This window comes from Vibrio harveyi NBRC 15634 = ATCC 14126 = KCTC 12724 (assembly GCF_001591145.1).
Classification (GTDB): domain Bacteria; phylum Pseudomonadota; class Gammaproteobacteria; order Enterobacterales; family Vibrionaceae; genus Vibrio; species Vibrio harveyi.
Genome location: NZ_BCUF01000014.1, coordinates 1 through 107,980, shown reverse-complemented (window position 1 = coordinate 107,980; position 107,980 = coordinate 1). Strand labels below are relative to the sequence as shown.

Annotated in this window: 94 protein-coding genes, 4 tRNA genes and 1 other annotated feature; of the genes, 40 read left to right on the top strand and 58 right to left on the bottom strand. The window is 45.0% G+C overall.

Going from position 1 to position 107,980, the window contains the following annotated elements; translation table 11 throughout:
- Positions 1–5 precede the first annotated feature (5 nt).
- Positions 6–497 (bottom strand): hypothetical protein, encoded by a 492-nt coding sequence (locus VHA02S_RS09795; RefSeq protein WP_038899426.1) that lies wholly within the window; start codon positions 495–497, stop codon positions 6–8.
- A 288-nt stretch (positions 498–785) separates the two neighbouring features.
- Between VHA02S_RS09795 and VHA02S_RS09790 the strand changes: the two genes are divergently transcribed.
- Positions 786–1,748, top strand: coding sequence for an integron integrase (locus VHA02S_RS09790; protein WP_038899425.1), 963 nt, complete (start codon positions 786–788; stop codon positions 1,746–1,748).
- Positions 1,749–1,808: 60 nt separating this feature from the next.
- On the opposite strand, the gene VHA02S_RS09785 is transcribed toward VHA02S_RS09790, so the two are convergent.
- The 8 genes from VHA02S_RS09785 to VHA02S_RS09750 all read right to left on the bottom strand — a co-directional run bounded on the left by VHA02S_RS09785 (position 1,809) and on the right by VHA02S_RS09750 (position 9,675).
- Positions 1,809–2,282, bottom strand: coding sequence for a DUF2947 domain-containing protein (locus tag VHA02S_RS09785; RefSeq protein ID WP_038899424.1), 474 nt, complete (start codon positions 2,280–2,282; stop codon positions 1,809–1,811).
- Between the two features lie 13 nt (positions 2,283–2,295).
- Positions 2,296–2,883 carry an HD domain-containing protein gene (locus VHA02S_RS09780; protein ID WP_038899423.1) on the bottom strand — a complete coding sequence of 196 codons (588 nt, stop codon included), beginning with the start codon at positions 2,881–2,883 and terminating at the stop codon, positions 2,296–2,298.
- Positions 2,884–3,468, bottom strand: coding sequence for a ribosomal protein S5-alanine N-acetyltransferase (gene rimJ, locus VHA02S_RS09775; protein ID WP_005445212.1), 585 nt, complete (start codon positions 3,466–3,468; stop codon positions 2,884–2,886).
- A gap of 64 nt (positions 3,469–3,532) precedes the next feature.
- Positions 3,533–5,077, bottom strand: a complete 1,545-nt coding sequence (tyrR, locus tag VHA02S_RS09770; RefSeq protein ID WP_009698366.1) for a transcriptional regulator TyrR — start codon at positions 5,075–5,077, stop codon at positions 3,533–3,535.
- A 100-nt stretch (positions 5,078–5,177) separates the two neighbouring features.
- Positions 5,178–6,218 (bottom strand): YcjF family protein, encoded by a 1,041-nt coding sequence (locus tag VHA02S_RS09765; RefSeq protein WP_038899422.1) that lies wholly within the window; start codon positions 6,216–6,218, stop codon positions 5,178–5,180.
- Positions 6,215–7,591 carry a YcjX family GTP-binding protein gene (locus VHA02S_RS09760; protein WP_038899421.1) on the bottom strand — a complete coding sequence of 459 codons (1,377 nt, stop codon included), beginning with the start codon at positions 7,589–7,591 and terminating at the stop codon, positions 6,215–6,217. The genes VHA02S_RS09765 and VHA02S_RS09760 overlap by 4 nt, the downstream gene beginning before the upstream one ends.
- Positions 7,592–7,748: 157 nt before the next feature.
- The gene (locus tag VHA02S_RS09755) at positions 7,749–7,934 is read right to left on the bottom strand and encodes a hypothetical protein (RefSeq protein WP_005433708.1); all 186 of its coding nucleotides are present in this window, start codon (positions 7,932–7,934) and stop codon (positions 7,749–7,751) included.
- A 223-nt stretch (positions 7,935–8,157) separates the two neighbouring features.
- Positions 8,158–9,675, bottom strand: a complete 1,518-nt coding sequence (locus VHA02S_RS09750) for a fumarate hydratase (RefSeq protein ID WP_038899420.1) — start codon at positions 9,673–9,675, stop codon at positions 8,158–8,160.
- Between the two features lie 308 nt (positions 9,676–9,983).
- Between VHA02S_RS09750 and pabB the strand changes: the two genes are divergently transcribed.
- Positions 9,984–11,348: an aminodeoxychorismate synthase component I gene (pabB, locus tag VHA02S_RS09745; RefSeq protein ID WP_102949612.1), complete on the top strand. Its 1,365-nt coding sequence runs from the start codon at positions 9,984–9,986 to the stop codon at positions 11,346–11,348.
- Positions 11,349–11,427: 79 nt separating this feature from the next.
- Here pabB and VHA02S_RS09740 read toward each other — a convergent pair whose 3' ends face one another.
- Together VHA02S_RS09740 and VHA02S_RS09735 are read right to left on the bottom strand one after the other, a co-directional pair.
- The gene (locus VHA02S_RS09740) at positions 11,428–13,128 is read right to left on the bottom strand and encodes an ATP-binding protein (protein ID WP_038899419.1); all 1,701 of its coding nucleotides are present in this window, start codon (positions 13,126–13,128) and stop codon (positions 11,428–11,430) included.
- Positions 13,129–13,134: 6 nt separating this feature from the next.
- A complete protein-coding gene (locus VHA02S_RS09735) occupies positions 13,135–13,674 on the bottom strand; it encodes a heme NO-binding domain-containing protein (protein ID WP_009698373.1) in 540 nt (179 codons plus the stop codon).
- Between the two features lie 113 nt (positions 13,675–13,787).
- On the opposite strand from VHA02S_RS09735, the gene VHA02S_RS09730 reads away from it, so the two are divergent.
- The 5 genes from VHA02S_RS09730 (at position 13,788) to VHA02S_RS09710 (ending at position 19,955) form a co-directional block, all read left to right on the top strand.
- Complete coding sequence (locus tag VHA02S_RS09730; RefSeq protein WP_005445194.1) at positions 13,788–14,387, top strand: CoA pyrophosphatase; 600 nt, start codon at positions 13,788–13,790, stop codon at positions 14,385–14,387.
- 346 nt (positions 14,388–14,733) lie between these two features.
- A complete protein-coding gene (locus tag VHA02S_RS09725; RefSeq protein ID WP_038899418.1) occupies positions 14,734–15,987 on the top strand; it encodes an aromatic amino acid transport family protein in 1,254 nt (417 codons plus the stop codon).
- 97 nt (positions 15,988–16,084) lie between these two features.
- Positions 16,085–17,446, top strand: coding sequence for an L-serine ammonia-lyase (locus tag VHA02S_RS09720; protein ID WP_005445190.1), 1,362 nt, complete (start codon positions 16,085–16,087; stop codon positions 17,444–17,446).
- Positions 17,447–17,664: 218 nt separating this feature from the next.
- Positions 17,665–19,380: a cyclic di-GMP phosphodiesterase TpdA gene (tpdA, locus tag VHA02S_RS09715; protein ID WP_038899417.1), complete on the top strand. Its 1,716-nt coding sequence runs from the start codon at positions 17,665–17,667 to the stop codon at positions 19,378–19,380.
- A 107-nt stretch (positions 19,381–19,487) separates the two neighbouring features.
- Complete coding sequence (locus tag VHA02S_RS09710; RefSeq protein ID WP_005445185.1) at positions 19,488–19,955, top strand: GNAT family N-acetyltransferase; 468 nt, start codon at positions 19,488–19,490, stop codon at positions 19,953–19,955.
- A 60-nt stretch (positions 19,956–20,015) separates the two neighbouring features.
- On the opposite strand, the gene VHA02S_RS26155 is transcribed toward VHA02S_RS09710, so the two are convergent.
- A complete protein-coding gene (locus VHA02S_RS26155; protein WP_005445182.1) occupies positions 20,016–20,153 on the bottom strand; it encodes a hypothetical protein in 138 nt (45 codons plus the stop codon).
- Positions 20,154–20,410: 257 nt separating this feature from the next.
- Between VHA02S_RS26155 and VHA02S_RS09705 the strand changes: the two genes are divergently transcribed.
- A complete protein-coding gene (locus tag VHA02S_RS09705) occupies positions 20,411–21,199 on the top strand; it encodes a response regulator transcription factor (protein WP_038898605.1) in 789 nt (262 codons plus the stop codon).
- 77 nt (positions 21,200–21,276) lie between these two features.
- On the opposite strand, the gene queD is transcribed toward VHA02S_RS09705, so the two are convergent.
- Positions 21,277–21,639, bottom strand: coding sequence for a 6-carboxytetrahydropterin synthase QueD (gene queD, locus VHA02S_RS09700; protein ID WP_005376896.1), 363 nt, complete (start codon positions 21,637–21,639; stop codon positions 21,277–21,279).
- Between the two features lie 362 nt (positions 21,640–22,001).
- Here queD and VHA02S_RS09695 point away from each other — a divergent pair, with 362 nt between their 5' ends.
- Positions 22,002–23,627 (top strand): methyl-accepting chemotaxis protein, encoded by a 1,626-nt coding sequence (locus VHA02S_RS09695; protein WP_038898606.1) that lies wholly within the window; start codon positions 22,002–22,004, stop codon positions 23,625–23,627.
- Between the two features lie 187 nt (positions 23,628–23,814).
- Positions 23,815–25,215: an asparagine--tRNA ligase gene (gene asnS / locus VHA02S_RS09690; RefSeq protein WP_005445169.1), complete on the top strand. Its 1,401-nt coding sequence runs from the start codon at positions 23,815–23,817 to the stop codon at positions 25,213–25,215.
- 85 nt (positions 25,216–25,300) lie between these two features.
- On the opposite strand, the gene VHA02S_RS09685 is transcribed toward asnS, so the two are convergent.
- From VHA02S_RS09685 to VHA02S_RS09675, 3 genes are all read right to left on the bottom strand, one after another.
- Positions 25,301–25,660 (bottom strand): hypothetical protein, encoded by a 360-nt coding sequence (locus VHA02S_RS09685; RefSeq protein ID WP_038898607.1) that lies wholly within the window; start codon positions 25,658–25,660, stop codon positions 25,301–25,303.
- A 31-nt stretch (positions 25,661–25,691) separates the two neighbouring features.
- Positions 25,692–25,913: a hypothetical protein gene (locus VHA02S_RS09680; protein ID WP_009698378.1), complete on the bottom strand. Its 222-nt coding sequence runs from the start codon at positions 25,911–25,913 to the stop codon at positions 25,692–25,694.
- Positions 25,914–26,012: 99 nt separating this feature from the next.
- The gene (locus tag VHA02S_RS09675; RefSeq protein ID WP_038898608.1) at positions 26,013–27,404 is read right to left on the bottom strand and encodes an aminotransferase-like domain-containing protein; all 1,392 of its coding nucleotides are present in this window, start codon (positions 27,402–27,404) and stop codon (positions 26,013–26,015) included.
- 177 nt (positions 27,405–27,581) lie between these two features.
- On the opposite strand from VHA02S_RS09675, the gene VHA02S_RS09670 reads away from it, so the two are divergent.
- The 4 genes from VHA02S_RS09670 (at position 27,582) to VHA02S_RS09655 (ending at position 31,839) form a co-directional block, all read left to right on the top strand.
- Positions 27,582–27,812 carry a hypothetical protein gene (locus VHA02S_RS09670; protein ID WP_026000256.1) on the top strand — a complete coding sequence of 77 codons (231 nt, stop codon included), beginning with the start codon at positions 27,582–27,584 and terminating at the stop codon, positions 27,810–27,812.
- A 355-nt stretch (positions 27,813–28,167) separates the two neighbouring features.
- Positions 28,168–28,467, top strand: coding sequence for a hypothetical protein (locus tag VHA02S_RS09665; protein ID WP_005445160.1), 300 nt, complete (start codon positions 28,168–28,170; stop codon positions 28,465–28,467).
- Between the two features lie 533 nt (positions 28,468–29,000).
- Positions 29,001–30,467: an HD domain-containing phosphohydrolase gene (locus VHA02S_RS09660; protein WP_017189469.1), complete on the top strand. Its 1,467-nt coding sequence runs from the start codon at positions 29,001–29,003 to the stop codon at positions 30,465–30,467.
- A 181-nt stretch (positions 30,468–30,648) separates the two neighbouring features.
- On the top strand, positions 30,649–31,839 hold the full coding sequence (locus tag VHA02S_RS09655) for an amino acid aminotransferase (RefSeq protein WP_038898609.1): 1,191 nt from the start codon (positions 30,649–30,651) through the stop codon (positions 31,837–31,839).
- 105 nt (positions 31,840–31,944) lie between these two features.
- Here VHA02S_RS09655 and VHA02S_RS09650 read toward each other — a convergent pair whose 3' ends face one another.
- Positions 31,945–32,586: an outer membrane beta-barrel protein gene (locus tag VHA02S_RS09650; RefSeq protein WP_005445156.1), complete on the bottom strand. Its 642-nt coding sequence runs from the start codon at positions 32,584–32,586 to the stop codon at positions 31,945–31,947.
- A gap of 220 nt (positions 32,587–32,806) precedes the next feature.
- Between VHA02S_RS09650 and VHA02S_RS09645 the strand changes: the two genes are divergently transcribed.
- Both VHA02S_RS09645 and VHA02S_RS09640 read left to right on the top strand, forming a co-directional pair.
- Positions 32,807–34,696 (top strand): DUF294 nucleotidyltransferase-like domain-containing protein, encoded by a 1,890-nt coding sequence (locus VHA02S_RS09645; protein ID WP_005445155.1) that lies wholly within the window; start codon positions 32,807–32,809, stop codon positions 34,694–34,696.
- Positions 34,697–34,707: 11 nt separating this feature from the next.
- Positions 34,708–35,424 carry a 3'-5' exonuclease gene (locus VHA02S_RS09640; protein ID WP_033001524.1) on the top strand — a complete coding sequence of 239 codons (717 nt, stop codon included), beginning with the start codon at positions 34,708–34,710 and terminating at the stop codon, positions 35,422–35,424.
- A 71-nt stretch (positions 35,425–35,495) separates the two neighbouring features.
- On the opposite strand, the gene VHA02S_RS09635 is transcribed toward VHA02S_RS09640, so the two are convergent.
- Together VHA02S_RS09635 and VHA02S_RS09630 are read right to left on the bottom strand one after the other, a co-directional pair.
- On the bottom strand, positions 35,496–37,379 hold the full coding sequence (locus VHA02S_RS09635; RefSeq protein ID WP_005445153.1) for a methyl-accepting chemotaxis protein: 1,884 nt from the start codon (positions 37,377–37,379) through the stop codon (positions 35,496–35,498).
- A 228-nt stretch (positions 37,380–37,607) separates the two neighbouring features.
- Positions 37,608–39,179, bottom strand: a complete 1,572-nt coding sequence (locus tag VHA02S_RS09630; protein WP_005445152.1) for a BCCT family transporter — start codon at positions 39,177–39,179, stop codon at positions 37,608–37,610.
- Between the two features lie 396 nt (positions 39,180–39,575).
- Between VHA02S_RS09630 and cosR the strand changes: the two genes are divergently transcribed.
- On the top strand, positions 39,576–40,052 hold the full coding sequence (gene cosR, locus VHA02S_RS09625) for a MarR family transcriptional regulator CosR (protein ID WP_005445149.1): 477 nt from the start codon (positions 39,576–39,578) through the stop codon (positions 40,050–40,052).
- Positions 40,053–40,100: 48 nt separating this feature from the next.
- Here cosR and VHA02S_RS09620 read toward each other — a convergent pair whose 3' ends face one another.
- The 6 genes from VHA02S_RS09620 to VHA02S_RS09595 all read right to left on the bottom strand — a co-directional run bounded on the left by VHA02S_RS09620 (position 40,101) and on the right by VHA02S_RS09595 (position 46,130).
- On the bottom strand, positions 40,101–40,739 hold the full coding sequence (locus VHA02S_RS09620) for a response regulator (RefSeq protein ID WP_038898610.1): 639 nt from the start codon (positions 40,737–40,739) through the stop codon (positions 40,101–40,103).
- Positions 40,732–42,087 carry a cache domain-containing protein gene (locus VHA02S_RS09615; RefSeq protein ID WP_005445145.1) on the bottom strand — a complete coding sequence of 452 codons (1,356 nt, stop codon included), beginning with the start codon at positions 42,085–42,087 and terminating at the stop codon, positions 40,732–40,734. The genes VHA02S_RS09620 and VHA02S_RS09615 overlap by 8 nt, the downstream gene beginning before the upstream one ends.
- A 158-nt stretch (positions 42,088–42,245) precedes the next feature.
- A complete protein-coding gene (locus tag VHA02S_RS09610) occupies positions 42,246–43,532 on the bottom strand; it encodes a TRAP transporter large permease (protein ID WP_009698383.1) in 1,287 nt (428 codons plus the stop codon).
- Positions 43,533–43,544: 12 nt separating this feature from the next.
- Positions 43,545–44,084 (bottom strand): TRAP transporter small permease subunit, encoded by a 540-nt coding sequence (locus tag VHA02S_RS09605; protein ID WP_005445141.1) that lies wholly within the window; start codon positions 44,082–44,084, stop codon positions 43,545–43,547.
- Between the two features lie 131 nt (positions 44,085–44,215).
- A complete protein-coding gene (locus VHA02S_RS09600) occupies positions 44,216–45,310 on the bottom strand; it encodes a TRAP transporter substrate-binding protein (protein WP_005445140.1) in 1,095 nt (364 codons plus the stop codon).
- 415 nt (positions 45,311–45,725) lie between these two features.
- On the bottom strand, positions 45,726–46,130 hold the full coding sequence (locus VHA02S_RS09595; RefSeq protein WP_005445139.1) for a hypothetical protein: 405 nt from the start codon (positions 46,128–46,130) through the stop codon (positions 45,726–45,728).
- Positions 46,131–46,400: 270 nt separating this feature from the next.
- On the opposite strand from VHA02S_RS09595, the gene VHA02S_RS09590 reads away from it, so the two are divergent.
- The gene (locus VHA02S_RS09590) at positions 46,401–47,069 is read left to right on the top strand and encodes a DUF2982 domain-containing protein (RefSeq protein ID WP_038898611.1); all 669 of its coding nucleotides are present in this window, start codon (positions 46,401–46,403) and stop codon (positions 47,067–47,069) included.
- A gap of 11 nt (positions 47,070–47,080) precedes the next feature.
- Here the strand turns inward: VHA02S_RS09590 and VHA02S_RS09585 are convergent, their stop codons facing one another.
- The 15 genes from VHA02S_RS09585 to nrfB form a co-directional block, all read right to left on the bottom strand.
- A complete protein-coding gene (locus VHA02S_RS09585) occupies positions 47,081–47,737 on the bottom strand; it encodes an MBL fold metallo-hydrolase (protein ID WP_005445137.1) in 657 nt (218 codons plus the stop codon).
- A gap of 130 nt (positions 47,738–47,867) precedes the next feature.
- Complete coding sequence (gene mepK / locus VHA02S_RS09580; protein ID WP_005445130.1) at positions 47,868–48,416, bottom strand: peptidoglycan L,D-endopeptidase MepK; 549 nt, start codon at positions 48,414–48,416, stop codon at positions 47,868–47,870.
- Positions 48,417–48,589: 173 nt separating this feature from the next.
- The gene (locus VHA02S_RS09575) at positions 48,590–50,155 is read right to left on the bottom strand and encodes a L,D-transpeptidase family protein (protein ID WP_456154858.1); all 1,566 of its coding nucleotides are present in this window, start codon (positions 50,153–50,155) and stop codon (positions 48,590–48,592) included.
- A 131-nt stretch (positions 50,156–50,286) separates the two neighbouring features.
- Positions 50,287–51,369, bottom strand: a complete 1,083-nt coding sequence (locus tag VHA02S_RS09570; RefSeq protein ID WP_038898613.1) for a DUF1513 domain-containing protein — start codon at positions 51,367–51,369, stop codon at positions 50,287–50,289.
- Positions 51,350–52,387, bottom strand: coding sequence for an imelysin family protein (locus VHA02S_RS09565; protein WP_038898614.1), 1,038 nt, complete (start codon positions 52,385–52,387; stop codon positions 51,350–51,352). Before VHA02S_RS09565 ends, VHA02S_RS09570 begins: the two co-directional genes overlap by 20 nt.
- Before the next feature lie 10 nt (positions 52,388–52,397).
- On the bottom strand, positions 52,398–53,780 hold the full coding sequence (locus tag VHA02S_RS09560; protein ID WP_038898615.1) for a di-heme oxidoreductase family protein: 1,383 nt from the start codon (positions 53,778–53,780) through the stop codon (positions 52,398–52,400).
- A gap of 92 nt (positions 53,781–53,872) precedes the next feature.
- Positions 53,873–55,135, bottom strand: coding sequence for an imelysin family protein (locus tag VHA02S_RS09555; protein WP_038898616.1), 1,263 nt, complete (start codon positions 55,133–55,135; stop codon positions 53,873–53,875).
- A gap of 175 nt (positions 55,136–55,310) precedes the next feature.
- Positions 55,311–55,907, bottom strand: coding sequence for a GTP cyclohydrolase II (locus VHA02S_RS09550; protein WP_005445121.1), 597 nt, complete (start codon positions 55,905–55,907; stop codon positions 55,311–55,313).
- Between the two features lie 279 nt (positions 55,908–56,186).
- Positions 56,187–56,363, bottom strand: a complete 177-nt coding sequence (locus VHA02S_RS26150) for a hypothetical protein (RefSeq protein WP_005445119.1) — start codon at positions 56,361–56,363, stop codon at positions 56,187–56,189.
- 145 nt (positions 56,364–56,508) lie between these two features.
- Positions 56,509–56,919, bottom strand: coding sequence for a heme lyase NrfEFG subunit NrfF (gene nrfF, locus VHA02S_RS09540; RefSeq protein ID WP_005445117.1), 411 nt, complete (start codon positions 56,917–56,919; stop codon positions 56,509–56,511).
- The gene (locus tag VHA02S_RS09535) at positions 56,906–57,439 is read right to left on the bottom strand and encodes a DsbE family thiol:disulfide interchange protein (RefSeq protein ID WP_038898617.1); all 534 of its coding nucleotides are present in this window, start codon (positions 57,437–57,439) and stop codon (positions 56,906–56,908) included. Before VHA02S_RS09535 ends, nrfF begins: the two co-directional genes overlap by 14 nt.
- Positions 57,417–59,324, bottom strand: a complete 1,908-nt coding sequence (locus VHA02S_RS09530) for a heme lyase CcmF/NrfE family subunit (protein ID WP_038898618.1) — start codon at positions 59,322–59,324, stop codon at positions 57,417–57,419. The genes VHA02S_RS09535 and VHA02S_RS09530 overlap by 23 nt, the downstream gene beginning before the upstream one ends.
- Before the next feature lie 10 nt (positions 59,325–59,334).
- Positions 59,335–60,306, bottom strand: a complete 972-nt coding sequence (gene nrfD / locus VHA02S_RS09525; RefSeq protein ID WP_005445111.1) for a cytochrome c nitrite reductase subunit NrfD — start codon at positions 60,304–60,306, stop codon at positions 59,335–59,337.
- Positions 60,303–60,989 (bottom strand): cytochrome c nitrite reductase Fe-S protein, encoded by a 687-nt coding sequence (gene nrfC, locus VHA02S_RS09520; RefSeq protein ID WP_005445109.1) that lies wholly within the window; start codon positions 60,987–60,989, stop codon positions 60,303–60,305. Before nrfC ends, nrfD begins: the two co-directional genes overlap by 4 nt.
- Before the next feature lies 1 nt (position 60,990).
- Positions 60,991–61,593 (bottom strand): cytochrome c nitrite reductase pentaheme subunit, encoded by a 603-nt coding sequence (gene nrfB / locus VHA02S_RS09515; RefSeq protein ID WP_017817906.1) that lies wholly within the window; start codon positions 61,591–61,593, stop codon positions 60,991–60,993.
- Positions 61,594–62,043: 450 nt separating this feature from the next.
- Between nrfB and nrfA the strand changes: the two genes are divergently transcribed.
- Positions 62,044–63,471 carry an ammonia-forming nitrite reductase cytochrome c552 subunit gene (nrfA, locus tag VHA02S_RS09510; RefSeq protein ID WP_005445107.1) on the top strand — a complete coding sequence of 476 codons (1,428 nt, stop codon included), beginning with the start codon at positions 62,044–62,046 and terminating at the stop codon, positions 63,469–63,471.
- A gap of 96 nt (positions 63,472–63,567) precedes the next feature.
- Here nrfA and VHA02S_RS09505 read toward each other — a convergent pair whose 3' ends face one another.
- The 3 genes from VHA02S_RS09505 to gyrA form a co-directional block, all read right to left on the bottom strand.
- Positions 63,568–64,122: a hypothetical protein gene (locus VHA02S_RS09505; RefSeq protein ID WP_038898619.1), complete on the bottom strand. Its 555-nt coding sequence runs from the start codon at positions 64,120–64,122 to the stop codon at positions 63,568–63,570.
- Between the two features lie 214 nt (positions 64,123–64,336).
- Entirely contained in the window at positions 64,337–64,960 is a 624-nt protein-coding gene (locus VHA02S_RS09500) for a TPR domain-containing protein (protein WP_038898620.1), read from the bottom strand.
- 121 nt (positions 64,961–65,081) lie between these two features.
- Complete coding sequence (gene gyrA, locus VHA02S_RS09495; protein ID WP_005445103.1) at positions 65,082–67,721, bottom strand: DNA gyrase subunit A; 2,640 nt, start codon at positions 67,719–67,721, stop codon at positions 65,082–65,084.
- Between the two features lie 309 nt (positions 67,722–68,030).
- On the opposite strand from gyrA, the gene ubiG reads away from it, so the two are divergent.
- The 4 genes from ubiG to yfaE all read left to right on the top strand — a co-directional run bounded on the left by ubiG (position 68,031) and on the right by yfaE (position 73,003).
- Positions 68,031–68,738 carry a bifunctional 2-polyprenyl-6-hydroxyphenol methylase/3-demethylubiquinol 3-O-methyltransferase UbiG gene (gene ubiG / locus VHA02S_RS09490; RefSeq protein WP_009698400.1) on the top strand — a complete coding sequence of 236 codons (708 nt, stop codon included), beginning with the start codon at positions 68,031–68,033 and terminating at the stop codon, positions 68,736–68,738.
- Positions 68,739–69,227: 489 nt separating this feature from the next.
- Complete coding sequence (nrdA, locus tag VHA02S_RS09480) at positions 69,228–71,510, top strand: class 1a ribonucleoside-diphosphate reductase subunit alpha (RefSeq protein ID WP_005445098.1); 2,283 nt, start codon at positions 69,228–69,230, stop codon at positions 71,508–71,510.
- A gap of 81 nt (positions 71,511–71,591) precedes the next feature.
- A complete protein-coding gene (nrdB, locus tag VHA02S_RS09475) occupies positions 71,592–72,725 on the top strand; it encodes a class Ia ribonucleoside-diphosphate reductase subunit beta (protein WP_005445097.1) in 1,134 nt (377 codons plus the stop codon).
- A complete protein-coding gene (gene yfaE / locus VHA02S_RS09470; RefSeq protein WP_005445095.1) occupies positions 72,725–73,003 on the top strand; it encodes a class I ribonucleotide reductase maintenance protein YfaE in 279 nt (92 codons plus the stop codon). Before nrdB ends, yfaE begins: the two co-directional genes overlap by 1 nt.
- Before the next feature lie 99 nt (positions 73,004–73,102).
- Here the strand turns inward: yfaE and VHA02S_RS09465 are convergent, their stop codons facing one another.
- Positions 73,103–74,335, bottom strand: a complete 1,233-nt coding sequence (locus VHA02S_RS09465) for a CinA family nicotinamide mononucleotide deamidase-related protein (RefSeq protein WP_038898621.1) — start codon at positions 74,333–74,335, stop codon at positions 73,103–73,105.
- A gap of 199 nt (positions 74,336–74,534) precedes the next feature.
- Here VHA02S_RS09465 and VHA02S_RS09460 point away from each other — a divergent pair, with 199 nt between their 5' ends.
- A complete protein-coding gene (locus tag VHA02S_RS09460; protein ID WP_005445090.1) occupies positions 74,535–75,437 on the top strand; it encodes a DUF3943 domain-containing protein in 903 nt (300 codons plus the stop codon).
- A gap of 241 nt (positions 75,438–75,678) precedes the next feature.
- A complete protein-coding gene (locus tag VHA02S_RS09455; protein WP_005445081.1) occupies positions 75,679–76,191 on the top strand; it encodes a glycine cleavage system transcriptional repressor in 513 nt (170 codons plus the stop codon).
- A gap of 96 nt (positions 76,192–76,287) precedes the next feature.
- Here the strand turns inward: VHA02S_RS09455 and nspC are convergent, their stop codons facing one another.
- The 10 genes from nspC to uvrY form a co-directional block, all read right to left on the bottom strand.
- A complete protein-coding gene (gene nspC, locus VHA02S_RS09450) occupies positions 76,288–77,421 on the bottom strand; it encodes a carboxynorspermidine decarboxylase (RefSeq protein WP_017189453.1) in 1,134 nt (377 codons plus the stop codon).
- 203 nt (positions 77,422–77,624) lie between these two features.
- On the bottom strand, positions 77,625–78,878 hold the full coding sequence (locus VHA02S_RS09445; protein ID WP_038898622.1) for a carboxynorspermidine synthase: 1,254 nt from the start codon (positions 78,876–78,878) through the stop codon (positions 77,625–77,627).
- Positions 78,879–78,896: 18 nt separating this feature from the next.
- Positions 78,897–81,788: a pyridoxal phosphate-dependent class III aminotransferase gene (locus VHA02S_RS09440; RefSeq protein WP_038898623.1), complete on the bottom strand. Its 2,892-nt coding sequence runs from the start codon at positions 81,786–81,788 to the stop codon at positions 78,897–78,899.
- A gap of 748 nt (positions 81,789–82,536) precedes the next feature.
- Positions 82,537–82,612 (bottom strand) — tRNA-Gly (locus tag VHA02S_RS09435).
- Between the two features lie 10 nt (positions 82,613–82,622).
- Positions 82,623–82,709, bottom strand: a tRNA-Leu gene (locus VHA02S_RS09430).
- A gap of 78 nt (positions 82,710–82,787) precedes the next feature.
- Positions 82,788–82,863: transfer RNA gene (locus tag VHA02S_RS09425), tRNA-Gly, on the bottom strand.
- A 37-nt stretch (positions 82,864–82,900) separates the two neighbouring features.
- Positions 82,901–82,974 (bottom strand) — tRNA-Cys (locus tag VHA02S_RS09420).
- Positions 82,975–83,374: 400 nt separating this feature from the next.
- Positions 83,375–83,932: a CDP-diacylglycerol--glycerol-3-phosphate 3-phosphatidyltransferase gene (pgsA, locus tag VHA02S_RS09410; protein WP_005445072.1), complete on the bottom strand. Its 558-nt coding sequence runs from the start codon at positions 83,930–83,932 to the stop codon at positions 83,375–83,377.
- Between the two features lie 46 nt (positions 83,933–83,978).
- Positions 83,979–85,811: an excinuclease ABC subunit UvrC gene (gene uvrC, locus VHA02S_RS09405; RefSeq protein ID WP_026138235.1), complete on the bottom strand. Its 1,833-nt coding sequence runs from the start codon at positions 85,809–85,811 to the stop codon at positions 83,979–83,981.
- A 1-nt stretch (position 85,812) separates the two neighbouring features.
- A complete protein-coding gene (uvrY, locus tag VHA02S_RS09400; RefSeq protein WP_005434947.1) occupies positions 85,813–86,457 on the bottom strand; it encodes a UvrY/SirA/GacA family response regulator transcription factor in 645 nt (214 codons plus the stop codon).
- Positions 86,458–86,888: 431 nt separating this feature from the next.
- On the opposite strand from uvrY, the gene VHA02S_RS09395 reads away from it, so the two are divergent.
- A complete protein-coding gene (locus tag VHA02S_RS09395) occupies positions 86,889–89,252 on the top strand; it encodes a DNA polymerase II (RefSeq protein ID WP_038898625.1) in 2,364 nt (787 codons plus the stop codon).
- Positions 89,253–89,291: 39 nt separating this feature from the next.
- Here VHA02S_RS09395 and VHA02S_RS09390 read toward each other — a convergent pair whose 3' ends face one another.
- Positions 89,292–90,059, bottom strand: coding sequence for a nucleotidyltransferase family protein (locus tag VHA02S_RS09390; RefSeq protein WP_038898626.1), 768 nt, complete (start codon positions 90,057–90,059; stop codon positions 89,292–89,294).
- Positions 90,060–90,245: 186 nt separating this feature from the next.
- Here VHA02S_RS09390 and efpL point away from each other — a divergent pair, with 186 nt between their 5' ends.
- The gene (gene efpL, locus VHA02S_RS09385; RefSeq protein WP_005445063.1) at positions 90,246–90,812 is read left to right on the top strand and encodes an elongation factor P-like protein EfpL; all 567 of its coding nucleotides are present in this window, start codon (positions 90,246–90,248) and stop codon (positions 90,810–90,812) included.
- A gap of 2 nt (positions 90,813–90,814) precedes the next feature.
- Entirely contained in the window at positions 90,815–91,135 is a 321-nt protein-coding gene (locus VHA02S_RS09380; RefSeq protein ID WP_005431208.1) for an HI1450 family dsDNA-mimic protein, read from the top strand.
- 163 nt (positions 91,136–91,298) lie between these two features.
- On the opposite strand, the gene rluB is transcribed toward VHA02S_RS09380, so the two are convergent.
- Positions 91,299–92,237: a 23S rRNA pseudouridine(2605) synthase RluB gene (rluB, locus tag VHA02S_RS09375; protein WP_005445061.1), complete on the bottom strand. Its 939-nt coding sequence runs from the start codon at positions 92,235–92,237 to the stop codon at positions 91,299–91,301.
- A 344-nt stretch (positions 92,238–92,581) separates the two neighbouring features.
- Here rluB and VHA02S_RS09370 point away from each other — a divergent pair, with 344 nt between their 5' ends.
- Positions 92,582–93,292 (top strand): calcium-binding protein, encoded by a 711-nt coding sequence (locus VHA02S_RS09370; RefSeq protein WP_038898627.1) that lies wholly within the window; start codon positions 92,582–92,584, stop codon positions 93,290–93,292.
- Positions 93,293–93,378: 86 nt separating this feature from the next.
- Here the strand turns inward: VHA02S_RS09370 and VHA02S_RS09365 are convergent, their stop codons facing one another.
- Positions 93,379–93,999 carry an L-threonylcarbamoyladenylate synthase gene (locus VHA02S_RS09365; RefSeq protein ID WP_005445057.1) on the bottom strand — a complete coding sequence of 207 codons (621 nt, stop codon included), beginning with the start codon at positions 93,997–93,999 and terminating at the stop codon, positions 93,379–93,381.
- 61 nt (positions 94,000–94,060) lie between these two features.
- Positions 94,061–94,918: an RNase RNM gene (rnm, locus tag VHA02S_RS09360; protein WP_017189446.1), complete on the bottom strand. Its 858-nt coding sequence runs from the start codon at positions 94,916–94,918 to the stop codon at positions 94,061–94,063.
- A gap of 95 nt (positions 94,919–95,013) precedes the next feature.
- On the opposite strand from rnm, the gene trpL2 reads away from it, so the two are divergent.
- The 11 genes from trpL2 (at position 95,014) to VHA02S_RS09305 (ending at position 107,907) form a co-directional block, all read left to right on the top strand.
- The gene (gene trpL2 / locus VHA02S_RS09355) at positions 95,014–95,139 is read left to right on the top strand and encodes a tryptophan operon leader peptide (RefSeq protein WP_005445052.1); all 126 of its coding nucleotides are present in this window, start codon (positions 95,014–95,016) and stop codon (positions 95,137–95,139) included.
- Positions 95,086–95,189 (top strand) — a sequence feature (Trp leader region). Its footprint overlaps the gene before it by 54 nt.
- Positions 95,190–95,315: 126 nt before the next feature.
- Positions 95,316–96,881, top strand: coding sequence for an anthranilate synthase component 1 (locus VHA02S_RS09350; RefSeq protein WP_038898628.1), 1,566 nt, complete (start codon positions 95,316–95,318; stop codon positions 96,879–96,881).
- A 16-nt stretch (positions 96,882–96,897) separates the two neighbouring features.
- Positions 96,898–97,506, top strand: coding sequence for an aminodeoxychorismate/anthranilate synthase component II (locus tag VHA02S_RS09345; RefSeq protein ID WP_038898629.1), 609 nt, complete (start codon positions 96,898–96,900; stop codon positions 97,504–97,506).
- 38 nt (positions 97,507–97,544) lie between these two features.
- On the top strand, positions 97,545–98,555 hold the full coding sequence (gene trpD / locus VHA02S_RS09340; RefSeq protein WP_005445045.1) for an anthranilate phosphoribosyltransferase: 1,011 nt from the start codon (positions 97,545–97,547) through the stop codon (positions 98,553–98,555).
- A 13-nt stretch (positions 98,556–98,568) separates the two neighbouring features.
- Positions 98,569–100,008 (top strand): bifunctional indole-3-glycerol-phosphate synthase TrpC/phosphoribosylanthranilate isomerase TrpF, encoded by a 1,440-nt coding sequence (trpCF, locus tag VHA02S_RS09335; protein ID WP_005445043.1) that lies wholly within the window; start codon positions 98,569–98,571, stop codon positions 100,006–100,008.
- A 64-nt stretch (positions 100,009–100,072) separates the two neighbouring features.
- Entirely contained in the window at positions 100,073–101,263 is a 1,191-nt protein-coding gene (gene trpB, locus VHA02S_RS09330) for a tryptophan synthase subunit beta (protein WP_005445041.1), read from the top strand.
- A complete protein-coding gene (trpA, locus tag VHA02S_RS09325) occupies positions 101,263–102,069 on the top strand; it encodes a tryptophan synthase subunit alpha (protein ID WP_009698413.1) in 807 nt (268 codons plus the stop codon). The genes trpB and trpA overlap by 1 nt, the downstream gene beginning before the upstream one ends.
- Positions 102,070–102,406: 337 nt before the next feature.
- Complete coding sequence (locus VHA02S_RS09320; RefSeq protein ID WP_005445037.1) at positions 102,407–103,666, top strand: dicarboxylate/amino acid:cation symporter; 1,260 nt, start codon at positions 102,407–102,409, stop codon at positions 103,664–103,666.
- A gap of 162 nt (positions 103,667–103,828) precedes the next feature.
- Positions 103,829–105,028 (top strand): acyl-homoserine-lactone synthase, encoded by a 1,200-nt coding sequence (locus VHA02S_RS09315; RefSeq protein ID WP_038898630.1) that lies wholly within the window; start codon positions 103,829–103,831, stop codon positions 105,026–105,028.
- Positions 105,021–107,570 carry a quorum-sensing autoinducer 1 sensor kinase/phosphatase LuxN gene (gene luxN / locus VHA02S_RS09310; RefSeq protein WP_009698416.1) on the top strand — a complete coding sequence of 850 codons (2,550 nt, stop codon included), beginning with the start codon at positions 105,021–105,023 and terminating at the stop codon, positions 107,568–107,570. The genes VHA02S_RS09315 and luxN overlap by 8 nt, the downstream gene beginning before the upstream one ends.
- A gap of 94 nt (positions 107,571–107,664) precedes the next feature.
- Positions 107,665–107,907 carry a hypothetical protein gene (locus VHA02S_RS09305; protein ID WP_009698417.1) on the top strand — a complete coding sequence of 81 codons (243 nt, stop codon included), beginning with the start codon at positions 107,665–107,667 and terminating at the stop codon, positions 107,905–107,907.
- Positions 107,908–107,980: the final 73 nt, after the last annotated feature.

Sequence of the window (107,980 nt, the reverse complement as noted above, 5' to 3'; positions counted from 1 at the left end):
GCTTGTTATGCCTGTACTTGCGTATTTTCTAGGACTTGAAGAACTTTTGCTTTATTGTGAAGTCTTGCATATTCCACGTGCGAAATAGGCAAATCACATGACTCAACGTTAAACCCAGCATTGAGCATTTCATTAATAAGTCCAAGGTCATCGTTATAGATTGCGTCTTGAAATACTCGATGCTCTGATGAACTACCATGTGATGCAATTACATCGGAAACTTCAATTTCCTGCTCTTTACCGCAGTGCTTGCACAATTTTGCTTCAGGTTTAATTAATTCCGCACAATACTTACACTTTTTTTGGGTACCCGATTGTATTGCTTTTTCTTCAATAACTTCTGTTTGCTTGCTGACGACAAGCGATAATACAACACCAATTGGTCCCAACAATAAACCAAGAATAAACCAGCTAAAACCACTACGTCCTTTATTACTAGCTGATGCTGCCGAAACAATCCCACACAACACCCAAAAGATACCAACACCAAATGACATTATCTAAAGCTCCAAGAAAACCGAAAACCAGAACATCATACCATAAGTTCAATTCTAGGGGAAAAGGCATAACGCTTTCTATACGGCTTTAAGCCATCTTTCAGGCACGCTACCGCCTTCTTTCATGCAAAAGAAAGTATGCATGCTAGCACTTATCTGCATGAAACAAATAGAAAATCAGTATGAATCTGTGTGCTCAACCACGCAATTAGACTGCGCAGGCGTGCCTAATTCGTTTAAGCACGCTAATTTAAGAGACCTGTATAAATAACCAGTTAAAATTAAACAATGAAAAGTCAGTTTTTACTCAGCGTGAAAGAGCATATGATCTCACGTCACTATGCCAAGAAGACCATAGAAGCCTACCTATTTTGGATAAAGCGATACATACATTTCCACCAGCTAGCCCACCCTTCGAAACTTTCTGAAGATGATGTTGAAGGCTTTCTTAGCCACCTCGCGATTGGAGAAAAAGTGGCAGTAAAAACGCAGGCTCTCGCATTAAATGCTATCTCTTTTTTATACCGTGAATACTTTCAAATGCCACTTTCATTAAACATGCGATTTCAAAAGTCAGTGGCTGAAATGAAATTGCCAGTGGTGTTAACAAGGAATGAAGTACGCCGCTTTGTTCGACATATTGATCCACGATATAAACTCCATATTCAATTGTTATATGGTTCAGGGCTTCGAGTCATGGAATGTCTCCGATTGCGGATTCAAGATATCGATTACGATTATGGAGCAATCAGAGTTTGGCAAGGAAAGGGGGGCAAGAACCGGACAGTGACACTGGCAAAAGAGTTACATGAACCATTAAAAGCACAAGTAAACTTAGCAAGAGATTATTACCAAAAAGATCGTCATGTGGCAGGTTATGCGGGTGTAAATATAGCCGATGGCTTAAGTCGAAAATATCCTGGAGCCGAGCTAGATTTTAATTGGCACTTCCTCTTCCCTTCCACCAAGTTAAATGTCGACAACGAAACAGGAGAGCTTAGGCGTCACCATATCAATGAAAGCGCGATACAAAGAGCAGTGAAGCGAGCCGCAAAAGATGCAAGCATAGAAAAGTCAGTCACTTGCCACACGCTCAGACACAGCTTTGCGACGCACTTACTCGAGTCCGGTGCAGATATACGCACGGTTCAGGAACAGCTTGGGCATTCCGATGTAAAAACCACACAAATATACACGCATGTAATCGAGCGAGGTGCTGGCGGCGTATTGAGCCCTTTATCGAGCCTATAAAAAACAAAAGCCACCGAGTAAAACATCGGTGGCTTTAGCCATTTATGCGCGAAAGTCGTGCTAGTGGCGCTCTCCTAGCTTGACGTTTCCTTTGGAGTCAAACCACAGAGCTTGAGCGCGGCGACGACCAATCAAAATCGGACCATCGTCGTAGAACAAGAAATTCTTCCAGTGTTTTTTAAACGTTGACCACTTCGTCTCAATCACGTTGTATTTCTCATAGCAAAAGTACACGGTTACATCATCTTGCCAGTCAATAAACGTCGCCACTTCTTCTGGAAGTTCAGGTTCATCAGCTTCCCAAGTAGCCATCCAATCGACTTCTTGTGACCAGTTAGACTCTTTCATTGGCCAGTCTGATGAGCTCAAACGATCTGCATCAGGGCTTTGCGCACTGATGTTCTCTTTCCAGAACTGCGCGGCGCGAGCTTGACTCATTGGCTTGATAAACTCTAGGTCTTCTTCCGGCACTGGCATTGACTGGTGAGTAAAAATCCATTTTCTTTGGTATTCATCCAAAGGCAAATAAGACATTCAGTCTCCTTTCTTACGACTTCAACCAACCGTTCTCGGTGGCATCTTCAATCAGTTCTTTAGCCTTGTCCCATAATGTGACAGAGCCAAATTCAATTCTTTTATTGATGGTTAACGCTTGCTCTCGCGTCACCCCATTTTCTTTCCAACTTTGACCATCATTGTGGTAGTTGAGCAACATTGGAATAAGGCGGTCTAACGCCTTAGCGTATTTAGCATCATTACTTTGCGCGGCTTCAAATTCATGCCACAGAGCGAGCAGTTCTTCACCTTGATCGCTTGGTAACATACCAAACAAACGCTGAGCCGCTCTGAACTCTTTCTCTTCTTGCTCTTTAGACGCTGCAACATCATAAACAAAGGTATCGCCCGCGTCGATCTCTACCACATCATGAATAAGCAGCATTTTCATCACACGCGTAATATCAACTGGAGCATTAGCGTGCTCTTGCATTAAAACGGCCATTAGCGCAACGTGCCAGCTGTGCTCGCCGCTATTTTCCAGACGTCCATCAGCGCTTTTTACTCGAGTGCGTCGAAGTACGCTTTTAAGTTGGTCTAGTTCTATCAAAAGTGCTAACTGCTTTTCCAGCCTTTCCATCTATCGAGCCTCTGCATTCCAATTCGGGTTAGTCAGCGATGTCAGCACATGATCTTGCCACTCACCGTTGATCAACAAATAATCCTTTGCGTAACCTTCTCTTTCAAATCCGACATGTTGCAAAACAGCTTCACTTCGCGTGTTATGTGGCATGTAGCCAGCTTGAATGCGATGTAACTTTTGTACATCAAACATATAGTCGCATGCCATTTTCAACGCGCGGCGCATATAGCCATTTCCTTGCGCATCTTCAGCAAGAGAGTAACCCACATTACAGGCATAAAATGGGAAACGGGTCAGGTTACTGAAAGAGAGCGTCCCGAGCATTTTACCTGATTCAGCGTGAACGAGTAGGCAGTAGTAGCCCAACCCCAATCTATGCAGCTCGTTCAGTTTTATCAACTTTTGTAGCCAGCCGTTGACAGAGTAAAATGCCTCTTCACGTTTTGGTTCAAAAGGCGCTAAATACTCTCGGTTTGTCTGAAAATACGCCGCAATCATATCGGCATCACCAATTTCTGCGGTACGTAGAAGCAAGTCGCCGTCCAACTTGTGAACGGCGATTGAGGAGCTTTTATCTTCCATTACGAATGACAACTTCCATTTAATTTCGGATTAATTTTCGGATAGCCCAGTTTGTACGAATACCCTAGCTTTTACGAATACCATAATCACGCAACTTGTTCGCGATAGAGGTATGAGAGACATTCAATCGCTTGGCAAGCTTACGGCTTGATGGGAAAGATTGATACAAACGCTCTAAAATCTGCGATTCGTAATCACGCATGATCTCATCCAATGATCCATCAAGGTTCAAGGTTGCGCTACCTCCGCCCATTGCTTGCGGTTGAGGCAGATTAAAGTTATCCGCTTTTAGCAAATGACCTTCCATCTCAGTCAGCGCGCGAAGCACCATGTTATCTAACTGACGCATGTTACCGGGCCACTGGTAATTTGCTAGCGCATCAACAAGTTCATCATCGAGTTCTGGTTTATCGATACCAAGCTGCTGAGCATGTTTTGTGACAAACAAATCCAGCAATGGTGCAACATCGTTCGAGCGTTTACGCAGCGGCGGGATGTTCAACGTTAGAACGTTGAGACGATAATACAAATCTTCACGGAACTTACCTGCTTCGGCAAGTTCGGCTAGGTTGTGCTTGGTTGAGGCAATAATACGCACATCAACATGCATCTCATCTTCTGCACCAACACGACGGAAGTTTCCATCTTGTAAAAAGCGAAGTAGTTTGATTTGCAAGTGCGCACTCATCTCGCCTATCTCATCGAGAAAAACGGTGCCGCCGTTGGCTTGCTCAAAAATACCTTTATGCCCTTGCTCATGATTAAACGAGCCAGGTGCATGACCAAATAACTCGGTCTCCGCAACATCGTCCGGCATCGACGCACAACTCAGCACCATAAATGGCTTGCTCGCGCGTCCAGATCGGCTATGACATGCTTTTGCCAGCATTTCTTTGCCAGTACCAGTTTCACCCTCAATCAATAGGGGTTGGTCAAGCACTGACAGTTTTTTCGCTTGGTTCATCAACGCCTTATGGCGATTCGATAAACCAACAAAATGCTCGAATCCTAACTGGTTATGCAATGGCAGAGTTTCTTCTATCTGCACACCTTGCTGGCTAGAGCGAATAGTCATCAACGTACTAGCAAGAGTTGAGTTTTGCGCTTCGTCTTTAATGTAGACAGGCATCAACTCAAGAATGTAGTCCAAACCATCAATCACTAAGCTTTCACGAGTGCGGGCATTAACGCCTTCCGACCAACGAGAAAAACGAACACTCGGTAACAAAACTCCGATTTGAGTGCCAATCACATCTTGTTTGTGCTGACCAAGTAGAGACAATGCTGACATGTTCGCCATATCTACCGCACCTTTGAGGTCGATGGCAAAGACAGGATCTGGAAGATTATCTACCAAAGAGAGCAACTCAGTATTGTGGCGCTCCATTGGCATAAATTGGATTTTACGTACGTCTTTGACCCCCGGTATACGGCGGATTTCTGCCATTAGTTCGCTAAAGGTATCAAAATCAATATCAGGGCAGTTTAGGTAAATGATGCCACTAATATCAATTTCGATACCACGTAAATCGATGCTTTTAGACGCTAAAATATCGAGCAGTTCTCGGGTAAGACCGAGTCTATCTTCACAAAAGACTTCAAGACGCACTGAAAATATCCCAAATCACAACTGTCAGGAAAAGTTGACAGTAGTTTCTACCAAGCTTGGAATGGCGTCAAGTAATCCTCACCGTCAAAGGTGACATTGATTACGGTTTCATCGTGATTGATGCAACTTTCGCCACCACTTCTTTGCGAATCGCACCTAGTTTCACCTGACGCTCCGGATACCAAGGTAATGGACGAAGCAGTGCCATCGATTTGAGCCCTAGGCGCGCAGTCAAAATACCCACACCCAAACCCTGCCCTGCTCGCGCAGAGACTTTTCCAGCTAAATCCATCGACATCAGATCCATACTGGCATCAATCGCGAGCTCACTGGCACCTGCTGCTGCCATGTTAACGAACACTGCACGTAGCAGTTTGATGCGTGAAGCATACCCCAGCTCAACGCCATACACCTTCGAAAGATTATCGATCATTTTGAAGTTACGCCATGCCACCAGCAACATATCAGCGGCTGCTAATGGGCTCACAGCCACCAACGCGGCAGATTCAGTTGCATGTTGCGAAACAATTTTGGTTGCGAGCTTATCTTGCTGACTCACGACCATGGAATCATACATGTCTAGAATTTCGGCATCACTATGAGCTGGGTTTACGCTGTTTTTCCAACGATCAAACCCCGGGTTTTCTGCCAACACGCCGCTTTGCTCCGCCACTTTTTCACAAAAGGCTTTGCCCTTACCGACGCTTTGGCTATCAATAAGCCCTTCGCTTTCTTCCTGCACACTAAAATGATTGCGAAGTTTACGCAGCTTCCATAGCTCTTTGCCTAGTGCACCCAAACCAAAAGAAGCGATAGTGGTGATAAAGCCAGCCCAGCCAAGAGCAAGCCAATCAGCAGTTTGTACTGCGGTAACGACAGAATCGACCGCCTGCCAACCAACTAAACCGGCAAAGGTTGCAAAGAGCCCCGTTGTCAGCCATTTGCGACCCACTCTCGGGCGAATGACATGTTCAAGCTGTAACTCTTGTTCTGTTTCATCCTGTTGCTCTTCAATCGCCACAGGTACGAAGGTTTCTTTTTCTGAAAACGTCTTTTGAGCCGTCAACTCAGGAGAAACACTCTCTTGATCACTTTGCATCACTTTTTCTGAGAAGACTTGTTTTTGTTTTAGTTCACTCATTTCAATTTGTCTCCCAATAGGTATTCCAATGCTTTGTCTAGGCGAATGTGTTTCATCGGCTCATCCGTTTCTGAAGGCATTGGACGGAAAGAAGTAAAATCAAAGCCACTGTTTTGCCAATAAGCGGTATTCGGCAGCTTCTTAGGGACTTCTCCCGGGAACATCGTCATTGGCTCCCCTTTTAACGTCGTGCCTTGCAGCGCGGGGACGGTTTTATCTCCGGAGGCAATAAACCCTGACATGGTCGCTTGAATCGACGCAATGCTCATGCAGCTCATTTCAATGTTCTCGTACGCTGCGGTTTGCCATGCTGGGTGGACCATTTGCTGTAACAATGACACTAAGTGAGGGTGCTGATCTGGGGTCACGTGATCCGCTTTCGTCGCAGCAAACAGAACTCTGTCGATCTTTGGTGAGAACAAACGACGCAAGAAGCTACTGCGCCCATACCGGAAGCTATGCATGATCTGTTCAAGCGCTTGGCGCATATCATAAAAAGCTTCATCACCCGCATTAAGTGGCTGCAAGCAGTCGACCAGTACGATCTGTCGATCGAAAGTAGCAAAATGATGTTTGTAAAACGCTTTCACGACCTTTTGCTGGTATTCATGGTAACGCGCTTCTAGCATCGCGAGGTTGCTGCCTTTAGAAGGCTTAACCCCTTCCTCAACTCGACACGGGAAAAACTGCAGCACTGGCGCACCAGCAAGTTCACCCGGTAAAACAAATCGACCAGGTTGCACCCAGTGTAGCCCTGAGTCTTTACAAGCATGCAAATAATCTGTGTATGCGTTAGCAACCTGCTCAAGCTGTTTTTCACTGGCTTCTGCATTCAAATCCACAGAATCAAGCGCCTCTAACCAAGGGTTGGCAAGCTCAAGACGCTGACCTTTTAGCGCATCAAACTGGGTACGAGACCAGCTTGCAAAATCCATATCAAGCAAAGGTAAATCAAGAAGCCACTCACCCGGGTAGTCAATGATATCGACGTTCAATACCGCGGTTTTGCTCAGCAGCTTTTTAGTGGTTTTGTTCGGTTTATATTTGAGTGCAAGACGAATTTCGCTCACGTCACGAGTCGGCACCGGCCATTGGGGAGGTGTAGCATGAATTTGACTCATTGCCTCATCATAGGCAAAACGTGGCACCATCATGTTCGTGTGTGGTTCACGTTTAGCCCCAATCAGGCGCTTATCACGGGCCGCATTAAGCAGTGGCAAATTATCGTGTGTCGCAGTGTGCAGCAGTTGATTGACTAAAGAAGTAATAAAGGCGGTTTTCCCCGCTCGAGATAACCCAGTCACGGCGATTCGGACATTGGCGTCCATACCACGGCTGATAAAGTCATTCACTTCTTGCGTTATTCTTTTCATACTTTTTATTTATCTCATCAATTTCTGCTACGCAGTGTAATTTTACCAACCTTAATCAAAGATGAACAAAGTATTCACGGCAAAATCTGACGTTTAAAAACGCAAAAGCCTCTGAGAATTTCAGAGGCTTCGGGGATCTTGATAACCAGTTTACACTCTAATCGTCTTCGATAAGCTTGTAGATAACAAACAGTGCAATCTCCAAAATCAACCACAAGACACAAGTGATGGTGACGTATTTTTCATCGAAGATACTGATGCCGTGAAGGATCAAGTCGTAGCCCACAAAGCTACCGATCACAACCGCAAGGACTATTTGTAGAATTTGAATAAAACGAGGCATGCCGTCTCCTAATCATGGTCAGCATAACAGCAAAATTTGTTATGCCTATAAGTTTATATCTGATTATATAGACAAAAAGTGCAGCTTTCGCTGCACTTTTGTCAAATGTTTGCTAGGTAAATCAGCACTTTGTCACATTCTCTCGATTGAGACGCCTGCGCCTCGCCGAGTCAGACTCCGCATGACACAAACCTTGTGACCTGACAAATTAGCAACTCGTGGCTTACGCTTCCATCTCTTGGATTTTCACTTTCCACGTATCTGGACCAATTTGGTGCGCATTTACACCATTTGAGTCCACTGCCACGGTAACTGGCATGTCTTCAACTTCGAACTCGTAAATTGCTTCCATACCCAAATCTTCAAACGCCACAACGCGTGCTTTTTTGATCGCCTTCGCAACCAAGTAAGCCGCTCCACCTACCGCCATGAGATAAACGGCTTTGTGTTTTTTGATTGACTCAACCGTAGCTGGACCACGCTCGGCTTTACCTATCATACCCATAATGCCCGTTTGCTCTAGCATCATGTCAGTAAACTTATCCATTCGCGTGGAGGTTGTTGGACCTGCAGGACCAACAACTTCATCACCCACTGCATCAACCGGACCAACGTAGTAGATGAACTTACCCTTAAGATCGACACCTTCTGGTAGACCTTCTCCCGCCTCTAGCATGCCTTGGATACGTTTATGTGCCGCATCACGACCAGTAAGGATTTTGCCAGACAGCAGAACGGTTTCACCCGTTTTCCACTCTTGGACTTCTTCTTTAGTGACCGTATCAAGGTTAACGCGACGTGTGTTCTCGCCTGCTTCCCAAGTAATGTCTGGCCAATCTTCCAGTTTTGGCGGCGTCAGCTCTGCCGGTCCCTTGCCATCAAGAGTGAAATGCACGTGGCGTGTCGCTGCACAGTTCGGGATCAAGCACACAGGTTTCGAAGCGGCGTGAGTCGGTGCAGTTTTGATTTTCACATCAACAACTGTCGTTAAACCGCCTAAGCCTTGAGCACCGATGCCAAGTTTGTTTACACGATTGAAGATATCAATACGAAGCTCTTCTTCCGCATTTTGAGGACCACGGTCAATCAACTCTTGAATGTCGATGTGTTCCATTAGAGATTCTTTTGCCAGTACCGCTGCTTTTTCTGCAGTGCCGCCGATACCAATGCCAAGCATACCTGGAGGACACCAGCCAGCGCCCATAGCTGGTAGCGTTTTCTCTACCCATTCTGCTATGTCATCTGACGGGTTCAGCATGACCATCTTAGTTTTGTTCTCAGAACCGCCACCTTTCGCAGCAATTTGAATTTCAACTTTGTCTCCAGGCACCATATTAATGTGCACGACTGCTGGCGTGTTGTCTTTGGTATTGATTCGCTTACCAGCAGGGTCCATAAGAACCGAGGCACGCAATGGGTTATCTGGGTTTGTGTAAGCCTGTCGGACACCGTCATCCACCATTTGTTGTACCGTCATATCGGTCGAGTCCCACTGGACGCCCATGCCGATGTTCACGAAACAAGTCACGATCCCCGTATCCTGACAGATCGGTCGATGACCTTCTGCCGACATACGAGAGTTAATTAGGATCTGAGCGATGGCGTCTTTTGCCGCCTGGCTCTCTTCACGGTGGTAGGCTTTTTCAAGGGCTTGAACAAAGTCTAGCGGGTGGTAGTAAGAAATATACTGTAGCGCATCAGCAACACTGCTGATGACATCCTGCGTGCGTATTACCGTCATTGCATGCCTCATTATTGTTATGCTTTGCTTCCATTATTGGCTTGGCTTCAATCGTGTTTGTTGAGCTTATTGCTCTTGATGAGCTTTGTTTTTATAAACGTTTATTTTTAAACCATGTTTTATAAACAATTGTCGAACGGCTGATATCGACACACGAGTAAATGAAGTCGCCTTCTTTTATAGTAAAACCACCTCCAAGCCTTTGTATAGAGGTAGTTTGGCTATACAAGGGTTTATGATACTCTTGCTGCCCATGACATGCCATGCAGTGAATGAACTCTTTGTCACAATTTAAACAAATGAACAACATGGATACGCAATTGCTTGATTTTAAGGCATTGGATTACGCCAACGACCTCGCTCTTTCGCTATTTTCCCGTATTGAAAGCCAACCTTGGGCGATGCTTTTACGCTCTGCCTCGCAGACGCACATCGATAGCCGGTTCGACGTATTAGTCGCAAACCCAATCGCTACCCTTGAGACAGTGAGCAGTGACACACAAATCACCACATCAAACGAAAACTACGTTTCCCAAGATGACCCATTTTCCTTGCTAGAAGACCTTCAGCAGCGGCTACTGCCACAGGTTGAAGCTGACACGAAATGGGATGTACCGTTTGTCGGTGGCGCACTGGGTTACTTCAGCTACGATTTAGGTCGTCGAGTCGAATCCATGCCTGATCTGGCAGACAAAGATTTGCGTACTCCAGACATGGCTGTAGGCTTGTATGAATGGGCGCTGATCGTTGACCACAAGCTAAACAAGGCGTGTATGGTCGGCAGAAACATCGAGCAAGCATGGCAATGGCTCAATGCGCATTCGAGCGCGGATGTTGAAGACTTCAAGCTGATTAGCGACTGGCAATCCAATATGACGCAAGCGTCCTACGCTTCTCGTTTTGAGCATGTGCAACAGTACCTACTGAGCGGCGACTGCTACCAAATTAACTTAGCACAACGTTTTAACGCCGCCTATCAAGGCAGTGAATGGCAAGCTTACAAAAAACTGGAAGAAGCAAATCAAGCGCCTTTTTCCGCGTTCATTCGTATGCCTAAATCAGCGATTATTAGCGTGTCACCAGAGCGTTTTCTAGAGCTTAGAGATAACGTTATTGAAACCAAACCGATCAAAGGCACTCGTCCTCGCAGTCAAAATCCACATCAAGATTCCGCCAACGCGTTTGATTTACAGACCGCAGAGAAAGACCAAGCAGAGAACTTGATGATAGTCGACTTACTTCGCAACGATATTGGTCGGGTCGCGGCACCAGGTAGCGTACATGTACCGAAGCTATTTGATATTGAGAGCTTTCCCGCAGTGCATCATTTAGTGAGCACCATTCGGGCCAACTTAGATATTCGCTACTGCGCTGCAGATCTGCTTCGTGCATGTTTTCCCGGCGGTTCGATCACTGGTGCGCCGAAAGTACGGGCGATGCAAATCATAGAAGAGTTAGAACCTCATCGACGCAGCGCTTATTGTGGCAGTATTGGCTATATTTCCCGTCATGGGCGTATGGACACCAGTATTACAATCCGCACTTTGGTCGCAGAAGACAAACGGCTCTACGCATGGGCTGGTGGCGGTGTGGTCGCAGACAGTGACTGCGCTGCAGAATATCAAGAGACCCTGGATAAGCTCTCAAAGATACTACCAGCGCTCAAATCATGAGCAAAAAACCTCAATCAAAATAAACAAAGCGGCACTGCAACATAACCGTGCCGCTTCTCTTTATATGTTCTCGTGCTCTCTATTCGTCTAACCACTTACACATCATCTGCTCAATATCCGCAGCAGTATATGGTTTAGTTAAGATGTCATCCATCCCAGACTCCACGCACTTTTGTCTTTCCTCAAGGGTGGTGCCTGCTGTTAGTGCAATAATCGGTCTGTGAAAGCCATTTTCTCGAAGGTGTACCGTTGCTTCATAGCCATCCATTTCCGGCATCCGACAATCCATAAAGATCAATTCGTAATCTTTCTCTTTCACCGCATCAAGCGCTTCTAACCCATTGTTTTTCAAATCTGGAGTAATATCGAGCTTTTTCAGCATTTGAGTCACAATCACTTGGTTCATGCGAATATCATCCACCACCAATACGGAACGCCCGGACAGATCTATCTGATGACCAATTAAAACATCGCCAGCCGCTCTGCCCTGTGCTTGTCCTTGTTTCAGTGGCAATTTGACTTTAAAGATAGTGCCCTTGCGCGGCTCACTGACAAAGCTGATTTCGCCGTCCATCAAATCAACCAAATTCTTACAAATCGCAAGTCCAAGCCCAGAGCCTTCAAAACTTCGCTTGGTAGAGCGGTCGGCTTGCACAAAGGGGTCAAATAAAGCTTGTTGCGCTTCTAGCGGGATACCAATCCCAGTATCTTCCACTTCAAACAGAGCGTAGCCATCGCTCCATTCGACACGAAGCACCACACCTCCAAGATTGGTAAACTTAATCGCATTACCAATCAAATTGACCAGAATTTGCGTAATACGTTCAAAGTCTCCAATCAAGTACTCAGGAATACCCAACTTCTTATCAATAGAAAAGTGAATGCGCTTTTCCGCAGCTTTGGCTGCAAATACGCCGGTCAAAGCATTTTCTAGGTCTTTCCAAGCAAATACTTTGTTTATGATTTCCATCATACCCGCATTCATCTTACTGAAATCGAGCAAGTCGTTAATAATAACGCGTAGCAAATCGCCTGATTGACTTAGATTACCAAGGTATTGAAGCTGCTCTTCCTCCAAGGGGGTTTTACTTAACAGCTCCGCGCTGCCGAGCACACCATTTAAAGGCGTTCGCAACTCATGGTTAATCATGGCAACGAATTCTTTGGTCGCCTTTTCCGATGCTTCGGCACGCTTACGTAATTCAACTTCGCGTTCTAGGCTCAAGTGACGGCTAATAACGCCATGAACTAAATCAGACACTAATACCATTTGCTTGGAAATGAATTCTTGGTCAACTTGTTCAAGATCCACGGAAAACACAAGCTCGCCTAAAATCATTGAATCGATAATAATCGGCAGGTAAAGCTTCTGCGCTTGCCAGCGAGGCTTGGCATCGATGGGCGCATCATGAGCAAGATTAAGATGACCAAATTGATGACGACGCAACGAAGATAAATGCGTATCGCTCAAATACAGGTACGCACCCGACACAACTGAATTAGATGTCAGTTGCTCCAAAAAGCTGGCAATCATGGTTTCATCAAAGGTACTAGAAAGGAAGGTACGACCAAACTTAATCAACGTGGCATCGATTTGCTCTTCAAACTCAAACTTGCGCAAGTCGTGCTCTGACTGCATTTCCAGCTTTTTTAAGGCTACGCTCAGTTGCTGATTCGCCTCGTACAACTCTAAGCTTTTTTGCTCCAGCAGTGTTTCTGCTGCTTTTCGCGATGCCACTTCTCGTTTGAGTTTCCTTTCTAATGAGGAACTTCCTGTCATATTGCCTTATTGAGCCTCCAGCCAAAAACGAACTTGGCTTCCATCTTGCGACTGATTTTGGTGCTTAATGATCACCGTTTCATCAAAGTGGGTGGCACAGCCTTTAATTAACCCCACACACACATGCGCCATGCAGCGCGCACTCCGATAATCGAACACCATCTCCGATTGAGTTTCGCTGATAAAGTCAAATTGCGGTGGATTGGCATCTGGATAAAGCTTTTTCACTTCCACGTGAATAAAGTCTTCCACATGACGCACAAATTGAAACGTAGTGGAGCATTGCTGCAAGCTGGCATGGTTTGGGATTGATTTGAGCAGGTTTTGAAACACACACTCACCAAACACTTCTTGTAACTGCTCCGGTGGAATGTTGGATATTTTGCTGAGGTTGACAATTAACTTGACCAAATCACGATGATCATAACTGCCGACCGAGGTGTAGATGCCTTCATCATTAGATAAGTCGAGCACTTGGTCCAAAACTTCCAGACCAAACTTCTCTTCCACTAACTCCATGAACTCTGTGAAAATAATCCCTTTCATCGTCTTCAACTAACCTTATAGTGACGCCTTAAAATAAAGAATGGTGTATAAAGGTATAACTTTCAAATTAATATGCTTCAGCACACAGGTGTTTTCAGTAAAAGGATTGAGCATTGGTTATTGATAAATCGACATTACTGCAGAACTTCCAACTGCAAATGCCCACAGGCTATCATCGTGAGTCTTTGGGACGCTTAGCGCACTTAGAATCATTGAAGTTGAGAGAAGCGGCCGTATTGATTGGCTTTGTCGAACGTGAACAAGGTCTGCAAGTGATTTTGACCAAGCGTGCCGAGCACTTAAAGCATCATCCAGGGCAAATCAGTTTTCCTGGGGGCAAATTTGAAGATGACGATCAAGTACTTGTAAATACCGCCCTTAGAGAAGCAGAAGAGGAAATTGGTATTCATCAAACAGATATAAGGGTGTTTGGTCAGTTGCCCAAGCTACCTACTATTAGCCAGTTTAATGTGACGCCATTTTTAGCCTTTGTCTCACCAGACTATTCGACTCAGATCGACCCAAACGAAGTCGCCGAGGTTTTTGAGGTGCCAGCAGATCATATTTTGAATCCCAAAAAGCTTTACAGTACAAAATTCAAACTAAAAAACACCAGTCACCGTGTGTTTGCAATCCCCTATCAACAGCATTTCATTTGGGGAATGACAGCACAAATTATCGAATCGATGCAAAAACACATCATTTCTAACTAACTGTCTTATCAATGATAATCTTGCTTCCATAGCAAACATCATGTGCATCAATATTAATAAAAGGTTATTTTTCAAACATTCGTTCACATTAGTTTAATTTGGATTTTATATCGCAAACGCTTGCGGTGAGATAAATTTATACAATCGCCCCTTCAGATAAGTTTTTCTAATTTTACTCATTAGCAATAATCACGTGTAGCACGCCGTTTTCGTGATAAAAAGCAGGTTTTTGACATATCATTCAATAAGCTCGAGCAATACATGATTTAGATCTAATTTTCCTAGTGCAAAATCTTGCAAAATTGCTCCCGACTTATTTCCTGTTCCCAAAATGAGTAACTCAAAAATGAATACAACTACTTCTGCGGCTTCGACCGCACAATCGTCTAGTAAGTTTTCTTACAAAGACTTCACTTGGTGTCTGTCCCTGTTTGGTACAGCAGTAGGTGCAGGTGTACTTTTCCTTCCTATTAAAGCAGGTGCTGGCGGTTTCTGGCCATTAGTTATCCTAGCGCTAATCGCGGCACCAATGACTTGGTTCGCACACAAATCTCTCGCTCGTTTCGTACTTTCTGCGAAAAACCCTGAAGCGGACATCACTGACACAGTAGAAGAGCACTTCGGTAAAACTGGCGCAAACCTTATTACTTTTGCCTACTTCTTCGCTATCTACCCAATCGTACTTATCTACGGTGTTGGTATCACAAACACAGTTGACTCTTTCCTAGTCAACCAAATGGGTATGGAATCTATTCCTCGCTGGCTACTGTCTGGTGCACTTATCGCAGCAATGACAGCAGGTGTAGTATTTGGTAAAGAACTAATGCTGAAAGCGACATCAGCAATGGTTTACCCACTAGTATTTATCCTACTAGCACTTTCTTTCTACCTAATTCCTGATTGGAATACATCAATGATGGAAGTATCACCAAACTGGGGCGAAATGCCGACCATCGTTTGGCTAGCAATTCCAATCATCGTATTCTCTTTCAACCACAGCCCAATCATTTCTCAGTTCTCTAAAGAACAACGTCGTGTATACGGTGATGACGCAGTGAAGAAAACTGACGCTATCACTGGTGGCGCAGCAATGATGCTTATGGGTTTTGTAATGTTCTTCGTATTCTCTGTAGTACTTTCTCTATCTCCAGAGCAACTAGCATCTGCGCAAGAACAAAACATCTCAGTACTGTCTTACCTAGCTAACGTTCATGAGTCTCCACTTATTTCTTACATGGGTCCTCTAGTAGCGTTTGCAGCGATCACTTCTAGCTACTTTGGTCACTTCCTTGGTGCGCACGAAGGTCTAGTAGGTCTAATCAAATCTCGCTCTCAAACTCCTGTCAGCAAGATTGAAAAAGCATCGCTACTGTTCATCGTAATCACAACTTGGATCGTTGCTATCGTTAACCCAAGCATCCTAGGCATGATTGAAACAATGGGTGCACCGATGATCGCGGCAATCCTATTCTTGATGCCTGTATTCGCAATGCAGAAAGTACCAGCAATGGCGAAGTACAAAACTTCAGCACCTGTACAGATTTTCACAGCAATCTGTGGTCTTGCAGCAATTAGTTCTGTAATCTACGGCGCTCTTTAATCACAGCTGCTTTATTTAGCGTGATTAATCCAAGAATATAACGATAATAAAAAGCCTCCCAACTCCCCTTGGGAGGCTTTGTTCTGAGGTAATCGATATGATTAGTGTTTTTGACATCTATAAAATCGGTGTTGGTCCTTCAAGCTCACACACTGTAGGTCCAATGAAAGCGGGTAAAGAATTTATTGATGATCTTCGTGCAATGGGAAAACTGCGCGACATCACTAAAATCACCGTTGACGTTTATGGTTCACTATCACTGACAGGGAAAGGTCACCACACGGATATCGCGATCATCATGGGTCTTGCAGGCAACTCCCCTGAGAAAGTAGATATCGACTCTATTCCGGGCTTTATCGCTCGCGTAGAAGAAACTGAGCGCCTACCTGTTGGCATGCACTGTCATACAGTATCGTTCCCGAAAGATGGTGGTATGAACTTCCATACCACTAACCTTGAGCTACACGAAAACGGCATGCAGATCCACGCTTGGATCGATGACGAAAAAGTATACTCAAAGACTTACTACTCTATCGGCGGTGGTTTCATCGTTGATGAAGAGAATTTCGGTAAAGAAGTAGAGAACCCTATCAAGGTTCCTTACGAATACACAACGGCAGAAGAGTTAGTTCACCAGTGTAAAGAAAGCGGTCTTTCTATCAGCGCACTTGTGATGAAAAACGAACACTCTCTGCACTCTGATGAAGAGACTCGTACATACTTCGCAAACATCTGGCGCACAATGCGCGAATGTATGGATCGCGGTATGAACGAAGAAGGTATTCTGCCTGGTCCACTACGCGTACCTCGTCGTGCAGCAGCACTTCGTCAGCAACTGCTTACTTCTGAAAAGACAACTAACGATCCAATGTCGGTTGTTGACTGGGTAAACATGTTCGCTTTCGCAGTAAACGAAGAAAACGCTGCCGGTGGTCGCGTTGTTACAGCACCAACGAACGGTGCGTGTGGCATCATCCCGGCGGTACTGGCTTACTACGATAAGTTCATCCAGACAGTAACTGAAAAAGATTACATCCGTTACTTTGCGGCTTCTGGTGCAATCGGTGGTCTATACAAGCGCAATGCATCTATCTCTGGTGCAGAAGTTGGTTGTCAGGGCGAAGTTGGCGTAGCGTGTTCGATGGCTGCAGCTGGTCTTGCTGAGCTGATGGGTGGTAGCCCTGAGCAAGTATGTATGGCAGCAGAAATTGCGATGGAACACAACCTAGGTCTAACTTGTGACCCTGTAGCGGGTCAGGTTCAGGTTCCATGTATCGAGCGTAACGGCATCGCGGCAGTAAAAGCGATCAACTCAACTCGTATGGCACTACGTCGCTCATCTGCACCTACGGTTTCTCTGGATAAGGTTATCGAAACCATGCTAGAGACCGGTAAGGACATGAACGCAAAATACCGTGAGACATCTCAAGGCGGTCTAGCAATCAAAGTGATTTGCTAATCCTCCCCTCTCAATTGAAAAGCCCGAGCACATTGCTCGGGCTTTTTTTTCGTTTCTGCTTTCTTAATCCACCGAAATACAACTAGATTGAGCTTTATAAAAAAATCTAAAATGGTCACTATATCCAGAAGTTTAGGATATGCCCGTAGAAGGTCACATACCTGATACATCAATATTGATAACGTATTCAAAAAATTAATCCTGGAGCGCAATAACACATGATTAGGTTTGAACTCGGAAACCAAATCTGCGTTTGCCTGACCGAAAAAGAACTTTCACTACAGCTCAATCATTCCATCCACTCTTCTATTCCTGTAAACCGAATCGAATATTTGATCCTTAGCACCATCGCCGCTTTTGGCAGCCTAAACGCGCCTATTAGCCAGAGGAAAATCGAAAAGAAGTTATCAGCGCAACATCATTTGATGTTGCCGGAAAATGGATTTAAGAACGCTGTTGCGTCGGTACGAAAGAAGTTCAGGCAACTGACAAAGAATCACGTAGAGGCACCTAAGTCTCTGATCGAAAACATCCACCGAAAGGGATATTTTGTGCCATACGATAGCCAACATGCACAAAAAGACGGACTTCTGCAGCAAGCGCGGATCCATCAACAAGCGACACACAGCATAAGAAGAGCAATAGGCATCTGCTTACGCAGCCGTGCGCTGTACTTGAATCTACTGTTTTTTCTCGTTTTTACTATCATCTTGTATGTTGCGATTTGCTTTTACACAATCAGTACGATTGTCAGGCAAAACTATTTTGATGATGCGATGGACTTTGCCCATGATCTGGCACAGCGTAGCTGCTTTGAGCATGAAGACCGCTTACGTGGTTTGTTCGATAATATCCAACTGGTCGAGTCCGCCTTAATGACGGACAAACACAATATTCGTTGTTTGGTGACACCAGAAGCCGTCGTGCCGGTCAACGAGAGAGACCGCAACCTTTGGCTCAATAACGAAAGTTACACCACGCATTCATTTTTCTTTGACGGCGCAGAAGTGTTGGTGCGAGTGAAAAACATCAATCTAGCGAATAGCATAGAGAGCCACATGTCGCGAATGTTTTTGTCGGGAATGAAAGTGTGTACGAACACCGGTACAGCGCTCGAAATTGGCGATACCCAGGGCAACTCGTTTTTATATAACGTCAATGATAACGGCTACAAAGAGATCTATTACGTATCCGGACCGATCACAAGCATCCTTGTTTTGAGCTTTATACTAATGTTTATTACCAGGCATAAAAAGCTGCGTTCGCTGGTCTCCTACCTATGGGCAATTCGTCAGTTCACCCTAAAGCTTGAACCTATCCATAACACATCAAATCGGCAAAATATTCACTATGAGGTACTGTCACGTTTTAAAGTTAAAAACACTCAGCGATTTATTGAACGTTTGATTGCCAATGGCTTACTGATCAATCACACCTTACTGTTGATAAAAACCGTCTATGGCGACGCAAAGACATTACTCGCCCCTCTCAGCATCAACGTATGTCCTTCTCTTCTCATTGGGCACAATTTTACGCGTCTTTATCGTCAGTTGTCCCAGTTAGACTGTACACTGCTGACCATCGAGATCACGGAAAATGCCTCGATGTATTACACGCGCGAGATATTTGACAACATCAGTAAGCTCAAACAGCTTGGTTGTAAAATCAGTATTGACGACTTTGGTACTGGTAATAACAATGTTGAGCTGATTAGCCACATTACGCCGAATTACCTGAAAATTGACCGTCTGTTTGTCATGAACTTAAAGCAAGACGACAAAAAGGTTGAAACTCTGCGCCAGCTAATCGCGATGGGACACACGTACCACTGCACAGTGATCGTAGAAGGTGTTGAAACTGCAGAATGCGCACATCTACTCACCACCCTTGGCGCGCACATCCATCAAGGGTTTTATTACCCATTGTGTCGCTAGCGGCTTCTATTTATTGACAAAATCTGCACATAACCAGATTGCGTACTTTTTATATCCACAACTATAATGGCGGTATCGACTTTACCGCCTCTAAATAGATTCAGCACATGATCGCTATTAAACCAGCCAAGCTGAAAGATTTTGCCAGCTTGATGCAAATGGATGTGCACGACGATCAAAAAGGATTTTTCAAGCCCTTTGAACAGGCTTACCAACAACGCGCCAAATCGGAAGTGTTTTACACCATATTCCACGACTATTTGACTGTGGGGTATTTGGTGATTGATAAAGCATTTGCTCAACACGCGCCTTTTGCTAAACGTCATGAACTTGGGTTGACCTACCTCATGATTGATAAACGCTTTCAGCGTCAAGGGATAGGCAAAGCGACGCTGCAAAAGTTGATGGTGTATGGTTACGCTATTGATGCCGAAAGCAACTCGATATGTGCGACGATCACCAGCACCAACCAAGCGGCGATCAAACTGTTTGAGACAACTGGGTTTGAAAATACGCAAAAGACCATTTACGACGCTCAAGGTAAGGCGCTGATCATGCGCCATGCATTGAGTTAAGTCGAAAACAAACCACCGAAATAAAAAATGGGCAGTCTATATTAGACTGCCCATTTCACTTTAAACTGCCATGACTTCAGCTTGCCAGCCATAGCCAATGTATTCTTTCGCCAATTCTTCGGCAACAAACGTCGATACTACGACTTCCACCCACATGCTATGTGATCCCGCGCGATAACGCAGTTTCATCATCTTCATTGTACACCTCTCCGCAAGGTGAAAGAGGCTTAACTTGCTCGCCATTCACCCAAATGATAATAAAAAATGACCGTATCCATGCAGTTGGAGCCCTTTGCCCATACGTGCGTGAACTCTCTCCTTGAGATAAAATGGATACCGTATATGTGATTCGAAAAACTTCGAATTATTGCGGGAGCAATTTTGCAAAATGATAGGGCAAGGGTGTAGAGTAAAAATACTGCATTTATAAAAAACGATAAGATGGGCCAACTTTTATGGGCAGTGATATAGGTAACACCACCAAATCCACCAGTTTTGATGCGTTGATGATACGTCAAGCGAAGCTTTTAACGTCCGCACATGCTGACGAATGTGAAAGCTACCTCAAGCAGTTTATGCTAGAAGCCATGGAATGGTTTGAAATCGATCGTATGACGATGTTTCCCAACTCCATGCTGTTTTTCAATCAAGGGAAAACGCTTTCTGTTGCTCGCGAGCCACACCAAGTTCTGACGACTAAGCAAGTCGGGGTCGAAGATGGCGAACGCTACCTGCGCTTAATTGGTAATTCTGAGAAAACCCAGTTTTTCGATAAAAACGCTTTAGTCAACAGTGATGTAGTGGTATTGCGCATGCTGTCAGCACAAGGCGCGTGTTGCCATTACACTATTCCACTCGTCCAATTTGGTCAGCGCTGGGGCGGTCTCTCTTTTACTCTCTTTGGTAGCAACAGTTGCGGCTTATCCGAAAGCCAGCTTGAACAGGTTAGCTTCATCTCTCATATGTGGCTGTCCTTTTGGCAACATTCAAAGCTACATCGTAGTTTGCACCGTCCAGACATGAAAACCGACCAAGAAAATCACCGCATGCTACGTTTGAGTCACCGTCAATGTGACGTGCTGGGTTTGCTGGCTAAAGGATTATCAGCAAAAGAAATTGCCACAGAACTCAATCTAAGCCCAAGAACGATCGAATCTCATAAATATCGGTTGCTAGACATGCTAGAGCTGGACAGTCATGCAGATTTAGTTCAGTTTGCACTGAGAAATGGCATAGGCTATTAAACGCCCACTAATAAATTCTTGATAAAGAAAAAGGCAAGCCGTTTGGCTTGCCTTTCTTGTATGCATGCAGAAGACGATTACTCACCTTTGTAAATACAACCTGCGGTACACGTCTCTTTGATCTCTACTTTACTAAGCAGAGGTAAGCTTGGCTTAAGTTGTTGCCAAATCCATTTTGCTAGAACTTCGCTGGTTGGGTTTTCCAGACCTTCAATGTCGTTCAAATAGTAATGGTCGAGACGGTTGTAGATAGGTTTGAATGCGGCTTTGATTTCAGCAAAATCTACAACCCAACCTGTATGAGGGTCTACTTCACCTTCTACATAAAGACGAACAAGGAAAGAGTGTCCATGTAAGCGTCCACACTTATGACCTTCAGGTACGTGTGGCAAGTGGTGTGCCGCTTCGAACATAAACTCTTTATACAATTCTGTTTTCATCTTGATTCTCAGGCTTTAAAAAGACACGCAATACTAAGGAATTCACCCTTTAATGACAACCTTTATCAATAGCGCCCGCTATGAATAGCAAGGCAAACGATAAAGCAGTAAATCATGACGTATTGAAATTGAAAACACGGGCGCCATTATCTAACCAAGTAGAAAATTTTTAGCATTAAAAGATCTTAAAAAACACCGTGCCGTTTTTTTGTCACCACGTCAAAGTTTTGATTACACACCACTTACATCACATTTACATAACCACAAAATGTTTGGGGTCACATTCAGTTAGCCAATTCATCGCTCAAGTGCAACTAACCTCTTAATATTGTGGGGTTCGTTCCAATAACACTTATAAAAATATGCGCTCAACTATTACCTTTAAACTCCTACTCGCCCTGATCGTCGTGTTCACATGTGTTCTTGCCGTGTCCACTGGGTATCAGTACTACCAACAAAAAACACTTATTAATGATGTACTAAGCGAACAGTTACACGACAAAGCCAGTAACTACTTCGACAGCTTAAACATGATGATGCTGACAGGCACGATGTCGCAGAAAGAGACACTACGACAAAAAGCGCTGGCACAGGAAGGCATTGAACAAGTACGCGTGTTGCGTGCCGATGCCGTGTCAAAGTTTTATGGTCAAGGGCAAACCAACCAACAACCTCTCGACGACATCGATCAACGGGCACTTAGCGGGGAATTGGTCATTGAACCCATCAGTGCTGAATGGGGTAAGGGCTTGGTCGTCGCTCTACCAATGAAATCAAGTGAGGACTATCGAGGCACAAATTGCGTGTCCTGCCATATTGCTCCTGAGGGCGAAGTGCTTGGTGCTATTCGTCTTGAATACAACATGAGTCACGTCAACACGCTGATTAACAAGCAAGCCGTGTTTGCGATGGGGATCATGTCAGTGATCGCATTTGTTGGCTTCCTCATCACTATGGGACTCATCCGAAAAATCATCGTCCGCCCTATTCAAAATACATCACGCTTTATGTCTAACGTTAGTGCCAGTAAAGATCTCTCCAAGCGTTTGTCAGGCACACAAAATGATGAAGTCGGTCAATTGTCGGATTCCATCAATTCGTTTATGGATACGGTGTCAGAGAGTTTAGAACGCGTTCGAGATACCTCCCACTCTCTTGCAGACTCAGCAGGAAGGCTGACTGATGTAGCTCAATCGACCGATGAAGCTGCTGATAATCAACAAGTCGAAACCAATGAAGTGCAAACCAATATTACCGATATGCTTGAGCAACAAAGCGTGGTGGAGCAAGCGACAGTCGATGCGACAACCTTAGTTAACCATACCGTTGACGTTGCAACCACCAGCGCAGGTCAAGCCCATCATGTCAGCGAAGACATCAAGCACCTTGTGACCGATATTGATAAAGTGCGTGAGAACATTGCGACGTTAAACCAACAAACTGATGAAGTGTCATCAATTCTTGGCGTGATAAAAGGCATCGCTGAGCAAACCAATTTATTGGCGCTTAACGCCGCTATTGAAGCCGCCCGAGCCGGAGATCAAGGTCGTGGTTTTGCGGTAGTTGCCGATGAAGTGCGCAATCTTGCCTCTCGCACCGCCGAAGCCACCAGTAATATTGAGACGATTATTTCTCAGTTCCAACAAGGCAGCGAAGAGTCGTTAACCTCGGTCGATACAGTGTGCGAGTTTGCTCATCAGCGCTCAGTAGATGTCGAAGCATTGTCACAGACCATGCACAATGTGGTCGATGAGATGCATCAAGTACTTAAACACGCTGAAAATATCCAACATCAGACACTAACAACATCTGGGGTAAGCAAGCACATCCAAAGCAAAGTTGACACCATTACCTTACACGCAAACGAGACCTCACAATCGGCATCACACACTCGCGAGATCAGTGTCGATCTGGAACATCTTTCAGAGCGTTTGGAGTCATTACTTAGCCAATTTACCCTTTCAGAGAGAGCGCAAGAGAATAAATAAGGAAATTCTCTCCTTCAAATTGAATATAAAGGTTGAAGCTGACGATTTGACAGGTAATATGTTTCGTTGAATCTAAAAAATTCTATCCAACTCAACACTTCGCTTGTTTTTTAAACAATTTTTGTTGTAAGACAGGCACTTTTAAGTGTTGAGTTGAATTTTTACCTCAATGGAGAATATTGAAAACATGACTTACGCGCCTGTATCAGACGTTTTGAAAGGTCAGCTAGCAGTAGACAGTGAAGTAACTGTTCGTGGCTGGATCCGTTCACGTCGTGATTCCAAAGCTGGAATCTCTTTCCTTGCCATTTATGACGGCTCTTGTTTCGACCCGATTCAGGCCGTGGTCCCTAATAATCTTAATAATTACGACAACGAAGTACTTAAGCTAACGACTGGCTGCTCTGTTGAAGTAACTGGTAAGATTGTTGCCTCTCCTGCGAAAGGTCAAGACTTCGAACTAGCAGCAACTGACGTTAAAGTTGTTGGCTGGGTTGAAGATGCTGACACTTACCCAATGGCAAAAACTCGTCACTCTATCGAGTACCTACGCGAAGTTGCTCACCTACGTCCACGTACAAACGTGATTGGTGCAGTAGCACGCGTACGTAACTGCCTATCTCAAGCAATCCACCGCTTCTACCACGAGCAAGGTTACTTCTGGGTATCAGCGCCATTGATCACAGCTTCTGACGCAGAAGGTGCTGGTGAAATGTTCCGCGTATCTACGCTAGACATGGAAAACCTGCCTCGCACTGACGATGGTAAAGTTGACTACAACGAAGACTTCTTCGGTAAAGAGACGTTCCTAACGGTATCTGGTCAGCTAAACGCAGAAGCTTACGCTTGTGCACTAAGCAAAGTTTACACGTTTGGTCCTACTTTCCGTGCTGAAAACTCAAACACAAGCCGCCACCTAGCGGAATTCTGGATGGTTGAGCCTGAAGTTGCGTTCGCAGAACTAGACGACGTTGCAAAATTGGCTGAAGACATGCTGAAGTTTGTATTCAAAGCCGTTCTTGAAGAATGTCGTGATGACCTTGAGTTCTTTGCTCAACGTATCGACAAAGAAGCAATTACTCGCCTAGAGCAGTTTGTCTCTTCTGACTTCGCACAAGTTGACTACACAGACGCGATCCAAATCCTGCTTGATTCTGGTCGTGAATTCGAATTCCCAGTTGAATGGGGTATCGATATGTCTTCTGAGCACGAGCGCTTCCTTGCTGAAGAACACTTCAAAGCACCTGTAATCGTTAAGAACTACCCGAAAGACATCAAAGCATTCTACATGCGTGCTAACGATGACGGTAAAACAGTTGCAGCGATGGATGTACTAGCACCAGGCATCGGCGAAATCATCGGTGGTTCTCAACGTGAAGAGCGTCTCGACATCCTAGATGCACGTATGCGTGAAGTGGGTATCGATCCTGAGCACATGAGCTGGTACCGCGACCTACGTCGTTACGGCACAGTGCCACACGCAGGCTTCGGTCTAGGCTTTGAGCGTCTAGTATCTTACGTAACAGGTATGGGCAACGTTCGTGACGTGATCCCATTCCCACGTACTCCTCGCTCTGCGAACTTCTAATCACCTAGAGTGATACAGAATTAAAAAGACCTCCCAAGTGGAGGTCTTTTAGTTTGTGGCAGTTTCATCGTTTCTGTTATTTCAACTATTTCAGCGTCACACTCATTGCATTGTCGTTAACCGCACCAATCATGAGTGGCTTACCTACGTCACCCTCTTTGATTAACACTTGTGTGTTCACACTAGAGCTAGAATGCTGGGTTTTACTTTCTTGCATAGCAACAACATCAACGAGGTAGCCCGACGACTGTTTTCTCACAAGGCCAGAAAAATCAACCTGCTCTTGATCATTGTTGATTTGGGCTTCGAACTGTTCGTTGGCTTGTATTTGAGCAACAAGCTCCGACTTGCCGTAGTGTAAGATCACCGATTCGGGCTCATCACCTTGATTAGCCGTGCAACCAAAAGTGATAGCAGACAGTGCCAGTAGCCATGCATGTTTCATAGTGTTTATTCCTAACTTCTATCTCATGAATCTAAGACTTATTCTCATCATCTTTATCTGCCTTGGCGGCATACTTAACACCCAGTACGCACAAACCAAACATAATAAAGGGGATCACAGCCGCGGTGTATTCCGTCCACGCCATGTGAGAGAACGATTTCGCCAAAATAAGGTGCGCAAATACCAACAGAAATGCGCTAAAAATGGCAACGGCGATCAATCTTAATTCATGTTTTACCAACTGCTTTTTCATTGTCACTCCAATCATCACAATATTTCCGTATTCGATTGAAGCACAACCCAAGTAAACCACTCTGATACAGTTAGGTCAAAAAAGGATTAAACAGTTTCTTTAGTGAAGTAACTCACCCAATTTCCCCAAAGCCTGACACAGATTGTCATCAATGGGCAGAGAAGTATTCAAACGCAGATAGTCCTGATATTGCTCATCGACCGAGAACAACGCACCATGCGCAACAGTTACCTGCTGTGACAGCAAGGTGTGATGAACCACTTTACTGCTTATCCCTTGAGGCAACTTAAGCCATAAGAAATAACCGCCATGAGGAAGATAGTACTCGATAGATTTAGGCAAACACTCTTTCATTGTTTGCACAAACATAGCTTGGCGCTGTTCAAGCCCTTTACGCAGCTTTCTTAAATGATTGTCATAGCTGTCATTTTGCAGGTAATGCGCAACTCCCTGTTGAATAGGTGCACTGCCAGATAGCGTCGACATCAGTTGAAGCTTTTGAACACGCTCGTTAAAGCGCTTGGTGATCACCCACCCCAACCGATAGCCAGGACAAAGACTTTTTGAAAGAGAGCCACAATGCAAAACGCGCTCTTGGTCATCATAGGTTTTCAGCGATGTCGGCTTCTTGTCGGAGAAATACAACTCTGCGTAAACATCATCTTCAATCAGATACACATCATGTAGATTGGCAAGCTCAACAACACGTTGCTTTTGTTCGTCACTCAACGAAGTGCCTGTTGGATTATGAAAGTTACTCATAAGCCAACAAGCCTTAACGTTGTGCTGTGCAAAAGCTTGTTCCATCTGAGCCAAGGAATGCCCTTTCTCGGCATCTACCGAGATCTCAATGGCATTCAACCCTAGTCGTTCAATTGCTTGTAACGCACCATAAAATGTTGGCGACTCAATGACAACCGTATCCCCTGGCTCAGTAACCACTTGCAAACTGAGGTTGAGCGCTTCTAACGCGCCAGAGGTAATAACGATATCATCATGCGTTAAAGTCATGCCTTGCTGTATATAGCGCTGGGCAATCGAGCGGCGTAAAGAAGCACTACCCGGTGGTAGGTTATCTAACAAGGTATCTGGTCCCATTTTTCGCCCGGAACTGGCAAGGTTACGGTTTAGTGCTTCGAGAGGAAAAAGTGCAGGGTCAGGAAACGCGGAGCCTAGCTTTGTCGCGTTTGGCACGGTTTGTTGTTTGAGGAAATCGTACAACTCATCGTTTAGTGAAGTGCGATACGTATTGTTATCAGCACCAGTAGCGTCGAGACGTTCGAGCTCAGCAGTAACAAAGTAACCCGACTGAGGTTTAGCAATCACCCAACCTTGCGCTTCGAGCAATTGATAGGCTTGTAACACAGTTCCTGTACTGACCGAATGGTTGCGGCTAGTGACACGCACGGAGGGCAACTTCTCTCCTGCTCTCCATGTATTTTGTTGAATTTGCGTTTTAAACAGCTCAGCCAGTTGGCGGTATCGGTTCATGCTTCCCTCATTTCTTACTACCGAGCGCACCTTAGCATACTTCACGCCCTGATTCCGATCTTCGACTTATCAAACTCGAAACGTAATTAATCAATCTTAGTGATATCAATTGACGTTACGAAATGAGAATTTATGTTCCATACTTTCAAAGGTATGAATATTCTACGGGAGGAAATGATGAAAATGTTTACGATGGATGACCTCTCTTATCGAGGCATACACGAAGGAGTTCATAGCTGGGACCACCCAGAAGGCAATAACCCATATTATTGGCACCCAGATTGGTTGCACATCGCTGAGGATGCACTAGGGGTGCACCCAAAAGCAGAGCTCGATGTCCCAGAGGGTGAAGCAGCCACACCTGAGCATGCAAAGGCAGCAATTATCAAACATCTCAATGGGCAATAATATTGATTATACCCAAGTGACTTCAAGATGCAGGATTCAGTGCGCTGTCATTGATTCGAGGTCAAGGAGAACAACCGCAGCGGAATAGTTAGCTCTTTCCAAGTTGTTTGACTCAGAGATCGAATCAACGACACGCTCCCAAAGGGCGAGGTTACTTGGGCATAAATACCTATTTTTCAGGTGGTTATTGCTAGGTGGGATCAACAAATATATCTGAATGAGAGCTGTGCAACGGAATGGATCATTTATCAACAAGATAAATAGATAGCAGTCACATTAATTCCGATGGCATCTGTTACATTTATAGAGTAATGGTGACGCACACCTCAACTCATGACTATGAGAGACGATAATAATGACGAAATACAACGAAAACGACATTCAATACAAAGGCGAATCTAATGGTGTTCACTCTTGGAGTACAACATCAGGTCAGCCTTACTACTGGCACCCAGATTGGTTGCACGTTGCTGAAGACGCAACGGGTTCTCATCCTAAACAAAAAATCGAAGTAGAATCCGCTGAAGCACCAACAGAAAAACATGCATTGAAAGCTATCCTTAAGCACATGAACGATTGGGCAACAGGCAAACTGTCTTCTAACCCAGACATCGAAACGAATGCACATGAATCACAAATGGATTTGAAAAAGTAATTCCTACCCTTTTTCATGTCGATGATTGAGACCAAGCCTCGCCATAGCGGGGCTTTTTTGTAAATCCTTCGCTATATCAATGTCACTTCAAGATGCTAGATTCAGAGTATTGTCACTATTCCCTCTTTACCAAAAGACAGCAAGGAAAACAGCGAAGCGGAATTGCAAGCTATATCCAAGTTGTTTCACGATGCTATTTAGTTAGCAAAGAACGTACTTCAGTGACAGGCTCCCGAAGAGCGAGTTGCTTTAGTTCACATGCTTCTTTAACAATTTTCGAATTAGAACCCCTAGATCTTCAAATTGTTGCCTCACCTTCAAACCAAGCCATCCTCGCTAAAGCAAGCATCTCAAGGTTACTTGAGCATATACAGAACAAATTTCTATCATTTATAAGAATCTATCGATAAAATTTCAGGTCTCGATTTTACTAGTGACAGATCAATCAACAGACATCAATTCCACAGTACCTCTCTCTTCTTGCTCAACTAATAGAGAAAACGATGCTGAGATTTGTCCCAAAAAGGATAACCATGGTGAATACTAACTACAATGCACCACTTACATTCCAACTTTACCTAGCTGCGGCGTTCTTTTTTGGCACATACGGTGGACGCGTCTGCCCGATGCTCAGCACGCTGAGCGTATACGAAGTGATCTTACATTGCGCGGTGGTTTTTACGTTCCTCTATCTTGTTCGCCACTTTATTCTTGTCTCACATCCTTTGATTGCACAAAACCGACAAGCCAAGCTTGATACTGTGTTGTTTACCGCTGTAAGTATTCCTTTTGCTGCGTACTATAACCTTCAATACGACTTTACCTTCGACAGCAATGTGAAAGTGTTGTTTGGTATGGCGCTCTTTGGCTTTTTAACTGGTTCTATCTTGCAACTGCAAAGCAAGCTGGTTCAATTTGACAACCTACGTCAACAAAACCAATTTGGCTTTGCGTTATCAGGTCAGCGCCAATCCATGGTGAAACAAATGATAGGCATGATGATCGCCTTGCTCATCACCTTGACCACCATTTTGACCATGGTCGCAGTCAAAGACATTTATTGGTTGGAGCAAAACCCAGAGCAAATCACCAATGGGCTAGGCAAAATCAGCTTCATTAAAGAGTTGGTTTACATCGCACTTGTCGTCGGAGGCTATGTAATCGCGATTATGGTGCTTTGGACTCGCTTGATGCAAAAAATCTTGTTTAGCCAAGAGCAAGCTTTGCTGGAAGTGACACAAGGGAAAATTGCGCAACGTTTACCAGTTTTCCAACATGATGAGCTTGGCTCGATGGCCTGTTTAACTAACCAAATGCTCGACAGTTTGCAAGTTTCGCAAGATGAGGTCAAAGCCACGCGAGATGTTGCCATTGTCAGTTTGTCGGCATTGGCTGAATCACGTGATAATGAAACCGGTGCGCACATTATGCGCACGCAACAATATGTAAAAGTATTGGCTGAACATTTAAGCCAATTTGAACAACATTGTTCATTACTGACTCCAAATTATATCGAACTACTTTACAAATCGGCGCCGCTGCATGACGTCGGAAAAGTCGGTGTACCAGATAGCGTGTTACTAAAACCGGGAAAACTGACCGATGGAGAGTTTGAGATCATGAAAGGACATGCACAAATTGGTGCCGAAGCGCTGTCAATTGCTGAAAAACAGCTAGGAAGTAGTTCGTTTTTGCGCGTTGCTAAAGAGATTGCCCTAACACACCATGAAAAGTGGGATGGTAGTGGCTATCCAAATCAATTAAGCGGCGAGAACATCCCTTTATCCGGTCGTTTAATGGCATTAGCAGATGTGTATGACGCTCTTATTTCTAAGCGTGTATATAAGCCTGCTTTCAGCCATGACAAGGCGAAAGCCATCATCCTAGAGGGTAAAGGCAAACATTTCGATCCTCAAATCGTCGATGCATTTCTTGCAGTTGAAACCGAATTTCAACATATCGCACATCAATATCAAGATGAGCAAAACATCGCCGCTTAGCCAATTATCCCCCTCTTAAAACGCTTGTTAAGAGGGGTTTTTATATCAAAAGCCTCCGTTATGTTAGATTTCTGTTTCAAATCAAAACTTTTTTAAGTTTTCTTATCACTAACTGTTGTAACGAATATTGCTGAAAGGTATAAATGTCAGCAGACCCCTTCGATTAACATGGATGAAGATTATGTTTGAAAAAGTAGTTGCCGCTCCGGCTGACCCTATTCTTGGACTTACTGAAGAGTTTAAAAAAGATGCTCGCGCCGAAAAAATTAACCTAGGCGTTGGTATTTACAAGAACGAACAAGGTGAAACCCCTGTTCTTGCGACTGTTAAAAAAGCCGAAGCCGCACTGATTGAAACTGAAAAAACCAAATCTTACCTAACAATCGAAGGTACAGCAGAATACGGTCTAGCAGTACAAAAACTGCTTTTCGGTGCAGACGCGGAAATTGTTGCTGGCAAGCGTGCTAAAACAGCACAAGCACCAGGTGGCACAGGTGCTCTACGTGTAGCAGGTGAGTTCATTAAGCGTCAGCTTGGTGATGTGAAGATCTGGATCAGCAACCCTACTTGGGCAAACCACAACGGCGTATTCACTGCAGCTGGTATCGAAACAGCACAATACAGCTACTACAACGCAGAAACCAAAGATAAAGACTTCGCTGCTATGGTTGACGACCTGCAAGGTGCATCTGAAGGTGACGTTGTTCTTCTGCATGGCTGCTGTCACAACCCTACAGGTATCGATCCAACAGCTGAAGAGTGGGAAACGCTGGCTAAGCTGGTTGCAGAGAAAAAACTGCTTCCTCTATTCGACTTCGCATACCAAGGCTTTGCTAAAGGTGTAGAAGAAGATGCAGCAGGTCTTCGTACTTTCGCTAAGTACAACAAAGAAATCCTAGTCGCGAGTTCTTTCTCTAAGAACTTCGGTCTATACAATGAGCGTGTTGGTGCATTCACTCTGGTTGCTGAATCAGAAGACGTTGCAACAACGGCGTTCTCACAAGTAAAAGCCATCATCCGTTCTATCTACTCTAACCCACCAGCGCACGGTAGCGCTGTTGTGACTCACATTCTTGGTGACGCAGACCTGCGCGCAGAATGGGAAGCGGAAGTAGCGGAAATGCGTGACCGAATCCAAGAGATGCGTGAACTATTCGTTGCTACTCTTAAGGCAGAAGGTGTGGATGCTGACTTCAGCTTCATCGAGCGCCAAAACGGTATGTTCTCGTTCTCTGGTCTATCCAAAGAGCAAGTAAACCGTCTAAAAGAAGAGTTCGGTATCTATATCGTAGGCTCAGGTCGTATCAGCGTTGCAGGTATGACAAAAGCAAACATGGGTCCTCTATGTAAAGGCATCGCTGCGGTTCTGTAATCGCGTCGAAAGTCACAAATTAAAAAGGTCAGCACTCGCTGACCTTTTTTGATTCTACCGCTTGTTGAAACGCCACTATACAAGGTGGCGCTACACTCCTATGAACTAATACACAAACTTAAAGCTAATTCCAACTTCATTGATGTGATCTGACGGTTGACCTTGATAATCGGTGTCACGGAACTGGTAATAAAGACCGGTACCAATCACGCGATGCCATTGGTAGTTAAAGGCAATCTTATAGTTGTTCTCGTCGACGATATCACTTCGATTCAAGTGCACTTCTGCCGTCCCCATTAACTTTTCACTAAATAGGTAATTTGCGCCAAACGTGACGCCTTGAATAAACTCGCTATCCGAGGACAGTGTACGGTCGGTTTTATCATCAGTCGCTTTGGCTTTAATTGCGCCAAGCCCATAAATCCCGTAGATATCAAACTTCTCGTTGACGCCATAACGATAACCACCACCGAACAACAAACGGTCAATACGCAAAGTGAAATTGTCTGGGTGGAAAAATTGCGCCGAGTAGTCAACGTTAAACAGCCAGTTATCGGTAAATAGGTAATTACCGCCAAGCCCTAGAGTGGTAGCGTTAGAATTATCGAGCCACTCTTCATTCGTTGTCCCGGCACCAATGTCTAAATTAATGTGCTCGTAACCAAACTTCTCGACCTGTTCTGACTCTGAGGCAACGCTCATTAGTGGTAATGCTACAAGAGGTGCAGCGAATAATAGTCTTACCATTCTACTTCCTTCCATGAGTGTCATCCAAAACTCTTCTTTAATACGCCCATTGTATTGATTTAATTCGGCATCTTGATGACAGCGTAGCCGAATTGATGACGATTTGCCGTGCGACTTGTCCGAATCTTATCATTGCGCACGAAAAACAGTGATCCGATAAGATTCTGTTTTAAAACTAAGTTAAGATTACCCTATCACTTGCAAACCAAAAGGCACCTTAATGGAAGCAGAACTTCTCGAGATATATAACTTTCTCGCCAAGTATCCCCCATTCAACGAGCTTCCGGAAGAAACGCTCACCAAAGTGACCGAGAACATCGAAATCTCATACTATCGTCAAGATACTCCCGTCATTCATTTCGGCGACCAGATCCACGATCTATACATGGTTCGTAGTGGCGTGGTTGAGGTCTATCGACGCAAAGGTGAACTTTACAACCGACTCGACGAGGGTGACCTTTTTGGTCAAATGGGGCTTCTGACCAACAACAAAGTTCGCTTCCCAGTAAAAGCGATAGAAGATTCCCTACTCTACTGCATTCCTCAAGACATTTTCCAAGAACTGTATGATAACTTCGACTCATTCGCTGATTTTGTTGAAGTAGAGAACAGTGCTCGTTTACGCCAAGCAGTGTCAGAAAACAACGATGCCAATGACCTAACCACTTCTAAGGTCAAAACCTTATTAACCCGTGACGCACCGACGATTGAACGTGGACAGACGATCCAAGAAGCCGCGCAATTGATGGCGCAAGACAATGTTTCTTCATTGTTGATTGTGGACCCAGACTTTGTGCTGGACGAAGAAGACCCACAATCTCCGGTGCTAGGTATCATTACCGACCGTGATTTGTGTACCCGAGTTTTAGCCGAAGGCTTATCACCGCAAGACGATGTCTCCACGGTGATGACCACTGAGGTTATCTCACTCGATCATAACGCATACGTATATGAAGCCATGCTGACCATGTTGCGCTACAACGTGCATCATTTGCCAGTGGTTAAAGATCAAATGCCGATTGGTATTATCGAAGCTACCGATATTGTACGTTATGAATCGCAAAACTCACTGTTGCTGGTCAGTAGTATCTTCCAGCAGCAAAGCATCGAAGATTTAGCGATTGTGGCAGAAGAAGTAAAGAGCAGTTTTGTTCGCTTGGTCAACGAAGACGCCAACTCACACATGGTGGGCAGCGCGATGTCGGTGATCGGTCGCAGCTTTAAGCAACGCCTTTTAGAAATGGCAGAAGAAGAACTCGGTCCACCTCCTATCCCTTATTGCTTCCTTGCTCTTGGTTCAATGGGGCGCGACGAACAGTTGCTGGTCACTGACCAAGACAATGCAATCATCCTAGACGACACCTACAAAGAAGAGAAACACGGTAAATACTTTGAGGCTCTCGCACAATATGTCAGTGATGGTTTGAACGTATGCGGTTACAAGTACTGTACTGGCGACATTATGGCGACCAACCCGATGTGGCGAATGACCCGCTCACAATGGGAAGAATGCTTTGCCGATTGGATTGATGACCCCAATCCAAAAGCGCTACTCAATGCATCCATCTTCTTTGATTTAGATGGGGTTTACGGCCGCTTAAAATGGGCAGAGCAGCTCACCAGCTTCATCGTACGTCGTGCCCGCAAGAACAATCGCTTCCTAGCCTGCTTGGCACGTAACGCATTAAATCGAACTCCACCACTTGGCTTCTTCAAAGACTTTGTGATGGAAAAAGACGGTCAGCATAAAAACTCAATCAACTTGAAACGCCGTGGTACTGCGCCATTGGTCGATCTGATCCGCGTTCATTCTCTGGCGGTAGGCTCACGTGCACAGAATTCATTTGAGCGTCTCGATGACATCATTGATGCTGGCATCTTACCAAAAGGTCGCGCGCAAGATCTTAAAGACGCCATGGAGTTCATCTCAATGGTGCGTATCCGCCACCAAGCAATTGATGTTGAGTTAGGTATTGAACCAGACAACAACATTGAGCCTGAAAACTTGTCGGATTTTGAACGTCGTAATTTGAAAGATGCGTTCCAGATCCTAAGTAATGGTCAGAACTTCCTTAAGTTCCGCTATCAGGCTAGTAACAAGTTTAAGTGAGGCGTGAAGTGATAAAGAAGTTATTTCAAAAGCCGAGTATTCAGTGGCCAGTGAAGTTTCAGCAGAAACTTGAGCGTGCCACTGATGAACGCTTAGTCGCCTTTTACGGTAAAGCGCTGCCAGCACCTGAGACGCCACTATCCCAAGTGGAGTTCGTTGCGCTTGATTTTGAGACTACTGGTTTGAACCCACAAAAAAACGGCATCATCACCATTGGTTTGGTGCCGTTCGATCTCAATCGAATTTTCCTACGCCAAGCAAAGCACTGGAAGGTGCGACCACAGGAAAAACTCGATGAAGAATCAGTCATCATTCATGGTATCACTCACAGTGAACTGATTGACGCTCCCGATCTGGGTGAAATCCTCGCTCCCTTGCTAGAAAGCTTAGCGGGTAAGATTGTAGTGGTACATTACCGCCGTATCGAGCGTGAGTTTCTCGACCAAGCACTGCGCTCTCGTATTGGCGAAGGTATTGAGTTTCCAGTTCTTGATACGTTGCAAATTGAAGAAAACATTCAACAAAAAGCAGCGGGCGGCCTTTGGAACAAGCTAAAGGGCAATAAGCCAAAATCATTACGCTTAGCCCAGTCTCGCCGTCGTTATGGCTTACCAGACTATACACCGCACCATGCTCTAACCGATGCTATTGCTACAGCAGAGCTGCTGCAAGCCCAAATTGCCCATCATTATAACCCAGAGCAACCTATCAGTAGCCTGTGGTTGTAATTCGGCTTACGTTATCTTTGAGCAACAAAAAAGGAGCCATATGGCTCCTTTTTATTCAAAACAACAAAAGCTTACAGCTTAAAGCGTCTGATCTCTTGTTCTAGCTCGTGAGAAAGCTCAGACAGGTGCGCTGCTTGTTCAGCTGCCTGGTGCGCTTCCACAGAAAGCTCATTCGATACGTCACGAATGCCCTCTGTATTGCGAGTAATCTCAGTGGTTACTGACGCTTGCTCTTCTGCTGCTGAAGCAATTTGAGTTGCCATATCACTGATTCGCTCTACCGCAGAGTGAATTTGCGTCAGGCTAACTGCCGCAGAGTTTGCATCATCCACGCTAGTATCTGCTAGACGACGACTGTCATCCATAATACCCACCGCTTTCGCCGTAGTACCTTGTAGCATTTCGATGGTTTCTTGAATCTCTTGCGTTGAAGCGTGAGTACGTTGGCTCAACACACGAACTTCATCCGCAACCACCGCAAAACCGCGACCTTGTTCACCAGCACGTGCTGCTTCAATCGCCGCATTCAGTGCCAGTAAGTTGGTTTGTTCGGCAATGCCTTGAATAGTCGAAAGAATCGTATTAATCGCGTTACCGTGCGCTTCTAGCTCTTGAATCACGTTGGTCGCGACTTGAACTTCTTGCGCTAAGTTTTGGATCGAACCTTGCGTTTGCGTTACTTGACCAGAGCCATGCACACATGCTTGTACCGCTTCTTCCGAGCTTGATGCTGTGTTGTCCGCGTTACCAGCAATCTCTTGTGTCGCTGCCGCCATTTCGTTAACCGCAGTCGCCACCATGTTGATTTCGTCTTGCTGGTAAGAAATACGCTGGCTACGTTCTTCGGCTTGCTGTGCCGTTGTACGAGCTTGCTCAGACAGTGCGGACGATACGTGACTTAGTTTCGTCACCATCGTGTGCATATTGCCGACAAAACGGTTGAAGTTATCAGCCAGCTTGCCGACTTCGTCATCACTGCGCGGTTCTAGGCGTTGCGTCAAGTCACCTTCACCAGAAGCAATTTCTTCCAATGCTTGTGAAACACGACCCAAATCGCGGAACAAGAAACCTACTAGCCATGAAACAGCAACAATCACGACGATAGTGATCAACACAGCGGTGATCAGCATTTCTCGTAGCAATTGAGCGTGGCTTGCCTCTTCTGTTGCACGATCCATTTCAATCGCAAACATCCAATGTGTGCCAGGCACCTTGCTGAAGTAGTAAAGCTTCTCTTTGCCTTTGATTGTTGCACTTTCAATCGCACCAGAGTTGGCTGCGCGCTCAATAGAATCTTTAGAAAATTCTTTAGAAAGGTCGGTGATTGGCTTAAGCGTTAGGCTCTTATTTGGATGAGCAAGGAAAGTGCCATCGTTCATATCGATCAGCATTGCATGAGCATTGTCACCTGCGTCTAGGCTGATGACGTCATTGATCAACTGGTCAATCAATACATCTGCACCGACAACACCAATGAACTTACCGTTTTTCATTACTGGCTCAGCAATTGTCACCAATAGCGCGTTAGTGATAGCGTCTTGGTAAGCTTCTGTGATGATTTGCTTGCCTGCTGCGTTTGCGTCTTTGTACCAAGGACGCGTGCGAGGATCGTAATCAGCACGGTTACGCTCGGGATGAGAACGATACATACCACCTTCTGGTGTACCTAAGAAGATATCGTCAAAGCCACCAGCTTTACGTGCTTGTTGTAGGAAAGGCACAACGTCTTGCTCAGTTGAGTAGTCGTTGAAAGCCGTCGCAATATCTTTACGAATTGCCACCCAGTCAGAAATACCTTCTGAAGCGGCGTTACTTAGGCTTTGTGCTCGTGAATAGACACCTGAACGCGTCTGATCAAGAAGTTGACCAGCCGACAACCAAGTCAGTGCTGTTGCCATCACAACAACAGCAGAGAGGCTTGCGCCAATTAGCTTTTGTTTTAATGATAATTTCATAATTATTATAGAGGTTGGGAGAACAGTTAAGGTGGGTGAATATTACACATTTTTTAATCACTAATCACGAGATTTTACTAATAAAAATAAAACATTAACTCATTGTAAATTAATGACTTATTTCGTCATTATTTTGTCTACCGTCAGAAAAATCACACAAAAAAAGCCAGCAAAACGCTGACTTTTTTAACTTACTAATATTTAAGTAATATTTATAAATCTTATCAATTATTGACGTTCTGTTCTCATACCCATAAGCAGGCTGACACACATCGCCAATAAAACGACGGTAAATGGCAGTGCAGTAGAAATTGCACCCGCTTGCAGCGCTTGAACAGCTTCAGAACCACCGATCCACAGTAATGCAACCGCAATCGCACCTTCCATGAATGCCCAGAATACACGCTGTAACACTGGTGCGTCGACTTTACCACCAGCGGTGATGCTGTCGATAACCAATGAGCCTGAGTCTGAAGACGTAATAAAGAATACCAATACGAGTACGACTGCAATGATGGATAGCATGTTACCGAATGGCAATACATCAAACATTTGGAACATCGCAAGGGAAACATCAGTCAAACCATTTGCACCTAGCTCGCCCACATTATTGATCACTTGGTCGATAGCAAGACCACCGAATGTCGACATCCAAATCAAGGTAACTGCTGTCGGTACAATTAGAACCGCAGTGATGAATTCACGAACGGTACGACCGCGTGAAACTCGAGCGATAAACATACCTACAAATGGTGACCATGAGATCCACCAAGCCCAGTAGAATACTGTCCAACCTTGGAACCAAGCTTCATCAGTACGATCAAACGGGTTACTCAGTGGAATAATATTCTCAACATAAGCCATCAATGTGGTTGGCACAGAGCCTAGTGTTACCGCCCAGCCGATCAAACCAACAAGGATAAGCAATAAGAAAGCAATCACCATGTTGATGTTACTGATGACTTTTACCCCGCCATCAATACCACGAACAACAGAAACAACCGCCAATAGCGTAACAACAGTGATAACGACAATTTGCAGTCCTAGTCCTGGTTCAACGCCAAAGACATGGTGAATACCACTTGCCGCTTGTTGTGCACCTAGACCTAGAGAAGTCGCCAGACCAAACAAGGTTGCCAATACCGCTAGAATATCCACGATGTGACCTGCCCAACCCCATGCGCGATCGCCCAATAACGGGTAGAAAATCGAGCGCATTGAAAGCGGCAGACCTTTGTTGTAAGTAAAGAAAGCAAGAGATAGTGCCACGACACCGTAAATCGCCCATGGGTGTAGACCCCAGTGGAACATGGTCGCACCTAGTGCTAGCTTCGCGGCTTCTGGTGTGTTTGCTTCTACACCCAACGGGGTTTCATACCAACCAGTGAAGTACGCTACTGGCTCTGCCACACTCCAGAACATCAAACCGATACCCATACCAGCAGCAAACAACATTGCCAGCCAGGACATGAATGAGTAATCAGCGACAGCATCTTTACCACCAAGGCGAATCTTACCCATTGGTGAAACGATGAGAGCTAAACAGAAGATAACGAAGATGTTACCAGAGATAATAAACAGCCAGTCAAAAGAACCGATGATTTTCCACTTAATGCCGTCGAGTGCGGTCTTAGCGGTGTGTGCGTCCAGCACAAGTGCAGCAATAAGAAACAGTGCAATGAAACCAGCACTGATACCAAAAACAGGATTATGTACGTCAAAACCCCATTTCTGGACGTTGTCTTGACCAACCGTATAGTCGGTACTGTCGATACTGTACTTATCTATACCTTTTGTCATTATTCCTCTCTTTTTATGTTCAATCTTCTTAACAAGGCATTAAAAATCATTTGAACACGATACATTTTATTTTCCATGAAAGTGGAAGATCCTACCATTTGAGGCGTTTTTGTCTATCTTTTGCTGATAAAAAATCCAATAACTTACATTTCAATCAGAAAAGTGTAGCTAAAAAAGCGGAAACAACCACAGTAATACTTAGACCACAAACATTTCTTACTATAATAATTCTAGTCGTTGCTTTTTTCCTCGCTCAATGACCTTAAAAACAATAAGGAGAGCCAAGGCAAATTATTGAAATTTGGTGTCGCGATCCCTAACGAAGCCCTTTAAATAACAGCGCATTTGAGTTAGTGTCGCCTCGTTACATGATCCCTTAATGACTGGATTACGAAATTGGAAAAGTACGAAGAAGTTTTGGTCTCGATTCGTCAGATCATCCGCGCTATTGATTTACATTCTAAGAAGTTAAGCAAAGAGTCTGGTTTGACGGCTCCTCAGCTGATCCTGATGCGTGCCATTAGTGAATTAAATAACGTCACTATCAAACAATTGTCTAGCCATACCAACATGAGTCAGGCAACGGCAACCACTATCCTTGACCGCTTAGAGCGCAACCAACTTGTTGAGCGCCGCCGCAGTGTCGAAGACAAGCGTAAAGTTCACGCGGTATTGACCGAGAAGGGACAAGAAGCCTTAAAACAGGCTCCGACGCCATTGCAAGAGCATTTTATTAGCCGCTTCCAAAAGCTGGAAGAGTGGGAACAGAGCTTGCTTTTGTCTTCTGTGCAACGCATCTCGACCATGATGAATGCAGAAGATATTGATGTTGCCCCTATGCTTGAACTTGGCAGTATTACCAAGCCTGAATAAGTATCCCTTCGAGCGCTCTGATGTATGAAAGCATGAGGGCACCCCTGCCTACTCTATCAATCCTGTTTCAAAAGCGTATTTCGCCAACTCAGCCGTCGAGTGCAAATCCAGTTTGTGTTTGATGTTATGGCGGTGCGTTTCTACCGTTCGATAGCTAATGTCCAACAGCGTCGCAATCTTTTTGCTGCTGTTTCCTTGCGCCACTAACTTAAGTACCGCTTCTTCCCTGCGGCTAAGTGGGTTCGGCTTTTGCGCTACCGGGACGACATCCTGCGTAAATAAGGTCTGAGTAACGGATTCGCAAAAGTAAGTCGATCCTTGGTTCACCGTTTTTATTGCTTGCACCATTTTCTCTGCTGAAATTTCTTTCAGCATGTAACCTACCGCGCCAGCTTGCATCACCTTCATGATGTATTCGCGGTTGTCGTGCATGGTGAGCATCAAAATTTTGCTCTCTGGACGCTCTTCCTTAATTACGCCAGTAGCTTCAATGCCATTCATGATTGGCATACTGATATCCATCAAGATGACATCTGGATTGAGAAGCTTTGATACTTCAATTGCCTCAAGCCCATTACTCGCCGTACCAATCACATCAATATCAGGTTCCAGTTCCAAACGCGCCATAAAACCATCAAGCACCACTTGATGGTCATCAACTATCACCACGCTAATTGGTTTATCCATAAACTAATCCATCCAAATCTAACAATACGGTGATTTCCGTCCCCAAACCGGGCTCGCTCATGAGTTCAAACTCGCCTCCGATAAACTCAACACGCTCACGCATGTTCCGCAATCCAATTCCTTGTCGGTGCACTGAAGGGTTGACCATAAAACCCGTACCGTCGTCTCGTATCAGTAATTGCAGCATATTGCCCATTTTTTGCAAAATTACTGTGACCTTTTTTGCTTTGGCGTGCTTCTCAATGTTGTTTAAAGATTCCTGAGCCACACGATACAAGGTTGTAGCCACTTCAGATTTCAACTTCACTTGCTCGGTATCAAAGTGGCTATCGATGTCCATACCAGAGTGCGAATGAAAATCTTGCAATAGTGTAGAAAGCGCGGCTTCTAAGCCAATATCATCCAAGGCACTTGGTCTCAGTTGGTGAGAAATATGGCGTACTTCATTAATCGCAGTGATCAACGAGCGTTGAGATTTATCTAGGTGAGCTTTGAGCTTTTCATCTTCAATACGATGCGCCATCAAATCGAGGTGACATTTGCTCGAAACCAGCAATTGATTGATGCCATCATGGAGCTCTCTCGCCAGATGTTTTTTCTCATCTTCTTGGAACATCACCGTTTTGTGGGCAAGCTCTTTTAGGTTCTTATCCGCTAAACGATGCTCGTGTAAATTGATAGCAAGTGTCAATACGATGATCACCGCCACCGTAACGACCAGAATAATCACCACGGTGAAAAAGGTAGTCTCGATATTTTGATTGATTGCCGCACGCATATTGGCGACTTCACGGCTCACATCTTCAATATACAACCCAGTGCCAATCATCCAATCCCATTTATCAAGCCATGCCGCATAGCTCAGCTTTGGTACCACCTCCCCCGTAGAGGGCTTTTGCCATAAATATTGATGGAACCCGCCCCCAAGCTGCGCTTGATAAAGCAGAGCCTCAATCAGGTGATCGCCATTTTCATCTTGAATATGCAGTAAGTTTTGTCCGACTAAGTCCGGGAGAATGGGATGAACAAGGTTCGTACCGTGCTTATCGTAGGCAAAGAAATACCCGTCTGAACCGTAACGTAAGCGGTTTAGGATCGCTTTTACGCGCGCTTTCGCGTCAGCCTCTTCAAGCATAGGATCGTTATAGATATGAGAAATGGCATCAAAGGCGAGATCTACGGTATCTTTTAGTGCCGCTTCTTTGGATTGAATTAAGTTCTGATGAAAGATTTCCACCTCACGCTGCCCCAAGGTTTTCGCTTGGTAAATGGAAATCCAACTGATACTGGCTGACACCAAAACCACAGGGATCAGTGCCAACAAGATTAACTTGGCTTTGAGAGGCATCCTTTCCCTCCAATGAAACGCTGATTTGGCTTGGGGCTGTTGACCTTTCGCGATTAAAATCGGTTCGAAACATCACAGACCCTGCTCGCTAATCAGCTTAACAACTTGTCTCAAAAGGTGAAAATTTTCACATCACAATTCCTTGCTTCTTACTTGCATTAGGACATGCCATAGAATCCTGGGAAAAATAACAATGAAGCAAGTACCACAATCTGAATCGCAATGAATGGCATCACACCACGGTAGATATCCCGAGTGGTCACGCCTGCTGGAGCCACACCTTTTAGGTAGAACAAACTAAAACCAAAAGGCGGTGTTAGGAATGAGGTCTGCAGGTTCATCGCAATCAAAATCGCAAACCAAGTCATGTTGATACCCATCAACTCGGCAACAGGTGCAATGATTGGCACGATAATGAAACAGATTTCTACGAAGTCGATGAAGAACCCAAGGATAAGGATGACTAACATGGTAATGATCAAGAAGCCCCATTTTTCACCCGGGAGTTCTAACATCCACTCTTCAACAAGGTAATCCCCCCCAGTGTACGTAAACGCCATTGAGAATGCCGTTGCCCCGAGCAAAATCGCAAAGACCATCGCGGTCACTTTTACGGTCTCTTGCGAAGCTTCATACACCATCGACCAACTAAACTGTTTGTAAAGCAACGACAATACAATTGCACCAGCCCCACCCAGTGCTGCGGACTCTGTTGGGGTAGCAATACCCGCAAAGATAGAGCCGAGAACAACAATAATCAGCGCTAACGGTGGCAGTACGGCTTTCAACGCAGTAATCACTTCTTCTTTACGACTGATAGACTCATCACGCTCGATAGGCTGGGCTGCTTCAGGGTTCAGTTTGGCGTAAATCAAAATGTAGATCACATACGCGCCCACCAGCACCAATCCCGGCCACACTGCGGCTTGGAACAAATCCCCGACTGGTACACCGAGAACATCCCCCAGAAGAATCAAAACTATAGAAGGCGGAATGATTTGACCTAACGTGCCCGACGCACAGATGGTGCCACAAGCCAATCCTTTGTCGTAATTGTACTTAAGCATCACTGGTAAGGAGATCAACCCCATTGCCACTACCGATGCACCGACTACCCCCGTTGATGCGGCAAGCAAGGCACCCACCAACACGGTTGAAATGGCAATACCACCGCGAATACCACCAAACAAACGCCCCATCGACTCAAGCAATTGCTCAGCCAATCGGGTCTTTTGCAACACTAATCCCATGAAGACAAACAGAGGTACTGCCATCAGTACCGTATTCTCCATGATGGATTGAATGCGATAAGGCATGAAAGCAAACATCTCAATGCCTTCTGCCCATACGCCAAAAATTAATGCGATGCCGCCAAAGGTGAAGGCGACAGGAAAACCAAGCAGTAGCGCAAATAACGCCACAAAAAACATCACTATACCGATCATACTGAATTCCTTTTACGACTTACCGTTGTTACCGGCATAGATAAGATGAGGGTTAACAATTTTGTTGATGGAATGAAGCAGCAAACCAACCCCGCTTACCGCCATAAACAAAAACGAAAGTGGGATCATACCTTTAATGATCCATCGGTATGGCAAACCACCCGGATCTCCGGATGTCTCGCCCAGCGCGTAACTCTCTTTGGCAAAGTCGACACCAAACCAAGCAACCAATAGGCAAAAGGGAAACAAAAAAAGTAAGGTGCCTAAAATGTCGATTATGGACTGCGCTTTGTATGACAAACGCTCATAGAAAATATCGACGCGTACGTGCCCGCCGGATTTAATTGCGTAAGGCACACCAAGTAAAAACACGGCAGAGAAAAGGTGCCATTCCATTTCTTGAAAGGCGATCGAGACGTCATTGAACACGTAGCGCATGACAACGTCGTACACCACGTTCGCTAGCAACAAAATAAATAAGATGCTGGATAACCAGCCTAGAAAATCACCGAAGCGGTTAAAGATTCGCTCAATATAAATAAGGCTTCTCATTCCGAACTCCATGGAACATGGGGAGATTGGCTCCGCTGGTTCGCGGAGCACTTGTTATGACCTTCTCTAAGAGAAGTTTTCTTGGGCTTCATTGGCAGGCTAAATCACTCGAAATAGCCTGCGATACGAAGTTATTGCTGAGCTTGGCTGTTTAAGTAAGCTCGGTGTGAAATGTCAGACCAAGGGCGTACTTGCTCGATGTAGCTTGCTTGTGACTCTTGGATTTCTTTCGCTAGCGCGTCTTTCTCAGCATGCTGTTTTAGCAAACGCTCGTTCGCTTCTCGCAGCGCTGAAATCACCTCTGGTGGGAAGTCTTTAACTTGTACGTCTGGGTATTCTGATTGGATAGATGCCCAGTTCTTACCACTTTCATGTTTAGACTGCGTGTACATATCGTAAGCCGCCGCTTTCATCGCTACTTGCAAGATCGCTTTTAGATCATCCGGTAGGCGTTCCCAAGTACGTTTGTTCACTAGGAACTGCAGTTCGGTACCTGGCTCATGCCAACCTGTATAGTAGTAAGGAGCAATTTTGTGGAAGCCCATACGCAAATCCAGAGATGGTCCTACCCACTCCAATGCATCAATCGTGCGTCGTTCAAGAGAAGTGTATAGCTCACCCGGTGCGATGTTTGTTGGTTTTGCACCCAGCTCTGCGAGAATTTCCCCAGCGAAACCCGGAATACGCATTTTCAGACCTTTTAGATCATCTACTGATTTGATTTCTTTCTGGAACCAACCGCCCATCTGGGTATCGGTGTTACCACCAGGGAAAGACAGCAAGTTATGCGGAGAATAAACCTTCTCCATCAACTCCATACCACCACCGTAGTAAAACCATGCGTACTGTTCTGTTGGCAACATACCGAAAGGCATAGAGGTGAAGTAAAGGGTGTTTGGTACTTTGCCTTTCCAGTAATAAGAAGCGGAATGTCCCATGTCGTACTGACCGGATTTCACCATATCAAACACGCCAAGCGGCGCTTTATGCTTGTTTGCGGAATCAATACGAATTTGTAGGCGTCCGTTTGACATTTCTTCTGCCATTTTCGCCATGTTCTTTGTTGCATCACCGAAGATAGGGAAATTCGGTCCCCAAGTCTCCGCGAGTTTCAAGCGATACACTTTATCGTCAGCAGCGTTAGCAGAAGTCGCTACAAATGCCATGGTTGCTACCATCGCTGTCGCTTTGAGTACTCGTTTCAAAGATTTTTGGATAAGACTCATCGTTCACGTCCTTTGTCACCAAGGTTATTGTTGTCATCCATTACATAAGGATTCGATATAGAAGATGGGACATTACTTGGAAGTAAGAAATGGGCATGAACACGCAACAAATCGGTGTCTATAAGCTAGGCTTAGTCGTTAGTATTACGTATTTCTGCGTAGGTGATAAGCGATCATCATGAAACAAAGTCTTAAAATCAGAATGTTATCTATTTCATTTGGTGAGAGCAGCATAGAAACCACGTACGTGGTTAACTGCGAAAGAATTTACACAGTATTTAATAAATTGTGACAAATGACGGGTTTGTATCGTTAGAATGCTCAATTATGGAAGGGAAAAAGCCGCTCTTAAGGTAAAAAAATACCCCGGTCAATGCCGAGGTATTTAATGCAAAAAACAGAATTACAGCGGTAATTAAACTGCTTTATAGATAACTTTGTTACCTGCTAACTGCTCTTTTTGAACTAGGTTTTCTTCAAGAAGCTTCTTCAGTGCGCCAGTAGCCCATGATGCCGCTTTAGTGTCTTCTTGACCAGCAGCCAGACCGATACCTTTAGGGTTGATACCTTCTGCGTTTGCTACAACGATATCTAGTACTTGTTGCTGCTTAGGAGTAAGTGCAACCTCAACCGTTTTTGCTGCAGCTACTTTCTTCTCAGCTACTGCTTTTTCAGCAACAGCTTTTTTAGCAACGGAAGGTGCTGCTGCTTTCTCAACAACAGGTTTAGCCGCCTTCGGTGCTGCAACTACGTTTGCTACTGTCGCTTTAATGCGTTTTTGCAGTTTCATCTGCACTTTACGCTTATGAGCAAGTCTCATTGAATATTTCTCCAGTTCACTGCATCTCAGCAGGGATGAAAATTTGAAGCGCGTTTTATACCAAAAATCACAAACGATTTGTAGGTTTTAGCGGCGAAACGCGATGAAAAATGCGCTCATTGCATAGAACGTCTACTATTTAATCAGATAAATTGTGAACGGATTTATTGAATACTGGGTATAAAAACAGAGGTTCTTTGTTTCTGATAAGCAAGTAAATGAATATCAAAAACAAGAGTCTCAACACCATTGTTCAATGAGGCTAAAAGCATGGAAACGCGGCATCTCAGCAACTCACATTTCAAATCTGACTCCCCCATCAACAAATTGATCATGTTTATGGTTGTCACGATTACCTTATTTCTGGTTTTAATTGCTCCAGGATGGAAACAAGCCATGTTGTCGGTGATCTTGATGGCATTCATCGTTGGCTTTGCCATTGTAATGATCAAAAAGAGTCAGGTCTCTTTCACGCTCACCGCTTCTCATTTCCAGCAACATCTTTTCAAAGGCGGCTGGGTACTACGTTGGAAAGACATTGATTCAATCGGTATTTGCACCTACGAGCAAGAAGGTTGGCATCAGCCTTTACCTTGGATTGGTATTCGCTTGAAGCACTATTCCCCTTATCTCAACTCGATCTGTCCTCGAATCGCAACGGAAATTTTATTAGGGCAACGAGCTTTGCTTTACTTAGGCGCAAGACAAAATAATTGCGAAACAAAATTTGAAGATATGGTGTTAGACCCAGCTCCATACATTAATCAAGAAGGCATGCATTACGAAGGTCTACAAGCCATGCTGGCGAATAGAATGAAGTATCAGAGGCAGTTTTACGGCTATGACGTGTTTATTTCAGCCAGTGACTTAGACCGAGAAGCTGAAGAGTTTGTAGGATTGGCTCGACGTTACTTAGCTGCCGCCGAGCCAGATGCTTAATTCAATGCGCCTTAATATAGAGGCATTTCGTCTGCAACGAATGGGTTTGTCTTGCGTTCATGACCAAACGTCGATTGTGGGCCATGCCCAGGAACGAAAGTTACATCGTTGCCGAGTGGCCACAGCTTTTCTTTGATCGAACTTATCAATGTATTGAAGTCCCCTTGAGGGAAATCTGTACGACCTACACTGCCGTTAAACAAAACATCACCAACGAAAGCAAGACGAGCTTCTTCACTGTAAAGCACAACGTGACCAGGCGTATGTCCAGGCGTATGAATAACATCTAAAGTTTGGTTGCCAAAAGAGACCTTATCGCCCTCATTTAGCCATTGATGTGGTTCAAACGCTTCAGTCAATGGGAACCCAAACATTTGACTCTGACCTTCCAAGCCTTGCAACCAGAAGTTATCCGCTTTGTGTGGTCCAACAATTTCAGTGCCACCAAGAAGAGCAGATAATGGTTCAGTGCCGCCCACATGGTCTAAGTGACCGTGTGTCAGAACTAGGTTTACAACCTCAACACCCAACTCTTTGATCAGCATTGCCAGTTGCTTTTCATCACCACCCGGGTCAACCACAATGCCCTTCATGGTTTCATCACACCAGACAATGGAACAGTTTTGAGAGAAAGATGTTACGGGAACAACTTGGTACTTCAGAGCCATAGATAACCTATACCGAATAAATTTTCGTGAAAACTGCGGCAACTATGACACTAAGCCTGAGTGACTTCAAGCGCTGAGCCATGGGTAATTAACGACTTTCTACGTCAATAAATTAAGTCTTAGGCAGGCATTACCAAGAACGTACTGCGCCGGTATCGATATGTACAAAGTTACTGCGTGGGTAATAGCCAACACCACCCGCTTTTAAACTTAATGCGGCATCACGCACGGTCGAAAGCTTGACGCCATCTAAGCGAAAATCGATCGCTTTGCCTTCCATGTGCATGCTTTTCTTTGCCACGCCAGAAGAGTTGTTGCGTAGCGATGCATTCGTTAGAGGCGAACGGTACCCTGAAATCACAATTACCTCTGCATCGGTACCTATCAGTGCTTGGATCTGACTGATTTGATCAAATAAGCGGCGGTCCATTGGATGGATTTCGTTGCGACGATGGTCACGACAAAACTTATCAAGCCGTTTAAGTTCCTCGTCCACATAAGTACTACCGTTGAAGTAGCATGACTCCAAAAGCTCACCAGTATTGAGATTATTCATCGCAAGCACACGAGGTTCATCAGGCAATGAAGCCCAAGACAAACTTGGCATCGCCGAGGCGACCACAACACCACCAGCGGTCATTTTAAGAAAATCACGACGGGAAAAATTACGACTTACCATGACAAATATACTGCTCAATTACTGTACGAGCAGCGGACATTACCGAAACCTATTTAACGCGTCAAATGCATAAACCGGTCCGGCTTGTCGCTTTTAGGCTGGATTTTTTGCTTACTTATTGAACAAAAAACAGATTTTCTTAATTGTAAATTTTCTTAAATTAAGTGTGCCCTTTACCCTTGGTCGTCGTATTGATAAATATCATCACGGTAGTAGAGCGTGCCTTCTTCTAACCACGCGGTTTGATAAATGATGTGCACTTGAATTCGCTCACTCAAAGGCACTGAGGTGTTGGAGCGACGTCCACTTTGACGTTTTTTCGCTAACCGTTCTTCAAGACCTTGCGTTTTAAAGAGCAACTCAGCAAGTTGATCAGCATGCTCAACGCGAACACACCCTGAACTGAATGCTCTCCGATCTTGATCGAACAAGTTTTTGCTTGGAGTATCGTGTAGATAGATTGCTTGTGGGTTCGGCATATTAAACTTGTACAACCCCAAAGCATTGTGCGAACCCGATGACTGTCTCATCCGGTAAGGAAAGCTTTTTGGGTTGACCGTTGCCCAGTTAATTGTGGTTGGGTCAATGATCTCTTGCGAGGTCCATGATCGGATGATCTGGATATTATGCTCGATCAGATACATGGGATTACGCTTCACCTTAGGGATGATGTCCTTAACCATGATCTTCCAAGGAACATTCCAAGTTGGGTTTAAGATAACGGAATCGAGCGTGCCCGTCATGATTGGGGTCTTGCGTGATGCTCTCCCTACCACTACCTTGGATTCAAACAGTGCTTGTCCTTGATGCCAGTAGGTCACTTCGTAGCCGGGGACATTGACAAACACCACGTTATCACGCTCTTTTGCCCAAATCCGCGAGCGCTCTGCGTTAAGTGCTAGAGAGTGCAATCGTTGCTCAGGAGAGAAGTTGATCCAGCGAATCGTATTGGGGCCGATGATACCGTCTTGCTTCAAGCCATGAATACGTTGAAACTCCATCACCGCCAGTTCTAGGTTTTCATCATAACGTGTGGTCTCTGTGTCTAAATGACCGACTTCAACGCCCACGATTTGCATCCGCGCTATCAGGCTCGATTTATCAAATAGCTCGTCTCCGACTCTCGCCAATCTCTGCTCTTGCTGATACAAAGGGAACTCAAACTGCGCGTAAGTCGATAATGAAGCAAAGGCGGTATTAAATGATACATCCATTTGTAGGGGGGAGCGAAGTTCGGCAAGAAACTGGTCAAGTTTGCCTACCGTGATTTCATTACTCAACAACGACAGCGTTTCGATACTTGGCGCAGGCAGTTTGACGTGAACTTTATTTGCAAATAGCCAATTGATGCCTTCTTGTGGAACTTGTTCAAGGTAGGACAAATACATGAGGAGTGAATCACTCATCACCAGATCAAAGTCAAGCTCATCACCTTGTTCGCGTACTTGTTCAATACGTCGCAGTTGGTCATCAAATTCAGAGGTCACATCCGCCAATGCCACCAGCTCAATTTGAAAGATGAGTTGATCAACATCAGTTTCATTTTCCCAGTTGAGACGGTAGTTGGTGCTTTGGTAAAGCTGATCGATGATATCTGGATAGTGGATCATCTTCTCCACAGACAACTGCTCAACCGCGCCCTCTTGCTCTGTTTGTGCAGATGCATCGGGAGAAACCACGGTTGAAAAGCTGCAAAACGGCACCAAAAGTGCCGTTATCATTATGAGTCTAGCAATCACTGAAACGATCCCTTCGTTACGTGCCATAAAAAAAGTATGGCAAATATCTCACGGGTTGCCGCTTTAAAATTAAGAATCTGCAAACGAAAATGCCAACAAGATTCTCAATAAGATGTTACTTAATGATCTTTCTAGACAATTCTCGCCCAATGGTTATCCCATTGAACGCCGCTAGCAAAAGTATTCTTTGACTCTGTAGGTCTTTGTTCGACCACTCTCCCTGCGCCAGAGCTGACGCGAAACTCATCACCGTAAGTGACGACACCAGAAGCATCTGGTAGTGCATTCAATTCAACCAACTGCCCGGTGGATTTCGACCAAATACCGTAACAACTTCCCAGAGGTGATGTTGCTAATATCCAATCTTCTGTCGCAGCAATGCTTGCCACATAATGATTAAAACGCGCCCACTGCTCCGGTTCAGCTTGCAAATCTTGCATTTCACCACCACGCGTATGCATGGCGATCAAAGCTGGGAATTCATCCGGCTCACCACGATATTGCTGACCGCAAAGCACTGTCTCAACACCATCATGTGCAAGGTGACGAATACTCAGCTTATGATCGGGTAAAGACACTTGGTCTAACAATTCTCCTTCTTGCGAAAGATAGCTCAGACTTGGCGTCATGGTATTTAGATTAAGCGGCTCGCGTCCATTCGTGTGGACGCCACCAACACCAATGGCTAAAGCGCCGTCAGGCATCATGATGACTTCATGAGGTCCGAGACCAAATCCACTCAATTCATCAATTTTTTGATACTGCCTTTGCGCATCATAAACTCCGATGATCCCTCGGCTTGTTCCCCTTTCCCCCTCAGTAGCAAATAAGTAATGACCATCATGGGAGTAAACACCATGCCCATAGAAATGGCGGTCCGCTTTTGCTAACTCCAGTTTGACCATTTGCTCCGAACGATAGTCAAACACCATAAAAAAGGTGCCGGGACGACGACCAAAGACAACCGCATGACCTTGCGGGTTGGTCGCCACGCCATGACCCCGTTCAGGGATTGGCAGCGAAGACAGCGGCATGCCATGTTCATCGGCAACTACGGCAGCGTATTTGTCGCGTCCAATGATAGAGCAGCCAATCAAAGCAGGCTCGCGTGTGTTTGTTGAAGTGCAACCGAACGGCATAACAGGTGCAGCCGCTCCAAACAAAGCGGCTTTCAGTAAGGTTCGGCGAGTTTGATCAGTCACCATCGGTTGCATTGAATCCTATAACGACACCAAGTTCGATAGCCACCTCTTCGTGGATCAGATACTTCAGTTGCTCAAGCTTGTTGTATTGTGCGAGAACCATTCGATAACCGTCTTTGGTTTGCAGCGCGGCAAACAAACTTTTATCTTCAGGCCACGTATCCAATGCCATATCAAATTGATGAACAACACGATCAGCTAATTCACTATGCCCCTGCTCACGAAGCAATGCATCTAAACCAGAGCCGTTAGCAAGATAGAGAGCCTGTAACGCTTCAAGGTTAGCCTTCAAGTTAGACAATGAAGTTTGTGAACGCCATGATTCTGAGAAATAAGGACGCGGTTTGCCTATTTTGGCCAATGGGCGGCTCAGCTTCTTCATGCTGTATTCTAATTGATTAGACAGCAACGAAATGTACTCAGACTCCCACTCCGTCATGTCTAATGACTTCCATGGGTTTTGTGCCCATGAATCTGCAATGATGTTTGCTTTGTTATTAAGGTTTTCTGCAATCGCAATACTGGTAGCACACGTATTGCTATTAGTAGATAAACTCGACGCCTTGTCGTAAAGCAACCATTCCAGCGCACCCAACCCTTGTACTGTTACGCTTTGAGTCGAAATATCCTCTGCGCTCCAAATTTGGTCAGACTTCGTTAAGACCGACATTTTTCGTCCAGTCGTGTTCTTCTTATCTGGCCAAAATTGCACATTCCAGCTCTGCTCTAATGCGGTCGCAGGTCCACGCTCTTGCCCTTGTAATGCCATCCACACCAACATGGTTTGATGCCATTGCTGCTTAATTTGTGCGTCACCTTTCATTTGTGAAGCACAGTATTCTGTGAGGCTCTGCTCTAACTTGGTTGTCTGAGTTACAAACGCCTGTGCCGCGTTAAACTCCACCTCGTATACGTTTTGTGAAATATGGCTTGTACTCTCGGGCTCAACAGAGCTTGACCCGTTTGTCGATTGGCAGCCAGCCAAACTTAACGTTGCGGCAATCGCACTCACTAACAAAGTTATTTTCATGGTTGGCTCCTTATAGAGAATTCAGGAATGCGATCAATGCGTCGCGTTCTTTCTTGTTGAGCGCTAAAACGTTTTGCTTAGCCGTTTCTGCCTCGCCGCCGTGCCACAATACGGCTTCCATTAAGTTACGTGCACGACCGTCATGTAAGAAGTAAGTATGACCATTTACCTCTTCGGTATAACCAATTCCCCATAACGGCGCGGTTCGCCATTCACGGCCATTCGCTAGGTACTCAGGACGGTTATCTGCCAAGCCGTCACCCATGTCATGCAGAAGCATATCGGTATAAGGGTGAATAAGTTGCTCAGAAAGAGCCGGTAATTCCGGTCGCTTAGCGGTTTTTACGCTCGTCTTGTGGCAACTTTCGCAGCCAGAAGACGCAAAAATCTGCTGACCAAGCTGAACCTCGGGATCATTGATATTTCGACGTGCCGGTACTGCGAGATGTTGACTATAGAACTCAACAAAATCGAGGATATTTTTACTCACCTCTGGTTTGCCGCCATTAGGCATGTCATCACAAATCGTCTGCTTAGAAGTGCAGTTTTCGTTCGGGAACAAATGACTAGTCAGACCCACATCGCCGTTAAATGCAGCGGCGTTTTGTTGCATGAGCGTCGGTTGCCCTGCTTTCCAGCCAAATCGACCAATTGAGAAATCGTCTTTTTCGATGTCCCACACTTTATTCACTTTGCCAGAGATACCATCTTTGTTTGTATCTTGCTCGTCAGTCCAAGCCAGCAACGTTTTATCGGGAATGCTCTCCAGCAAACCAAGACCGATCATTGGCGGAGCAACACGCGCAGAGAACTCTGTATCTGGGTGCATCGCCCCATAACCTAAATCCGTAATTTGCAGCACTGGCTTTCTGAGTACGACCTTGGTGCCATCTTTAAAAGTAACTGGCACGTCGGTGTAACTGATATTGATTTTGCCTTCCGGCGTTTGATCTTGCAGTGCAAAATCTTGTAGCTGCCCACCGTAAGTTGGCTCAGGGATACCGCCATCTTTGATGTACGCTTTTTTCTGCTCCGGAGTCATTGCTGGAATACTGAGGCGCACTAGCATAGAGACCGCATGCAAATCGTCTTTTTCCGGCGGATGACCACGCCCATCTTTGATATGGCAGTTTTGGCAACCATTCGTGTTAAACAAAGGTCCCAGTCCATCGCGAGCGTCTGTTGATGCAGGCGCTTGTACCCAAGGGTTACGGAAGAAACTGTTGCCGACACTAAAGTCCAGCCGTTTGCTCATCGGCAGGTTAGCAGCAGGAAGAGAATACGCGTTAGCGCCGTCTTTTTTGACGCTGGTTTTGCCACCAGACTTAACATCATAAGCCATGGCAGAAGAAGAAAGGAGCGCGACTAGCGCAGAATATAGGTATGGCTTCATATCATTGCTCTACTAATACGACAGGTGTGATAACAACGAGCTCAAACGGCAAAAGGGCTCACAAAGAGCCCTTATTTATTATGGTTTTCTTATTAAAACTCGTGATCAGCAGTATCAGGGCTTAAGCTGTCGATACCGACGATGTTCGCCGCTCGCTCAATCGCACCTGTTTGAGCTACCAATGACATAATCGTGTCATTGACTAACGCATTGCCTTGCGTATTACCAGCTGCGATCAACTGGTCAAAGTGTTGGTTATTCTTCTCTGCAGAAGTAACCAGCTCGCCCACTTGGCTACGTGTTGTATCAAACTGCTTTTGGATCTCTTTTGCCGCTTGTTTGTCTTTTTGAGCGACTAAATCCGCAATACTTGGACCAGACAGTTCTTTTCCGTCAACACCTTTGTACGTACCTGTGTAAACGTTGTAGATGCCTTGCTCATTGTAGTAATGAGAGTTATGCGTGTTGTCTGAGAAACAATCGTGCTCATCTTCAGTAGAGTTTGCCTCTAGCGCTACTTTCATACGTTCGCCCGCTAGTTCACCTAGAGACAGAGAGCCCATGCCGAACAACATCTTACGAAGACCATTATCCGCAGATTCGCTTAGAAGCTCTTCACGGTAATTACCTTTTACTTCCGAAGACCACTGCTTCTCCATCCACTCAAGATCCTGAACCAACAGATCTGCAGCCGCTTTTAGGTACTCACCACGACGGTCACAATGATCATTCGTACATTCAGAACCAACCACAAAGTCAGTATAAGCACGCTGACCCGCACCCGCATTTGTGCCATTTAGATCTTGGCCCCAAAGTAGGAATTCAATCGCGTGGTAACCAGAAGCAACGTTTGCTTCAGAGCCACCCACTTCGTTTAGATCCGCTAGCAACTCTGGTGTAATTTTTGAAACGTCTAGCTTAGACGCACCAATTTGTAGGTTTGTGTTTGCGATGATATTTGCTGCAGCACCTTCGTTACCAAGCTCATATTGGTAATCGGAAGCGACATAGTCAATCAGACCTTCATCGAGCGGCCATGCGTTAAGCTGACCTTCCCAATCATCGACGATTGCGTTACCAAAACGGAAAACTTCAGACTGTTGGTATGGTACGCGAGCGTCAAGCCAAGCTTGTTTAACTTCTTCAAGCTTTTTCGCTGATGGGGATTTAAGAAACTCATCGATTTTTACGTCGAGTGTTTTCGCTGTAGTCACAGAATCAGCGAACACGGCGTGTGCCACGTCAGCATAATGTTCGACCACTTGTTGTTTAGTTACTGTCGCAGCAACCGTAGAACCACTGGCAATGAGGAGTGATGCAGCAATAGATTGGACTAATACTGTTTTTGCATTCATCTGAAGCATCCTTGTTGAGCATTTTAATTATCGTATTGGTAGTGCTAATTATTCTTATTTGCACTTTTGTCCCGAGATAATACAAATTTACAATTTATTTGCAACTCCAGATACAAAAAAAGCCTCATAAAAATGAGGCCTTTAACAGTCATTATTGTCAAATTTATCTTTAAGATTAAACCTTTAGGTGGTGTTTCCCGTGTGAAACCTTTGCTTTAAGATAATTTTCATTGCCATCTTTAATGTGCGCTGAAGTGTTGACAACCTCTGTAATTTCAATTCCGTATTCCGATAACTCACGGATTTTTTTAGGGTTATTAGTTACGAGACGGATTTTTCCAACCCCTAACGCCTCAAGCATTTGTGCCGCTTCGGTGAAATCGCGCAAGTCATCATCAAAGCCTAGGTGGTTGTTGGCTTCATATGTGTTCATACCCTGGCTTTGTAAACGGTACGCATCAATTTTGTTGTACAAACCGATCCCGCGACCTTCTTGGCGAAGATATAAGATAATGCCACCTGACTCACCCATTCGGTTGATGGTTTCTTCCAATTGCTCGCCACAGTCACAGCGTGAAGAGTGGAACACATCACCAGTCAGACACTCAGAGTGCATGCGTACTAAAGGCATGTCTTGTGTTTGGTCTGCTTGCTTAAAGATAATTGCTACATGCTCTTTATCCGTCTTCAGACCGCGAAAAGACAGGATTTCGGCATCAATGTTACTGTTAGCCCCGACTTTAAAATCTACTCTGGCACGTACTTCCGCCATATCTACACTCACTCGATTTATTGCTTGATGCATGTTCGTTATTGCATTCATGGGATTGTTCTCATTTGCTCTTCAACTATGGGGATTGATACCGCATTTTTCAATGTTGAGATCACAACGAGCCCTATTCTTATGTGTGACAAGCTTGGAAATCCTATCGGAACAACACCCGCTAGCCGACTTTACAATTGTTATAATATAACATTTATGACGAACTACAATAAAAAAACCCCAGACATATTTGCCTGGGGTTTAGAAAGAGTTATTAAAATCTGGCATTCAATGCGTTTGGCTTCGCTTCCACACGGCGAGCTCAATCCAGACCGCTTCGAGTTCTTGAATTTCCTCGTCGGTCAACACCGCGAGAGATGAAGTGACTTGAGGCAGTTTCGGTGACTGCAATGCACGAATCTGCGAATAAAAGTCCTTTTTTAATTGCGTTATAACTGAATCCACTGCGTACACCTATTCATTCTTTATTACTCCTCCAGCTCAATTTATATCGTTTGCTATTCGCTGGAGCATTCATAAATTCGAGAAAATGATAACATTCTGTTTGTTATGTGCACAATTTATTTTTAATAGTGGAATAACGGTCACATTAATCACGCCTTATCATTCGGATCGAATATAGGACAAAAAAGATCAAAAATAACGCCGGAAGGATCCACAGCATGGCAGTAGAATAATTAAATGGTGGTTTATATAGAACAATATTCCCATAACGAGTCACCAAATAATCTTTCACTTCTTGATCTGAATGGCCTTCATTCACCATGGTATACACTTTCAAACGCAGGTCTTTTGCAGCCTGCGCGTTTGACTCAACTAAGTTTTGGTTCTGACACTGCGGACAGCGTAATGTCTTGGCTAATCTCGTTGCACGTTGTTGCAGTTCAATAGAATGAAACTCAAACAGATCAACATTCTGCACAATTTCTTCACTCTTTAGCGAAGAAGAAAATAACGCAAACGTGACTAGCATGAGAAATAGATAATTAAATCGAAACATTCAAATAACCTGAAAATATATCGTTCCATTTATCCGAAGTTAACTCACCTCGATATTTGATCAACACCCTGCCATTTTGATCAATCAAATACGTTTCTGGTGTTCCAATAACCCCTAGCTCAACTGCAAGCCTACCATTTGGATCACTGATCACCTCTGTGTATGGATTTCGTTTAGAGCTCAAATATTCACGAGCAGCTTGATCGTTGTCTCGATAATTCAGTCCAATAATAACGACACCAAGCTCAGCAAGTTGCAATAATTCTTCATGTTCACGCTTGCATATGCCGCACCAAGATGCCCAAACATTCAGTAATTTATACTGTTCCTTTTTAAAAACTTGCTGAGTGACGTCATTACCCGAAAGTAAAGACGTGGCGGTAAATTCAGGGATGGATAAATTGCGCTGCTGAGACAATTCGACATTCGGTCTATCTGATAACGCGATAGTCGCTACAACAGCAAATGCAATCACACTCGCGACTAACCCTACTAGTTTAAGCGTATTTCTCGGTCGCATTGAATGCCTCTTTTCTTTTCGTCATTAATGTCGTGCACATACCTAGCACCGCTAGAATGCCGCCGATCCAGATCCACCAGATCCCAGCCCGATACTGCACTTTAATCGCATAAGCATGAATATCGACTTTATCACCTAACGTCACATAGTAATCCCCATACCACCGCGAGCGAATCGCTGGTTCGGTCATATTCATCACTCGCACAGGGTAATGGCGTTTCTCTGGCGTAAAGTTGAGACGGCTACCGTCCTCAAGGCGCAGATCGATCATTCCTTGCTCGGCGGTGTAGTTTGGACCTACTCGCCACTCTATCCCATGATAGTCGATGCTAATATCAGCTCTTTGATACGTAGTACCCGCTTCTACACGCAGATTATATTCATATGAATAGTCACTATTAAACACAGCTCCGCAACATGCTACCGCAAAGCCAATATGCGCAAACACCATTGGTAACCGCAAACGTCTATTTTCTGTTTTAAATAGCATTAAGGCATGTGACACTCCGACCCACGTTGACAATACTAGCGTGATAAGGCTTGTCAGATGAATAACGTCGACAGTAAAGATAAAAGCACACCCGACAACAAACGAGATCGCGCCTGCAGTTCCGGTTTGGGAAGCCATCGTCTGATTGATGCCTTTACTCCATTTCAGTATGGGCATTAGCGCAAGAGCAACGAGCGCTAGCAGGCTTAAAGGGAAGATAAGGCTGTTAAAATACGGTGCTCCTACTGAAATATTCCCCAACCCCAAGAGTTGATAAAGCATAGGGTAAAAGGTGCCGAGAAAGACGATTGCTGTCGTCATAACGAGCAATCCAATTGCAAAATAAACGGTGTAGGCTCGGCTGGTTAATGTGCGAAGTTGAAAACGGGCGATATGTTCGCCTTTGGTGATAAGCAAGGCAAAAGTCACAATCACTAGCAGACACAGCACGCTAAGCAATACAAGACCTTTGGTTGGATCTACAGCAAATGCATGCACCGAAGTGAGCACACCAGAACGCACCACAAATGTGCCGAGAATACTTAAGCTGAATGTTGCAAAAGCTAACGCATAAGTGCTCCAAATTGCCCCCTTGTTTCTCGTCGCAATGACCCCACTATGAAGTAACGCACTACCAGTTAGCCAAGGAAGCAACGACGCATTTTCTACTGGGTCCCAGAACCACCAGCCACCCCATCCAAGTTCGTTATAAGCCCACCAAGACCCAACGATGATACCCAACGTGAGAGTGCCCCAAGCAAAAAGTACTGGACCACGTGCTGCGTTATACCATTCATGAATTGGTCGCGGACCTAACAGCGCCGCTAGAGCAAATGCCAAAATTGCCGCATAACCAACGTAGCCCAAATACAGCAAAGGTGGATGAATAATCAGCCCTACGTCTTGCAACATCGGATTCAAATCCCGCCCTTGTGTAGCCAACTCTTGCGCGTATTCAAATGGATTAGACGTAAGGAGTGTAAACCACGCAAACACCGCAATCAGAATATTCATAATACCTAAACAATCAGCGGCGTATTGCCCACTAATAGGTAACTTGCGTGCTATGTAGGAAGCCCAAAGACTTAACGTGACCACCCAAAACAACATCGAGCCTTGGTGTCCTCCCCATGCGGCAGCAATTTTAAATGCCATGGGCAATTGGCTATTAGAATGAGTGACCACGTACTCTAAGGCGAAGTTGTCCTGAATAAAACTGATGATCAATAGGGTTAAACAAACTAAAGAGGCTAAGCTGATGATGTGTGACATCGCTATTTGATGGGGCAATACCACCTTCTTATTCATGGCGCGCCTCATCCAATGCAATAATGCCGTACAAGTCGATGCGACACCGACCAGTATCAATAAGAAAAATCCCAGCTCAGCCTCCATTTTTCCTCCTTTATACGATGGTCATTTGACCGGCATAGAGAATGAAGGTACGAAGCATCAATACCCCAACCAAACTCAAAGAAGTCACTACGAACACATAGCCACCTTTGTGACGAACTTCGGCAGGCGTTAACCAATTGAGCGTCAAAGGCATTAACATGCCGATGAGGATCACGCCTCCCCAGAACCATTGTGCCCAAAAACCCGTCGATATCGCATTCCAAGCCGCGACTTCGTTCTGACCACCGCTGAAGATCAGTCCGGTAAAGAAGGTAACTAGGACAAACAACTCAAACAATACGACTGGGCGTTCAAATCCGTGTACCCATGACACACTAGGACTGCTTGTTGGTTCTTTAAATACCAAGATACCAAACATCAAACTGGCCGCAGCACCGGAAGACAAACTTGAAAATAGGAACAAGATTGGTAGCACTGGGTTGTTGAGCATTGGGTAAGTCTTGAGTGCAGACAATAAGAAGCCTGTGTATGCCGCGAGTACAATCGCCAAGAAACCTAAGAACAATTCTACGGCATTATTCGCTTTACCTGCTTTGATCAAGACAGTATCCGCCAAATCGAGCAATTTGCTCGGCAATTTTCCTTCACAAAAACGGATGATTTGATGACGGAAAATAGTGCCAATCCACACGAACAAAACAATCATATAGACTTGGAACAGGATGACGCCCATCGACATAACTGACGTCGGGTTGTAGTAAATCATGATCTTCCAAAACTCGAGAGGTTTGGTTAAGTGGAAAATCAAAATCACTAAGCCCGAGATAATGCCAAATGGTGCTAGCCAAGCCATTGCTTTCATGATGCCATTATTCGCCGGATCACCTTCAATGACTTTGCGCTTAAGATAGAGCGCGATCATCACAGCTCCAGCCGACATGCCCGCTAAGAATAAGTAAATCGCGATGATCCAATCCCAGACTAACGAGTCAAAATGGAAAGCACTTTCAAAGCCGTTCATGATGACACCTCCCCTTTACTATGCGGAATTTTGTACAGCTTAGGTTGCGTACCCAAATGTGATTTATCGCGGTACACCACATGGCTATCTATCGCTTTACTCACGTCACTCGTTGGATCGTTCAGATCGCCAAATATCAGCGCCTTAGTTGGGCAAGATTCAACACAAGCCGGTTGTTTACCTTGCGCTAAATTGGTATCTCTACAGAAGTTACATTTGTCCGCAGAATGGTCGACGGGATTAAAGAAACGCACTTGATAAGGACAAGCAGCAAGACAGTAACCACAACCGACACACTTTTCCTTGTGTACATCGACAATACCAGTCGCTTCATCTTTATAGGCAGCCCCTGTTGGGCATACATATACACAAGGAGGGTTATCACAATGCTGGCAGGACTCTCGAGTGAACTGATACTCCACGTCAGGAAATTCACCAATCGGTTCACCACGGTGAATTTTAAGGCGTGTCACGCCATCAGGCACCTTATTTACTTCTCTACAGGCATCAGTACAGGCGGTACACCCAATACAAGCGTTCTCATCATGCACCATACCTAAACGTTTACCTTGTTCACTGTCGCTGGCATAAAGAGAGGAGCTCACAACAGAGGTGCCTGCAACGCCCGTGGTCAATATCAATGCGCCGCTGCCGGCTAAAAAGTTTCTTCTCGAACATTTCATGCTATCTCTCCTCTTCTTTTGCGAGCTCAGGTTTGACGGCAAATTCAGAGTGACAATCCACACACTGTTTGATCAGTTGCTTTCTGTCGTACGACAGCGCTTTAGTTTTGGCGGCGTGTACATCATGACAATTTGAACAAGTGAGATTTTTAGCATGCACATCATGTGTCCAGTGGCTTTCTCTTAGCTTTGTTGGTGTATGACAATCCACACACTGGCTGTTCGCTTTGAGGATCAAGCTTGGGTCTAAGAACACTTTGTCGTGCACCGCTTTCGATTGAGCCGCTGAAAACTTGATTACATCAGGCGCGCCTTCTCGATGGTCAGGACCGATATTACTATGGCAGTTGGTGCAATTAAGCTGTTTACCCTGACTGAGTAACGCTTGAGGATCATGCGAAAGGTTCAGAGTCTCTTTGGCATCCTTGTGACATTGCAGACATTTATAGTCTCTGTCACGGATTAACTCGACTTGATGACGCTCAGATTGAGCTCCATCAATTGGCTCTGAAGAAGTCGCATGGGCGGCGATGGTAAAACCATAGATGGCAAGGATGAAGAGAAATTTCAGCATTGTCTCTATGGTCAATTTTATATTGCCCATATTTTTCTTTCCTTAGCTCGATAATAATTGATAACTATTCTCAACTATTTATTTGAGCGACAATTAATTTCCTCTGAAGATATTTTCCAAATCTTCAAATGACATCAATTCTTATTTCGGAAAGCCACAACGCTAAACCTATATTTATAATACCTCTATTATTCATAAGGGGTAGAAACACCTGTTCAAAAAGCGAACTAAATCACCCTATTTTTAAAATGGTTAAAAAGCCAACCCCTTATCAAACAAGACATTAACCACTACCCCTTTAGGGGTATATAAATCTAAATATGATTGAGATCACTGGTGTAAATTGTTCTAAAACAAGACAAGTTTCGCTCACTATTTCATCTCCTTAATTAACTAATAATATTAACTTTAGATCTCCGATTCTTATTTGGAATAGCTCCTCACAACGCTGCTAATAAAAACGAATATGGAGATAACACCGTGAGCATAAAACACTGGATGAGCGCACCAATCGCGGTTGCGACCTTATTCGCCAGCCAATTATTTTTGGCCGGCGCTCCGTTGGCAGCAGAAGAGAAAGGTCTCATGGACCCTCGCAATGATGCCTTTGAGCAACAACACCCTGACCAATACCACTCATGGAAAGCCACCTCTGAGAGCGAACATATTGAAGATGCCCTAGGCGAAGATCCGAACATGGTAATCTTATGGGCAGGCTATGGATTCGCGAAAGACTACAACAAGGCACGCGGTCACTTTTACGCACTCGATGATGTTCGCCAAACTCTACGTACTGGTGCACCTAGCGATGAGAAGTCCGGTCCCATGCCAATGGCGTGTTGGAGCTGTAAAAGCCCAGATGTGGCGCGTGTGATTGAAGAGCGAGGTGAAGACGGTTATTTCGAAGGGAAATGGGCACGTTTAGGCTCAGAAATCGTCAACCCGATCGGTTGTTCTGACTGTCATGACACACGCTCTGAAGAGTTTAAGAAAGGTGAGCCAGCTTTAGCATTGACCCGTCCATACGTAGAACGTGCATTCGATACAATAGGCAAAAACTTTGATCAGCAATCTCGCCTAGATAAACAAGCATCAGTATGTGCGCAATGTCACGTAGAGTACTACTTTACGGGTCCGACGAAAGCCGTCAAATTCCCATGGGACATGGGCACTACCGTTAATGACATGGAGAAATACTACGACGCGCTAAATTTCAAAGATTGGACGCATGCAGTCTCCAAGGCACCAATGTTGAAAGCACAGCACCCGGGTTACGAAACGTGGCGTGATGGTATCCATGGCAAAAACAAAGTGGTCTGCGTGGACTGTCACATGCCTAAAGTAACCAAAGAAGACGGCACAGTTTACACCGATCACAAAGTGGGTAACCCATTTGATCGTTTCGAAGACACGTGTGCGCAATGTCATACCCAAACCAAAGAACAGCTGCAAGGCATCGTTTCGACTCGCAAAGCGCAAGTACTGAACATGAAGCTCACTGCCGAGAAGCAAATCGTGGCAGCGCACTTTGAGGCAGGAGCTGCATGGAAAGCCGGGGCAACAGAAGAAGAGATGCAACCTATCCTTCAAGATATCCGCCATGCACAATGGCGTTGGGATTACGCAATTGCCTCTCATGGCGTTCATATGCACGCGCCTGAAGTGGCACTTGAAGTACTGGGTACTGCAGTCGACCGCGCAGCAGACGCCCGTACTAAGCTGGTTCGTTTACTAGCGACGAAAGGCATTACTGACCCAGTACAGATCCCTGATATTTCAACTAAGGCCAAAGCACAACAAGCTCTTGGGATGGATATGGAAAAAATGAACGCGGACAAGAAACACTTCTTAGAGACCGTGGTTCCAGATTGGGATAAAGCAGCAGCGGAGCGCGAAGCAACGTACTAATCAACTAAGATAACACCATGCAAAGTACAGGGCGCACAATGCGCCCTTTTTGTTTGATCGTAGGAAAAGACGAACTAAACCCAGCTCGCCTTATAATTAACGGCGAGGAAGTCTCGGTCTGGGCTGTATATTTGGACGTGTTTTAGGCATTTGAATGCTAGGTTTTGCTACCGGGCGTTGAACTTTTGTCTCTGGTCGCGTTTCTCTTTGTTGCACTTTTTCTTTCAATGCTTTGTCTTGCATCAACGCTGGTTCGATGCGTTCCGGACGATTCTCCCATTTAGTTTGAATCTCCTGCTTTTGTTCTTCTGGTAGCGATTGCCAGTGATCGTCAAGCTGACGTTTCATGGTGTCGATGTTGGCGGACATATCATCGTCTTTCCAATCTTCAACTTTGTCTTTGATGGATTGTTGTTGTTCTTCATCCAAACCGTTCCACCACGCTTCCAACTTCTCTTTATACTCGTCATCGTTATCACAACAACCTGGGTAGTAGTAAATCCAATAATCATCATGATCGTACCACCATGGGTCGTAGTAACCAGAAGCGTAATAAGCCGAAGATGAGGAACCGGAATGATCGGAAGAGGTACAACCCGCCAACACGGAACCGCATAGCACCGCTAATATCCCTAACGCTTTATTGTTCATTCATCACCCACTTTCCTTTTACTGCTCCAGAGGCTGTTTATCTTTCGCGGTTAATTTTAGATGCCCCTTTGGGGTAGCGTTGATTGGTCACTTCTACTGCGTTTTTGGCTTCTCATAAAGACGAACTGCACATCAAAACCTCTGCTTTGTGTAAAGGCCCAACAATTCGCTGCAGAAATCAGCACGAAGGGTCAACAGCCCCCTAATTATATGCTTACAACAACTCTTTCGCTTTGTTGATTGAGTTTATGATTTGTACACGATCCAAATTAGGATCATTGGAATCTAATAATAGTACCCAGGTATCAATGGCTTCTTGAAAACGAAATGACAAAAAGTGGTCATTTGCAATCAAAGACAAAGCGGCTTCATTGTGCTGCTCGAGCTGTAAGGCTTGCTCAAGTAGCAGAGTGACTTCTTCCGTCATGGATTGTTGGTGGAGGTAATATAGTGTGGTGGCTTTCGCGGCAAGTTGGGTGGCACTAACAACGTCACTAAGCTGAATAGCATAATCAAAACAAATCAATGCTCCATCAAGCTCCCCTTCAACAAGATAGCCCTGCCCTAATTGAAACCACAATGCTGCATTATTTGGGTCTTCGCGCAACTGGTCTTGGATCTCTTGCATGATATCCCGTGCATTGGTCATACGTGACATCTCGGCTTGCATTGTTGGCGGTGGCGTTTGTCGCAAGAGTAAAAAGCTAGCACTAGTAACAACCAAAACTAAAGTACAAAGCCCAAACCATTGAGCCGGTTTGACCTTTGAAGCGCTGAGCGATAACACCACGACGAATAATCCCATCAGAGTGATGGCAACGAAGAACCAAGCAGACATAATGTACCCCACAAGCAAATATTGGTTTAGTTTACTGACTTCCTCTCAATATTGCGTTGATACAGATACAAAAAAGCCGAGCGTAATGCTCGGCTTTCAAACTTAGATGTAAAGGAAAAGATTACTCTTCTTCAGAACCTTCTGCTGCATCATCTGCTGCTGGTGCTTCAGGCGTTTGACCTTCTGCATTTGCTTCTGTTGCTTCCGCTTCTTCGCCTTCTGGCAGTTCTACTTCTTCAACTTCATCAATGCGCTGCAAACCAACCACTGACTCATCTTCAGCTGTACGGATAAGCGTTACACCTTGAGTGTTACGACCAACTTGGCTAACTTCCGCAACACGTGTACGTACTAGAGTACCAGCGTCGGTGATCATCATCATCTCGTCGCCTTCTTCTACTTGTACCGCGCCAACTACTGGACCGTTACGCTCAGAAACCTTGATAGACACAACGCCCTGAGTTGCACGACCTTTCGTTGGGTATTCTGCTAGTTCAGTACGTTTACCATAACCGTTTTGAGTAACCGTTAGGATATCGCCTTCGTTTGATGGAACGATCAAAGAAACCACTTGATCATCATCTGCTAGCTTCATACCGCGAACACCTGCCGCTGTACGACCCATTGCACGTACTTTGTCTTCGCTAAAGCGAACCACTTTACCTGCTTTAGAGAACAGCATGATATCGCTGGAACCTGTAGTGATATCAACGCCGATCAAAGAGTCATCATCACGTAGGTTAACAGCGATCAGACCGTTTGAACGTACGTTAGCAAACTGGTTCAGAGGAGTCTTCTTAACCGTACCGTCACCCGTAGCCATGAAGATAAACTTCTCTGGAGAGAACTCATCTACCGGAAGGATTGCCGTGATACGTTCACCTTCCTCAAGTGGAAGGATGTTTACGATTGGCTTACCACGTGCAGTACGAGTTGCATGAGGTAATTGGTAAACTTTCAGACGGTAAGTCTTACCACGAGTTGAGAAACACAGAATGTTATCGTGAGTATTTGCAACAAGTAGACGCTCGATGAAGTCTTCATCTTTCATCTTCGTTGCACTCTTACCTTTACCACCACGACGCTGAGCTTCGTAGTCGCTTAGGATTTGGTACTTAACATAACCTTCGTGAGACAGAGTTACTACTACGTCTTCACGAGCGATCAGCTCTTCCATGTCAATGTCATGGCTAGCTGCTGTAATTTCTGTACGACGCTCATCGCCGTAACCATCGCGAACCGCTTCAAGTTCTTCACGGATCACTTCCATCAAACGCTCAGTGCTTGCAAGGATGTGCATTAGCTCTGCAATTTCGTCCAATAGCGCTTTGTATTCATCAAGAATCTTCTCATGCTCTAGACCAGTTAGACGGTGTAGGCGAAGTTCTAGAATCGCTTGAGCTTGAGTTTCTGTTAGGTAGTACAGACCATCACGGATACCGTATTGATCTTCTAGCCATTCAGGACGTGCAGCGTCAGTACCAGCACGCTCTAGCATTGATGCTACGTTACCAAGATCCCAACCACGCGATACCAAGCCAACTTTTGCTTCAGCTGGAGTTGGTGCGTTTTTGATGAGTTCGATAACTTCGTCAATGTTCGCAAGAGCAAGAGAAAGTGCTTCAAGGATATGCGCACGTTCACGCGCTTTACGCAATTCGAAAATAGTACGACGAGTCACAACTTCACGACGGTGATCAACGAAGCACTTCAACATGTCTTTTAGGTTGAATAGCTGAGGTTGGCCGTTGTTTAGCGCAACCATGTTGATACCGAAAGTGGTTTGAAGCTGAGTTTGTGCGTAAAGGTTGTTTAGAACAACTTCACCCACTGCATCGCGCTTACATTCAATTACGATACGCATACCATCTTTATCAGACTCGTCACGTAGCGCACTAATGCCTTCTACTTTCTTATCTTTTACTAGCTCAGCGATCTTCTCGATCAAACGAGCTTTGTTCACCTGGTAAGGGATTTCAGTGACGATGATGGTTTCTTTACCATTCTTCTCCACTTCGATTTCCGCTTTTGAACGCATGTAGATTTTGCCGCGACCTGTTTTGTACGCGTCTACAATACCTTTACGACCGCTGATAAGCGCCGCAGTTGGGAAATCAGGACCAGGAATGTAATCCATTAGCTCATCAATAGTGATTTCTTCATTATTGATGTATGCAAGACAGCCATCGATCACTTCGCCAAGGTTATGTGGCGGGATGTTGGTTGCCATACCTACCGCGATACCGGAAGAACCGTTTACCAGTAGGTTAGGAATTTTAGTAGGAAGAACTGCAGGAATTTGCTCCGTACCATCGTAGTTAGGTACGTAGTCCACAGTTTCTTTGTCTAGGTCAGCCAGAAGTTCGTGGGCCATTTTCGCCATACGTACTTCGGTATAACGCATTGCCGCAGCAGAGTCGCCATCGATCGAGCCAAAGTTACCTTGACCATCGACCAGCATGTAACGAAGTGAGAACGGCTGAGCCATACGTACGATTGTGTCGTACACAGCACTATCACCGTGTGGGTGATATTTACCGATTACGTCGCCGACAACACGGGCTGATTTTTTATATGGTTTGTTCCAATCGTTGCCTAGTACGTTCATCGCGAATAAAACGCGGCGGTGTACTGGTTTTAGGCCATCACGCACATCTGGAAGAGCACGACCCACGATGACAGACATCGCGTAGTCTAGATATGAACCTCTAAGCTCATCTTCAATGTTTACGGGCGTGATCTCTTTAGCTAAATCGCTCATAGAGCCATTATCCCTCTATTATCTGATCGTAATTACGATACGTGTAAGGTGCAAAAATATAACACACAATTCATCAACGGGGCATCACTTTCCCACTCGTTTTATCAGGTTGTGAGCTTGGTTATAGGTTAAATGAAGAGAATTTGCACATTCATCCCATATCTTTATGAAAACTGACTATATTTCCACCAACATCAGTCAAAAATCTCTCCTGTAGCGATTGTGAGAAAAGAACCAGTTTTAACGTATCGTACCATTGGAGTATAATCTCGCCTTCCAAAGGACTATTAGCGAAGCGATATAACAATCATGACTAAAGCACAAAACGTCGACCCAAGTGAAATTAAGAAATTCGAAGAGATGGCTTCTCGTTGGTGGGATTTAGAAGGCGAGTTCAAGCCACTTCATCAAATTAACCCGCTTCGCTTGAACTATGTCCTAGAGAAAGCAGACGGCTTATTTGGTAAAAAAGTGCTCGATGTTGGCTGTGGTGGTGGCATCCTAGCTGAGAGCATGGCTAAAGAAGGTGCAGTAGTTACTGGTTTGGATATGGGTAAAGAGCCTCTTGAGGTCGCTCGCCTACATGCACTTGAGACTGGCACTAAGTTGACTTACATCCAAAGCACGATTGAAGACCACGCAGCAGAAAATGCAGGAACCTATGACGTTGTCACTTGCATGGAAATGCTTGAACACGTTCCAGATCCACTTTCAGTGATTCGTTCTTGTGCTGCATTGGTCAAACCTGGCGGTCACGTTTTCTTCTCTACCTTGAACCGTAATATCAAATCTTACCTATTTGCCATTGTGGGTGCAGAGAAGTTGCTTAAGATTGTGCCAGAAGGTACACACGATCATGAGAAGTTCATCAAACCTGGTGAAATGATGAAGATGATTGACCAGACAGACCTTACCGAGATGGGTATCACAGGCTTACATTACAACCCACTCAACGATAGCTACAAACTTGGTCGTAATGTGGATGTAAACTACATCGTTCATACTACAAAATATTGATGGTTCGATTGATGCTTAAGCAAAAAACGAGCATCAAGATTGAGAAAAAGCGGTAGCATAGATGCGCCGCTTTTTTTGTCAATTTCTGTCGAAAAAAAGTGCTCTAGATTCCATTTTGACCAAACTATTTTTAACAAACAAAAACTGTCAAAGATCAAGGAAAATATTTTTACATGCGGTTATTTATGAACCGATTTAAAAAACGTATTTTTCCCCATTCAAGTCAGCCCTTTTCTCATCGGTTAGTGTTCACTTACTGTTTTTTTTTATTTTGTTAGTTATCCACAAGTCATCCCAAACCTGTGCCTTGAAAAATTGGGGTAACAGCACTATCTTGTAACTCGCAAACAAATGAACCCCTATATCTTGTGTTTCGACTACAATATATAGATAGACTTTGATCACAAAGCCGCCGCAAATTTTACAAGTTTTGCACATAAACAAACAAAAATACGGCTTTTATCAGTTTTCTTAGGGAAATAAAGCAGAATGAACCAACAACTTACCGTCACTAAACGTGATGGCCGCAAAGAAACTATCGATCTGGAGAAAATCCATCGCGTTATTACTTGGGCTGCAGAAGGCCTGAACAACGTATCGGTATCACAAGTAGAACTACGTGCTCACATCCAGTTTTACGACGGCATTACGACGACAGATATCCACGAGACTATCATCAAGTCTGCTGCAGATTTGATTTCAGAAGAAACACCGGATTACCAATACCTAGCTGCTCGCCTAGCGGTATTCCACCTACGTAAGAAAGCATACGGTCAATATGAGCCGCCAACGCTTTACAACCACGTAGCTCGTCTTGTTGATATGGGTAAGTACGACCAACACATCCTAGAAGACTACACAAAAGCTGAATTGGACGAGCTTGATGCTTACATCGATCACAAGCGCGACCTTGATTTCTCTTACGCTGCTGTAAAACAACTAGAAGGTAAGTACTTCGTTCAAAACCGTGTATCGGGTGAAATCTACGAAAGTGCTCAGTTCCTTTACATTCTAGTGTCTGCTTGCTTGTTCGCTAACTACCCGAAAGAAACGCGTCTTGACTACATCAAACGTTTCTACGATGCGACATCGACATTTAAGATTTCTCTACCTACACCAATCATGTCTGGTGTACGTACCCCTACTCGTCAGTTCAGCTCATGTGTGCTGATCGAGTGTGGTGATAGCCTAGATTCTATCAACGCAACAGCAAGTTCAATCGTACGTTACGTTTCTCAACGTGCTGGTATCGGTATCAACGCTGGTCGTATCCGTGCACTAGGTTCTGAGATCCGTGGTGGTGAAGCATTCCATACAGGTTGTATCCCGTTCTACAAATACTTCCAAACAGCAGTTAAGTGCTGTTCTCAAGGTGGTGTTCGTGGTGGTGCAGCAACTGTGTTCTACCCACTATGGCACGGTGAAGCGCGCTCGCTAATGGTTCTTAAGAACAACCGTGGTGTTGAAGAGAACCGTGTTCGTCACATGGACTACGGTGTTCAGTTGAACAAACTGATGTATCAACGCCTAGTGGAAGGTGGCAACATCACGCTATTCTCACCATCTGACGTACCAGGTCTGTACGACGCATTCTTTGAAAATCAAGAAGAATTCGAGCGTCTATACGTGAAATACGAAAACGATCCTTCAATCAAAAAAGAGACCGTTAAAGCGATTGAAATGTTCACTCTTCTAATGCAAGAGCGCGCATCAACTGGTCGTATTTACATTCAGAACGTAGACCACTGTAATACGCACAGCCCGTTCGATTCAGAAGTAGCACCAGTTCGTCAATCAAACCTATGTTTGGAAATCGCGCTGCCAACCAAGCCACTAACTAACGTTGAAGATGACTCGGGCGAAATCGCGCTATGTACACTGTCTGCGTTTAACCTTGGTGCAATCAAGTCTCTGGATGACTTCGAAGAACTGTCTGAGCTTGTTGTTCGTGCGCTAGATGCACTGCTTGATTATCAAGATTATCCACTACCAGCTGCATACAAATCGACAATGAACCGTCGTACGCTGGGTGTTGGTGTTATCAACTTCGCATACTACCTAGCGAAGAATGGCGTTAAGTACTCTGACGGCAGCGCAAACGGTCTAACTCACCGTACATTTGAAGCGATTCAATACTACCTATTGAAAGCCTCTGTTGCGCTTGCGAAAGAGCAAGGTAAGTGTCCTTCGTTTAACGAAACGAACTACGCGAAAGGTCTACTGCCTATCGACACTTACAAGAAAGACGTTGACCTAATTTGTGACGAAGAGCTGCACTACGATTGGGACAGCCTACGTCAAGAAATCATGGAACACGGTCTGCGTAACTCAACACTGACTGCGCTAATGCCTTCTGAGACATCTTCTCAGATCTCTAACGCAACAAACGGTATTGAGCCGCCACGTGGTTTCGTGTCTGTTAAAGCGTCGAAAGACGGTATCTTGAAACAAGTTGTGCCAGATTTCGCTGAGCTTAAAGACAACTATGAACTGCTTTGGAACATCGGTTCTAACGACGGTTACCTACACCTTGTGGGCATTATGCAGAAGTTCGTTGACCAAGCGATCTCTGCGAACACAAACTACGATCCTTCTGGTTATGAGAGCGGTAAGGTGCCAATGAAGAAACTTCTTCAAGACCTTCTGACTGCTTACAAGTTTGGTGTGAAGACGCTTTACTACCATAACACTCGTGACGGTGCGAAAGACGACCAGAAAGACGCAGTTCAACCACAAGATGACGATTGTGCAGGCGGCGGTTGTAAGATTTAATCTCCCCCACTTAAACAATTCGTAGTAACAAACAATCGAACGCCTCCCCACTTGGGGAGGTCTAAAAGGAATTGAGGCATTATGGCTTACAGTACTTTTAATCAGAACAAAAATGACCAACTGAAGGAACCAATGTTCCTTGGTCAATCAGTGAACGTAGCTCGTTACGACCAGCAAAAATTCGAGATCTTCGAAAAGCTTATCGAAAAGCAATTGTCTTTCTTCTGGCGCCCAGAAGAAGTTGACGTATCTAGCGACCGTATTGATTACAACAAGCTACCTGACCATGAGAAGCACATCTTCATCTCAAACCTGAAGTACCAAACGCTGCTTGACTCAATTCAAGGTCGTAGCCCGAACGTTGCGCTACTTCCTCTGGTTTCTCTACCTGAGTTAGAAACTTGGATCGAAACTTGGTCGTTCTCTGAGACGATCCACTCTCGTTCTTACACGCACATCATCCGTAATATCGTGAATGATCCAAGTGTGGTATTCGATGACATCGTAGAAAACGAGCACATTCTTAAGCGTGCGAAAGACATCGCGCATTACTACGATGACCTGATCCAAGCGACAAACGACTATCACCGCTACGGTGAAGGCGAACACGTTCTTAACGGTGAAACGGTTAAAGTTAGCCTGTACGATCTGAAGAAGAAATTGTACGTCTGTTTGATGTCAGTGAACGCACTAGAAGCAATCCGCTTCTACGTAAGTTTCGCATGTTCATTTGCTTTCGCTGAACGTGAGCTTATGGAAGGTAACGCGAAAATCATCAAGCTTATCGCTCGTGATGAAGCGCTTCACTTGAACGGTACGCAGCATATGATCAACCTGCTACGTAACGGTCAAGATGACTTCTCTTTCATGCAAATCGCTGAAGAAGCAAAACAAGACTGTTTTGACCTATTCAAAGAAGCGGCAGAGCAAGAGAAAGAATGGGCTGAATACCTATTTAAAGATGGTTCAATGATTGGTCTAAATAAAGATATCCTTAGCCAATACGTTGAATACATTACGAACATTCGTATGCAAGCGGTAGGTCTACCAGCAGCATACCCTGAAGCAACTTCAAACCCTATCCCATGGATTAACGCTTGGTTGTCATCGGATAACGTTCAAGTTGCACCGCAGGAAGCAGAAATCTCTTCTTACCTTGTTGGTCAGATTGACAATGAAGTAAGTGCAGACGACTTCGAAGGATTTGAGCTGTAATGCCAAGCATCAAAATCAACAAACTCGTTAGCATTGAGTCTAATCCATCTAACACAATTTTGGAGACGATGGAGCAAGCGGGCTTACTACCTGAATACAATTGCCGTGACGGACACTGTGGTGCATGTCGCTGTAAATTGGAATCAGGTGACGTGGAGTATGTTGGTTTTGCAATGGCGTATACTCAGCCAGACGAAATTCTGCCTTGTATTTGCAAAGCGAAATCCGAAATTTCGCTCAGTGGTGTGAATTACGCGATGAAAGAAAAACGCGCATAAACGCCACCAGCCAGTACAAAAAAGCCAAGGCAATCGCCTTGGCTTTTTACTATTTATTTTTACTGTCTACTTTTACTATCTAAACAGCTCGACATCCTTTTAAAGAGCACTGCTCGGAATGTGCATTTCTTTCATCTTTTCCAAGAATGCGTATTGAGCCGACATCGGCTTGCGTTCTAGATAACGGCGTAGCATATCCAGTGCCGCAGCACTGATGACTTTAACCTGATCATCTTGCTGATATTTTCTTGAAAGTTTGTATAGGGCGCCCCACTCTCCTGTTGACGTGGAAAGAGCAACAGAGAAAATGCCTTCTTCAATTTTTCCCGTAACTAAAGCCAAGTCGGTGGCGCACTTTTCACGTGTCGCACCAGCTAGAGCAAACGTCGCTGCTAGTGGGTCCCCTTCATCTGCAATGGTTTGATTGTTTCCTGATAGAACCCAACCGTGACCGAATTGCTCAGCGACTTTTTCATCACTATTTAGCCAATACGTTAAATACCCTGCACTGCTTTTCTCCGACACCGATAGTGTCAGCGCTTTATCTGTTAGTAGCTGACCGACATGTTCAACCATAGGTACATCGACACTTACAGAATTGGTTTCAAGGTGCTTATGGATCATCTGCATCAACTTCATGCGTTGCTCAATATGGTGAGATGGACCAAACAGTTTCACTTCGATAAAGGGTAAGTAAGAGCGATAACCCAGCTCATAACCAGGCGGAAGCTTCATTTGGTCAAGCTTGTCCGATATACCAGATTCAGACAGACCAAACGTATAAATTCGGCTACAAGATGCACTTTCTACTTCAGGGAAGAGTTTTTTCAAATCTGGCAGAATTTGCGTCTCTGCCATTAACTTAAATTCACTTGGTACACCTGGGGTGAAATAGAACACCGCATCATTGATCAGCATTTTAAAGCCACAAGCCGTGCCAATCGGATTATCAACAATTTGTGCCGTTTCCGGTAGCATAGCTTGCTTGAGATTGCTATCCGGCATTGGGATACCACGACGGGCATACATCGCCTCTAGGTGTGCTAACCAGTCTTTAAATAACACTAATTTGCAATCTGCTGCTTTCGCTGCTGCCGCTGCGCTCATGTCATCTGTGGTTGGTCCTAAACCACCATTCACGATCACCACGTCATTATTGAAGCTGAGCATCAAAAACTCTTCAATCAAACTCGATTGTTTATCACCAACGGTCGAGCGCTTCGTTAAGCCAAATCCATGTTGATAAAATAAGCTCGACAGCCAAGCTGCATTTGTATCAACAATATCACCGTGAAGGACCTCTTCACCGGTACTTAGCATAGCAATTTTCACAACTGACTCCTGAAAATAGGCAAAATCCACATTTTTTCGACATTGTGCCTATATCGTTTTCATTTTATTGGACTAATCTCATAGTTAATTTGTTGAGATTAAATGTAGGTCAAGTATTTAAATGGCTGTTCTTTTAAGGGATAATTGTGAGCCCGATCATCAAACCAACAACTCGGAGACCTTCGTGTCAAAATCATCCATGTTCAAGAAAACTCTAAGTGGTCTTGTTCTGACGGCATCTGCTACCGCAAATGCAAGCCAGTACGATATGAGTAACCATATTGAGTTCTCTTACACGCCTGATTGCCTGTCAGGTTACTGCGAAACGACCACTCTGTATAGCTTCGAGCCACAAAATCGTCGCTTTGCGATGGGACTTGATAACGATGATTCTTTAAATCTCGACGCAGGCCTTCAACCGAAGCATATGATCGTGCCAAAAGACAAAGATTGGGACTATCTCATGGGTCAAACTTACACCATTCTTGGTTTGAGTGTGGCTACGGTAGGTTTGATGACTTTATTGCCTGAGAGCATTACAAAATGGGACGAAGAAGATCGTGACATGAGTAAGCTAGGCAGCAAGTGGAAAGACAACGTTTCAAGCGGTCCAGTATGGGACCGAGATGAGCACTTTCTAAACTACGTCATGCACCCTTACTTCGGTGGTGTTTACTATACGGCTGCGCGCCACGCTGGCTATAACGAATTTGAATCCTTCTTGTATTCTGCGACCATGTCGACGTTCTTCTGGGAATACGGCGTAGAAGCTTTTGCTGAAATCCCATCATGGCAGGACTTGTTTATTACTCCATTCTTTGGTGCTGTAGTGGGTGAAATGATGCTAACAGCGGAACAAGACATCGTTGCCAATGGTGGTGAAGTAATGGGCTCAGAAACCGTTGGGGACGTTTCTCTATTCTTCCTCAATCCAGTCGGACACATTCACTACTGGGTATCAGATGCATGGGGCGGTAGCGCAGAATTCCAATTCAGTTCATCACCTTGGTTTGGCAACCAAGACGCAGCGAAGTTTGCGATGGATTCCGGCGCAAGCTACGATAACGTCTTCTACGGTTTTGAAATGAAGGTCACCTTCTAAAACCAAACTGTTAAATAGCAGCCTGAGGGCTGCTTTTTTTGTGCCCCAAGCATAGTTTTTATTATTTGCATCACGAATTAGCGTCAAAAATTGACCTTTATCAAACCTAACCCTCCTCCAGCACCTACACTGAATTTAAGGACTAATTCCAATAACTTAAGTTTTAAACCTTAAGCTCAAATAACTATAGCGATACGTCTAACCGTGCCGCGTCCAAACCTTATTCCGGGAGGGGACCATTATGAACACTGTGTTTATCGTTAATTTCGTCGGTCAGGCATCACCAGCGACCATCAAACAGCTTGCAGCGGTTACCCATGAAAACGAAGGCAAATGGCTGATCAGTAAAGTGAACTTTATTGAGGATCAGGTTGCCGGCGTGATCAAAATCGAGCTACCAGAGGAAAATGCCAACACAGTGAAAGAGGCGTTCTCCGCTTGCCAAACCCTCATCGTTAAATTCGTTGATTCCGAGCCTCACTCTCACCGCGAAGATACGGTCTTTCAGCTTCGTCTGGACGCCAATGATCGTGCAGGCATCGTCAACGAAATCACCCACGTGCTCGATGGACAAGGCATTTCGATTTTAGACATGGACTGTCAACGAGTGTTTATCGCCGGTGGCGGAGGTGTAAGTTCAAGCTTGTTTAGCGCTAAGATGGCAATCAAGTTGCCGAGTGAACTGGAAATTGATGATGTAGCGAATGAGTTAGAATCGCTCAGCGAAGATACTCGTGTGATTGTCGAAAGCTGATCTTAAGCCCAAAGCACTCGGTAAACCGAAGCAATGCATAATAAAAAAGAGCAGCTCATCGCTGCTCTTTTTACGTTCAATCAAATGAAAAGGTGATTACTTCACTGTCCATTGAGACAGAGAACGTTTGAAGTCTGAATAATCAAATTCGTTCAGCTTTTGAATTTCACCATTTGAACGTTCGCAGTATACCGACGGCATACGTAGACCGTTAAACCAGTTCAGTTTCACCATGGTGTAACCCGCACTATCTAGAATGTGCAGACGCTGTCCGATCTCCAGTGGTTGCTCAAAGTTCGCCACACAGAACTGATCACCAGCTAAACAAGAGCACGAGCCAATGACGTATTCATGTGCACCATTTTCTGCTGCTTCAAGAATCGATGCTGGCTCGTTATAAATCAAAGTATCTAAGCGGTGTGCTTCAGTTGCTGAATCCACAATCGCAGTCTTCTTCACGTTCTCAACAATGTCTACCACAGTCACGACAAGATCCGTCGTTTTAGTGATGATTGCCTCACCCGGCTCTAGGTACATTTGTACGCCGTGCTTTTCAGAGAAAGCTTTCAGTGCAAGCCCCAGCTTTTCGATATCGTAGCCCGGCCACGTAAAGAACACGCCGCCGCCCATGCTAACCCAATCCAGCTTATCAAGATACTCTCCAAACTGCTCAGAGATCGAATCCAGCAGACCGATGAATGCGTCCACATCTTTGTTCTCACAGTTCATGTGGAACATCACACCATCAATGCCATCGAAAATTTCCGGCTTGATGTGGTCAGCTTGTACGCCTAGACGAGAAAACTGACGTGCAGGGTTCGCCAAGTCTTGACCTGCATAGCTTACACCCGGGTTTAGACGCAAACCAATCGACGCTTTACCTTCAACAATATGGCGGTAAGCTGCTAACTGCGACTGAGAGTTAAAAATCATCTTGTCGCAGATATCTGCTACTTCACGTACGTCATCTTCGCTGTAGCCAACACTGTAAGCATGAGTCTCTCCACCAAAGGTTTCATAACCAAGCTTCACTTCAAAAGGACCAGAACTGGTTGTACCGTCTAAGTAAGGCTTGATAATGTCGAATACGCCCCATGTCGAGAAACACTTCAGTGCCAACACTAACTTCACACCAGAGATATCTTTTAGCTGTTTTGCCTTCTCTAGATTCTCAATCAATTTGTCTTCATTGATCATGAAGTATGGGGTTTTAAGTTCGTTTTGTTGCATGTTAATACCTTAGATCCCCTCGTAAAAATGAAGGAACTATAAAACCGAACAAAGCCGATGCGATCGCACCGGCTTAGATTGATGATTAAAATAAGCGCAGCTTGCACTGAAACTTCTAATCGAGTTTAGGATGCACGCGTTGTTTGTAACAATTAACGCGCACACCTCAAACACGATAAAAAGAAATCGTTAGTGTAAGTGCCTTACTTGTTCAGTTCGTGGATAACTGGAAGCCCCTGACCTGCTTCTAATTCCTGAACATGCCAATCTAGACCAATTGTTGGCATTGTTTCTAGGAACGGATCTGGGTCTAGCTGTTCCATGTTGAACACGCCTTTGTCAGCCCATTTACCACGGAAGAATTGCAGCGCTGCTGTGATCGCAGGAACACCTGTCGTGTAAGAGATCGCTTGATGTTCAACGTCTTCGTACGCGACTTCATGATCTGCGTTGTTGTAGATAAACACGCTACGCTCTTTGCCACCTTTCTTACCTTGAACCCAAGTACCGATACACGTTAGACCTGTGTAGCCCGGTGCTAGAGATGTTGGGTCTGGCAATAGCGCTTTTAGTACATGCAGAGGTTGAACGACTGTACCATCGTGCAGCGTTAGTGGATCTGGGTTTAGTAGACCAATATCTCGCATTACATTGAAGTAGTTTAGGTAACGATCACCGAAACCCATCCAGAATTCAATGCGTTTTGCTGGGATGAATTCTTTCATCGAACGAACTTCATCGTGCGCCATTGAGTACACTTTGTGAGAACCACAGTTCGGGAAATCGAACTCTAGCATACGAGAGTGACAAGGTACTTGTTTCCACTCTTCGTTTTCCCAGTAGAATGAATCACCTTGGATCTCTAGCATGTTCGTTTCTGGGTCAAAGTTGGTCGCGAACTTCTTACCGTGGTCACCCGCGTTAACATCCATTACATCAATCGTATCGATTTCGTCAAACAGATGCTTTACAGCGTACGCTGCAAATACCGAGACTACACCTGGATCGAAACCAGCGCCCAGGATACCTGTGATGCCCGCTTCCTCGAACTTCTCACGGTAACCCCATTGCCAATCGTAAGCTTGTGGTACTTGCTGACCTTCAGAACACAGGTCAACCGCTACTGATGTGTCTAGGTATGAAACTTTTGCTCGGTAACACGCTTCCATGATTGGCATGTTAACCCACGGAGGACCCGCGTTGATGACAAGATCCGGTTTTACTTCTTCAATAAGAGCAACCAGAGAATCTACGTCGTCAGCGTTCACTGCACGCGCTTCTAGTTTCTTAGCTGAATCTTTCAGGTTGTTTTTCTTCTGAATCGATTCGATGATCTTCTCACACTTACCAATAGTACGTGATGCGATTGTGATATCACCCAGAACGTCGTTATTTTGTGCTGCTTTATGTGCAACAACCCAGCCAACGCCGCCTGCACCAATCTGTAGAACTGCCATAGTTTTCCGTTACCTTTATTAAACTAGCTCAACTGCTAGCGTGTTGATTTTCAAGAGCAAAGATTCAAAGTCCGCTGTCGTCAGACAAGGATTCAAAATCGTAAATTTAAGAGCGGTCTTACCATCAACGATGGTTTCACCGAGAACTGCGATACCGCGAGTCAACGCTTCAAGACGCAACGCTTTGTTTAGTTCATCTAAATCTGCAGATGCGTTGTTTGTGCGTACATTGGTTGCGCGGAATAGAACCGTAGAAAGTGCCGGCTCAGCCAAAAGCTCGAACTGATCGTGTGCACGAATCATCTCGGCAACATCTTGAGTTTGTACCAACAGGTGATCGTACATATCGCCCAGCGCTTTAGGACCCACGTTTTGCATCGTCATGAACACTTTCAATGCATCAAAGCGCTTCGTGGTTGCAATAGATTTGTCCACCAAGTTTGGTAGCTCATCGTGTTCTCGGTTCAGATAGTCAGCATGATGAAGTAGGAACTTAAAGTTCGACTTGTCGTTCACCAGCAACGCACCACAACTGATTGTTTGGTAGAACAATTTGTGGAAATCGACACTAATAGAGTGCGCACGCTCTACACCTTTCAGGCGAGATTTGTGACTGCTTAGAATCAGTGCGCCACCGTAAGCGCCATCAACGTGCATCCACATCTCATGCTTCGCTGCCATATCAGCAATGAAATCAAGGTCATCAATTGCGCCGTGGTCAGTCGTACCCGCCGTGCCAACAATGGCGAATGGGATCAGACCTTCTGATTTCGCCTGTGTTAGAACCTGATCTAACTGAGTAACGTCCATTGTACCGTCAGCGTTCGCATCGACGGTCATCACTGCTTTCTCACCCAGTCCCATCCAAGATGCTGACTTTTGAACCGTGAAGTGTGATTTCTTAGAACACACAATGCGCAGTTTGTCTGCGTAATCAGGAAGACCCAGCTTTTGGATTGAGTGACCACTTAGCTTGTGTGCAATCCAGTCACGCGCCAACATTAGCCCCATTTGGTTGCTTTGCGTACCACCACTGGTGAAGATGCCGTCGCCCTTCTCGCCCAACTCATACTTGTCACACAACCAATTAATCACTTTTTGCTCTACGTAAGTCGCAGAGGAAGCTTGATCCCATGAATCCATAGATTGGTTTAGCGCCGCAATCATGGCTTCTGCCGCAACCGCTGGCATGAGAGGAGGGGTATGTAGATGAGCAATACAATCTGGGTGCTGGGTGAAAATCGCATTCTTTGCAACAAGCTCAGCAGCTTCATCGATGACAGACTTTAACGACGCATTTTTGTTGTCTAGATCGACTGCATTAATCGCCGCTTCCAGCAACTTAGGGTTCATACCAGAGTATGGTGCGTTCACTTCTTCGAACACCGATTTCATTACAGCGGTAGTGTGATTCATAACCGACGCGAATTCAGCACCACCAAGTTCACCAGTTTGAATAAAGTGCTTTTTCCATTCTTCTTGTGGTGCAGTTTCAATATGACTGCCACCCGCTGCGATAATCGCTTCTTCGAGTACACGAAGCGCAAAGTCGATTTGCTCAAAAGAGATAATAAGAGGTGGAAGGAAGCGAATTACAGAGCCTTCACGACCGCCCTTTTCAACCATCAAGCCGCGCTCAAGCGCCGCACGTTGAATAGCAAGTGTCAATTGACCATCAGCTAGAGGCTCACCAAATTTGTTCAGCTCGCCATTTGGATGCTTAATCTCAACACCAAGCATCAAACCTTTGCCACGAACATCCGCGATACAGTTAACGCGTTTTTGAATGCTCTCAAGACCAAAGCGTAAATACTGACCAGCGACGTTCGCATGTTCAACAAGGTTGTCGCGCTGGATGATTTCTAGCGCTTTTGCACCTGAGACCATTGCCAATTGGTTACCACGGAAAGTACCGGTGTGCTCACCTGGCTTCCATGTATCGTGTTGTTTGTTGATCACCAGTAGTGACATAGGTAAGCCACCGCCGATTGCTTTAGACAAACATAAAATATCAGGAACAATGCCCGCTTCTTCGAATGCGAAGTTGTAACCTGACTTACCAACACCACATTGAATTTCATCGAAGATCAACAAGATACCGTGATCATCACAAATACGGCGTAGTTCACGTAGCCAGAATGCAGGCGCAGGAATAACACCACCCTCACCTTGGACTGGCTCCACAATGATCGCTGCCGGCTTCATGATACCCGCTTCATCGTCGTTCAAGAGACGCTCGATATAGCGGATGCTCGCTTTCGCACCCTCATCACCGCCAAGCCCAAATGGGCAGCGTAGGCTGTATGGGAATGGCATAAAGTGCACATCTGACATCAATCCAGTACGGCGAGCTTTGGTACCCAAGTTCCCCATCATACCCATGGTGCCATTTGTCATACCGTGGTAGGCTCCGCGGAAAGCAAACATGGTGTTACGACCCGTGGTTTGCTTCGCTAATTTAATAGCCGCTTCAACGGCATCCGCACCCGAAGGACCACAGAACTGAATCACGCAGTTGTCGCTTAGCTCTTGAGGAAGGAAGCCTTTAACAGACTTAATAAAATGTGTTTTCGCAGACGTTGCGATATCCAGAGTCTGGTACGGCAAACCAGAATCTAACTGCTCTTTTAGCGCTTGGTTGATTTCCGGGTGATTGTAACCCAGAGCCAACGTACCCGCCCCAGCAAGACAGTCTAGAAAGATTTGACCACGCGTATCTTCAACCAAACAGCCGTAAGCTTGTTTAATTGCGATTGGCAAGCGACGTGGGTAAGAACGTACTTCCGATTCATGCTCTGCTTGTTCGATAAGAACTTGATCAGGCGTTAAATCATACGTTCCTTCAACAACTGGAACCTGAGACGAAAAGTAATTTGCGATAGTGTTATCGACTTCAAAGGCAGTGCTCATACTACATAATCCCTTGAATTATAATGATTCTCTTTCCTGTATTTATTCTCGTTAGTATTAAATAACAGGATATACAGATACACCTCCGCATTCGTCATTTTCTAAACGACAAATACAGATAACCCGTCACGACAAGCGCGACTTTTTATTTTGATTGGAGAGTAATCAAGGTTCCGTAATGCACCCGTTTTGTAAAACAGGACATTTCGGCAGTATGAAGCTGATTAGTGTGTGTTTGTTTAAAGGTTTCAATGTTGGGTTTCCCATTAACATGCTGTTTCTTACAGCACTAGTATCCCGTCTATCGACAAATGGCTTTGCCGATACCTACCCTACGTAGTGTCACAATCAGCTTGAATGGTCACTACGCGTATCCCCCAGAGAATCAAAGTCGTAATAATACGCTCCGAGATTGCGCGCGAATTTATCACAAAATAAAATCTTCTGGCAATATCTTTTCACAGGTTGCATATTGACTGAGATCACAATCACAGCAAACGTTTACTGGACTAATTTACCTCAACATTGATGCGCATCGCAGAAGGTCTTCTTAAACTCGACAGAAAAGTAAACGCGTGAAGGTAATTAGTTGAGGCTGTATTTCGTGCGTAGTAAAGAGCAAGGAAATTCAGGATAAATAAAGTACGCGGCAGAGGTATCTATGCCAGCATGGAAGGAAAGAAGAAGCTCAGAGAAAAGAAAACAACAGAAATGAAAAAGCCCAGCATAGATGCTGGGCTTTAAAATCTGGAGCGACACACGAGGTTCGAACTCGTGACCTCAACCTTGGCAAGGTTGCGCTCTACCAACTGAGCTAGTGTCGCAGATTTGAGATGGTGCCCCGGGCCGGACTTGAACCGGCACAACGCGAACGTCGAGGGATTTTAAATCCCTTGTGTCTACCAATTCCACCACCAGGGCACACAAATATTCTTTGTGATGCCTTTACAGAAAAGTAAAACACCATCTGATACCGCTAATTGCCATATCATTTTAATTTGGAGCGACACACGAGGTTCGAACTCGTGACCTCAACCTTGGCAAGGTTGCGCTCTACCAACTGAGCTAGTGTCGCATTTATTCTCGAAAGTCATTCACTCTCAAAAGAATAATGGAGGCGCCTCCCGGAGTCGAACCGAGGTCCACGGATTTGCAATCCGCTGCATAGCCACTCTGCCAAGGCGCCTCATTTGTGAAGAAAGCTTAACTTTTCTCACAACCCTTTCAAGCTTTGCTCTCTTGGGTACGGGATGCATTCTACGGATTCGAGCGATCGAGTCAACACTATTTTTATTTTTTTAAATCGTTTGACCAGAATTTGTGCGAAAGACGGTAAATTGATTAGTTTTGATACTGAAACCACACCAAATACACTTGTTTATCATGAATATTGGGCTTCTCCACCGCCCTATCTCTTTGGGGGATTTTCTATTTCAAGTGTTGATAATCAAAGCCATAAACCATCGCCAAGTGCTGACAGAACAAAAACAAGACTTAGATCACATAAAATTCATTCATAAAATCGAGATAGAAAAAAAGCAGGCGATAGAGCCTGCTTTTTAAAATGCTATTTGTGATGGATTGTTTTAATGATGTTCTTCATTAAGGAGATCATCTTTCGCCGCAGCTAAGTACTGAACCATTGACCAGTACGTCAGGAAGGTTGCTACATATAAAGCACCAAAGCCAAGCCACACCATCCAATCATCGTAACGCCAAATCAGTACCCATAAAGCGAACATTTGCGATACCGTTTTTACTTTACCAACCCAAGAAACTGCGACGCTGGCTCGTTTCCCGATTTCTGCCATCCATTCACGCAATGCGGAGATAATGATTTCACGCGCTATCATTGTTACAGCTGGGATAGTCACCCAAATGGTGTGGTAATGCTCCGTGATCAAAATCAACGCTGTTGCTACCAGAACCTTATCTGCTACTGGGTCAATGAAAGCACCAAAACGCGATGTTTGACCTAGCTTACGAGCCAACATGCCGTCGAGCCAATCAGTAAAACCTGCGACCCAGAAAACCATTGCTGCTGCAAACGGTGCCCAAGAGTAAGGTAGATAGAAAACAACCACGAAAACTGGGATTAGGAACAGTCTTAGTAGAGATAGAATGTTCGGGATATTCAAACGCATTTTATTATTCTCTTACACATTGCGGCTTAATGTTGCGGGATTTTCCTTATTGTTTCAATGCTTGGAAAATAATTTCTGCCAAAGAGTGACTAATTCCCGGTACTTTGGCGATTTCTTCGACACTTGCACGCTTTAATTCTTGTAAACCGCCCATGTATTTGAGCAAAGCTTGACGGCGTTTTGGCCCAACCCCTTCAATTCCCTCTAAAGCACTGGTACGACGCGTTTTTCCACGTTTGGCTCTGTGCCCTGCAATGGCATGGTTATGGCTCTCATCTCTGATGTGTTGAATGAGGTGCAATGCTGGTGCATCGCTTGGCAAGTTAAATTCATCACCATCTACGGTAATTAAGGTTTCAAGGCCTGGCTTACGGGTTACCCCTTTCGCAATACCGATCATGGTCGGACGCTTAGGCCAATCCCCCCAATATTGAGCAATGATTTCGTGCGCTCGATTCAACTGCCCTTTACCCCCATCGATAAAGATAATGTCAGGAATCTTCTCTACATCGAGTTGCTTCGAATAACGACGCTCCAATGCTTGTCCCATCGCTGCGTAGTCATCGCCACCAGTAATTCCGGTGATGTTGTAACGACGATACTCTTGCTTAACTGGACCTTCACTGTTGAAAACCACACAAGAGGCAATGGTGCTTTCACCCATAGTGTGCGAAATATCGAAACACTCCATTCGAGCAATAGTTTCCATCCCCAAAACTTCCCGCAGCGCTTTGAAGCGTTGATTAATGGTCATCTTGTGATTAATTTTGGTCGTAATGGCAGTAAGCGCATTGGTATTGGAAAGTTTTAGATAACGACCCCGTGAACCCGTTGGAGAGGTATGGAACTGAACCTTACGACCTGCCACTTCACTCAGAGCTTGTTGGATAGGCTCTATATCGCCACCCAATTCTTGATTCAAAATAATACGAGAAGGAATGGTACGTGCCTCGTTATGGCTCAGATAATACTGAGTAAGGAAGCTATCAAACACTTCTTGTTGACTTGTATTTTGTGGAATCTTTGGGAAATGGCTGCGACTGCCTAGCACCTTACCCTGACGAATCATCAAGATATGGATACAAGCAATACCGTTTTCTTGGGCAAAGCCAAGTACATCCATATCATCCATGCTGTCTTCTGAAACGTACTGTTGTTCTTGTACACGTCGAATCGCTTGGATCTGGTCACGGAATTTGGCCGCGTCTTCAAAACGAAGCTGTTGGCTTGCCACTTCCATCTTTTCAATAAGCTGCTCAAGTACCTGTTTATCTTTACCCTGCAAAAACAAACGAACAAACCCCACCAGCTCGTCGTATTCTTCATCAGAAATAATCGTGCTCACGCACGGACCTGCACAGCGGCCAATTTGATACATCAAACATGGGCGCGTTCGGTTGGAATACACGGTGTCTTCACACTGTCGAACAGGAAGCGTTTTCTGCAATAAGTGCAAGGTTTCTCGCACTGCGCCCGAATCTGGATACGGTCCAAAGTATTCACCTTTGCGTTTTTTTGCACCACGATGCATAGACAATCGCGGATGTTTGTGACCGCTGATAAAAATGTACGGGTACGATTTATCGTCACGCAGAAGTACGTTGTATTTCGGTAGATATTGTTTGATGTAGTTGTGCTCAAGGATGAGCGCTTCCGTCTCGGTATGGGTCACCGTGACGTCAATCTTGGCAATATTACTGACGAGTGCACGTGTCTTCTCACTGTCGACTTTCTTGCGAAAATAACTGGAGAGACGCTTTTTGAGGTCTTTGGCTTTGCCGACATAAATAACAACAGCCTCGGCGTTGTACATTCTATAAACGCCGGGCTGATGAGTTACTGTCTTGAGAAAGGAAGCCGAATCGAAGGGTTGATTCACACTAAAGGGTCTCGGTGTCCAGCATTCCGTGGCGGATCGCTAAGTGTGTTAACTCAACGTCACCATTGATGTCCAATTTGCTAAACAGACGGTAGCGGTAGCTGTTGACTGTTTTTGGACTTAAATTCAGTTGTTCAGAAATATCCGTAACTTTCTGCCCTTTGGTGATCATCATCATGATCTGCAGTTCGCGTTCAGATAGGTCTTTAAATGGGTTTTCTGAGGCTGGTGAGAATTGACTCAATGCCATCTGTTGCGCGATCTCAGGCGAGATGTAGCGCTGCCCACTGTTAACCACACGAATTGCGTTAACCATTTCATCAGGACCTGCACCTTTGGTTAGGTAACCAGAAGCACCCGCCTGCATCACTTTAGTTGGGAACGGATTTTCCGTATGAACGGTTAATACGATGATTTTTACATCAGGATTCACGCGAAGAATCTTTTTAGTGGCTTCCAAGCCGCCAATTCCTGGCATGTTCATATCCATTAAAACGACGTCTGCATGATTACTGCGACACCATTTTACTGCTTCTTCACCGCTGTCAGCTTCTCCTGCTACGTTCATTCCACGGACGTCTTCAATAATACGTCGTATCCCTGTGCGAACCAGCTCGTGATCATCTACAAGGAAAACATTTATCAAACTTGTATCTCCACACTTTTATTGGCTCTGCACCCACATAACTTTGGTCAATGTGGATATCAGTATGAGTGCCTATATACTAACGCATAAGACAAAAAATTGCTTTCTATGAATATGTGCTTAAACGCAAAGTTTGGCAAGAACTTATTCATAAACCACTCTATTATTTGAGTGTGCTCTGTGCAAAGCCGAATTTTAAGACAAGCTAATTAACAACATAAACTCCAATAAATCAAGCAACTAGATTTCACTTTGCTCAGCGAAACGCAATATCACCTATAAATGGTTATTCCATAAGCGGGTTATCTCTGCTTTTGTACTCCCGCAACACGTCCTTTTAACCTGCGAAATACAACCACTCTATTTCACTGGTTATTTTTACAGTTCTTAATGATAGAATACGTGCTTCATTGATTTACAAGGTTTCTCTATTGAATATCCAACAAGGCTTCCTTCTCACTCGACAAGCCCGAGACATCAAAGGTCAAACTCAAATTGAGCTTTGGCTTTCGACCGAGAATGGTCCGACCCAATTGTTGATTCAAGGAGAAAGACCTGTCTTCTTTATCGAGCAAGCACAAATAGAGCAAACCAAGCGATTTGCCACTTCTAAGCAAATTGCTGTCGACATACGCTCGCTTGAGTTAAAGAACTTCCAACTAACTCCTTTAGCCGCGTGTTATACCCAGACCACGAAAGACGCATTCGCTCTACAAGATGAACTGAAGCAAAACGACATCGTCCATTTCGAGGGCGATGTACGACTTGCCGATCGTTATCTGATGGAACGCTTTATCAAAGGCAGTATGGAGTTTACCGGTAACCAACAATCACTAAACGGCTTCCAACGCATTCAAAATGCAAAGTGTCGCACAGGTGAATACCAACCTAAGCTGCATGTGGTCTCTCTAGATTTGGAATGCTCAGAGAAAGGCATTCTCTACTCGATTGGTTTAGATAGCCCTGTTGATTCACGCGTGATTATGATTGGCGAACCGGAACAAGCAGAGACGCCAATTCAATGGGTAAAAGATGAGAAGGCTTTGCTCGATGCTTTAATTGCGTGGTTTAAGCAATTTGACCCAGATGTGATTGTTGGTTGGAACGTTATCGACTTCGATTTCCGTCTGCTGCATAAGCGCGCAGAGTGGCATAACATGAAGCTGATATTAGGTCGTGCAGACCAGCCAAGTTTCTTCCGCAGCTCAGCACAAAGCCAACAGGGCTTTATCTCTATTCCTGGTCGTGTTGTGCTGGATGGTATCGATACGCTCAAAACCGCGACCTACCATTTCCGTTCTTGGTCACTTGAGTCTGTTTCACAAGAACTCCTTGGCGAAGGTAAAGAAATTCATAACGTGCATGACAGAATGGATGAAATCAATCGCATGTACCGTTCAGACAAGCCGTCTCTCGCTAAATACAACTTGCAAGATTGTGTGTTGGTTAACAAGATTTTTGACCACACTCACCTACTCGACTTCGCGATAGAACGCTCCCGCCTAACAGGTGTGGAATTAGACCGCGTTGGGGGGTCAGTGGCCGCATTTACCAATTTGTATCTGCCGCAAATCCACCGAGCAGGCTATGTTGCCCCAAACCTGCATCCAGAAAACTGGATCGCCAGCCCAGGGGGCTATGTGATGGACTCTATCCCGAACCTTTACGATTCCGTATTGGTGCTCGATTTTAAGAGTCTTTACCCCTCTATTATTCGCTCATTCTTGATTGACCCTATGGGTTTGGTCGAGGGCTTACAGCTTGAAATCGGCAAAGCAGAAGATGAAGCGGTACCGGGATTTCGTGGTGGTCAGTTCCATCGCTCGAAACACTTTCTACCCGAGATGATCGAAAAGCTCTGGGCAGCCCGCGACGTCGCAAAGAAGAATAATGAGAAAGCCTTCTCGCAAGCTATCAAAATCATCATGAACTCTTTCTATGGCGTGCTTGGTTCTTCCGGTTGTCGTTTCTTTGATACCCGCCTTGCTTCAAGCATCACCATGCGTGGGCACGAAATTATGAAGCAAACCAAGGTGCTGATCGAAGCCAAAGGCTATCAAGTGATTTATGGCGATACCGATTCAACTTTTGTGTCGTTAAATGGTCCGTATAGCCAAGCAGATGCCGATAAGATTGGTATTGAACTGGTCGAATACATTAATCAATGGTGGGGTGATCACCTTCGCGATGAATACAATCTCAATTCGATTCTTGAGCTAGAATACGAAACCCATTATCGCAAGTTCTTGATGCCGACTATTCGAGGCGCAGAAACTGGCTCAAAGAAACGCTACGCTGGTCTGATTGGTGAAGGTGAAAAAGAACGTATCATCTTTAAAGGGTTAGAGAGCGCACGCACCGACTGGACACCGCTGGCGCAGCGTTTCCAAAACACCTTGTACCAAATGATTTTCCATGGTGAAGATCCGAGTGATTACGTACGAGAGATGGTTGAAAAAACCAATAGTGGCGAGTTTGATGATCAATTGGTTTATCAAAAGCGCTTACGTCGCAAGCTGCACGAATACCAAAAGAACATTCCGCCACAAGTACGCGCTGCGCGCTTAGCCGATGACATCAATGCTAAATTAGGCAGACCATTGCAGTATCAAAACCGTGGTCGAATTGAATATTTGATCACTGTTAACGGACCAGAACCGCATGAGTACCGTAATAGCCCTATCGACTATCAGCATTATATTGATAAACAGCTAAAACCGATCGCGGACGCTATTTTGCCGTTCATTGGCACAGACTTCGAGCAGTTATCTGCACCACAGATGGGGCTGTTCTAAATCAGATTCGAAATTGGAAAGGCGCTAACGCTGTTGGCGTTAACCAATGCGGAATTCGGTTTTCTGATATTGCTTTACTAACCAATCGCCAAAACCGTCCAATAACCCAACCACAGAGCGTTTAGGGATAGGACGTCCAGAGAGCAGAATACCAAGGCGTTCTATCTCAAGTTGCTTTTCTGGGTGATACTGCAAAAACACTTCGCCACATTTAAGCGGGTCGTCAAACCAACGTTTATCACGATACATGATTAAAGAATACGAAGCGCGAAGCAGTTTCTTGGCGATAATAACTTGAGCACTGACCAGCTCTTCAACACTTTGTGCTTGTACAATCTTGGTACGATACACCGATAGCCAATCTTCCACATCCATGTTCCAGTGCTTGGCAATCTCCCAACTTGGTACATAATCACCAAAGCAATCTGCCAGATCATCACCATAAACACACACACAGCAATGCTTGAGCATAAAACCCCAAGTAAAAATGCTATCGAGATTGGCTACTTCATTGACCAACGCCGTGCGAATCGACACCCCTTTCACGTGAGGATACCCTTGCTGTGCTCGCCATTTGATGGTGTTTAGTAGCGTCGCGCGGTTGTTTTCAAAGCCCGCCTTTGTCACAACCACCATATCAAGATTCGATCTACCTGCGACCGCAGACTTACGGGCCACGCTACCGTAGACGTAAACACTGTGCAAGTTTGCGCCAAGCCCACCTTTCAGGCATGCGAGAACTTCTCTGAGCAGAGGTTCGAATTCAGGTTGGAAAGGATATTTTGGATCGATAATAGGGAGAGACATTGAAGAAAACGCGATCTCAAGCTTTTAACGGACGAAGGGCTATATGATCCACCAGCATTACGTTTGGATCAAGCCTATTCATCTCCTTATTAATGTTCAAATTACTGAGTGGAATTTTAATGCCAGACAAAGAACTTAGCGCTATAATCACCAAGTTTTGCTTAATAAGTGTAATAGGAAAATACAATGCCAAAGGCAAGTGAAATCAAAAAAGGCTTCGCAATCGAGTCTAATGGTAAAACTCTTCTAGTTAAAGACATCGAAGTAACGACTCCTGGCGGTCGTGGCGGCGCTAAAATCTACAAAATGCGTTGTACAGATCTGAACACTGGTGCTCGTGTAGACGAGCGTTACAAGTCTGATGATGTTGTTGAAACAGTAGAAATGAACAAACGTGCAGTTGTGTACTCATACGCTGACGGCGATGAGCACATCTTCATGGACAACGAAGACTACTCACAATACACATTCAAGCACAATGAAGTTGAAGACGACATGCTGTTCATCAACGAAGACACACAAGGTATCCACATTATCCTTGTGAACGGTGCTGCTGTGGGTATCGAACTACCATCTTCTGTTGAGCTAGTGATTGAAGAAACTGACCCTTCAATCAAAGGTGCTTCTGCATCTGCACGTACTAAACCAGCACGCTTTGCTTCAGGTCTTGTAATCCAAGTTCCTGAATACATCGCAACTGGTGACCGTGTTATCATTAACACGACTGAACGTAAATACATGAGCCGAGCATAAGCATGTCTGATTTGATTTCTTACGACGACGTTATCGACGCTGCGTACGACATCTTCCTTGAGATGGCTCCAGATAACCTAGAGCCCGCTGATGTCATTCTGTTTACTGCGCAATTTGAAGATCGTGGTGCCGCAGAACTTGTTGAAACTGGTGATGACTGGGTTGAACACGTTGGCTTCGATATCGACAAAGAAGTGTATGCAGAAGTTCGAATCGGCTTAGTAAACGAGGAAAATGACGTGCTTGATGACGTTTTTGCTCGTATGCTAATCAGTCGAGACCCAGAACATAAGTTCTGTCATATGCTTTGGAAGCGCGACTAACGCTTTCCCTATCATGATCAAAAACACCAGCCTCATGCTGGTGTTTTTTATGTTTATTAATTGCACAAGCATGATTGAAAGACATGAAAGCTCATAAGCTCGAAAGGCTCGATAAGAAAAAGGCTTGCCGATTTGGCAAGCCTTTCTGATTTTCTGCTATCGATTAACGATGCTTGTTACGTGCACCTTGGTCACCTGCAGTCTTCTTCGGCTTACGACGAGAAGGATTGTTGCTGCGACCTTTTGGTGTGTTAACACGCTCTTCGTGACGCTTAACTGCGCGACGGATTTTTTGGCTACGAGCACGTTCACGCTTACGTGATGTGTTGTCTTTGTTCAGATCAAGCATGGTTTCTTTCTCTGGACGAAGTTCTACAAGCTCACGCAGGTAGTTCACTTCTTTCAGGTCAAGTTCCATCCAACCACCACGAGGTAGTTTCTTGTCTAGGAAGATATCACCGTAACGAACACGTTTTAGACGGCTAACCGTACATTCTTGAGATTCCCACAAACGACGAACCTCACGGTTACGACCTTCGTTAATTACTACGTAGAACGTGTGGTTCATACCTTCACCACCCGCGTGTACTACGTCTTCAAAACGAGCCATACCATCTTCAAGTTCTACACCACTTACTAGGTTACGAACTTTTTTCTCGTTCACTTCACCAAACACACGCACTAGGTATTCACGCTCAACCTGACGGCTTGGGTGCATTAGGCGGTTTGCCAATTCACCATCAGTTGTGAAAAGCAGTAGGCCAGATGTGTTCGCATCAAGACGACCAACTGAAATCCAACGAGAGCCACGAATTTTTGGCAGACGATCGAAAACAGTGCGACGACCTTCAGGGTCGTGACGAGTACATAGTTCACCTTCTGGCTTGTAGTAAGCCAATACACGACAGATCACTTCTTCTTGTGCCTTTGCAGACACAATGTGACCATCGATACGAACTACGCTGTTCTCATCTTCTAGTCTTTCACCAAGTTTAGCTACGATTCCGTTCACGCTAACGCGACCAGATTTAATTAACGATTCGATCTCACGACGAGAACCGTGTCCAGCACGTGCTAATACTTTTTGTAACTTTTCGCTCATTTATCTACCTATGTGTCGTCTTCACAGACGTCGAGACCAGAATTGGTCTTCATTGTGCAAGTTACCCAACCTATTGGGATTTTTTCGGTCGGACATTATACGAGATTCTACGACTTAATGTAAGCGAAATCGTCGACATTGGCGTAGCAAAATATCGGTCATAAACTCACACTTCCCTCATCAATTTGTCCAACTTAGTACCAGACAAAGACCATCGAGAACCGCACTATTATAGGTCGCCTTTCACCTCTAAAAACCTGACCTACCTGATAAAATTATCAGAGTGGTAACAAAGAAAACCCAATAGCTTGCTAGCTCCCTCAAACAAAACAAAGGAATAATAAATGTCTCATACAAATCTTGACCTGAATTGGATATTTGGTACGGCAGCAGATGACGATCTAACGGGCACATTAGGTTCGAACACGACCGATATTTTTGTTGGCTTCGGCGGCGATGATAAGTTTGTTGGTTACGGCGGTAATGACTATGTCTATGGGGGTCGTGGTGACGATCACCTGTTAGGTGGCCGAGGTAATGATCTCATCTCAGGTGGCTCTGGTGATGATTTTCTGTCTGGCGGTCTAGGCAACGACCTGTTGTTTGGTGGTTGTGGCGACGATACGATTTTTGACTACTCAGGTAACAACTTCATCAACGCTGGTTGGGGCGATGATACCGTCGTGGTCGGTGACGGTCATTCGGTGATCGCTGGAGGTTGCGGTGATGACACTTTCGTAATGACCAATCGCCTTGCCATCGGTGTGCCAGACCAACCCGTCTCATCAAACGACATTGAAGTAAAAGCAGAAATTCTCGACTTTAATATTTGCCACGACAAGTTGGTCTTTGATATGGGTCTAGACACCAATGACGACGGTATTCGCGATACATTCTTGGATTCCGCCGACGATCTGACTCTGTCTTACAACGATTTTGGTTGGGCTGTATTCTCAAGCGATCAGTTCAATGTTGAAGTCACACTAAAAAGCATTGATGCGGGATACATGAACTACGTCGAACACCACGGCATTGATATCTTCGATTTCGCATAAGCTAAATGCTCAGCGATAGGCTTTATTAAAAATAAAAAGGGAGGCTTCTGTGCCTCCCTTTCTTATTTCATTACCAATAGAGCGAACTATTCAAATGGTGCAGGATCGCCCGAACCAACACGTGCTACAACAGCATCGCCTTCACTGAAATCAATCACTGTCGTTGGTTGCTCACCAAGATAACCGCCATTAAGGATCACATCTACTGCATGCTCAAGCTTATCGCGGATGTCTTCAGGATCTGACTCAGTAACATCACTACCCGGTAAGATCAGCGACGTCGACATCATTGGCTCGCCTAACGCTTCAAGCAGATCAAGTGCGATACGGTTATCTGGAACACGGATACCAATGGTCTTACGTTTCGCGTTCATCAAACGACGCGGCACTTCTTTTGTGCCTTTGAAGATAAAAGTGTAAGGACCAGGAGTGTTATTTTTCAGAAGTCGGAATGCGGCGTTATCAACACGCGCATACAGAGATAACTCCGACAAATCACGACATAACAAAGTAAAGTTATGCTTGTCATCCAGACGACGAATCTGACAGATGCGTTCTAACGCCTGCTTGTTCTCCAATTGACAGCCTAGTGCATAACCGGAATCGGTCGGATACACCACAACACCGCCGTTACGAATGATTGCTACTGCTTGATTGATCAAGCGAGCCTGTGGGTTTTCTGGATGAACGTAAAAAAACTGGCTCATTGTAATTCCTCATTATCGAACCTCTCGGCTCTATATTTTTTTATGGAGTCGAGACTCCGTCTTATTCAGCGCTTTCTAGAGAAGGGTCAATTCCCCAATCTTTCCAAACTGGCTCTACGCCCGAAGGTAACCAAAGGTTTCTTCCCAACTCCATCCACGGTGATGGATAGTGAAAATCACTGCCTTGAGACGCTAATAGTTTGTATTGTATAGCATAATCTGCCAAGTTGCGTCTTTCTTGTTGCGCTTGTTGGGGTTGCGCCACTTCCATAGCGTCTCCACCAGCATCAACAAACGCGGCTAATAAGCGTTTTACCCACTTTGCCGTCAGTTGGTAACGCCCCGGATGCGCGAGTACCGCTTGACCACCCGCGGCATGAATAGCATCTACCGCATCTTTCATTGAACACCAGTTTGGTGGGACATAACCCGGATTGGTGCGCGTCAGAAACTTCTTAAACACCATCTGCATGGTCTTGGCGTAACCGTTGTCGACCAACCACTTAGCAAAGTGCGCACGGGTAATAGGCGCATTACCAGCTATTTGCTGCACTTCTTCCAGCACACCTTCACGGGTCGCCTTCTGTAAACGTTCCGCAATAAGCTCTGCACGTGTAACGCGATGCTTTTTTTGTTGCTCGATTAACTCAACCAACGCTGGGCTGTCCGGGTCAATGTTTAACCCAACAATATGAATATCTTTATTCTGCCAAACCGTGGAAATCTCGATACCGTTGATGATTTTTATCGGAAGATTATTTTCTTCAACGTATTGCTTGGCCGGAGCTAAGCCGTCAACCGTATCATGATCCGTGATCGCCAAAACCTCGATATCAAAACTCAATGCCCTGTCTACTAGATCATGTGGTGCAAAGCGACCATCTGATGCAGTGGTGTGGCTGTGTAAATCAATTCTCATTTTTTTGTCGTTTTAATGCTGTTTTGGGGTTGACTTTTTATCTCTGCACTAGTTAACTAGTACACAAATACGAAGTACCTAATTTAAGGCTCACCATGTTACAAGAATTTAACCAAAACCAGGAAGCGAAAGTTGCAGATCGTCTTAATAAGATGAATTCTGTTGATCTAGCTTGGTGGCGCACTTGGACAAGTTCTTGGTGGGCGAACGTGTACTTCTAGTTTAACGAATGAAATGTCACAAAGCCCGCTACTTCAGCGGGCTTTTTGTTTTGCCGTCTACTTCACAGTTAACTGCTCAAACATTCATCGGATATGACCAAAACTAGATTGGGTGAACGTTTGCTTTATGCGACTATGTACGGCAGGAAGATATAAAACAGCTATAAGGAGGTCTTGTGAACAAGGCCATTGAAATTAAGAAACTTGGACAGCTTGAAGTACTGACGGCTTCCGTCCCTTATACTCAAGACCCGACTCGCTTGTTCCACACATTATGTGAGAACAAAACTGACAGTCTGTTGCTGGAATCTGCTGAGATCGATTCAAAGCAAGATTTGAAGTCGCTGTTGATTGTTGATTCAGCCGTACGCATCGTTTGTTACGGTCACACTGTCAAGATGCAAGCGTTGACCAATAACGGTAAGAACCTACTAACTCACTTAAACCAAAACATCCATGGTGATGTCGAGAGTGAGCTCGATGGCGAAACACTGACTTTAGATTTCACCCACCCGTGCGACACGCTAGATGAAGACTCTCGACTGCGTGAAGCCTCTTCATTTGATGCGCTGCGTTTGGTTCAGCACAGCTTCGATATCTCGGACCAAGACAAACACGCGATTTTCCTTGGTGGTTTGTTTGCCTACGACTTGGTCGCTAACTTCGAACCACTGGGCAATGCAGAAGCCACAAACCAATGCCCAGATTATGTTTTCTACGTCGCCGAAACACTGCTGGTTGTGGACCACCAAACAGAATCTTGTCAGCTGCAAGCAACTTTATTTGTTGATGATTCAGAAAAAACAGCGCTAGAAACTCGCATCTCAGAAATCAGTGCACAATGCGCAGCACCAAAACTACTGCCAAGTGCAGAGCAAATCGCGGATGTGACAGTTAGACCAAGCGTGTCTGACGATGACTTCTGCCAAATCGTTCGTGACCTAAAAGAGTTCGTCGTAAAAGGGGATGTATTCCAAGTCGTACCGTCTCGCCGATTTACGCTACCTTGCCCTTCTCCATTGACAGCTTATAAAGAGCTAAAACAGAGCAACCCAAGCCCTTACATGTTCTACATGCAAGACGAGCTGTTCACTCTATTTGGAGCATCACCAGAGAGTGCGCTCAAGTACGAAACAGACACTAACCAAATTGAAATCTACCCAATCGCAGGGACTCGCCGCCGTGGCAAACGTCCAAACGGTGATATCGATTTTGACTTGGATAGCCGTATCGAACTCGAATTGCGCACTGACATGAAAGAAAACGCTGAGCACATGATGCTAGTCGACTTAGCACGAAATGACGTCGCACGTATTGCTCAAGCTGGAACTCGCCACGTCGCAGACTTACTCAAAGTCGACCGCTACAGCCACGTAATGCACTTGGTATCTCGTGTCGTTGGGCAACTACGTAACGATCTAGACGCCCTGCACGCTTACCAAGCTTGTATGAACATGGGCACACTAACTGGCGCACCAAAAATTCGTGCAATGCAGTTGATTCGTGATGTAGAGGGCGCACGCCGCGGTAGCTACGGAGGCGCAGTAGGTTACCTTACCGGCGAAGGTACATTAGATACTTGTATCGTTATCCGCTCAGCTTATGTTGAGAACGGCATTGCTCAAGTTCAAGCAGGCGCAGGTGTGGTGTTTGATTCTGATCCACAAGCAGAAGCAGACGAAACACGCGGGAAAGCCCAAGCGGTAATTTCTGCTATTCAAGCAGCACATAAGTCACAATAAGGAATAGGGTTCAGAGATGGCTAATATCATTTTTATCGATAACTTTGACTCGTTCACCTACAACCTTGTGGATCAGTTCCGCTCGCTAGGTCACTCAGTCAAGATTTACCGAAACAACATTCCAGCAAAAACCATTGAACAAGCAGTGAATGAGCTTGAGAACCCTGTGGTACTGCTATCGCCAGGTCCTGGTGCGCCGTCTGAAGCAGGCTCAATGCCAGAGCTAATTCAATTGCTGAAAGGCAAAGTTCCTATGATTGGTATTTGTCTTGGTCACCAAGCAATTGTTGAAGCTTACGGCGGTACCGTTGCTGGTGCAGGCGAAATCATTCACGGTAAGGTCTCTATGATGGAGCACCAAAACCATGCGATTTACCAAAACCTACCATCACCACTTGCAATTGCACGTTACCACTCGTTAGTTGCAACCAAGGTTCCTGAGAGCCTAACCATCACAGCAGAAGTGGATGATTTGGTCATGTCTGTTGTACATGAAGAAGATAAAGTTTGCGGGTTCCAGTTCCACCCGGAATCTATTATGACGACCTACGGAGCGACACTGTTGGCCAATGCCATTGAATGGGCACTCGAAGTACAAACTTCAGTGAATTCCCTCACTGCTTAAAAAAGCGCTTGGCACATAAGAAATTTAGGAGAGGAAATATGGAAGCAATCATCAACCCTATTATTACCAAGTTGTACGAGCAAGAGTCACTGACTCAGGAAGAGAGCCAACAACTGTTCGACATCATCATCCGTGGTGAACTCGATCCGATTTTGATGGCATCAGCACTGACTGCACTAAAAATCAAAGGCGAAACACCGGATGAAATTGCGGGTGCGGCAAAAGCACTGCTGGCAAACGCAAACCCATTTCCTCGCCCAGATTACGATTTCGCAGATATCGTAGGTACTGGTGGAGACGGTCACAACACCATCAATATTTCAACCACCGCGGCATTTGTTGCTGCAGCATGTGGTCTAAAAGTGGCAAAGCACGGCAACCGCAGCGTTTCAAGCAAATCGGGTTCTTCTGACCTTCTTGATTCATTTGGTATCAACCTAGCCATGAGCGCAGAAGATACGCGCAAAGCGGTCGACGATATCGGTGTTGCTTTCCTATTTGCACCTCAATACCACGGTGGTGTGCGCCATGCGATGCCTGTGCGTCAAACTATGAAAACACGCACAATCTTTAACATTCTTGGTCCGCTGATTAACCCAGCTCGTCCAAACATCGAATTGATGGGTGTTTACAGTGAAGAACTGGTTCGTCCTATCGCGGAAACCATGCTACAAATGGGTATGAAGCGCGCCGCAGTGGTACACGGAAGTGGTTTGGACGAAGTCGCGATTCATGGCGAAACAACGGTTGCAGAAATCAAAGACGGCAAGATCACTGAGTACACGCTAACACCAGCAGACTTCGGTCTAGAAGCGCACCCGTTAGAAGCAATCAAAGGTGGCGATCCTGAAGAAAATAAGGCGATCATTACCAATATCCTGACGGGTAAAGGTACAGACGCACAATTGGGTGCAGTGGCAGTGAACGTTGCTCTGCTAATGCGTCTATTCGGTGACGAAGATTTAAAAGCCAACACGCAACAAGCGATTGAGGCAATGAATTCAGGCAAGGCGTACCAATTGGTACAACAACTTGCCGCACACGCTTAAGGAATTGAAGAAGATGACTGACTTCAACACTCAGCAAGCTGACAACCTGTCTGAACACGTTTCTAAAAAAGAAGCAGAAATGGCAGAAGTGCTGGCGAAAATTGTCCGCGACAAATATCAATGGGTAGCAGACCGTAAGGTGTCTCAACCGCTAAGCACATTTCAGTCTGATTTGCTGCCATCGGACCGCAGCTTCTACGATGCTCTGAGTGGCGAAAAGACGGCATTCATCACCGAATGTAAGAAGGCATCTCCTTCTAAAGGTTTGATTCGTGATCACTTCGACTTGGATTACATTGCATCGGTTTATAACAACCATGCTGATGCCATTTCAGTATTAACAGACGAAAAATACTTCCAAGGTAACTTTGATTTTCTTCCTCAAGTGCGTGGTCAAGTCAAACAACCCGTTCTGTGCAAAGACTTTATGGTAGATACCTACCAAGTTTACCTAGCGCGTCATTACAGCGCCGATGCCGTATTGCTGATGCTTTCAGTCCTGAATGACGAAGAGTACAAAGCGCTAGAAGAAGCGGCACACAGTTTAAACATGGGTATTCTGACTGAAGTTAGCAACGAAGAAGAGCTTCATCGCGCGGTTAAGTTAGGAGCGCGTGTCATCGGAATCAATAATCGTAACTTGCGCGACCTAAGTACTGATTTGAATCGTACTAAAGAACTGGCACCAACAATTCGCGAATTAGCACCAAACGCAACCGTGATTTCAGAGTCTGGCATTTATACGCATCAACAAGTTCGTGATTTAGTGGAATACGCAGACGGGTTCTTGATTGGTAGCTCGCTGATGGCAGAAGACAACCTAGAGCTTGCGGTTCGTAAAGTGACGTTGGGTGAAAACAAGGTGTGTGGCTTAACTCATCCTGATGATGCTGCAAAGGCATACCAAGCTGGCTCAGTGTTTGGCGGTCTAATTTTTGTTGAAAAGTCAAAGCGTGCTGTGGATCTGGAAAGTGCTCGTCTAACGATGAGTGGCGCACCTCTTCATTATGTAGGTGTGTTCCAAAACCACGACATCGACTTTGTTGCTTCAATGGTGACCTCTCTGGGGTTAAAAGCAGTCCAACTGCACGGTCAAGAAGATCAAGCTTACGTCAACCAACTCAAAGCAGAGCTGCCATCAGGTGTTGAAATCTGGAAAGCTTACGGCGTTACTGATGCCAAGCCAGAACTGCTTGTAGATAACATAGACCGCCACCTTTTGGATGCTCAAGTTGGCACTCAAACAGGCGGAACAGGTCACGTGTTTGATTGGTCACTGATCGGCGACCCAAGTCAAATTATGCTGGCTGGCGGGTTGTCGCCAGAGAATGCAAGACAAGCAGCAAATTTGGGCTGCTTGGGACTAGATTTAAATTCTGGTGTAGAAAGCGCACCAGGTAAGAAAGATTCACAGAAGTTGCTCGCGGCATTCAATGCAATTCGCAACTACTAAAGCTGTTTGTAGCTAAAAATTTAAAGCTATTCGTAGCGAAAAAAATACGAGAAGGAATATCACGATGGCAAAACTGAATGCCTACTTTGGCGAATACGGCGGTCAGTACGTTCCGCAAATTCTAGTTCCAGCCTTAGAGCAACTAGAGCAAGCGTTTATCGACGCACAAGAAGATCCAGAATTCCGCAGTGAATTCATGACGCTTCTTCAAGAGTATGCGGGGCGTCCAACAGCTCTGACTCTAACTCGTAACCTAACTAAAGGTACGAAAACCAAACTGTACCTCAAGCGTGAAGATCTACTTCATGGTGGCGCACACAAAACTAACCAAGTGTTAGGTCAAGCGCTGCTTGCGAAACGCATGGGTAAAAACGAAATCATCGCAGAAACCGGCGCAGGTCAACACGGCGTAGCAACTGCACTAGCGTGTGCGCTACTTGGTCTGAAATGTCGTGTTTACATGGGTGCAAAAGACGTTGAACGTCAAAGCCCGAACGTATTCCGTATGAAACTCATGGGTGCTGAAGTAATTCCGGTTCACTCAGGTTCAGCAACACTTAAAGACGCATGTAACGAAGCACTACGCGACTGGTCTGCAACTTATGAAGACGCGCACTACCTACTAGGTACAGCAGCAGGTCCTCACCCATTCCCAACGATCGTTCGTGATTTCCAGAGAATGATTGGTGAAGAAACGAAGAATCAGATTTTGGCACGTGAAGGTCGTCTTCCTGACGCCGTTATCGCGTGTGTCGGTGGCGGCTCAAACGCGATTGGTATGTTTGCTGACTTTATCGAAGAAGAAAGCGTTCGCCTAATTGGTGTAGAACCTGCGGGTAAAGGCATCGATACAGACCAACATGGTGCACCACTTAAGCACGGTAAAACGGGCATCTTCTTTGGTATGAAAGCACCTTTGATGCAAGATCCAAACGGTCAGGTAGAAGAGTCTTACTCTGTTTCTGCGGGTCTAGACTTCCCATCTGTAGGTCCACAGCATGCGCATCTTAACGCTATTGGTCGTGCCGAATATGACAACGTCACCGATGATGAAGCACTAGAAGCATTTCAAGAAATTGCGCGTCATGAAGGTATTATTCCTGCTCTCGAATCTTCTCATGCACTGGCACATGCCCTGCGTATGGCTCGAGAGAACCCAGAAAAAGAGCAATTGTTAGTTGTAAACCTATCAGGTCGTGGTGATAAAGATATCTTCACTGTGCACGCCATCCTAGAAGAAAAAGGAGCGATCTAATGAGCCGTTATGCAAAGATGTTTGAGCGCCTAAACGAGAAAAACCAAGGCGCGTTTGTACCGTTCGTAACGGTTTGCGATCCAAACGCTGAACAGTCCTACCAAATCATGGAAACGCTCGTGGAGTCCGGTGCAGATGCTTTAGAGCTGGGTATCCCATTCTCTGATCCACTGGCAGATGGTCCGACAATTCAAGGGGCGAACATTCGTGCTCTAGAATCTGGTGCTACGCCTGATATCTGCTTCGAGCAAATTGGTAAGATCCGAGCGAAATACCCCGAGCTACCAATTGGTCTTCTGATGTACGCAAACCTTGTTTACTCACGTGGTATCGAGAACTTCTATGAGCGTTGTGCAAAAGCGGGCATCGATTCTGTTCTGATTGCAGACGTACCAACCAACGAAAGTGCAGAGTTTGTCGCAGCCGCTGAGAAGTTTGGTATTCACCCAATCTTTATCGCGCCACCTACAGCCAGTGACGAAACGCTTAAGCAAGTATCAGAGCTTGGCGGTGGGTATACTTATCTACTCTCTCGTGCCGGCGTTACTGGTGCAGAAACCAAAGCAAACATGCCAGTTGGTCATATGCTAGATAAGCTGAACCAATTCAATGCGCCACCAGCGTTACTCGGTTTTGGTATCTCAGAGCCAGCTCAAGTAAAAGAAGCACTAGAATCAGGTGCTGCAGGTGCTATCTCTGGTTCGGCTGTTGTGAAGATCATTGAAGCAAACGTAGAGCAACCGCAAACCATGCTCAACAAGCTTGGCGAGTTTGTTTCAGCAATGAAAGCTGCAACACAAAAATAACGTATTACTGATTTGTGGAATATGAGATCGATTCCTTATTAACCATTCGGAATCGATCTTTTTTTTAACATCCATTCTCTAAATTCTCCTCTTCCTTACCATCTATTTTATAAACATCACCCAGTAAAAATATCACTACGATCGATAGCAATCGTTTGCCTCTGATTAAAAAACTATCATTCATCAATAAATTCCCAGTTAGTTGGTCAGTTTGTACGGAAATTGTATTGCTAATTGTGAATGATAAGTGTAAAAAGCAAGGCGATATAATTATCCAAATAACAACTTTAGATTGGTGGGTAATTTTAGGATTTTACATATTATTAGCACAGAGGTTATGGAAGTGTTAAAACAAAAGAGTTTGCTAAACAACATTGGCGTGCAAGTCGTCATTGCAATGATCGTGGGTACTGCCGTTGGTGCCTTCATGGGTCAAAGTGCGACTGTATTCGCGCCGCTTGGTGCTATCTTTATCAACCTGATCAAAATGCTTGTGATCCCTTTGGTTGCAGTGGCGCTGATCTCAGGTGCGGCTGGTCTAGGTAACAGCCAATCTGCAGGTAAAGTGGGGTTAGTAACCCTAGGTTACTTCGGTCTAACGTCAGCGCTCGCTGTTGCACTAGCGCTGTTTATGGGTGAAGTATTCCAACCGGGCATGGGTATCGACGTTTCTGGCGTTGAAGGCATGTTTTCTGCTGAGTACGCTTCAAAAGGTGAACTACCTACTTTCTGGGCTACCATCACTGGTATGATTCCAACGAACGTTTTCCAATCACTAAACGAAGCGAACATCCTTCAGATCCTTGTGTTCTGTATGTTCTTCGGTATTGCGATTTCAAAACAAGAAAAAGCACGCCGTGAACCAATCATCAATGGCGTAAACTGCATCGTTGACGCAATGGTTTGGATGATCAACAAAGTCATGATTATTGCCCCTATTGGTGTATTCGGTCTTATGGCTGAAGCTGTGGGTACGTTCGGGTTTGGCGCTCTAATGGTAGTGTTCAAGCTTTTCGTTGTTTACGTTGCAGCAATCCTTGTCTTCGGTTTCGTTGTGTACCCAGCAATGGTGCACATCTTCACTAAGACATCGGCGAAAAAGTTCGTATCTGCAATGAAGAAGCCACAAGCGGTTGCCCTGTCTACAGCTTCATCGATGGCGACACTACCAGTTACAATGGATACGTGTGAGAAAGAGCTGGGCGTTAAAAACTCAACAGCATCCTTTGTTCTTCCTCTTGGCGCAACCATCAACATGTCCGGTAACGCAATTTACTATGGTCTGGTTGCAATTTTCTTCGCGCAACTGTTCAACATCGACTTAGGCATGGGCGCGTATATCGCTATCATCGTTACTTCAACGTTAGGTGCAGTAGGTCAAGCTGGTGTTCCTGGCCCGTCATTCCTAGTCGTTGCAGTACTGCTTGCTGCAGGTATTCCAATTGAAGGTCTGCCACTATTGTTCGCTCTAGACCGTATCTTCGATATGATTCGTACCGCACTAAACATCACCGGTGACGCTGCATGTGCAGTTATCGTAGATGCTTTAGTTGAAGAAGAAGCGGCACAAGTTGAGCTTCAAAAGCAAGAAGCATAAGCCTGAACGCATTTTAAACAAGCCGCTCAAAAGAGCGGCTTTTTTTATACTTAACATTGCAGTAAGTAACCATTTAAATAGAAACCAATGGCATATTTTTTCTCAAGTGATATAAGGGAGCCATAAACATAAAAAATCAATAAACCTAGGCTAGGTTGAACCATGAAATTTACGTCGTCTTTAGGCTCACTGTCGACGAGCTGTCTGCCTATCGAAACAAAACAGCAAGCATTGCTTGAACTCGTCATCAACGCATATCAACCGCATGAGCGCGCTGCTCTATTTCAGACTATTACTGATTATCGCAGAAACCAATTAGTCTCTATCTTCCCTGAACATCAGGACAACAGCTTTTCTGTGCTGTTCGAATTGATGGACTATCGAGATCTTGTGCAACGTTACCCAAGCACACTTTCAGCCGATATTGCTTTGCTAGAAAAGGTCGTCGGTCAATGTTACATGCATTGGCTCGAGTTTTGGTGCGCGTGCGAAATTGCCGCGATCAAAGCCAAAGTTCCATTCACAACGTCTGCCCCTACTTCGCCCTCCTTGCCATTTAAGGACAGCGCGTACTACGGCGCATTGATTGAGCGAATAGAAGATGCGCAACTTGCGGTACAAATCCCCAGCCATCCGCATGCAATGTCAATCAGTGATGCAATTACATTGAGTAATCTTGAGCTTTTTATACAAGGTGAAAAGTGGTACGAAATGTTGCCTTTACTCTTTCTATCTCAAGTCGGTAAGCACTTCATCTTACTCAAGCACCCTGATGAGGAATCGTGTCCAACGCTCGTTGCTTCAGCTTTGATTCAGGATTGGCAGATACACAATACATGGCTAAGTTATGCGCCGCAGTTTAGCAATGCAAAGTGGCATTATTGCTTACCAGAGCACGCAGAAGAGACCCTAGCTCGCTTACAGCTGTTTACATCGCCAACACTGTCAAAGTGTTACTCTCTCCAAGAATTTGATAACGAATTCAAGTTACAATTGTCTGATAAAAAATCGGTATGCGAAGTATTGCGACTGACGGTAAGTGGAAATGCTCAACAAAAGCTCTACTATCTCTATCTTGCTCAAAAAGAATTAATGAGTGTTTTGCACCAAGCAGGTTACAAAGTCGGCTTCACAATCATTGAGCAACCTTTCATGCTCAACTTTTATAAAGCAATTGATAAAGAAGCGTATTTCCATTCGGGATATTGCGACCTAAACAATGACGGTAAACAGACTTACCGTGGATTTTGGAATTTTGAAATGATGGTCAAAGCCTTCAATAACATCGATTTTCGCCACTACAAACGCACCGTAAGTGCGATAAGAAAAGGCAAATCGGTCGAAAGGGACGAACATGTTTGATCTCAGCTTAGAGGCAATCGTTTACACCAAAGCCATCACGTTACTTGCGACAGTGGCGGTGGTGATGATCTGGTTAAGCTATTACTGCTATCGACTCAAACAAAAGAACGAAGTGATCTTTGGTACACACCATGCGCCCTACATTGCGTATTCAGTGTGTATCATTGCGTGGATCAGCAGTAACGCTTACTTCCATACCAATCTCTTGCCTGAGCTTGGTGCTTCGGCGGGTATCTTTATGGCGAAGTTTGCTAACTTAGCATCCTTTTTTGCTTTCGCCTTTGCTTACTATTTTTCTTGCCAGCTTGCGGCAGAGCAACGCAAAGGCAAAGTGCATTTGTGGCAGCAAGGTATCTTTGTCACCTTGACGGTGTATTCACTGTTTATCAATTTGCGTCCAGATTTGACAGTCGAACACGTCGATATTGAAGGTCCTAGCCAGTTTGTTATCGAATTTGGCTCACACACGTCCTATTTCTTTATTGGTTTGGTCAGTTTCGTTGTGCTCACTTTGGTCAACCTCGTCGCCATGCGAGCAAACAGCAGCAAACTTACGCTAGCAAAAACCAACTACATGATCGCGGGCATTTTAGTATTCATGCTCTCTACCGCGACCATTCATCTTGGTATGACCTACTTCTTGGGTGATTTCTCTCTGACATGGTTGCCACCCGCGCTGTCGATCAGTGAGATGCTCTTTGTCGGGTATGCACTGCTGACCTCGCGCTTCTACAGCGTGAAGTACCTAGCGTACATGACGTTAAGTGCCTTATTGGTATGTGCTATTTTCGTGCTTCCATTGGGGGCTATCTTTATCCCGATGACCGACAATAACCAATGGTTAATTGCCACGCCGATCTGCGCTTTAATCGGGATCACTTGGGGCTTGCTATACAAACGCGTAAGCCGTTACGCCTCTTTCCTGATTTACGGTGATAAAAAGACACCTGTCCAACAAATATTGGCGCTAGAAGAGGACTTTAAACTCTCAATTGATGATGCAATGCGCCGCTTAGGAACACTGCTGCAGATTCCTAATGACAAGCTGCGCCTGGTCACCAGTAACTACAATGAAACATTCTACGAAGATTACCTTTCATCAAACAATTCAGTGCTTGTCTTTGATGAGCTTTCTGAAGAACTTGAATACAAAGTTCCAGCTAAGCGCTCAATGAAAGCGCTTTACGATAAGATGAGTTCGAACAATACAGCATTGGTGATGCCGCTGTTTGGTCAGGGTAAATCTGTCACACACCTATTGGTCTCGCCGCATAAAATCAACAATCAGATGTTCTCTAACGAGGAAATCTCCGCCTTGCAGACGCTGCTTACTCGAGTACAAAGCACGATCGAAGCAGATCGCCGTATTCGCCAAAGCCGAGCACTTGCCAATTCGATTGCTCACGAGATGCGCAACCCACTCGCCCAAGTGCAGTTGCAATTTGAAGCCTTAAAGCAGCACATCGAATCTCAAGCACCGACCGAACAGATCTTGGTTGATATTGAGAATGGACAAACAGCGATCCAACGCGGCCGCCAATTAATCGATATCATTTTGCGCGAGGTCAGTGATAGCTCACCTGAGCACGAGCCGATTGCCATGACCTCTATCCATAAGGCTGTAGACCAAGCCGTAAGTCGCTACGGTTTTGAAAATGAGAAGATTATTGAACGAATCCGCTTACCGCAACACGCTGACTTTGTGGCAAAACTTAATGAAACCTTATTCAACTTTGTCATTTTCAATCTCATTCGCAACGCAATTTACTATTTTGACTCTTATCCAGACAGTCAAATTGAGATCAGCACCAAAACCGGTTCTTACGAGAACGTACTGATCTTTCGAGATACAGGTCCAGGCATCGACGAAACCATTTCTCATAAAATTTTTGATGACTTTTTCTCACATCAAAAGAGTGGCGGCAGTGGCTTAGGATTGGGCTATTGTCAACGCGTTATGCGATCGTTTGGTGGACGAATTGAATGTGTATCGAAGCGCGGTGAGTTTACCGAGTTCCATCTGTATTTCCCTGTAGTGCCCAACGCACCGAAAGCAGAAACACTGCGGACTCCGTATTTCAATGACTGGAAACAAAACCAGCCACGCACTGAACAAAACGTCGTTGACAACGTATCAATAGATAAAGATGCACCAACAGTACTCATTGTTGATGACAAAGAGGTGCAACGTGCATTGGTGAAGATGTATTTAAACCAACTCGGCGTGAATAGCCTGCAAGCCAACAACGGTGAGAATGCCGTTGAAATGTTTAAAAACCACTCCGTGGATTTGGTTTTAATGGATGTGCAGATGCCTGTGATGAATGGCTTTGAAGCGAGTAAGCACATCAAAGCAATGTCCGCTTATACCCCTATCATCGCTTTATCTGGAGAGTCCGGAGAACGTGAACTGGAGATGATTAGCAAGCTCATGGATGGACGGTTAGAGAAGCCCACCACCTTGGCTGCTCTACGTCATGTTCTCAAAGAGTGGCTAGATAAGGATGCGGCTTCGCACACTTTTGAAACACAGAGCGAATAGTTGGCACCTGATATGCATTACTGAAGTACAAATCGGATTATCCATTGATTCAAGCCCTCAACAACAAGGAAGAGTCGCTTGATAAGGAGTGAACATGATGCTTCATAGACACACATATTACGGCTTGATACACCACGGCATCAAAACCTTATTGCTTGACCGTGTTGGACATTACACCGAAGAAGAGTATCACCAGTACCTGAATTTAATGACCGGCAAATCAACATGTTTCACAATGAGTCATGACGAGCTTGAAGCGACCGTCGACAACCTACTACGCGAAGGTTATCTAGAGGACGTGAAAACGCTCATTACTCGATATCAAGAGGTCGCCTAACCTACTTGTTACATCAAATTGCCGCTTCTTGAGCGGCAATTTTATTTTCCTTTCGACCTATACCCAAGTAACC

Coding starts and splice junctions, on each gene's coding strand:
- VHA02S_RS09795 (WP_038899426.1), bottom strand. CDS start 497: ATGTCATTTGGTGTTGGTATCTTTTGGGTGTTGTGTGGGATTGTTTCG.
- VHA02S_RS09790 (WP_038899425.1), top strand. CDS start 786: ATGAAAAGTCAGTTTTTACTCAGCGTGAAAGAGCATATGATCTCACGT.
- VHA02S_RS09785 (WP_038899424.1), bottom strand. CDS start 2,282: ATGTCTTATTTGCCTTTGGATGAATACCAAAGAAAATGGATTTTTACT.
- VHA02S_RS09780 (WP_038899423.1), bottom strand. CDS start 2,883: ATGGAAAGGCTGGAAAAGCAGTTAGCACTTTTGATAGAACTAGACCAA.
- rimJ (WP_005445212.1), bottom strand. CDS start 3,468: ATGGAAGATAAAAGCTCCTCAATCGCCGTTCACAAGTTGGACGGCGAC.
- VHA02S_RS09765 (WP_038899422.1), bottom strand. CDS start 6,218: ATGAGTGAACTAAAACAAAAACAAGTCTTCTCAGAAAAAGTGATGCAA.
- VHA02S_RS09760 (WP_038899421.1), bottom strand. CDS start 7,591: ATGAAAAGAATAACGCAAGAAGTGAATGACTTTATCAGCCGTGGTATG.
- VHA02S_RS09755 (WP_005433708.1), bottom strand. CDS start 7,934: ATGCCTCGTTTTATTCAAATTCTACAAATAGTCCTTGCGGTTGTGATC.
- VHA02S_RS09750 (WP_038899420.1), bottom strand. CDS start 9,675: ATGACGGTAATACGCACGCAGGATGTCATCAGCAGTGTTGCTGATGCG.
- pabB (WP_102949612.1), top strand. CDS start 9,984: ATGGATACGCAATTGCTTGATTTTAAGGCATTGGATTACGCCAACGAC.
- VHA02S_RS09740 (WP_038899419.1), bottom strand. CDS start 13,128: ATGACAGGAAGTTCCTCATTAGAAAGGAAACTCAAACGAGAAGTGGCA.
- VHA02S_RS09735 (WP_009698373.1), bottom strand. CDS start 13,674: ATGAAAGGGATTATTTTCACAGAGTTCATGGAGTTAGTGGAAGAGAAG.
- VHA02S_RS09725 (WP_038899418.1), top strand. CDS start 14,734: ATGAATACAACTACTTCTGCGGCTTCGACCGCACAATCGTCTAGTAAG.
- VHA02S_RS09720 (WP_005445190.1), top strand. CDS start 16,085: ATGATTAGTGTTTTTGACATCTATAAAATCGGTGTTGGTCCTTCAAGC.
- tpdA (WP_038899417.1), top strand. CDS start 17,665: ATGATTAGGTTTGAACTCGGAAACCAAATCTGCGTTTGCCTGACCGAA.
- VHA02S_RS09710 (WP_005445185.1), top strand. CDS start 19,488: ATGATCGCTATTAAACCAGCCAAGCTGAAAGATTTTGCCAGCTTGATG.
- VHA02S_RS26155 (WP_005445182.1), bottom strand. CDS start 20,153: ATGAAGATGATGAAACTGCGTTATCGCGCGGGATCACATAGCATGTGG.
- VHA02S_RS09705 (WP_038898605.1), top strand. CDS start 20,411: ATGGGCAGTGATATAGGTAACACCACCAAATCCACCAGTTTTGATGCG.
- queD (WP_005376896.1), bottom strand. CDS start 21,639: ATGAAAACAGAATTGTATAAAGAGTTTATGTTCGAAGCGGCACACCAC.
- VHA02S_RS09695 (WP_038898606.1), top strand. CDS start 22,002: ATGCGCTCAACTATTACCTTTAAACTCCTACTCGCCCTGATCGTCGTG.
- asnS (WP_005445169.1), top strand. CDS start 23,815: ATGACTTACGCGCCTGTATCAGACGTTTTGAAAGGTCAGCTAGCAGTA.
- VHA02S_RS09685 (WP_038898607.1), bottom strand. CDS start 25,660: ATGAAACATGCATGGCTACTGGCACTGTCTGCTATCACTTTTGGTTGC.
- VHA02S_RS09680 (WP_009698378.1), bottom strand. CDS start 25,913: ATGAAAAAGCAGTTGGTAAAACATGAATTAAGATTGATCGCCGTTGCC.
- VHA02S_RS09675 (WP_038898608.1), bottom strand. CDS start 27,404: ATGAACCGATACCGCCAACTGGCTGAGCTGTTTAAAACGCAAATTCAA.
- VHA02S_RS09670 (WP_026000256.1), top strand. CDS start 27,582: ATGAAAATGTTTACGATGGATGACCTCTCTTATCGAGGCATACACGAA.
- VHA02S_RS09665 (WP_005445160.1), top strand. CDS start 28,168: ATGACGAAATACAACGAAAACGACATTCAATACAAAGGCGAATCTAAT.
- VHA02S_RS09660 (WP_017189469.1), top strand. CDS start 29,001: ATGGTGAATACTAACTACAATGCACCACTTACATTCCAACTTTACCTA.
- VHA02S_RS09655 (WP_038898609.1), top strand. CDS start 30,649: ATGTTTGAAAAAGTAGTTGCCGCTCCGGCTGACCCTATTCTTGGACTT.
- VHA02S_RS09650 (WP_005445156.1), bottom strand. CDS start 32,586: ATGGTAAGACTATTATTCGCTGCACCTCTTGTAGCATTACCACTAATG.
- VHA02S_RS09645 (WP_005445155.1), top strand. CDS start 32,807: ATGGAAGCAGAACTTCTCGAGATATATAACTTTCTCGCCAAGTATCCC.
- VHA02S_RS09635 (WP_005445153.1), bottom strand. CDS start 37,379: ATGAAATTATCATTAAAACAAAAGCTAATTGGCGCAAGCCTCTCTGCT.
- VHA02S_RS09630 (WP_005445152.1), bottom strand. CDS start 39,179: ATGACAAAAGGTATAGATAAGTACAGTATCGACAGTACCGACTATACG.
- VHA02S_RS09620 (WP_038898610.1), bottom strand. CDS start 40,739: ATGGATAAACCAATTAGCGTGGTGATAGTTGATGACCATCAAGTGGTG.
- VHA02S_RS09615 (WP_005445145.1), bottom strand. CDS start 42,087: ATGCCTCTCAAAGCCAAGTTAATCTTGTTGGCACTGATCCCTGTGGTT.
- VHA02S_RS09610 (WP_009698383.1), bottom strand. CDS start 43,532: ATGATCGGTATAGTGATGTTTTTTGTGGCGTTATTTGCGCTACTGCTT.
- VHA02S_RS09605 (WP_005445141.1), bottom strand. CDS start 44,084: ATGAGAAGCCTTATTTATATTGAGCGAATCTTTAACCGCTTCGGTGAT.
- VHA02S_RS09600 (WP_005445140.1), bottom strand. CDS start 45,310: ATGAGTCTTATCCAAAAATCTTTGAAACGAGTACTCAAAGCGACAGCG.
- VHA02S_RS09595 (WP_005445139.1), bottom strand. CDS start 46,130: ATGAGACTTGCTCATAAGCGTAAAGTGCAGATGAAACTGCAAAAACGC.
- VHA02S_RS09590 (WP_038898611.1), top strand. CDS start 46,401: ATGGAAACGCGGCATCTCAGCAACTCACATTTCAAATCTGACTCCCCC.
- VHA02S_RS09585 (WP_005445137.1), bottom strand. CDS start 47,737: ATGGCTCTGAAGTACCAAGTTGTTCCCGTAACATCTTTCTCTCAAAAC.
- mepK (WP_005445130.1), bottom strand. CDS start 48,416: ATGGTAAGTCGTAATTTTTCCCGTCGTGATTTTCTTAAAATGACCGCT.
- VHA02S_RS09570 (WP_038898613.1), bottom strand. CDS start 51,369: ATGCAACCGATGGTGACTGATCAAACTCGCCGAACCTTACTGAAAGCC.
- VHA02S_RS09565 (WP_038898614.1), bottom strand. CDS start 52,387: ATGAAAATAACTTTGTTAGTGAGTGCGATTGCCGCAACGTTAAGTTTG.
- VHA02S_RS09560 (WP_038898615.1), bottom strand. CDS start 53,780: ATGAAGCCATACCTATATTCTGCGCTAGTCGCGCTCCTTTCTTCTTCT.
- VHA02S_RS09555 (WP_038898616.1), bottom strand. CDS start 55,135: ATGAATGCAAAAACAGTATTAGTCCAATCTATTGCTGCATCACTCCTC.
- VHA02S_RS09550 (WP_005445121.1), bottom strand. CDS start 55,907: ATGGCGGAAGTACGTGCCAGAGTAGATTTTAAAGTCGGGGCTAACAGT.
- nrfF (WP_005445117.1), bottom strand. CDS start 56,919: ATGTTTCGATTTAATTATCTATTTCTCATGCTAGTCACGTTTGCGTTA.
- VHA02S_RS09535 (WP_038898617.1), bottom strand. CDS start 57,439: ATGCGACCGAGAAATACGCTTAAACTAGTAGGGTTAGTCGCGAGTGTG.
- VHA02S_RS09530 (WP_038898618.1), bottom strand. CDS start 59,324: ATGGAGGCTGAGCTGGGATTTTTCTTATTGATACTGGTCGGTGTCGCA.
- nrfD (WP_005445111.1), bottom strand. CDS start 60,306: ATGAACGGCTTTGAAAGTGCTTTCCATTTTGACTCGTTAGTCTGGGAT.
- nrfC (WP_005445109.1), bottom strand. CDS start 60,989: ATGAAATGTTCGAGAAGAAACTTTTTAGCCGGCAGCGGCGCATTGATA.
- nrfB (WP_017817906.1), bottom strand. CDS start 61,593: ATGGGCAATATAAAATTGACCATAGAGACAATGCTGAAATTTCTCTTC.
- VHA02S_RS09505 (WP_038898619.1), bottom strand. CDS start 64,122: ATGAACAATAAAGCGTTAGGGATATTAGCGGTGCTATGCGGTTCCGTG.
- VHA02S_RS09500 (WP_038898620.1), bottom strand. CDS start 64,960: ATGTCTGCTTGGTTCTTCGTTGCCATCACTCTGATGGGATTATTCGTC.
- gyrA (WP_005445103.1), bottom strand. CDS start 67,721: ATGAGCGATTTAGCTAAAGAGATCACGCCCGTAAACATTGAAGATGAG.
- ubiG (WP_009698400.1), top strand. CDS start 68,031: ATGACTAAAGCACAAAACGTCGACCCAAGTGAAATTAAGAAATTCGAA.
- nrdA (WP_005445098.1), top strand. CDS start 69,228: ATGAACCAACAACTTACCGTCACTAAACGTGATGGCCGCAAAGAAACT.
- nrdB (WP_005445097.1), top strand. CDS start 71,592: ATGGCTTACAGTACTTTTAATCAGAACAAAAATGACCAACTGAAGGAA.
- yfaE (WP_005445095.1), top strand. CDS start 72,725: ATGCCAAGCATCAAAATCAACAAACTCGTTAGCATTGAGTCTAATCCA.
- VHA02S_RS09460 (WP_005445090.1), top strand. CDS start 74,535: ATGTTCAAGAAAACTCTAAGTGGTCTTGTTCTGACGGCATCTGCTACC.
- VHA02S_RS09455 (WP_005445081.1), top strand. CDS start 75,679: ATGAACACTGTGTTTATCGTTAATTTCGTCGGTCAGGCATCACCAGCG.
- nspC (WP_017189453.1), bottom strand. CDS start 77,421: ATGCAACAAAACGAACTTAAAACCCCATACTTCATGATCAATGAAGAC.
- VHA02S_RS09445 (WP_038898622.1), bottom strand. CDS start 78,878: ATGGCAGTTCTACAGATTGGTGCAGGCGGCGTTGGCTGGGTTGTTGCA.
- VHA02S_RS09440 (WP_038898623.1), bottom strand. CDS start 81,788: ATGAGCACTGCCTTTGAAGTCGATAACACTATCGCAAATTACTTTTCG.
- pgsA (WP_005445072.1), bottom strand. CDS start 83,932: ATGCGTTTGAATATCCCGAACATTCTATCTCTACTAAGACTGTTCCTA.
- VHA02S_RS09390 (WP_038898626.1), bottom strand. CDS start 90,059: ATGTCTCTCCCTATTATCGATCCAAAATATCCTTTCCAACCTGAATTC.
- efpL (WP_005445063.1), top strand. CDS start 90,246: ATGCCAAAGGCAAGTGAAATCAAAAAAGGCTTCGCAATCGAGTCTAAT.
- VHA02S_RS09380 (WP_005431208.1), top strand. CDS start 90,815: ATGTCTGATTTGATTTCTTACGACGACGTTATCGACGCTGCGTACGAC.
- rluB (WP_005445061.1), bottom strand. CDS start 92,237: ATGAGCGAAAAGTTACAAAAAGTATTAGCACGTGCTGGACACGGTTCT.
- VHA02S_RS09370 (WP_038898627.1), top strand. CDS start 92,582: ATGTCTCATACAAATCTTGACCTGAATTGGATATTTGGTACGGCAGCA.
- VHA02S_RS09365 (WP_005445057.1), bottom strand. CDS start 93,999: ATGAGCCAGTTTTTTTACGTTCATCCAGAAAACCCACAGGCTCGCTTG.
- rnm (WP_017189446.1), bottom strand. CDS start 94,918: ATGAGAATTGATTTACACAGCCACACCACTGCATCAGATGGTCGCTTT.
- trpL2 (WP_005445052.1), top strand. CDS start 95,014: ATGTTACAAGAATTTAACCAAAACCAGGAAGCGAAAGTTGCAGATCGT.
- VHA02S_RS09345 (WP_038898629.1), top strand. CDS start 96,898: ATGGCTAATATCATTTTTATCGATAACTTTGACTCGTTCACCTACAAC.
- trpD (WP_005445045.1), top strand. CDS start 97,545: ATGGAAGCAATCATCAACCCTATTATTACCAAGTTGTACGAGCAAGAG.
- trpCF (WP_005445043.1), top strand. CDS start 98,569: ATGACTGACTTCAACACTCAGCAAGCTGACAACCTGTCTGAACACGTT.
- trpB (WP_005445041.1), top strand. CDS start 100,073: ATGGCAAAACTGAATGCCTACTTTGGCGAATACGGCGGTCAGTACGTT.
- trpA (WP_009698413.1), top strand. CDS start 101,263: ATGAGCCGTTATGCAAAGATGTTTGAGCGCCTAAACGAGAAAAACCAA.
- VHA02S_RS09320 (WP_005445037.1), top strand. CDS start 102,407: ATGGAAGTGTTAAAACAAAAGAGTTTGCTAAACAACATTGGCGTGCAA.
- VHA02S_RS09315 (WP_038898630.1), top strand. CDS start 103,829: ATGAAATTTACGTCGTCTTTAGGCTCACTGTCGACGAGCTGTCTGCCT.
- luxN (WP_009698416.1), top strand. CDS start 105,021: ATGTTTGATCTCAGCTTAGAGGCAATCGTTTACACCAAAGCCATCACG.
- VHA02S_RS09305 (WP_009698417.1), top strand. CDS start 107,665: ATGATGCTTCATAGACACACATATTACGGCTTGATACACCACGGCATC.